The sequence below is a fragment of the Saccharothrix stipae genome, from assembly GCF_054781895.1.
This window is the reverse complement of sequence record NZ_BAAGTN010000025.1, coordinates 112214-216115: the sequence shown is the minus strand read 5'-3', so window position 1 is coordinate 216115 and position 103902 is coordinate 112214. Positions and strand designations below refer to the sequence as shown.

General features: G+C 71.0%; 101 protein-coding genes, 3 tRNA genes and 1 other RNA gene (1 of these 105 running past the window's edge). 53 read left to right on the top strand and 52 right to left on the bottom strand.

All coding sequences use genetic code 11. From position 1 onward, the window contains the following. The first annotated feature begins 80 nt into the window (after positions 1-80). Positions 81-944: a GNAT family N-acetyltransferase gene (locus ACYVLT_RS37455; protein WP_461124891.1), complete on the top strand. Its 864-nt coding sequence runs from the start codon at positions 81-83 to the stop codon at positions 942-944. Here the strand turns inward: ACYVLT_RS37455 and ACYVLT_RS37450 are convergent. The 4 genes from ACYVLT_RS37450 to ACYVLT_RS37435 are packed head-to-tail and all read right to left on the bottom strand — an operon-like array spanning position 925 to position 2821. Continuing rightward, positions 925-1131 (bottom strand): helix-turn-helix domain-containing protein, encoded by a 207-nt coding sequence (locus tag ACYVLT_RS37450; protein ID WP_360461611.1) that lies wholly within the window; start codon positions 1129-1131, stop codon positions 925-927. The genes ACYVLT_RS37455 and ACYVLT_RS37450 overlap by 20 nt on opposite strands. Then, positions 1128-1727, bottom strand: coding sequence for a hypothetical protein (locus ACYVLT_RS37445; protein ID WP_461124890.1), 600 nt, complete (start codon positions 1725-1727; stop codon positions 1128-1130). Before ACYVLT_RS37445 ends, ACYVLT_RS37450 begins: the two co-directional genes overlap by 4 nt. Then, positions 1724-2326, bottom strand: coding sequence for a hypothetical protein (locus ACYVLT_RS37440; RefSeq protein ID WP_461124889.1), 603 nt, complete (start codon positions 2324-2326; stop codon positions 1724-1726). The genes ACYVLT_RS37445 and ACYVLT_RS37440 overlap by 4 nt, the downstream gene beginning before the upstream one ends. A gap of 30 nt (positions 2327-2356) precedes the next feature. After that, a complete protein-coding gene (locus tag ACYVLT_RS37435) occupies positions 2357-2821 on the bottom strand; it encodes an Lrp/AsnC family transcriptional regulator (protein WP_461124888.1) in 465 nt (154 codons plus the stop codon). 79 nt (positions 2822-2900) lie between these two features. Here ACYVLT_RS37435 and ACYVLT_RS37430 point away from each other — a divergent pair, with 79 nt between their 5' ends. The 6 genes from ACYVLT_RS37430 (at position 2901) to ACYVLT_RS37405 (ending at position 9459) form a co-directional block, all read left to right on the top strand. Further along, positions 2901-3356 carry a rhodanese-like domain-containing protein gene (locus tag ACYVLT_RS37430; RefSeq protein WP_461124887.1) on the top strand — a complete coding sequence of 152 codons (456 nt, stop codon included), beginning with the start codon at positions 2901-2903 and terminating at the stop codon, positions 3354-3356. A 78-nt stretch (positions 3357-3434) separates the two neighbouring features. Further along, positions 3435-4097 carry a type 1 glutamine amidotransferase gene (locus ACYVLT_RS37425; protein WP_461124902.1) on the top strand — a complete coding sequence of 221 codons (663 nt, stop codon included), beginning with the start codon at positions 3435-3437 and terminating at the stop codon, positions 4095-4097. An 83-nt stretch (positions 4098-4180) separates the two neighbouring features. Beyond that, a complete protein-coding gene (locus tag ACYVLT_RS37420) occupies positions 4181-5314 on the top strand; it encodes an inorganic phosphate transporter (protein WP_461124886.1) in 1134 nt (377 codons plus the stop codon). Continuing rightward, positions 5311-5535 (top strand): hypothetical protein, encoded by a 225-nt coding sequence (locus ACYVLT_RS37415; RefSeq protein ID WP_461124885.1) that lies wholly within the window; start codon positions 5311-5313, stop codon positions 5533-5535. Before ACYVLT_RS37420 ends, ACYVLT_RS37415 begins: the two co-directional genes overlap by 4 nt. Positions 5536-5574: 39 nt before the next feature. Beyond that, entirely contained in the window at positions 5575-8517 is a 2943-nt protein-coding gene (locus ACYVLT_RS37410) for a bifunctional [glutamine synthetase] adenylyltransferase/[glutamine synthetase]-adenylyl-L-tyrosine phosphorylase (RefSeq protein ID WP_461124884.1), read from the top strand. Positions 8518-8529: 12 nt separating this feature from the next. Further along, positions 8530-9459 carry an NADP-dependent oxidoreductase gene (locus ACYVLT_RS37405; RefSeq protein WP_461124883.1) on the top strand — a complete coding sequence of 310 codons (930 nt, stop codon included), beginning with the start codon at positions 8530-8532 and terminating at the stop codon, positions 9457-9459. A 66-nt stretch (positions 9460-9525) separates the two neighbouring features. Here the strand turns inward: ACYVLT_RS37405 and ACYVLT_RS37400 are convergent, their stop codons facing one another. Continuing rightward, positions 9526-9741 (bottom strand): hypothetical protein, encoded by a 216-nt coding sequence (locus ACYVLT_RS37400; RefSeq protein WP_053717413.1) that lies wholly within the window; start codon positions 9739-9741, stop codon positions 9526-9528. Between the two features lie 192 nt (positions 9742-9933). Between ACYVLT_RS37400 and ACYVLT_RS37395 the strand changes: the two genes are divergently transcribed. The 3 genes from ACYVLT_RS37395 (at position 9934) to ACYVLT_RS37385 (ending at position 12087) form a co-directional block, all read left to right on the top strand. Then, positions 9934-10590, top strand: a complete 657-nt coding sequence (locus ACYVLT_RS37395; RefSeq protein WP_461124882.1) for a hypothetical protein — start codon at positions 9934-9936, stop codon at positions 10588-10590. Beyond that, positions 10591-11001, top strand: coding sequence for a YkvA family protein (locus tag ACYVLT_RS37390; protein WP_461124881.1), 411 nt, complete (start codon positions 10591-10593; stop codon positions 10999-11001). A 348-nt stretch (positions 11002-11349) separates the two neighbouring features. Next, positions 11350-12087: a DUF6338 family protein gene (locus ACYVLT_RS37385; RefSeq protein WP_461124880.1), complete on the top strand. Its 738-nt coding sequence runs from the start codon at positions 11350-11352 to the stop codon at positions 12085-12087. Positions 12088-12210: 123 nt separating this feature from the next. Here ACYVLT_RS37385 and glnA read toward each other — a convergent pair whose 3' ends face one another. Next, entirely contained in the window at positions 12211-13635 is a 1425-nt protein-coding gene (gene glnA, locus ACYVLT_RS37380; protein ID WP_461124879.1) for a type I glutamate--ammonia ligase, read from the bottom strand. Between the two features lie 194 nt (positions 13636-13829). Between glnA and ACYVLT_RS37375 the strand changes: the two genes are divergently transcribed. Continuing rightward, a complete protein-coding gene (locus tag ACYVLT_RS37375) occupies positions 13830-14303 on the top strand; it encodes an RDD family protein (RefSeq protein WP_461124878.1) in 474 nt (157 codons plus the stop codon). Positions 14304-14426: 123 nt separating this feature from the next. Here the strand turns inward: ACYVLT_RS37375 and ACYVLT_RS37370 are convergent, their stop codons facing one another. Then, on the bottom strand, positions 14427-15167 hold the full coding sequence (locus ACYVLT_RS37370) for a DUF4191 domain-containing protein (RefSeq protein WP_461124877.1): 741 nt from the start codon (positions 15165-15167) through the stop codon (positions 14427-14429). A gap of 63 nt (positions 15168-15230) precedes the next feature. On the opposite strand from ACYVLT_RS37370, the gene ACYVLT_RS37365 reads away from it, so the two are divergent. From ACYVLT_RS37365 to ACYVLT_RS37345, 5 genes are all read left to right on the top strand, one after another. Continuing rightward, the gene (locus ACYVLT_RS37365; protein ID WP_461124876.1) at positions 15231-17297 is read left to right on the top strand and encodes an ATP-dependent DNA helicase UvrD2; all 2067 of its coding nucleotides are present in this window, start codon (positions 15231-15233) and stop codon (positions 17295-17297) included. Between the two features lie 267 nt (positions 17298-17564). Beyond that, a complete protein-coding gene (locus ACYVLT_RS37360) occupies positions 17565-17786 on the top strand; it encodes a hypothetical protein (RefSeq protein ID WP_461124875.1) in 222 nt (73 codons plus the stop codon). Positions 17787-17946: 160 nt separating this feature from the next. After that, positions 17947-18345 carry a WhiB family transcriptional regulator gene (locus ACYVLT_RS37355; RefSeq protein WP_360461659.1) on the top strand — a complete coding sequence of 133 codons (399 nt, stop codon included), beginning with the start codon at positions 17947-17949 and terminating at the stop codon, positions 18343-18345. Then, the gene (locus ACYVLT_RS37350) at positions 18342-18566 is read left to right on the top strand and encodes a hypothetical protein (RefSeq protein WP_360461662.1); all 225 of its coding nucleotides are present in this window, start codon (positions 18342-18344) and stop codon (positions 18564-18566) included. Before ACYVLT_RS37355 ends, ACYVLT_RS37350 begins: the two co-directional genes overlap by 4 nt. A 196-nt stretch (positions 18567-18762) precedes the next feature. Beyond that, positions 18763-19674 (top strand): class I SAM-dependent methyltransferase, encoded by a 912-nt coding sequence (locus tag ACYVLT_RS37345; protein ID WP_461124874.1) that lies wholly within the window; start codon positions 18763-18765, stop codon positions 19672-19674. 663 nt (positions 19675-20337) lie between these two features. Here the strand turns inward: ACYVLT_RS37345 and ACYVLT_RS37340 are convergent. The 4 genes from ACYVLT_RS37340 to ACYVLT_RS37325 form a co-directional block, all read right to left on the bottom strand. Further along, positions 20338-20892 (bottom strand): hypothetical protein, encoded by a 555-nt coding sequence (locus ACYVLT_RS37340; RefSeq protein WP_461124873.1) that lies wholly within the window; start codon positions 20890-20892, stop codon positions 20338-20340. Between the two features lie 81 nt (positions 20893-20973). Then, positions 20974-22284 carry an ABC1 kinase family protein gene (locus ACYVLT_RS37335; RefSeq protein WP_461124872.1) on the bottom strand — a complete coding sequence of 437 codons (1311 nt, stop codon included), beginning with the start codon at positions 22282-22284 and terminating at the stop codon, positions 20974-20976. 96 nt (positions 22285-22380) lie between these two features. Beyond that, a complete protein-coding gene (locus tag ACYVLT_RS37330) occupies positions 22381-23391 on the bottom strand; it encodes a thiamine biosynthesis protein ThiF (protein ID WP_461124871.1) in 1011 nt (336 codons plus the stop codon). A 129-nt stretch (positions 23392-23520) separates the two neighbouring features. Next, positions 23521-23676 carry a DUF5679 domain-containing protein gene (locus ACYVLT_RS37325; protein WP_015098458.1) on the bottom strand — a complete coding sequence of 52 codons (156 nt, stop codon included), beginning with the start codon at positions 23674-23676 and terminating at the stop codon, positions 23521-23523. Between the two features lie 203 nt (positions 23677-23879). On the opposite strand from ACYVLT_RS37325, the gene ACYVLT_RS37320 reads away from it, so the two are divergent. Continuing rightward, positions 23880-24407 carry a M48 metallopeptidase family protein gene (locus ACYVLT_RS37320; protein ID WP_461124870.1) on the top strand — a complete coding sequence of 176 codons (528 nt, stop codon included), beginning with the start codon at positions 23880-23882 and terminating at the stop codon, positions 24405-24407. Positions 24408-24424: 17 nt separating this feature from the next. On the opposite strand, the gene ACYVLT_RS37315 is transcribed toward ACYVLT_RS37320, so the two are convergent. Continuing rightward, positions 24425-25768: a zinc-dependent metalloprotease gene (locus ACYVLT_RS37315; protein ID WP_461124869.1), complete on the bottom strand. Its 1344-nt coding sequence runs from the start codon at positions 25766-25768 to the stop codon at positions 24425-24427. Between the two features lie 81 nt (positions 25769-25849). On the opposite strand from ACYVLT_RS37315, the gene ACYVLT_RS37310 reads away from it, so the two are divergent. Further along, positions 25850-26935 carry a YlbL family protein gene (locus ACYVLT_RS37310; protein ID WP_461124868.1) on the top strand — a complete coding sequence of 362 codons (1086 nt, stop codon included), beginning with the start codon at positions 25850-25852 and terminating at the stop codon, positions 26933-26935. 135 nt (positions 26936-27070) lie between these two features. Here the strand turns inward: ACYVLT_RS37310 and ACYVLT_RS37305 are convergent, their stop codons facing one another. After that, positions 27071-27613 carry a PPA1309 family protein gene (locus ACYVLT_RS37305; protein ID WP_360461693.1) on the bottom strand — a complete coding sequence of 181 codons (543 nt, stop codon included), beginning with the start codon at positions 27611-27613 and terminating at the stop codon, positions 27071-27073. A 129-nt stretch (positions 27614-27742) separates the two neighbouring features. On the opposite strand from ACYVLT_RS37305, the gene ACYVLT_RS37300 reads away from it, so the two are divergent. The 3 genes from ACYVLT_RS37300 (at position 27743) to ACYVLT_RS37290 (ending at position 31193) form a co-directional block, all read left to right on the top strand. Further along, the gene (locus ACYVLT_RS37300) at positions 27743-30721 is read left to right on the top strand and encodes a UPF0182 family protein (RefSeq protein WP_461124867.1); all 2979 of its coding nucleotides are present in this window, start codon (positions 27743-27745) and stop codon (positions 30719-30721) included. 94 nt (positions 30722-30815) lie between these two features. Then, positions 30816-30889, top strand: a tRNA-Met gene (locus tag ACYVLT_RS37295). Between the two features lie 227 nt (positions 30890-31116). Beyond that, positions 31117-31193, top strand: a tRNA-Met gene (locus tag ACYVLT_RS37290). A 54-nt stretch (positions 31194-31247) separates the two neighbouring features. On the opposite strand, the gene ACYVLT_RS37285 is transcribed toward ACYVLT_RS37290, so the two are convergent. Then, positions 31248-31445, bottom strand: a complete 198-nt coding sequence (locus ACYVLT_RS37285; protein WP_053717392.1) for a hypothetical protein — start codon at positions 31443-31445, stop codon at positions 31248-31250. A gap of 420 nt (positions 31446-31865) precedes the next feature. Here ACYVLT_RS37285 and ACYVLT_RS37280 point away from each other — a divergent pair, with 420 nt between their 5' ends. The 6 genes from ACYVLT_RS37280 (at position 31866) to ACYVLT_RS37255 (ending at position 36621) form a co-directional block, all read left to right on the top strand. Further along, a complete protein-coding gene (locus ACYVLT_RS37280; RefSeq protein WP_360461699.1) occupies positions 31866-32366 on the top strand; it encodes a PadR family transcriptional regulator in 501 nt (166 codons plus the stop codon). A 51-nt stretch (positions 32367-32417) separates the two neighbouring features. Then, positions 32418-33518, top strand: a complete 1101-nt coding sequence (gene prfB / locus ACYVLT_RS37275; protein WP_360461702.1) for a peptide chain release factor 2 — start codon at positions 32418-32420, stop codon at positions 33516-33518. 78 nt (positions 33519-33596) lie between these two features. Then, on the top strand, positions 33597-34286 hold the full coding sequence (ftsE, locus tag ACYVLT_RS37270) for a cell division ATP-binding protein FtsE (RefSeq protein WP_230572826.1): 690 nt from the start codon (positions 33597-33599) through the stop codon (positions 34284-34286). 53 nt (positions 34287-34339) lie between these two features. After that, on the top strand, positions 34340-35242 hold the full coding sequence (gene ftsX, locus ACYVLT_RS37265) for a permease-like cell division protein FtsX (RefSeq protein ID WP_360461705.1): 903 nt from the start codon (positions 34340-34342) through the stop codon (positions 35240-35242). A 48-nt stretch (positions 35243-35290) separates the two neighbouring features. After that, complete coding sequence (gene smpB, locus ACYVLT_RS37260; protein ID WP_360461708.1) at positions 35291-35767, top strand: SsrA-binding protein SmpB; 477 nt, start codon at positions 35291-35293, stop codon at positions 35765-35767. A gap of 17 nt (positions 35768-35784) precedes the next feature. Beyond that, positions 35785-36621: an amidohydrolase family protein gene (locus ACYVLT_RS37255; protein WP_461124901.1), complete on the top strand. Its 837-nt coding sequence runs from the start codon at positions 35785-35787 to the stop codon at positions 36619-36621. Here ACYVLT_RS37255 and ACYVLT_RS37250 read toward each other — a convergent pair. After that, positions 36608-37252, bottom strand: a complete 645-nt coding sequence (locus tag ACYVLT_RS37250; protein WP_360461711.1) for a response regulator transcription factor — start codon at positions 37250-37252, stop codon at positions 36608-36610. The two genes, ACYVLT_RS37255 and ACYVLT_RS37250, sit on opposite strands and share 14 nt — an antisense overlap. Beyond that, positions 37240-38487, bottom strand: coding sequence for a sensor histidine kinase (locus ACYVLT_RS37245; protein ID WP_461124866.1), 1248 nt, complete (start codon positions 38485-38487; stop codon positions 37240-37242). Before ACYVLT_RS37245 ends, ACYVLT_RS37250 begins: the two co-directional genes overlap by 13 nt. 172 nt (positions 38488-38659) lie before the next feature. On the opposite strand from ACYVLT_RS37245, the gene ssrA reads away from it, so the two are divergent. Further along, positions 38660-39032: a transfer-messenger RNA gene (ssrA, locus tag ACYVLT_RS37240) on the top strand. Between the two features lie 42 nt (positions 39033-39074). Here ssrA and ACYVLT_RS37235 read toward each other — a convergent pair. The 3 genes from ACYVLT_RS37235 to hrpB form a co-directional block, all read right to left on the bottom strand. Next, the gene (locus tag ACYVLT_RS37235) at positions 39075-39794 is read right to left on the bottom strand and encodes a class I SAM-dependent methyltransferase (RefSeq protein WP_461124865.1); all 720 of its coding nucleotides are present in this window, start codon (positions 39792-39794) and stop codon (positions 39075-39077) included. A 30-nt stretch (positions 39795-39824) separates the two neighbouring features. Beyond that, positions 39825-40076, bottom strand: coding sequence for a cupin domain-containing protein (locus ACYVLT_RS37230; protein WP_461124864.1), 252 nt, complete (start codon positions 40074-40076; stop codon positions 39825-39827). A gap of 155 nt (positions 40077-40231) precedes the next feature. Continuing rightward, positions 40232-42589, bottom strand: a complete 2358-nt coding sequence (gene hrpB / locus ACYVLT_RS37225) for an ATP-dependent helicase HrpB (protein ID WP_461124863.1) — start codon at positions 42587-42589, stop codon at positions 40232-40234. On the opposite strand from hrpB, the gene ACYVLT_RS37220 reads away from it, so the two are divergent. The 5 genes from ACYVLT_RS37220 (at position 42588) to ACYVLT_RS37200 (ending at position 46923) form a co-directional block, all read left to right on the top strand. Then, positions 42588-43688 carry a glycosyltransferase gene (locus ACYVLT_RS37220; RefSeq protein WP_461124862.1) on the top strand — a complete coding sequence of 367 codons (1101 nt, stop codon included), beginning with the start codon at positions 42588-42590 and terminating at the stop codon, positions 43686-43688. The genes hrpB and ACYVLT_RS37220 overlap by 2 nt on opposite strands. A 4-nt stretch (positions 43689-43692) precedes the next feature. Then, entirely contained in the window at positions 43693-44520 is an 828-nt protein-coding gene (locus ACYVLT_RS37215; RefSeq protein WP_461124861.1) for a GNAT family N-acetyltransferase, read from the top strand. Between the two features lie 61 nt (positions 44521-44581). Beyond that, positions 44582-45895, top strand: a complete 1314-nt coding sequence (locus ACYVLT_RS37210; RefSeq protein WP_461124860.1) for an MFS transporter — start codon at positions 44582-44584, stop codon at positions 45893-45895. A gap of 66 nt (positions 45896-45961) precedes the next feature. Beyond that, a complete protein-coding gene (locus ACYVLT_RS37205) occupies positions 45962-46720 on the top strand; it encodes a DsbA family protein (protein WP_461124859.1) in 759 nt (252 codons plus the stop codon). A 130-nt stretch (positions 46721-46850) separates the two neighbouring features. Continuing rightward, positions 46851-46923, top strand: a tRNA-Ala gene (locus tag ACYVLT_RS37200). 295 nt (positions 46924-47218) lie between these two features. On the opposite strand, the gene ACYVLT_RS37195 is transcribed toward ACYVLT_RS37200, so the two are convergent. The 5 genes from ACYVLT_RS37195 to ACYVLT_RS37175 form a co-directional block, all read right to left on the bottom strand. Continuing rightward, on the bottom strand, positions 47219-48211 hold the full coding sequence (locus ACYVLT_RS37195; RefSeq protein ID WP_461124858.1) for an IS481 family transposase: 993 nt from the start codon (positions 48209-48211) through the stop codon (positions 47219-47221). A 611-nt stretch (positions 48212-48822) separates the two neighbouring features. Next, complete coding sequence (locus ACYVLT_RS37190; RefSeq protein WP_461124900.1) at positions 48823-50895, bottom strand: AAA family ATPase; 2073 nt, start codon at positions 50893-50895, stop codon at positions 48823-48825. 931 nt (positions 50896-51826) lie between these two features. Further along, positions 51827-53107: a tyrosine-type recombinase/integrase gene (locus ACYVLT_RS37185; RefSeq protein ID WP_461124857.1), complete on the bottom strand. Its 1281-nt coding sequence runs from the start codon at positions 53105-53107 to the stop codon at positions 51827-51829. Positions 53108-53116: 9 nt separating this feature from the next. Further along, entirely contained in the window at positions 53117-53359 is a 243-nt protein-coding gene (locus ACYVLT_RS37180) for a helix-turn-helix domain-containing protein (RefSeq protein WP_461124856.1), read from the bottom strand. A gap of 687 nt (positions 53360-54046) precedes the next feature. Further along, positions 54047-55213: a DUF262 domain-containing protein gene (locus tag ACYVLT_RS37175; protein WP_461124855.1), complete on the bottom strand. Its 1167-nt coding sequence runs from the start codon at positions 55211-55213 to the stop codon at positions 54047-54049. A 233-nt stretch (positions 55214-55446) separates the two neighbouring features. Between ACYVLT_RS37175 and ACYVLT_RS37170 the strand changes: the two genes are divergently transcribed. Both ACYVLT_RS37170 and ACYVLT_RS37165 read left to right on the top strand, forming a co-directional pair. Continuing rightward, positions 55447-56505, top strand: coding sequence for an EcsC family protein (locus tag ACYVLT_RS37170; RefSeq protein ID WP_461124854.1), 1059 nt, complete (start codon positions 55447-55449; stop codon positions 56503-56505). A 284-nt stretch (positions 56506-56789) separates the two neighbouring features. Next, positions 56790-57494, top strand: coding sequence for a hypothetical protein (locus ACYVLT_RS37165; protein ID WP_461124853.1), 705 nt, complete (start codon positions 56790-56792; stop codon positions 57492-57494). A gap of 500 nt (positions 57495-57994) precedes the next feature. On the opposite strand, the gene ACYVLT_RS37160 is transcribed toward ACYVLT_RS37165, so the two are convergent. Beyond that, entirely contained in the window at positions 57995-58450 is a 456-nt protein-coding gene (locus tag ACYVLT_RS37160; RefSeq protein WP_461124852.1) for an ATP-binding protein, read from the bottom strand. Positions 58451-58697: 247 nt separating this feature from the next. Here ACYVLT_RS37160 and ACYVLT_RS37155 point away from each other — a divergent pair, with 247 nt between their 5' ends. Continuing rightward, positions 58698-59240: a hypothetical protein gene (locus ACYVLT_RS37155; protein WP_461124851.1), complete on the top strand. Its 543-nt coding sequence runs from the start codon at positions 58698-58700 to the stop codon at positions 59238-59240. On the opposite strand, the gene ACYVLT_RS37150 is transcribed toward ACYVLT_RS37155, so the two are convergent. The 4 genes from ACYVLT_RS37150 to ACYVLT_RS37135 form a co-directional block, all read right to left on the bottom strand. Beyond that, the gene (locus tag ACYVLT_RS37150; protein WP_461124850.1) at positions 59230-60081 is read right to left on the bottom strand and encodes a hypothetical protein; all 852 of its coding nucleotides are present in this window, start codon (positions 60079-60081) and stop codon (positions 59230-59232) included. The two genes, ACYVLT_RS37155 and ACYVLT_RS37150, sit on opposite strands and share 11 nt — an antisense overlap. Positions 60082-60090: 9 nt before the next feature. Next, complete coding sequence (locus ACYVLT_RS37145) at positions 60091-60654, bottom strand: papain-like cysteine protease family protein (protein WP_461124849.1); 564 nt, start codon at positions 60652-60654, stop codon at positions 60091-60093. 307 nt (positions 60655-60961) lie between these two features. Next, positions 60962-61624, bottom strand: a complete 663-nt coding sequence (locus tag ACYVLT_RS37140) for a response regulator (protein WP_461124848.1) — start codon at positions 61622-61624, stop codon at positions 60962-60964. Next, positions 61621-62976 carry a sensor histidine kinase gene (locus ACYVLT_RS37135; RefSeq protein ID WP_461124847.1) on the bottom strand — a complete coding sequence of 452 codons (1356 nt, stop codon included), beginning with the start codon at positions 62974-62976 and terminating at the stop codon, positions 61621-61623. Before ACYVLT_RS37135 ends, ACYVLT_RS37140 begins: the two co-directional genes overlap by 4 nt. A gap of 63 nt (positions 62977-63039) precedes the next feature. On the opposite strand from ACYVLT_RS37135, the gene ACYVLT_RS37130 reads away from it, so the two are divergent. Then, positions 63040-64182 carry a pectin acetylesterase-family hydrolase gene (locus tag ACYVLT_RS37130; protein WP_461124846.1) on the top strand — a complete coding sequence of 381 codons (1143 nt, stop codon included), beginning with the start codon at positions 63040-63042 and terminating at the stop codon, positions 64180-64182. Between the two features lie 3 nt (positions 64183-64185). Here ACYVLT_RS37130 and ACYVLT_RS37125 read toward each other — a convergent pair whose 3' ends face one another. Then, positions 64186-65904 carry an AfsR/SARP family transcriptional regulator gene (locus tag ACYVLT_RS37125; protein ID WP_461124845.1) on the bottom strand — a complete coding sequence of 573 codons (1719 nt, stop codon included), beginning with the start codon at positions 65902-65904 and terminating at the stop codon, positions 64186-64188. 257 nt (positions 65905-66161) lie between these two features. On the opposite strand from ACYVLT_RS37125, the gene ACYVLT_RS37120 reads away from it, so the two are divergent. Continuing rightward, on the top strand, positions 66162-66512 hold the full coding sequence (locus ACYVLT_RS37120; protein ID WP_461124844.1) for a hypothetical protein: 351 nt from the start codon (positions 66162-66164) through the stop codon (positions 66510-66512). Between the two features lie 90 nt (positions 66513-66602). Here the strand turns inward: ACYVLT_RS37120 and ACYVLT_RS37115 are convergent, their stop codons facing one another. After that, entirely contained in the window at positions 66603-67076 is a 474-nt protein-coding gene (locus ACYVLT_RS37115) for a hypothetical protein (protein WP_461124843.1), read from the bottom strand. 218 nt (positions 67077-67294) lie between these two features. Then, complete coding sequence (locus ACYVLT_RS37110) at positions 67295-68023, bottom strand: hypothetical protein (RefSeq protein WP_461124842.1); 729 nt, start codon at positions 68021-68023, stop codon at positions 67295-67297. A 115-nt stretch (positions 68024-68138) separates the two neighbouring features. Here ACYVLT_RS37110 and ACYVLT_RS37105 point away from each other — a divergent pair, with 115 nt between their 5' ends. Beyond that, on the top strand, positions 68139-68765 hold the full coding sequence (locus ACYVLT_RS37105) for a glyoxalase (protein ID WP_461124841.1): 627 nt from the start codon (positions 68139-68141) through the stop codon (positions 68763-68765). 53 nt (positions 68766-68818) lie between these two features. After that, positions 68819-69274: a pyridoxamine 5'-phosphate oxidase family protein gene (locus ACYVLT_RS37100; protein WP_461124840.1), complete on the top strand. Its 456-nt coding sequence runs from the start codon at positions 68819-68821 to the stop codon at positions 69272-69274. Between the two features lie 57 nt (positions 69275-69331). On the opposite strand, the gene ACYVLT_RS37095 is transcribed toward ACYVLT_RS37100, so the two are convergent. The 3 genes from ACYVLT_RS37095 to ACYVLT_RS37085 form a co-directional block, all read right to left on the bottom strand. Beyond that, entirely contained in the window at positions 69332-70021 is a 690-nt protein-coding gene (locus tag ACYVLT_RS37095; RefSeq protein ID WP_461124839.1) for a dihydrofolate reductase family protein, read from the bottom strand. 69 nt (positions 70022-70090) lie between these two features. Beyond that, positions 70091-71347, bottom strand: a complete 1257-nt coding sequence (locus tag ACYVLT_RS37090; protein ID WP_461124838.1) for an RNA polymerase sigma factor — start codon at positions 71345-71347, stop codon at positions 70091-70093. Next, positions 71344-71715 carry a YciI family protein gene (locus ACYVLT_RS37085; RefSeq protein ID WP_461124837.1) on the bottom strand — a complete coding sequence of 124 codons (372 nt, stop codon included), beginning with the start codon at positions 71713-71715 and terminating at the stop codon, positions 71344-71346. Before ACYVLT_RS37085 ends, ACYVLT_RS37090 begins: the two co-directional genes overlap by 4 nt. Positions 71716-71924: 209 nt before the next feature. Here ACYVLT_RS37085 and ACYVLT_RS37080 point away from each other — a divergent pair, with 209 nt between their 5' ends. After that, positions 71925-72845: a substrate-binding domain-containing protein gene (locus tag ACYVLT_RS37080; RefSeq protein WP_461124836.1), complete on the top strand. Its 921-nt coding sequence runs from the start codon at positions 71925-71927 to the stop codon at positions 72843-72845. Positions 72846-72857: 12 nt separating this feature from the next. Here the strand turns inward: ACYVLT_RS37080 and ACYVLT_RS37075 are convergent, their stop codons facing one another. The 3 genes from ACYVLT_RS37075 to ACYVLT_RS37065 form a co-directional block, all read right to left on the bottom strand. Beyond that, a complete protein-coding gene (locus ACYVLT_RS37075) occupies positions 72858-74006 on the bottom strand; it encodes a DUF1700 domain-containing protein (protein WP_461124835.1) in 1149 nt (382 codons plus the stop codon). Continuing rightward, positions 74003-74326 (bottom strand): PadR family transcriptional regulator, encoded by a 324-nt coding sequence (locus ACYVLT_RS37070; RefSeq protein WP_360458664.1) that lies wholly within the window; start codon positions 74324-74326, stop codon positions 74003-74005. Before ACYVLT_RS37070 ends, ACYVLT_RS37075 begins: the two co-directional genes overlap by 4 nt. Positions 74327-74451: 125 nt before the next feature. Beyond that, entirely contained in the window at positions 74452-76494 is a 2043-nt protein-coding gene (locus ACYVLT_RS37065) for a beta-galactosidase (protein ID WP_461124834.1), read from the bottom strand. Between the two features lie 169 nt (positions 76495-76663). On the opposite strand from ACYVLT_RS37065, the gene ACYVLT_RS37060 reads away from it, so the two are divergent. The 4 genes from ACYVLT_RS37060 to ACYVLT_RS37045 are packed head-to-tail and all read left to right on the top strand — an operon-like array spanning position 76664 to position 80741. Continuing rightward, complete coding sequence (locus ACYVLT_RS37060) at positions 76664-77947, top strand: ABC transporter substrate-binding protein (RefSeq protein ID WP_461124833.1); 1284 nt, start codon at positions 76664-76666, stop codon at positions 77945-77947. 4 nt (positions 77948-77951) lie between these two features. After that, the gene (locus ACYVLT_RS37055) at positions 77952-78881 is read left to right on the top strand and encodes a carbohydrate ABC transporter permease (protein WP_461124832.1); all 930 of its coding nucleotides are present in this window, start codon (positions 77952-77954) and stop codon (positions 78879-78881) included. After that, the gene (locus ACYVLT_RS37050; protein WP_461124831.1) at positions 78878-79711 is read left to right on the top strand and encodes a carbohydrate ABC transporter permease; all 834 of its coding nucleotides are present in this window, start codon (positions 78878-78880) and stop codon (positions 79709-79711) included. Before ACYVLT_RS37055 ends, ACYVLT_RS37050 begins: the two co-directional genes overlap by 4 nt. A 7-nt stretch (positions 79712-79718) precedes the next feature. Further along, positions 79719-80741, top strand: coding sequence for a LacI family DNA-binding transcriptional regulator (locus tag ACYVLT_RS37045; protein WP_461124830.1), 1023 nt, complete (start codon positions 79719-79721; stop codon positions 80739-80741). 17 nt (positions 80742-80758) lie between these two features. Here the strand turns inward: ACYVLT_RS37045 and ACYVLT_RS37040 are convergent, their stop codons facing one another. The 9 genes from ACYVLT_RS37040 to ribA all read right to left on the bottom strand — a co-directional run bounded on the left by ACYVLT_RS37040 (position 80759) and on the right by ribA (position 91423). After that, positions 80759-81994: a hypothetical protein gene (locus ACYVLT_RS37040; RefSeq protein ID WP_461124829.1), complete on the bottom strand. Its 1236-nt coding sequence runs from the start codon at positions 81992-81994 to the stop codon at positions 80759-80761. A gap of 355 nt (positions 81995-82349) precedes the next feature. After that, on the bottom strand, positions 82350-82994 hold the full coding sequence (locus tag ACYVLT_RS37035) for a response regulator (RefSeq protein ID WP_461124828.1): 645 nt from the start codon (positions 82992-82994) through the stop codon (positions 82350-82352). Continuing rightward, on the bottom strand, positions 82982-84217 hold the full coding sequence (locus ACYVLT_RS37030) for a sensor histidine kinase (protein WP_461124827.1): 1236 nt from the start codon (positions 84215-84217) through the stop codon (positions 82982-82984). Before ACYVLT_RS37030 ends, ACYVLT_RS37035 begins: the two co-directional genes overlap by 13 nt. 4 nt (positions 84218-84221) lie before the next feature. Next, positions 84222-86708 carry an ABC transporter permease gene (locus ACYVLT_RS37025; protein WP_461124826.1) on the bottom strand — a complete coding sequence of 829 codons (2487 nt, stop codon included), beginning with the start codon at positions 86706-86708 and terminating at the stop codon, positions 84222-84224. Beyond that, positions 86705-87451 carry an ABC transporter ATP-binding protein gene (locus ACYVLT_RS37020; RefSeq protein ID WP_461124825.1) on the bottom strand — a complete coding sequence of 249 codons (747 nt, stop codon included), beginning with the start codon at positions 87449-87451 and terminating at the stop codon, positions 86705-86707. Before ACYVLT_RS37020 ends, ACYVLT_RS37025 begins: the two co-directional genes overlap by 4 nt. Before the next feature lie 109 nt (positions 87452-87560). Further along, on the bottom strand, positions 87561-88205 hold the full coding sequence (locus tag ACYVLT_RS37015) for a response regulator (RefSeq protein ID WP_461124824.1): 645 nt from the start codon (positions 88203-88205) through the stop codon (positions 87561-87563). After that, the gene (locus tag ACYVLT_RS37010; protein ID WP_461124823.1) at positions 88206-89288 is read right to left on the bottom strand and encodes a sensor histidine kinase; all 1083 of its coding nucleotides are present in this window, start codon (positions 89286-89288) and stop codon (positions 88206-88208) included. Positions 89289-89300: 12 nt separating this feature from the next. After that, a complete protein-coding gene (locus ACYVLT_RS37005) occupies positions 89301-90719 on the bottom strand; it encodes an alpha/beta hydrolase (RefSeq protein WP_461124822.1) in 1419 nt (472 codons plus the stop codon). Between the two features lie 74 nt (positions 90720-90793). Further along, positions 90794-91423 carry a GTP cyclohydrolase II gene (ribA, locus tag ACYVLT_RS37000; protein WP_461124821.1) on the bottom strand — a complete coding sequence of 210 codons (630 nt, stop codon included), beginning with the start codon at positions 91421-91423 and terminating at the stop codon, positions 90794-90796. Between the two features lie 90 nt (positions 91424-91513). Here ribA and ACYVLT_RS36995 point away from each other — a divergent pair, with 90 nt between their 5' ends. Genes ACYVLT_RS36995 through ACYVLT_RS36980 form a run of 4 tightly spaced genes read left to right on the top strand, consistent with a single transcriptional unit; the run spans position 91514 to position 94636 of the window. Continuing rightward, entirely contained in the window at positions 91514-91912 is a 399-nt protein-coding gene (locus tag ACYVLT_RS36995; RefSeq protein ID WP_461124899.1) for a 6-pyruvoyl trahydropterin synthase family protein, read from the top strand. After that, the gene (locus tag ACYVLT_RS36990) at positions 91909-92928 is read left to right on the top strand and encodes a glycosyltransferase family 4 protein (protein WP_461124820.1); all 1020 of its coding nucleotides are present in this window, start codon (positions 91909-91911) and stop codon (positions 92926-92928) included. Before ACYVLT_RS36995 ends, ACYVLT_RS36990 begins: the two co-directional genes overlap by 4 nt. Then, positions 92925-93701, top strand: a complete 777-nt coding sequence (locus ACYVLT_RS36985; RefSeq protein WP_461124819.1) for a class I SAM-dependent methyltransferase — start codon at positions 92925-92927, stop codon at positions 93699-93701. Before ACYVLT_RS36990 ends, ACYVLT_RS36985 begins: the two co-directional genes overlap by 4 nt. Next, positions 93701-94636 carry a lysylphosphatidylglycerol synthase domain-containing protein gene (locus tag ACYVLT_RS36980; protein ID WP_461124818.1) on the top strand — a complete coding sequence of 312 codons (936 nt, stop codon included), beginning with the start codon at positions 93701-93703 and terminating at the stop codon, positions 94634-94636. The genes ACYVLT_RS36985 and ACYVLT_RS36980 overlap by 1 nt, the downstream gene beginning before the upstream one ends. On the opposite strand, the gene ACYVLT_RS36975 is transcribed toward ACYVLT_RS36980, so the two are convergent. Beyond that, complete coding sequence (locus ACYVLT_RS36975) at positions 94565-95248, bottom strand: creatininase family protein (RefSeq protein ID WP_461124817.1); 684 nt, start codon at positions 95246-95248, stop codon at positions 94565-94567. The two genes, ACYVLT_RS36980 and ACYVLT_RS36975, sit on opposite strands and share 72 nt — an antisense overlap. Beyond that, entirely contained in the window at positions 95235-96212 is a 978-nt protein-coding gene (locus ACYVLT_RS36970) for a zinc-dependent alcohol dehydrogenase (RefSeq protein WP_461124816.1), read from the bottom strand. Before ACYVLT_RS36970 ends, ACYVLT_RS36975 begins: the two co-directional genes overlap by 14 nt. A 33-nt stretch (positions 96213-96245) precedes the next feature. On the opposite strand from ACYVLT_RS36970, the gene ACYVLT_RS36965 reads away from it, so the two are divergent. Further along, positions 96246-96965 carry a CDP-alcohol phosphatidyltransferase family protein gene (locus ACYVLT_RS36965; RefSeq protein ID WP_461124815.1) on the top strand — a complete coding sequence of 240 codons (720 nt, stop codon included), beginning with the start codon at positions 96246-96248 and terminating at the stop codon, positions 96963-96965. Further along, positions 96958-97359 carry a DoxX family protein gene (locus tag ACYVLT_RS36960; RefSeq protein WP_461124814.1) on the top strand — a complete coding sequence of 134 codons (402 nt, stop codon included), beginning with the start codon at positions 96958-96960 and terminating at the stop codon, positions 97357-97359. Before ACYVLT_RS36965 ends, ACYVLT_RS36960 begins: the two co-directional genes overlap by 8 nt. Here the strand turns inward: ACYVLT_RS36960 and ACYVLT_RS36955 are convergent. Further along, the gene (locus tag ACYVLT_RS36955; protein WP_461124813.1) at positions 97341-98012 is read right to left on the bottom strand and encodes a RibD family protein; all 672 of its coding nucleotides are present in this window, start codon (positions 98010-98012) and stop codon (positions 97341-97343) included. The two genes, ACYVLT_RS36960 and ACYVLT_RS36955, sit on opposite strands and share 19 nt — an antisense overlap. A 78-nt stretch (positions 98013-98090) precedes the next feature. Here ACYVLT_RS36955 and ACYVLT_RS36950 point away from each other — a divergent pair, with 78 nt between their 5' ends. Together ACYVLT_RS36950 and ACYVLT_RS36945 are read left to right on the top strand one after the other, a co-directional pair. Continuing rightward, positions 98091-99722 (top strand): sulfatase-like hydrolase/transferase, encoded by a 1632-nt coding sequence (locus ACYVLT_RS36950; protein WP_461124812.1) that lies wholly within the window; start codon positions 98091-98093, stop codon positions 99720-99722. Between the two features lie 98 nt (positions 99723-99820). Next, positions 99821-101272, top strand: coding sequence for a serine hydrolase (locus ACYVLT_RS36945; protein ID WP_461124811.1), 1452 nt, complete (start codon positions 99821-99823; stop codon positions 101270-101272). A gap of 67 nt (positions 101273-101339) precedes the next feature. Here the strand turns inward: ACYVLT_RS36945 and ACYVLT_RS36940 are convergent, their stop codons facing one another. Together ACYVLT_RS36940 and glgB are read right to left on the bottom strand one after the other, a co-directional pair. Next, positions 101340-101888, bottom strand: a complete 549-nt coding sequence (locus ACYVLT_RS36940; protein WP_461124810.1) for a nuclear transport factor 2 family protein — start codon at positions 101886-101888, stop codon at positions 101340-101342. A gap of 103 nt (positions 101889-101991) precedes the next feature. Next, a protein-coding gene (gene glgB, locus ACYVLT_RS36935; protein ID WP_461124809.1) for a 1,4-alpha-glucan branching protein GlgB crosses the window boundary here: on the bottom strand, positions 101992-103902 show its 3' portion. 255 nt of this gene lie beyond the right edge of the window; 1911 of the gene's 2166 nt are visible here — the last part of the coding sequence; its start codon lies off the right edge, out of view; it ends in the stop codon at positions 101992-101994.

The window sequence follows — 103902 nt, the reverse complement described above, 5'->3', positions numbered from 1 at the left end:
CCGCCGAACAATTTTTCAGCCTTCAGGGGCACTCGACTGGTTCGAGTGCCCCTGAAGGCTTTTTGCGTTACGGTCGTTTCGTGGCCGAGGTGACGAGACATGACGACTTAGCCGAGTTCTGGGCGTTGACGGGCGACTTCTACAACGCCGACCCCGTGTTCCACACCATCCCGATCGCGGCGGTCAACCGTTGGCTGAACCACCCCGACCCGGACGACGAGCCGCCGTTGCTGGTCACCGTTTTCGAGGACGGCGTCCTGGTCGCCGCGGCCCTGCGCACCCCGCCGTGGCCGTTGACGCTCAGCGGTGTCGGACCGCGGTGGGTGGAGGCCGTCGCGGACGCGCTGGCGGGTGACGTGGAACTCCCCGGCGTCAACGGTCCTCGGGAGTCGGTGGAGCCGTTCGTCGTCGCGTGGGCCGCCCGCACGGGGTGCAACGCCCGAGAGCACATGGCGCTGCGCCTGTACCAGCTCGGTGACCTGGTCCCGCCCGACGTCCCCGGCGCCGCGCGACTGGCGACGGAGGACGACGTACCCCTGCTGAGCCGCTGGCGCTCGGACTTCAGCGTCGAGGCGACCACGCAGGTCCACGACGAGGGCAGCGCCGAACGCGCGGAGCGGCTGACGCGCGTCAGCCTGGCCGCCGGGAACGGCCACCTCATCTGGCACCACGGTGACACGCCGGTGGCGTGGGCGGCGGCGAACGCCCCGGCGTCCGGCATGTCGCGCATCGGCCCGGTCTACACCCCGCCGGAGCACCGCAGGCACGGTTACGGCGCGGCGGTCACCGCGGCGTGCGCCTCGTGGGCGCAGCAGAACGGCGCCGAGCACGTCGTGCTCTACACCGACCTCGCCAACCCCACGTCGAACTCGATCTACCAGCGGATCGGGTTCCGGCCGGTGGTCGACTCGGCGGAGTTCGTGTTCACCCCGGCCGGTGGCTGAGCAGGTCACCCGGCTGGCAGTCCAGCGCGTCGCACAGCGCGGTGAGCGTGCTGAACCGGATCGCCCTGGCCCGCCCGTTCTTGAGCACCGACAGGTTGACCACGGTCACGCCCACGCGGTCCGCCAGCTCGGTCAACGTCATCCCGCGCTCGGCCAGCAGCCGATCGAGGTGCACCTGGATGGTCACACGGTTCCTTCGAGGTCCTCACGCATCGCCGCACTGGTCCGCATGATCTTCGCAAGGGACAGCATGCCCAGCCCGGTGGCCACCGCCCACCACGGGATGTCCCACTCGCCCGTCAGCAACGGGAGGTCGGCGTCCGGCAGGACTTGCGACAGCAGCCGGACCTGGGCGGCGGCTTCGCCGAGGGTCGCGACCGGCACGGCGACGAGCGCGAACCACCCGAGGCGGCGCAACCGGTCCGCGGTGACGACCGTGTGGACGCCCTCGACGGCGCCGCGTTCGAGCAGGCGCATGAGCAGGAAGAGCAGGAGGGCGTAGCTCACCATCGGCAGCACCAGGTCGGCCAGGCCGAGCACCCGGTCCCAGCCGTCGGGCCGGCTGACGCAGATCCGCAACGACTCCGCGCTGACGTGGGCGACGTCGCCGCGCACCTTCGTGCCCATCAGCTCCGTGCCCAGCTCCGAGGTGAAGCACACGGACGTGCCGTAGGAGGCGAACGCGACCAGCAGCACCGCGACCGCCGACAGGACGGTGGTCACCGACCACATGAGTCGGATGAACCCGGTGAAGGGCTGCAACGGGTTGCGCGGCGCGCTCACACGGTTCCTTCGAGGTCCGCGCGCATCTCCGCGCTCGTCCACATGATCTTCGCCAACGACAGCAGCCCGAGACCGGTGATGACCGCCCACCAGGGTGCTTCCCAGTCACCGAAGAAGGACAGGAAACCCGCGTCGAAGGTGACGGCGGCGTGCACGAGCGTGGTCCGCGCGACCGACTCGACCATCGCGGCGGCGGGCAGCACCCACAGCAGGTAGTGCCCGAGCCGGTGCACGCCGGCCGCCGTGCCCACCGTGTGGATGCCGTGGCGCGCGGCGTCCCGCAGCAGCTTCACCAGCAGCAGCAACGCCGCGAGCTGGGCGAGCGATGTGGTGCCGTCGGTCAGGAAGCCCAGCACGTGCTGCCACGGTGCCGGGGCGTCGACGCACAACGTGACCCGGTCGACGTCGTCCACCCGCACGCCGGCGGCCAGGCCGACGCCCGCGGTGTCGTGCGGCCAGTACTTCGCGGTGAAGCAGACCGGGTCGAACAGCCCGATGGTCAACCGCACCGCCGTGGCGAGCCCGAACGCGCCCAAGCCCACCGCCAACGCCGCGCCCACCACGCCGGTCAACGGCTCCAACGGGTTACCCCTCGACATGACATGCCCCCCGCATATCGTTTATCGATGTTATCGAGAAACGATACCGCCGAGGACTTCCCGTGTCACGGGCCGGTTGCGCGCGTGGGAGGAGAACACCAGCGAGGTGGTGGTGTCGCCGTACCGCTGGGCCTGCTCCACGAACTCCTCCAGCTCGACCATCGACCGGCACACCACGCGCAGCAGCCAGCAGTCGTCACCGGTCACGTGGTCGGCGTCGCGCACCTGCGCCGTGGTCACCACCCGTTCCCGGAACCGGGGCGTGTCCAGGCTGCGCACCCGCACCCGGACGATCGCCTCGATCGGCAACCCGAGCCGCTGCGGGTCGACCACCGCGACGTACCCGGTGACGATCCCGGCCTGCTCCAGCCGTCGCACGCGCTCGGTGGTCGCGGGCGCGGACAGGGAGACGCGCTTGGCCAGCTCGGTGAACGTCATCCGACCGTCGCACTGGAGCAGCTCCAACAACTTCCAATCCAGATCGTCCAGTTCCACCGTGGAATCGTAAGCCGAACCCGAGCCACACCTGGAGTTCTCCATGGGGAAGAACACGCTGGTCAGCGACGATTTACCCATGACCAACACGCTCCGCTTCCCCGCTGCCGACCCCGCTGCCGCCGCCGCGTTCTTCGCCGCCGAGCTGGCCTTCGAGGCCGACCCGGACGACGTGGTCCGCGACCTGGGGGCAGGCACGACCGAGGGCTTCCGGCTGGTCGAGACGCGCAGTCCCGAGGCGTTCGCCCGCCTGCGCATCCCCGGCGCGGTCAACCTCCCGCACTGGGACGTGGACGAGACGACGACCGCCGACTGGGACCGCGACCTCGTCTACGTCTGCTACTGCGAAAGCTTCGAGTGCAACGCCGCTACCAAGGGCGCGCTCAAGCTGTCACGGCTCGGGTTCAAGGTGAAGCGGCTCGCCGGCGGCATCACGACCTGGCACGCGTCGGGCTACCCGGTGGAAGGCGATGCAGTGGAGGGCGATGCAGTGGAGGGTGGCGCGAGCCTGCACCGCATCTCGTGTGACTGCTGAACTACCCTCGGCCGGGTGACGCGCATTCTCGTGCTGCAACCCGGACACGACGACCCGCCCGGCCCCCTCGGCGACTGGATGACCGCCGTCGGGGCGGTGCTGGACGTGGTGAAGCCCTACGAGCAGCCGGTGCCGGACTCGCTCGACGGCTACCAGGGCGTGGTGTGCCTGGGCGGCGCGATGGGTCCGCTGGACGACGCGGAGCACCCGTGGCTGGCCGACGTGCGCAAGCTGCTGTCGCACGCGGTGGCCAAGAGGGTGCCGCTGCTGGCGATCTGCCTCGGTGCCCAGCTGCTGGCCGCGGCGACCGGCGGGCAGGTGCGGCGCAACCCGAAGGGGCCCGAGATCGGGATGGGCCTGGTGGCCAAGCGGGACGCGGCGAGCGGTGACCCGCTGTTCGGCGAGCTGCCGTGGACGCCGGACGTGCTCCAGTTCCACTACGACGAGGTGGCGCTGCTGCCGCCGACCGCGTTGCTGCTCGCGTCCTCCCCGAAGTGCGCCAACCAGGCGTTCCGGGTCGGTGATCGCGCCTACGGCGTGCAGTTCCACATCGAGACCACCCCGGAGGTGGTTCTCCAGTGGGCCGCCGGCAACCCCGACGGCGTGGCGGGTGCGCTCGACCCGGACCGGCTCGCCCAGGGGCACGAGGACATCCGTGAGGTGTGGCAGCCGTTCGCCGAACGATTCGTGCGCCTCGCGGCGGGTGAGCTGACGATCCACCGGAGCCTGCCGTTGGTGTGATGAACCTCCGCTGATGCGAGTGTTCATTGGCTGGACAGGTAGCGTTCACCTTCGACTGTGTCGTTCCAGCCGGAGGAATCAGCGTGGATGCCTCGCTCCTCGTCATCATCGTGGTCGTCACGGCGTTGGTCTTCGACTTCACCAACGGCTTCCACGACACCGCGAACTCGATGGCGACCTCCATCGCCACCGGCGCGCTGCGGCCGCGCACGGCCGTGGCGTTCTCCGCGGTGTTGAACCTCGTGGGCGCGTTGCTGTCGGTCGAGGTCGCCAAGACCATCTCCGGCGGCATCGTGGACGACGCCCGGATCACGCCCGCGATCGTGTTCGGCGGGTTGATCGGCGCGATCATGTGGAACCTCGTGACCTGGTACGTCGGCCTGCCGTCGAGCTCGTCGCACGCCCTGTTCGGCGGTCTCATCGGCGCGACCTGGATCGCGGCGGGCGCGGACGCGGTGCACTTCGCGAAGGTCGTGGACAAGGTCGTGGCGCCCGCGATCGCCGCGCCGCTGGTGGCGGGCGTCGTGGCGATGCTGGCCACCTACCTGACCTACCGGCTGACGAAACGCGCGCGCAAGTCCGTGACGGACCGGGGTTTCAAGACGGGCCAGATCGCGTCGGCCGCGCTGATGTCGTTGGCGCACGGCACGAACGACGCGCAGAAGACGATGGGCATCATCACCCTCACGTTGATCACCGCCGGGACGCTCGCGCCGGGCGCGGAACCACCGCTCTGGGTGATCCTGAGCGCGGCGGTCGCCATCGCGTTGGGCACCTACCTGGGCGGTTGGCGGATCACGAAGACCCTCGGCTCGGGCCTGACCACGATCGAGGCGCCGCAGGGCTTCGCCGCGCAGACCAGTGCGGCGACCGTGATCATGGCGTCGTCGCACCTGGGGTTCGCGCTGTCCACGACGCACGTCGCGTCCGGCGGCATCATGGGCTCGGGCCTGGGGCGCCGGCTGGACGGCGTGCGGTGGGGCGTGGCGGGCCGGATGGCGGCGGCGTGGGGGTTGACGCTGCCGGCGGCGGGTCTGGTCGGCGCCCTCGCGGGCAAGGTCGCGTCGCTGGGCACGGCCGGCGTGGTGGCCGTGGCGGTGGTCGGCCTCGGGGTGTCGCTGGTGATCTGGCTGCTGTCGCGCCGTGAGCCGGTGCGGCCCGAGCACGTGGTGGACGAGATCGCGGCGCAGGCCGAGACGCACAAGGTGGTGCTGTGAAGATCGACTGGGCGGCGTTGGGCGCCGTGTTCGGGGTGAGCCTCGCGGTGGTCCTGGGGCTGGTGCTGCTGTTCTCCGGCGGGCTGCGCGCGTGGTCGGCACGCGAGGGGGCACGGGAGCGGCAGGCGTCGACGGCGTTGCCGACGGTCGCGGCGGTGGCCTGCCTGCTGGCGTGCGTGACCGTAGTGTTGTTCGGCATCTACTTGATCGTGGCGGGCTGAACCCCGCTCCGGCTCCCGGGCGGACTACGGTGTTCGTCGATGACCGATCCAGCTCGCCAGCCCACGTCCCCCGCGCGGTTCGGCCTCACCGAGGCGCGCAGCGGCGAGCACCTGCGTGCCGCCGGCTGGTGGGAGGGGCGTCGGCCCAGCGAGGGCAACGAGCCGGTGCTGGTGGCGTTGTCCCGCAGCCCGGACCCGGACCTGGCGTTGCGCGGGATCGACCGGCTGCGCGTCGCGCTCGGCGACCGGTGGCCCGAGCTGGACCAGGCGTTGCGGGACGGCGAGGCGTTGCGCGGGCGGCTGCTGGCGGTGCTCGGCTCGTCCACCGCGCTGTCGGACTTCCTGGTCGCCAACCCGGACCGCTGGCACGGCCTGGTCGACGCCGAGCCGGTGGACGCCGAGTCGTTCGCGCCGGCGCTGGTCGGCGCGGTCGACGGGCTGACCGGCCCGGACGCGGTGCGGGCGTTGCGCCTGGAGTACCGGGCGCTGCTGTGCCGGATCGCCGCCGAGGACCTGGCGCACGTGGTCGAGCCCGAGCAGCGGTACGTGAACTACGACGACGTGGCCAGCCTGCTGTCGGACCTGGCGGTGGCCGCGTTGCGGGCCGCGCTGGACGTCGCCGCGCGGCAGGTGCCGCGGTCGGACGAGTGCCGGCTCGCGGTGATCGCGATGGGCAAGTGCGGCGCGCGGGAGCTCAACTACGTCAGCGACGTGGACGTGGTGTTCGTCGGCGAGGGCGACCTGGCGGTGGCGACCCGGCTGGCGGGCGCGGTGATGCAGGTCGCGGGCCAGGCGTGCTTCGAGGTGGACGCGGCGCTGCGGCCGGAGGGCAAGGCGGGCGCGCTGGTGCGCACCCTGGACGGCCACGCCACCTACTACCAGCGGTGGGCGCGGACGTGGGAGTTCCAGGCGCTGCTCAAGGCCCGGCCGGTCGCCGGTGACGAGGAGCTGGGGCAGCGGTACATGGACGTGGTGCGCCCCCTGGTGTGGACGGCCGCGGAACGGGAGAACTTCGTGCCCGACGTGCAGGCCATGCGCCGCCGCGTCGAGGACCACGTGCCCGTGGGGCTGACCGACCGGGAGCTCAAGCTGGGTCGGGGCGGGCTGCGGGACGTCGAGTTCGCCGTGCAGCTGCTGCAACTCGTGCACGGGCGCGGTGACGAGGAGTTGCGGATCTCCACGACGACCCAGGCGTTGGCCGCGTTGGGGCGCGGCGGGTACGTGGGCCGCACGGACGCCGCCGACTTCGGGCGTGCCTACCGGTTCCTGCGCACGTTGGAGCACCGGTTGCAGTTGCAGCGGATGCTGCGCACCCACCTGTTCCCGGCCGACGACGACGTGGCGTCGCTGCGGTGGCTGGCGCGCGCGTCGGGGTTGCCGGGCGAGGGCGGGCTGTCGGAGAGCCAGGTGCTGCTCGCCGAGTTCCGCAAGCGCGCGAACCAGGTGCGCCGGCTGCACGAGAAGCTGTTCTACCGGCCGCTGCTCCAGGCCGTCGCGAACGTGCCCACCGAGGCGCTGCGGTTGACCACCTCGCAGGCGGCGGCGCGGCTGGCCGCGTTGGGGTACGCCGCACCGGACGGCGCGTTGAAGCACATCGAGGCGCTGACCAAGGGGGTGTCGCGGCGGGCCCGGATACAGACCGCGTTGCTGCCGGTGCTGCTGGACCTGTTCGCCACCACACCGGACCCGGATCGTGGGCTCCTGGCGTACCGGAAGGTGTCCGAGGCGTTGGCCGAGACGCCCTGGTACCTGCGGCTGCTGCGGGACGAGGGCACGGTGGTCGACCGGCTGGCCGCGTTGCTGGGCACGTCGAAGCTCGTGCCCGACCTGCTGGTGCGCGCGCCGGAGGTGCTGCCGCTGCTGGCCGACACGGACGCGTTGGTCGGTCGCGACCCGATGGCCATCGGCAACCCGCTGCGCAGCGCCGTGTCCCGGTACAGCGACCTGGACCGCGCGGTCACCGCCGCCCGGTCGCTGCGCCGCCAGGAGCTGCTGCGGGTGGCGTCGGCGGACCTGCTCGGGCTGGTGCCGCTGCGCACGGTGTGCGTGTCGCTGTCCGAGGTGTGGGTGGCGGTGTTGCAGGCGGCGTTGGACGCGGTGGTGCGGTCGGCCGGTGAGCGGGCGGCGTCGATCGCGGTCATCGGCATGGGTCGGCTCGGTGGGCGTGAGCTGGGGTACGGCTCGGACGCCGACGTGATGTTCGTGTGCGAGCCCGCGCCGGGCGTGAGCGACCCGGACGCCGCCCGGTACGCCTCATCGGTGGTCGAGCAGGTGCGGCGGCTGCTCAGCGCGCCCAGCCAGGACCCGCCGTTGCAGGTGGACACCGACCTGCGGCCGGAGGGCAGGCAGGGGCCGCTGGTGCGCACGCTCGACTCGTACCGGGCGTACTACGCGCAGTGGGCCGAGCTGTGGGAGGCACAGGCGTTGCTGCGGGCCCGGGTCATCGCGGGTGACGCGGAGCTGGGCAGGCGGTTCATCGAGATGACCGACCCGGTCCGGTACCCGGCGCGCGGGTTGGACGCCGGCGCGGTGCGGGAGATCCGGCGCATCAAGGCCCGCGTCGAGGCCGAACGGCTGCCGCGCGGCGCCGACCCGTCCACCCACACCAAGCTCGGTCGCGGTGGGCTCGCCGACGTGGAGTGGACCGTGCAGCTGCTGCAGTTGCAGCACGCGTTCGAGGTGCCGGGCCTGCGCACGCCCTCGACCGTGCGCGGGCTGCGTGCCGCCACGGAGGCCGGGCTGATGTCGTCGGACGACTCGTCGGCGCTGATGGACGCGTGGGTGATGGCGACCGAGGCGCGCAACGCCGTCGTGCTGGTGAAGGGCAAGGCCGGTGACCAGCTGCCCACGGCCGGGCGCGACCTGGCCGCGGTGGCCTCGGCGATGGGGCACGCGGGCGACCCCGGCGGGTTCCTGGACTCCTACCGGCGCACGACGCGTCGCGCGCGGGCCGTGATCGAGCGCATCTTCTACGGTTCCTGAACACTGGGGTTCGTGAAAGCGATCGCGCAGAACGAATTCGGAGATGCCGAAGTCCTCGTGGTGCGGGAGCTGCCGGACCCGCCGATCGCCCTGGACCAGGTGCTGGTCGAGGTGCGTGCCGCCGGGGTGAACCCGGTCGACCGGCTGGTGCGCATGGGGTACGTGGCGGGGTCGACGCCGCACCACTTCCCGCTGATCCCCGGCTGGGACGTGGCCGGGGTGGTGCGTGCCGTGGGTGCCGCGGTGGACGGGTTCGCCGTCGGCGACGAGGTGTTCGGCTACCAGCGCAAGGACCACGTGCAGCACGGGACGTACGCGGAGCTGGTCGCGGCCACCGAGCGCGGGTTGGCGCACAAACCCGCGTCGTTGTCGTTCGAGGAGGCGGGCGGGCTCGCGTTGACCGGGCTGACGGCGTTGCAGGCGTTGCGCAAGGTCGAGGTGTCCGAGGGCGACACGGTGCTCGTGCACGCCGCCGCCGGCGGTGTCGGGCACCTCGCCGTCCAGGTGGCGCGGATCCTCGGCGCGGCACGGGTCATCGGCACGGCGTCGCCGCGCAACCACGACTTCCTGCGGTCCCTCGGCGTGGAGCCGGTGGGCTACGGCGACGCGCTGGTGGACAACGTGGCCGAGCTGGTCGGCGGCGACGGGCTGGTCGACGTGGCGTTCGACTGCGTCGGCGGCGCGGCGCTCAACGACTCGCCCGCGCTGGTGCGCGACCCGGCCCGGATCGTGTCCATTGTGGATACCAACGTGCTGGAGCTCGGCGGGCGGTACGCCTACGCCAAGCCCGTGCAGGCCGACCTGGAGTGGTTGGCCCGGCACGCGGGCGCCGGTGAGCTGAAGGTCGAGGTGCAGCAGACGTTCCCGCTGGCGCAGGCCGCCGATGCGCACCGGCTGCTGGAGGGCAAGCACGTGCGGGGCAAGGTCGTGCTGACGGTGTGACCTGCGTTACCCGGTGGTGGGAGGGCCCTCGCCCTTGTTCCTCGCGGGCGAGGGCCCTCCGCTGCCTCACTCCTCGTCGACGGTCGGCACCGTGGTGAGCAGTTCGACGATCCACTCCTCCACGAGCGTGTCGTCGGACTCCTCGTCCTGCACGAGGCGGTTCGAGACCCGGACACCGAGGCCGAGCACGTCGGCGGCGCCGATCGCCTCGATCGCCTCGGCGGCGGAGTCGAAGATGTTGGTGGACAGCACCTGGGCGGGGGTTGCGACGTCATCAGACACGGCGTGACCCTAACCGTCCTCCCCGATAGGGGGACGGGCAGCCCTACCGGTATCGACAGCGTGGTGATCGGGGACTACGCACCGTCGAACTGGGGGCCGTGCGCATTGACTATTGGTGTTCCTTATGTCGAGACTATCCGCACTCCTGGGGGAGATTCACGTTCGCACGCGTGCGCCCGGACGAAGGACGTCATGGACGACGAGACCCACCGCAAGAAGAGCAGCGCGGCTCTGAAGATCAGCTTGGTCGTGCTCGGAGTGCTGGTGCTGCTCGGGGTGATCCAGGCGGTCACCGCCGGCACGGTCGGCGTCGGCGCCTTGAGCGTCACCCTGCGCGAAACCTCTTCGACGGTACCGACCTCGCAGACGACGACGTCGGACGACACCATCGGCCTGGACGGCGCGGTGGGCACGGAGCCCTCCCCGGGGTCGTCGGCGTCGTCCTCGGAGTCCGCCGAGATCCCGCCCGGTACCGACGCCAAGGTCCTGACCGGGTCGTGGAAGCAGGCGCGCGGGCTGCTCACGGTGGAGGTCACCAAGGTGGAGAACCTGGGTGGCCGCCTCAAGGTGTTCGTCACCGCCATAAACGCCAGCACCGCGAAGATGGACCTGCCGGTGGCGTCCGTCTCGGCGGTGGACGACGTGAAGCGCGACTACGGCGCGTCGGTGTCGACCAGCAGGTGGCCGGTGTCGATCGCGAAGAACTCCAGCATCAACGGGTTCCTGGAGTTCGACCGGCGGGTCGGTGCCGACAGCGGCACGTTCTCGCTGACGTTCGCCGGGATCATCGGCCAGCTCGCGCCGACCGGCGGTGCGGTCACCGTGACCGGTGTCCCGATCCCCAAGTAGGTGGACGTCCTCCCGGGTGTGGTGCTGGGGTTGCTCGGTCTGCTCGGCCTGTGGCTCCTGCTGATCCTCGGTCTGCTCGTGATCCGGCCGCGGGGCGCCGCCCTGTCACAGGCCGTGCGCCTGCTGCCGGACGTGCTGCGCCTGGTCGCCCGCCTCGCCCGCGACGACCGCGTGCCCCGTTCGGCGCGGGTGCGGTTGTGGCTGCTGCTCGCGTACTTGGCCCTGCCGTTCGACCTGGTGCCCGACTTCATCCCGGTGCTGGGATATGCCGACGACGCGATCGTGGTCGGCTGGGTGCTGCGTTCGGTGATCCGCGCCTCGGGGCCCGAGGTGGTGGCCGAGCTCTGGCCGGGGACACCGGAGGGCTTGGCCGTGCTGCGCAGGCTGACGGGCTTCGGTCGCGGTACCTGATCAGGAGGCCGTGAACGGTGATGGACTTGTTGCCGCCTTCGCGGAATCCCTTCAAGCCCGACTCGGTTGCTTCCTCTAGCGTGCAGTAACAGCGCGGCTCCGTTGCGCGACATCGGAGGCAGGGGAGGGCATCGCCATGGGAGACGACGTGCCGCCGGGCACACCGTTGGATCACTTGCTGTCGACCGGTGATTCGGAGGACGAACCGCTCGACGAACAGGACTACGACCTGGGGCCGCCGCCCTCCACCGGGTCGCAAGCAGGCGATCGGGTGTCCGTGACGGGGCCGTTCACCTACCTTGACTCGGAACCCGGTGAACCGCCGCCGGTGCGCGGTGACACCCGCTGATGGTGCCGCAGACGCTGGGCGCGGTGGCGTCGTTCCTCGCGCTGGTCGCACCCGGCATCGTGTTCGAGCTGCTGCGGGAACGCAGGCGTGCCGGCTTCAAGGAGTCGGCGTTCCGCGAAGCGTCCAGGGTCGCGCTCGGCAGCCTGGTGTTCACGTTGTCCGCCTGCGCACTGCTCGTCGCATCGGGCGCTTCGGTGCGCGCGCTGTTCGGCGTCGACGTCGTCGTGGGGTTGGACCGCCTGGTCGGCGGTGGCGCGGCGTACGTGCGGTCCCACCTGATGCTCGTGATCACGTCCGTGGTGGCCGAACTCGTGCTCGCTTGCGCCGCGGCCGCGGCGGCGGACCTGCTGCTGGCCCGCCGCCGGAGCGAGATCACGTCGGTGCAGCAGCAGACCGCGTGGCACCAGGTCTTCCGCCGCGACCGCCCGCCGGGCAGCGTGCCGTGGGTGCACGTGCACCTCGTGGACGGCACGTCGTTCTTCGGCTTCCTCCGCTCCCACACCGCGTCGGGCGTGCCGGAGGAGCGGGAGATAGTCCTGGAAGGCGTCTCGATGACCTACCTCGGCAAGCCGTTGGACGGCGACGAGGCCCACGTCGAGGACGTCATCGGTGAACGCTGGGCCCGAGTCGTGATCCCCGCGACCCAGATCAAGTACCTCCGCGTCCAGTACCGCGACCGCGAGTCCGGCGGGCTGGTCGACACCCGGCCTCGTGCACTCGCCCCGACGTCGACCTGACCGGCACCGCGTCGATCCCGACACCTGGCCGTGCGCCGGGAAAGGCCGAGGGCCGGGTGACTGGATCAGTCACCCGGCCCTCGGCCTGTGGAGGCTCAACAGGGCCTCACGGCCCCGCGTCGATCACACGTCGTAGTAGAGCGCGAACTCGTAGGGGTTCGGGCGCAGGCGCAGCGGGTCGATCTCCTGCTCCCGCTTGAACGAGATCCAGGTGTCGATGACGTCCGGCGTGAAGACGCCGCCCTCCAGCAGGAACTCGTGGTCCGCTTCGAGGTTGTCCAGCACCGCGTCCAGGGACGCCGGCACCTGCTTGACGTCGCGAGCCTCCTCGGGCGGCAGCTCGTAGAGGTCCTTGTCGATCGGGGCCGGCGGCTCGATCTTGTTCTTCACGCCGTCCAGGCCGGCCATCACCATGGCCGAGAACGCCAGGTACGGGTTGCCCGACGAGTCGGGGCAGCGGAACTCGATGCGCTTGGCCTTCGGGTTGTTGCCGGTGATCGGGATGCGCACGCACGCCGACCGGTTGCGCTGGGAGTAGACCAGCGACACCGGGGCCTCGTAGCCCGGCACCAGGCGGTGGTAGGAGTTCACCGTCGGGTTGGTGAACGCCAGCAGCGACGGCGCGTGGTGCAGGATGCCGCCGATGTAGTGGCGCGCCGTGTCCGACAGGCCCGCGTAGCCGGACTCGTCGTGGAACAGCGGCTGGCCGTCCTTCCACAGCGACTGGTGGGTGTGCATGCCCGAGCCGTTGTCGCCGAACAGCGGCTTCGGCATGAACGTCACGGTCTTGCCCGCCTGCCACGCGGTGTTCTTGATGATGTACTTGAACAGCATCAAGTCGTCCGCGGCGTGCAGCAGCGTGTTGAACTTGTAGTTGATCTCGGACTGCCCGGCGGTGCCGACCTCGTGGTGCGCGCGCTCCACGGAGAAGCCGTTGGCCTCCATGTTGAGCACCATCTTGTCGCGCAGGTCCGCGTAGTGGTCGGTGGGCGTGACCGGGAAGTAGCCGCCCTTGTACTTGACCTTGTAACCGCGGTTGCCGCCCTCTTCCTCACGGCCGGAGTTCCACCAGCCGGAGATCGAGTCGATCTCGTGGAAGGACGCGTTCGCGGTGGTGTCGAAGCGGATCGAGTCGAAGATGTAGAACTCCGCCTCGGCGCCGAAGTACGCGGTGTCCGCGATGCCCGACTCGGTGATGTACTGCTCGGCCTTGCGCGCGATGTTGCGCGGGTCGCGGCTGTAGGCCTCACGCGTGAACGGGTCGTGCACGAAGAAGTTGACGATCAGCGTCTTCTCGATCCGGAACGGGTCGAGGCGCGCGGTGTACAGGTCGGGCAGCAGCAGCATGTCCGACTCGTGGATCGACTGGAAGCCGCGGACCGACGAACCGTCGAACGCGAGGCCCTCGGCGATGGCGTCGGCGTCGAACGCGGCGGCGGGGAGCGTGAAGTGCTGCATCACGCCGGGCAGGTCGCTGAAGCGGACGTCGACGAACTTCACGCCCTCGTCCGAAATGAACTTCAGGACCTCGTCGGGATTCTTGAACACCCTCGTCGACTCCTCTGCTGCGGTGGGGGCGTGGTTGTACGCCGCTGCGTGGTGCGGCCTGCCATCGTGGCGAAACTAAGACCGTGGTGTTGCCCAGCCGTCACCCACGTGTTTCGCCAGTGTTAACGGGCGGCCCGGCTCGGGCAACCCGACCGCGCCTCCTCACCCGCTGAGCACGGCCTTACTCTGGTGGGGTGAGCAAGTGGACCGGTTCGTGGCTGTCAGGACCCCGCTCGGCGCTGGAACCCGGCGCCGACTCCGGTGACGGTACCGGGCAGCGGTGGCGTGGCGAACGACTCGGCCTGCCGCAGTCCGGCGTCGGCTCGGTCGCGTCGACCGGCCGCCGTGCGATCGCCATCCTGGTCGACTTCGCCCTCTCGGGTGGCGTGGCGGGGCTGTTCACCATGCCCGACCTGCCGCGGAACTGGAGCCTGCTGGCCTGGTTCGCCATCACCGTCATCGCGGTCGGCTTCTTCGGCTTCACCCCCGGTCACGCGCTGTTCGGGCTGCGGGTCGTGCGGATGGACGGCGCGCAGGCAGTCGGCCTGCCCCGGGCCGCGCTGCGGACGGTGCTGATCTTCCCCGTCATCCCCGCCCTGGTGTGGGACGCCGACGGCAGGGGCCTGCACGACAAGGCCGCGGGCACCATCGTCGTCAACGCCCGCTAGGTCACTACGCCCGAGGTCACAACGCCCGCCGGCTCCGGCCGGGCAACGCCGCAGGCCCGCTCCGAAGATCGTCGGAACGGGCCTGAGCTGCGGAAACGACCGTCAGCGGCGATGCGGCGACACTCAGCGGCGACGCATGGCGCGCTGCACGTTGCGCATCTTGGCGCCCTGGGGCATCGGGCCCTTCGGCAACGCCGCGCCACGGCTGGCCAGCGCGGCCAGTCGGTTGTCGATCGTGTCGACCTGCGCGGTCGAGATGTTGCGCGGCAGCTTCATCAGGTGGCTCTGGAGCCTGCGCAGCGGGACCTGGCCGTCCTCGGTGCCCACGACGACGTCGTAGATCGGCGTCTCGCCGATCACCCGCGCCACCCGCTTCTTCTCCTGCGCGAGCAGGTTCTTGACCCGGTGCGGCGCGCCCTCGGCGACGAGCACCACGCCCGGCCGGCCGAGCACCCGGTGCACCATGTCACCGCTGGTCGTCCCCGCGACGGCCTGGGTGACCCGCCACTTGCCGCGCAGGTTGTCCAGCGCCCACGCCGCGGCGCCCGGCTGGCCGTCGGCCTTCGCGTACACGGACTTCTGCACCCGGCGGCCGAACACGATGACCGCGAGCAGCGCGCCCACCGCGATGCCCATGGGCAGCAGCACCCACTGCATGTCCCAGATGAGGCCGATCAGGAACGCCGCGGCCGTCGCGCCGAGCACGCACGCCAGCATCAACGGCACGAGCGCCTTGTCCTCGCGGCGCTGCATCTTGAACGCCTCGAAGATCTGGCCGCGCTTCGCCTTCGATGCCGCGCGCCGGGCCTTCGCCGCTTCCTTGGAGACCGCCTTGGCGGCCGCCTTGTCCTGCTTACCAGCCATGCCCACCAGGATACGGCGCGCCGCGTCGCCCCATGACGGGAGTACTCGCTGCGCTCTGCGAGGATGCAGCGCATGGACCGGCTGCTGGAGGGACTGGACCCGGAACAGCGTGCCGCCGTGGACGCGCCTCGCGGTCCGGTCTGCGTGCTCGCGGGCGCGGGCACCGGCAAGACGCGCACCATCACCCACCGCATCGCCCACCTGGTCCAACGCGGGCACGTTTCCGCTGGTCAAGTCCTCGCCGTCACGTTCACCGCACGTGCCGCGGGCGAGATGCGGACCCGGTTGCGCGCGCTGGGCGTGCACGGGGCGCAGGCCCGCACGTTCCACGCCGCCGCGCTGCGGCAGCTGCGCTACTTCTGGCCGCGCGTGGTCGGCGGCGAGCAGTGGCAGCTGATCGACCGCAACAAGCTGCGGCTGGTCGCCCAGGCCGCCAACCGGGCGGGGCTGTCCACCGAGTCGGACTCGCTGCGGGACCTCGCAGGCGAGATCGAGTGGGCCAAGGCGTCGCTGGTCGCGCCGGACGACTACCCGGCCGCGGCGGGACGCACGAGCCGCGACACGCCCGCGCCCGCCGACCAGGTCGCGCAGGTCTACCGGACCTACGAGGAGCTGAAGAACCAGGCGCAACTGCTCGACTTCGACGACCTCCTGCTGCACACGGCGGCGGCGCTGGAGGAGCACGGCGAGGTCGCCGAGGAGTTCCGCGACCGGTACCGGTGCTTCGTGGTGGACGAGTACCAGGACGTCACGCCGCTCCAGCAGCGCGTGCTCGACGCGTGGCTGGGCGAGCGCGACGACCTGACCGTGGTCGGTGACGCGAACCAGACCATCTACTCGTTCGCGGGCGCCTCGCCGCGTCCGCTGCTGGACTTCCCGCGCCGGTTCCCCGAGGCCGTCGTGGTGCGGCTGGAACGCGACTACCGGTCGACGCCGCAGGTCGTGCACCTGGCCAACGAGGTGATCAAGTGGGCGCGCGGCCGGCCCGCGGGCTCACGGCTGCGGCTGATCGGGCAGCGCCCAGAGGGACCGGAGCCGACGTTCACCGAGTTCGACGACGAGACGCTGGAGGCCGCGGCCGTCGCGCGGCGGGTGAAGGCGCTGCTGGACGACGACGGCGTGCCGGCCAGCGAGATCGCGATCCTCTACCGGGTCAACGCCCAGTCGGAGGTCTTCGAGCAGGCGTTGGCCGAGGTGGGCGTGCCCTACCAGGTGCGCGGCGGCGAGCGGTTCTTCCACCGCGCCGAGGTGCGGCAGGCGATGGTGGCGCTGCGGTCGGCCGCGGCGCACCAGCCGACCGGCGAGCTGCCGAAGGTGGTGCGCGAGGTGCTGGCCGGCATCGGCCTCACCGACGAGCCGCCCGCCGGCGGGACGGCGCGGGAGAAGTGGGAGTCGCTGCTCGCGCTGGTCGAACTGGCCGAGGAGCTGGTCACCACCGTGGACGCGGCGGACCTGCCGAAGTTCGTCGCCGAACTGGAACTGCGGGCCGAGGCGCAGCACCCGCCGACGGTCGAGGGCGTCACGCTCGCGTCCCTGCACGCGGCCAAGGGCCTGGAGTGGGACGCGGTGTTCCTGGTCGGGCTGGTCGAGGGCACGTTGCCGATCCAGCACGCCGACGGCGACGACGCGGCGATCGAGGAAGAGCGCCGGCTGCTGTACGTGGGCGTGACGCGCGCCCGTGAACACCTGTGGATGTCGTGGGCGCTGGCGCGGGCCGCGGGCGGGCGTCGTTACCGGCGGCGCAGCCGGTTCCTCTACGGGCTCGTGCCGGACGACCACCCGGCGTCGCGCACGGCCAAGCGCGAGCCGCTGCAGAAGCGGCCCAAGCCGCAGTGCCGGGTGTGCGGGTCGGCGTTGGTCGACGCGCGGGCGATCAAGCTCAGCCGGTGCGCCTCGTGCCCGTCGGACCTGGACGAGGAGCTGCTGGCGAAGCTGCGGGCGTGGCGGGCGGACCGGGCGCGCGAGCTCAAGGTGCCCGCGTACGTGGTGTTCACCGACGCGACGCTGGTCGCGATCGCCGAGCAGCGGCCCGAGGACGTCGCCGGACTGGTGTCCATCTCGGGCATCGGCGCGGCAAAGCTCGACCGCTTCGGCGACGACGTGCTGGCCCTCGTGCGCGGCGGCCGTTGAACTTCCCTCCCGCCGGTGTTGATCTTGCGTTGACCCGCGGTGTCGACCCCGCGACCCGCCGGCGGGCGGTGTCGTCCGTCCGAGTGGTCGTGCCCTGGCGCTCTGTGCAGGGCAAACGCAGAATCTTCACTCAATCGACAGGTATTTGGAAAAACCGGTTGCACGTGTCGTGCGCGGAGTCATAACCTGCTGAGGCCGGGCGCGAAGCGCCCGCTGGGGATTCAAGAGCAAGCAGTCGAGTCGAGCCGCCCGAGGAGGTGACCGATCGTGAACACTCCCACGTGCTTCGAGACGCCCGGTTACCTGATGACCGGGGTGGTCTTGGCTGCGAGCGCTGCTCATGTCGCGGGGGAGAAGTCTGCCCGCGATCGCCGCACCCTCAAGTGGGGTGCCGAGCGAGTTCAGCTGATCCAGGTGCCGACGCCGCACGCGTCGACCGTTGTCCCGACTCAGAACGTTGCGCCGTCCGCGCACGAGCGAAGTACCTGACGCACTAGTCAGGCCACCCAGCTCACGAAGGCCGCGGACCCGTAACCGGATCCGCGGCCTTCGTGCTGTTCAAACCCGTTTTCGACCCGCACCACCGTTCCATCGGCACCACGTTTCGCACGACCAACCCCATGCAACACCCTTGACAGGAGTCCACCTGATGTTGACCGCGACCGTCCCCATAAACGGGACGTTGTCCACCGAGCCGGAGCTCTCCGGGGCGGGTGTCGCCACCTTGATCGACACCGCGCCCGACGCCGGCTTGGAACTTCCTTGCCGTACCAACAACCCCGACCTGTGGTTCGCCGACGCGCCGGCGGAGCTGGAGGAGGCGAAGAGGTTCTGCGCCACCTGCCCCGTCATCGCGGAGTGCTTGGCCGGTGCGCTTGCTCGCCACGAGCCCTGGGGGGTCTGGGGCGGCGAGATCTTCGAGCGCGGTGCCGTGATCGCGCGGAAGCGTCCCCGTGGACGTCCGCGCAAGGACGCAGCACCCGTTGTTCCCGCGGCGCCCGCCGCGACCGTTGTCCGGGGGGCTAACGACCAGGAGGCCGCCGCGTGACCACGTACCGATCCACCACAGACGAAGCGATGCTCATCGAAGTCAACCCCAAGGGGAACCCCATGCTGCTCGAAGAAAATCTTGCCCGATCACGAATGCATGACGCGGAGATATTCGCGCGACAGCATCGGCTGGCCCACCGGCTCGTCGTCGCCCGCAGGTGGCGTCGGCTGGCCGGTTGGGCCCAGCGCCGGGCGGTCCTGAAGGCCCGCGCGCTCTGATGCAGGCAACGGCCCGCCCTCCCCGTCCCGTGACGGGGAGGGCGGGCCGCGCCGTATCCGTCCCGGCGTGGTGCGCCCTCGCCGTATCCGTCCCCGGCGCAGCCCGCCTGCGCCGTCTCCCGCGTCGTCCCCCGCTGGGCGAGGTCGGGTGGTATTTCGATGGGAGGGTTCGGCGCGCCCTGGGTACCGTCGACGTGTGGCCGCTCACTCTCACAACCATGCCCATACCCATGACGGGATCGACTGGTCGTCCCGGCTGAACTTCCTGCGGCAGGCCGACGAGCTGGACGCGGAGTCGCGGCGGGTGGTCGCCCGCAGACTCGTCCGCGCGCTGCCCGATCAGCCGACCGTGCTCGACATCGGGTGCGGTGCGGGTGGGATGAGCGTGGCGCTGGTCGAGGCCCTGTCCGCGCGCGGTGGCGGCACCGTCGTGCTGGTCGACGCCGTGCCCGAGTTGCTGGACGCCGCCACGAACGCCGCCCGCTCGGCCGCCGCCTATGAGACGGACACGACCACGGCGACCGTGCGCGTCCGGCCGGTGCTCGCCGACCTCGCGACCGAACGGCCGGTGGAGATCGCCGGGCCCGCCCAGCTGGTGTGGGCGTCCAACGTCGTGCATCACCTCCCTGATCAGCGTGCGGCCGTGTTGCGGTTGATCGAGGCCGTCGCACCCGGCGGGTGGTTGGCGCTCGCCGAGGGCGGGTTGAGCGGCAAGTTCCTCCCGTACGACCTGGGCGTCGGCGAGCCAGGTTTGCAGGAACGGCTGTCCGCGGCGCGTGCCCAGTGGTTCGTGCGGATGCGCGAGAACACCACGGGCTCCGTTCGCATGCCCGGCGGGTGGAACCTCGTGCTCGCCGAGGGCGGTCTGGTGGACGTGACCGCGTTCAGCTACCTGATCGACCACCCGGCGCCGCCCAAGCAGGCGGTGCGCGACTGGGCCGTGGACCAGCTGAAGTGGTACGACGAGGTCGTCGGCGACCTGCTGCACCCGGCCGACCGCCGCACGGTCAGGCAGCTGCTGGACTCACAGGATCCCTCCTTCCTCGGGTTGCGCGACGACGTGTTCCTGCTGACCGCCAACACGGTGTACCTGGGCCACAAGCCGTGACCGACGCGTGTGCTCGCTGTGGACGGACACGATCGTCCGTCACCGACCCCGCCGAGCTCCTGGCTTGGGTGAGGGAGCGCGAACGTGGCGTCGACCAGTGGTTGTGCCACGTCTGCGCGCGGGCGCACGTCAGGGACATCGAGGGCAAACTGCCCTCTGATTACTGGTCCGGCTAAGCCCACACCGCCGCTGGATTCGTCGTGGGCCGGCCGCGAGCGGGCTGAGCGTGAGTGGGCTGAGCGTGAGTGGGATGAGATCGAGGCTGGCCTCCTGTCGTGCGGGCTCGTGGTGGTGAGGGCTAGTAGAGGTGGGCGGGGCCGGTCGGTGGAATTCGGTGGCGTCGGCCGCGACCGTCGGTGAGCGGCAGGTGAGTTACCGCTGGCAGCGATGAGTGAGTCGGCGGTGGGTGGGTGCGGTGAGTCGGCAATGCGTGCGGCCGTCGGTGGTGGGTGAGTCAGGAGTGCTGCGGCCCCTGGGCGGGTAGAGGTGGGTGCGGCCGTGGGTGAGTGGGCCGTGGGTGAGTCGGCGGTGCTGTGGCCCGTGGGTGGGCAGCGGTGGGTGAGGGCCGTGGGTGGTGGCCGGTGAGTTGGTGGTGGGTGAGTCAGTGGTGGTGGCCTGTGGGTGGGAGGTGGTGGCGGTGCGGGGCCTGAGTGGTGGGTCGGGTCAGTGGAGGAGGGCGGTGAGGAGTTTTAGGGCCGTTCGGGGGGTGGCGGTGCCGCGTTTGGCGCCCGCGTTCAGTTCCGCGGTGAGGCCGGCGAGCGTGCACAGGCCCGAGCGGACGGCTGTGGCCAGTAGGTGGTGTTGAAGCAGGGCGTCCGGCTCGTGGCGGGCGGCGTCGAGGGTGGCTCTGGTCGGTTCCGCCAGTGGTAGGCCGGCTTGCACCACGACGTCGGGTGGTCGCGTGGTGCGTTCCAGGAACACGTGGTCGACGCAGGAGCGGCGGGTGGTGGCTGGTTGTAGCAGGTGCACCCGACGTGGGGGTGGCAGGGCGGGGAGGCCGTGGGCGTGCAGGGCGTCGACGCCGGTGACGATCGCGCGCGGGCCCGCGTAGGCCAGGGCCGCCCGCAGGCGTTGGTCGCGGGTCGGCGGTCCGGGACTGAGCAGCAGCACGCCCGGCAGGATGCGCTGCCACGGCCCGCCGGGGCGGCACTTGAGGTCGATGACGTAGCCGGGGACGCCGGCCGCCCTCAGGTCCGCTGTCTTGATCACTTGGTCCATGGGGTCGATCTTCCGGGGGTTCCGGGGACCGGTCCACGGGATGTTCGTGATCTGTGGATAAGTGGACTGCCTGTGGACAACTCAGTCGTCGAAGCCTGGCTGCCACCGTGCCACGATGGCCCTGGCCTGCACGTTCGCATCCAGCTGGCAGAGGATGCCCGTCGCGCCGAGCGTCACCCTGTGGATAAGCAGGTACTGCGGCGGCAGGTTCAACGACCTTCCCGTTTGCGAATCAGGGCTGCGGAGGTCGCCCACGCGCTCCGCCTGCTGCTGCAACCACCGGCGGGTGAAGTGGAACGTCTCCGTCCGCAACGGCTCCACGAACGGTCCCAGGTAGTTCAGCACGTCCTCGGCGTGCAGCTCGGTCCCCGGCCGGATGAACCGCTCCGACCGCAGCAGCTCCACCAGGTCCGCCGACCGGCCGTCCAGCGCCAGCCTGGTCATCAGGCCGAGAGTCTTGGGCAACCCGTCGGGCAGCCGGGCGACCGCGCCGAAGTCCAGCACGCGCAACCGGCCGTCCGCGCCGAGCATGAAGTTGCCGGGGTGCGGGTCGGCGTGCAGCAACCCCGACCGGCTGGGCGCGGAGAAGTGGAACTCCGACAGCAGCTGCCCGGCCTGGTCGCGCTCGTCGCGCCCACCCTCCCGGATGATCTTCGACAGCGGCGTGCCGTCGGTCCACTCGGTGACCATCACCTTCGGCGCGCTGGCCACCACCCGCGGCACCAGCACCCGCTCGTCGCCGTCGAACGCCTTGGCGAAGACCCGCTGGTTGGCCGCCTCGGTCCGGTAGTCCAACTCCTCCAGGTACCGGTCCCGCAGCTCCTCCAGCAGCGGCTTGACCTCCGTGCCCGGCATGATCGCCTGCAACACGCGGCTGAACCGCAACAGCTGCCTCAGGTCGCTCTGCAACGCCTCGTCCGCGCCGGGGTACTGCACCTTCACCGCCACGTCGCGGCCGTCGTGCCACACCGCCCGGTGCACCTGCCCGATGCTCGCCGACGCGGCGGGTGAGTCGTCGAACGACGTGAACCGCTTCGCCCACCCCGCGCCGAGCTGCTCGGCCAGCACGCGGTGCACGGTGCGCGCGGGCATCGGCGGCGCGGCCGTCTGCAACTTGGTCAGGGCCTCGCGGTACGGCTCGGCCAGCTCGTCCGGCACCGCCGCCTCGAACACGCTCAGGGCCTGGCCGAACTTCATCGCGCCGCCCTTGAGCTGCCCGAGCACCGCGAACACCTGCTCCGCGGTCTTCGCCGACACCTCGGCGCTGACCTCCTCGGAGCTGCGGCCTGCCAAGCGCTTGCCCCAGCCGCCCACCACCCGGCCCGCCACCCCGAGCGGGAGGCTGGCCAGCTTGGCGGTGCGCTGCACGGCCTTGCGCGGGATCTCGCTCACCCGGTGATTCTCCTCCCGCCCGTCACGTGGTCGCAGTGGTCGCCGCCCCTGCCACCCCCCTCCCACAAAACCTACACAGCCCCACCTGAGGGTGGATCAGGTCGCGGTGCGGCACTCGCAACGCGGGTGCACCGGCGCGATCCGGTGCTCGACCAACCCGGCGAACGCGTCGACCTCCAGCGTCGCGTCCCAGGTAGGAGGCCTGGTACCGGTCGGCTCGGCGTGGTCGAGGGCCAGCAGCGCCTGCCCGACCGCCACGCCCGCCGTCGCCGTCACGGTCGCCAGGTCGGCGTGCTGGGCCCGGTCGACCAGCTGCGCGGCGATCATCGGCCACGCCGGGTCCGCGTCGGCCTCGTGCCGGTCGGCGCACCTCAGGCAACTGCTGCGACCGGGCACGACCAGCGGCCCCACCACGCCCAGACCCTCCCGGACCCGCACGGCCAGGTGCGGTGTGCCGTCGGAGACCAGCTGGTGCAGCAGTTCCGGCGCGGGCACCAGCACGTCGGCCAGCACCACGAGGTCGGCACCACGCCCCACCGGCCGCACGGTCCCGCACGCCCGCCGCACGGCGTCCTGCGCCGCCTCGGCGCGCGGCCGGCCGACGTCCGATTCGACGTACCCCGATCCGGTGTCCTCAGGCCCCACGCGTCCTCGTGCGACCACTCGAACGTGTGCCACGCCGGAGGCGGCCAGAAGCGCCGCGACGGTCACCGCGAGTCGCCCCTCACCGTGCACGACCACGGAACGCGCGGCACGGGCGGTGGGCAGTCGGACGGCGCAACGGCGGGTGCGCAACGCCCACCCGGTCACCTCCGCGGCCAACCGGGGGTGCGGCACGGGCACGGACTCCTCGACCAGCCCGGCGCTCGCCAGGCCGTGCAGGACGCCCGCGAACTCGGCCGCCTGCGGACCGTGACCGGAGAGCTGTTCGCGCAGTTCGGCGAGGGTGTCCCGGCCGTCGAGGCCGAGCAGGACGGACGCCATGGGCTCGGGCACGTCCTCGACCAGCATGGCGTGCCGCGGATCGGTGCCGATCTGCACCACGTCGTGACGACGGCGCAGCAGCGGCAGGCCGGGCAGGACCCTGGGGCGCTTGGGAAGATCCACACCGGCAGCCTGCCCGCACCGGGCGGGACGGCAAAATGCCTGTCCACAGGCCCGCCGGTTATCCACAGAGGCCACCGAGGGCCTTGACGGGAGGCCGGGCGCCACGAGGGCCCGGCCACCCGTCCGCGATCAGACCTTCGCCTTGCCGAGGATGCGGGTCACCGTGGTTCCGCAGACGGGGCACTTGCCCTTGGCCATCCTGCGGTTGTTGCTCTCGTGCACCTCGCCCGTGAAGTCGCGCTTCTCACGGCACTTGACGCAGTAGCCGTTGTAGGTCTCGGCCACGGCTTCCTCCTCGCTTCGAGAGTGCGGAGCGATCTGCGCCACACTCGGGGGTTGCGCTGAACGCTACCTCCGGGAACGCGCCTCCGCTGCACGCCGCGTCGATCGTGTCCAGCCGCCTTTCGGTGGAACCTGCTGGTCCGTCCCTCCACACACCGCCGCTTGGCGGCCGCGGATTGTCGGTCCCTGGCCTTACCGTGAACGCCATGCCCGAACCGCAGGTGGAGGTGCGGCGCAGCGCCCGGCGCCGTCGCATGGTGAGCGCGTACCGCGAGGGGGACACGGTCGTGGTCCTGCTGCCGGCTCGCATGAGCAAGAGCGAGGAGAAGCACTGGGTGGCGGAGATGCTGAGCCGCCTCCAGCGCAGCGAGACCCGGCGGCGCTCACCCACGCGCACATCCGACTCCGCGCTGCTGGCGCGGTGCGAGGAGCTGGCGGACCGGTACCTGGACGGCGTGCAGCCCAGCAGCGTGCGGTGGGTGCCGCCGATGCGCACGAGGTGGGCGTCGTGCACGCCGAGCGAGGGCACGATCCGGATCAGCGAACGGCTGCGCGACGTGCCCGCGTGGGTGCTCGACTACGTGCTGGTGCACGAGCTGGCGCACCTGGAGGTACCCGGGCACGGCAAGGACTTCTGGCTGCTCGTGCACAGGTACCCGAAGGCCGAGCGGGCCATCGGGTACCTGGAAGGCCTCTCGGCGGCCGCGGGTCTGGGCATCACCGAGGAGGACTGAGGGGGTCGCGCCAGGCGCTAGGAGTCGCCCTTGCCCGGGTCGTCGCTCTTGCCCGGGTCGCCGCCCTCGTCCTGCCCGTCCTCGTCGCGCAGGGTGCGCTCCAGCTCGGCCATCGGGTCTTCCAGCGCCTTGCGCGTCCGGCCGAACCGCTCGGCGAACTCCATCGGGTCGTCCAGGTCCTCCGCCGTGGGCACCAGGTCGGGGTGCTCCCAGACGCTGTCGCGCTGCTCGATGCCGTGCTGGTCGGTGAGCAGCTTCCACAGCGCCGCCGCCGAGCGGTGCCGCCGGGGCCGCAGCTCCAGGCCCACCAGCGTGGCGAACGTCTGCTCCGCCGGACCACCGGACGCGCGCCGCCTGCGCAAGGTCTCCCGCAACGCCTCGGCACCGGGCAACCGCTCGCCCACCGCCTCGTTCACCACCACGTCCACCCAGCCCTCGACCAGGGCCAGCAGCGTCTCCAGGCGGGTCAGCGCGGCCTTCTGCTCGGGCGTGGTCTGGGGTTCGAGCATCCCCGACTTCATCGCCTCTTCGATGCTCGCCGGGTTCGCCGGGTCGATCTGCCCGGCCAGCTGCTCCAACGCCGAGGTGTCCACGGTGATGCCGCGGGCGAACTCCTCCACCGTGTCCAGCAGCCGCTGCCGCAGCCACGGCACGTGGCTGAACAGCCGCTGGTGCGCCGCCTCACGGGCGGCCAGGAACACCAACACCTCGCTGGCGGGCCGCTCCAGGCCCTCGGTGAACTTCTCGATGTTCTCCGGCAGCAACGCGGCCGTGCCCTCCGGCCCCAGCGGCAGGCCGACGTCGGTCGACGTCAGCACCTCCGCGCCGAGCTGCGCCAACGCGCCACCGAGCTGCGAGCCGAACGCCATGCCGCCCATCTGCCCGAGCATCGACAGCAGCGGGCCGGCGGCCTCCTTGGCCTCGGCGGGCATCGCGTCGACCCACGCCCCGGACACGCGCTGCGCCACCGGGTCGCACAGCCGCTGCCACGTCGGCAACGTGCGCTCCACCCAGTCGCGCGCGGTCCAGCCCTGTGACGTGCGGGCGCCCGCGGGCAGCGCGGTCGCCGGGTCGAGCCACATCTCCGCCAAGTGCACGGCGTCGGCCACGGCGGTGTTCTGGTCCGGGCCGAACCCGGTGGTCGTGCCGCCCTTGCCGGTGAGCTGCTGGAGCGCGATCTGCTTCGCGAGGTCGTAGTTGACCGGCCCGGACGTCGTGCCCGCGTTGCTGAACATCGCACCGAGCTGGCTCAGCATCGCGCCGAGCTGGTTGAAGTCGAAGGGGTTGTCCCCTTGGTCTCCGGGTTTCCGGTTGCGGTCGTCGGGGTCCTGCGGGCCGAACCCGAAGGGCAGGTCACTCATGGGTCCACGGTACGCGGCACGCGAGCCCCTCGTGGGACCGGTTCGCCGGTAGCGTGACGCCGTGGTCGTACCCTGTCGGGCGTGACCGAAGGCACCGACACCGTCGTGGACCAGGCACCAACCCCACCGCACGCGCCGCGGCGCGGCCTGACCCGGCGGACGTGGACCCTCGTGGTCAGCCTCGTGGTCGTGCTGGCGCTGGGTCTGCTCGGCGGGTTCGCCCGCGTGCCCTACGTCGCCCTGGGTCCCGGGCCGACCTACGACACGCTCGGGCAGGTCAACGGGGGTGACGTGGTGTCGGTGGACGGGCAGGAGACGTTCCCGACCGGCGGCAAGCTCACCATGACCACCGTGTCGCTCACCGACGACGTGTCGCTGTTCGGCGCGCTCGGCCTGTGGATCAGCGGCCGGTACGCGCTCGCGCCCCGCGAGGAGTTCTTCCGGCCCGGCGAGTCCGAGCAGCAGGTCCGCGACCAGAACGTGAAGGCGTTCCAGGACTCGCAGTCCAGCGCCGAGGTCGCCGCGCTGCGCTACCTCGACTACCCGATGAAGGTCGTCGCCGCCGAGATCAACAAGGACACCGCGGCGGACACCGTGCTCCAGCCCAACGACCGGCTGCTGGAGGTCAACGGCAAGCAGATCGCCACCGCCGACGACGTGCGCTCGGCGTTGGAGAGCACGAAGCCGGACGACCGGATCACGCTGACCTTCCAGCGCGAGTCCGAGCGCAAGACCGCGACCGTCACCCTCGGCCGGACCGAGGGCCGCGAGACCGGCTTCCTCGGCGTGCTGCCGCTGGACCGCGCCGACGTGCCGTTCGACATCAAGATCAGCCTGACCGACGTCGGCGGCCCGTCCGCGGGCCTGCTGTTCGCGTTGTCGATCGTGGACAAGCTCACGCCCGGTGAGCTCAACGGCGGCCAGTCGGTCGCGGGCACCGGGGAGATCAACGACAAGGGCGAGGTCGGCCGCATCGGCGGCATCGGCTTCAAGATGGTCGCCGCCCGCGAGGGCGGCGCCGGCGTGTTCCTCGTGCCCGCGGGCAACTGCGAAGAGGCCAAGCAGCACGCCCCGGAGGGCCTGCGCCTGGTCAAGGTCGAGAAGCTGGACGACGCCGTCCAGTCCCTCGAATCGCTGAGCAAGGGCGGCGACGCGCCCACTTGCTAGCGTGTTGGATTGCCGCTGCTCCGCAGGCGGCGGGCTCGGTCGCCTGGAAGTCGGTCGTTCGCGCCTGATTTCCCGGCGATCGAAAAGCGTGATCGTCGGGAAATCAGGCGCGAACGATCGACGCGACCTCGCGGGTCAGGGCCGGAGGGTCTCCAGAAGTGCCCTGGTGAGGTTCGGGGCCAGTTCGGGGTGGGCCACGACCTCCTCGGGGACCTCGACGTTGCCCCGCAGGCGCAGCACGCACGCCGCCGAGCCGTCCCGCAGCACGGCCGCCACCAGCCTCGCCTCGCGGCGCTGCGGGTGTTCGGCGGCGAACCTGCGCGCCTGCTCGTCGTCCAGCTCCTGCTGCGTGAGCTCGGCCTCGGCGTCCGGCGGCAGCACCACGATCTCCTGCGCCAACGCGCACCCGTGCACGACGTCGGGCCAGACGATGCCGGCCAGCGCCCGGTCCAGCTCGTCGTCGGGCAGCGACTCCTGCGCGATCGGCGTCAACGGTGACGCCTCGGGGTCGAGCTGGCCCGCCAGCTCCGGCTGCTGCGCCAGCAGCTCGGCGGTCGGGACCAGCGCGAACAGCTGGGTCGGCTGGTTCCACCCGGCGGTGGACACGAACTCCTCGACCTCGCGTGCGACGGCGGGCAGCACCACGGGTGGCGTTTCACTGGCTGACACGTGCGCCATGGTCGCATCTGCCCCCGCGGAGCGGGCAATCAGATACAGAAGGCAAGACCGAACGGGGAACCCTCGGCGGCCTCCGTAGAGTTGGACAGAACGTACGAACGCCACTACCGCGATCCAGGAGCGTGCCCCGTGGCCACACGGCCCCCGGTCGGACTGCCCAGGCTGTCCCGTCGCAGCCGGATTCTGCTCATCGTCGGTGCGGTGGTCCTGGTCGGTCTGATCACCGGCTCAAGGCTGCTCGGCACCTACGTCAACTGGCTCTGGTTCGGTGAGGTCGGCTTCCGCAGCGTCTACGGCACGGTGCTCACGACCCGGTTCGGGTTGTTCTTCGCCGTGGGTCTGCTGGTGGGCGGTCTCGTCGCGATCAACCTGATCCTCGCCTACCGCTCCCGGCCGGTCTTCGTGCCGGTGTCCGGGCCGGACGACCCGGTCGCGCGCTACCGGGCCGTCGTCAGCAGGCGGCTGAAGCTGTTCGCCATCGGCCTGCCGGTGCTCGTCGGGGTCATCGCGGGCACCTCGGCCCAGGGCGACTGGGAGATCGTCCAGCTGTTCTTCAACGCGACCTCGTTCGGCGTGACCGACCCCGAGTTCGGCCACGACATCGGCTTCTACGCCTTCGAGCTGCCGTTCTACACCTGGGTCCTGTCGTGGCTGTTCATCGGCACGGCGGTCGCGTTCGTCGCCGCGGTCGTGGCGCACTACCTGTACGGCGGCATCCGGCTCGCGGGTCGCGGCGGTCAGCTCTCCGGGCCCGCGCGCACCCACCTGGCGATCGTCGCGGGCGTGTTCATCCTGCTCAAGGCGGTCGCGTACTTCTTCGACCGGTACATGCTGCTGTTCTCCGACCACACCAAGTTCGACGGCGCCAGCTACACCGACCTCAACGCGGTGCTGCCCGCCAAGCTGATCCTGCTGTTCATCGCGGTCTTCTGCGCGATCGCGTTCTTCGCGGGCGCGGTGTTGCGCAACCTCCAGCTGCCGGCGATCGCGACCGTGCTGCTGGTGCTGTCCTCCATCCTGGTCGGCGCCGCCTGGCCCGCCGTGCTGGAGCAGTTCTCGGTGCGCCCGAACGCCATCGAGAAGGAAGCCGAACCCATCGGCCGCAACATCACCGCCACCCGGCAGGCCTACGGGTTGACCGACGACAAGGTGGAGAGCAAGCCGTACGCGGGCAAGCAGAACGTCTCGCTCGACGAGCTGAAGAACGACCAGGCCACGGTGGGCAACGTCCGGCTGCTCGACCCGGCCGTCATCTCCAAGACGTTCACCCAGTTCCAGCAGCTCCGGCCGTTCTACGCGTTCCCGGAGAAGCTCGACGTCGACCGGTACAAAAAGGACCAGGAACTCCAGGACTACATCGTCGCGGTCCGCGAGCTGAACACCGCGGGCATCCCGCAGGGCCAGCGCGACTGGATCAACCAGCACCTCATCTACACCCACGGCAACGGCATGGTGTTCGCCGAGGCCAGCAAGGTGAACTCGCCCGCGGACGAGGGCGGCAACGGCGGCTACCCGGTGTTCGAGGTGGCGCAGGTCGGCCAGGACGGCAAGGTCCAGCCCGGGCCGTTCGGGGTGGAGCAGCCGCGCACCTACTTCGGTGAGCTGGGCCTCCCGGGCGACTACGCCATCGTCGGCGGCCGGGGCGAGGGCGCGCCCGGCGAGTACGACACCGACGGCTCGTCCTACACCTACAGCGGCAAGGGCGGCGTCCGCATCGGCGGCCTGTTCAACAAGGTGGTCTTCGCCGCCGCCTACGGCGAGCGGAACATCCTGTTCAACTCGGCCATCGGCGACGACTCCCGGATCATCTTCAACCGCCACCCGCGCGAGCGCGTCGAGGCCGTGGCACCGTGGCTGACCGTCGACGGCGACCCGTACCCCGCCGTGGTGGACGGCCGCATCACGTGGATCGTGGACGGCTACACCACGCTCGAGGACTACCCGTACGCACGGCGGACGCCCCTGGGCGACGCCACCAACGACTCGCTGCCGGGTGTCGCGCAGCAGCCGAACCGGGAGATCAGCTACATCCGCAACTCCGTCAAGGCCACTGTGGACGCCTACGACGGCTCGGTGACGCTGTACGAGATGGACACGAAGGACCCGGTCCTGAAGGCGTGGATGGGTGTCTTCCCGGGCACGGTGAAGGCCAACAGCGAGATGTCGCAGTCGCTGAAGGAGCACCTGCGCTACCCCGAGGACCTGTTCAAGGTGCAGCGGGAGATGCTGTCGGAGTACCACGTGGACAACCCGCGTGACTTCTACTCCGGCGTCTCGTTCTGGGACGTGCCGTCCGACCCGACCATCGACAACGCCACCACCGTCGAGGCCCAGCAGCAGGGCGTGCAGCAGCAGCGCGACCGGCAGCCGCCGTTCTACGTGCTGGCCGGTGACCCGACCGGTGACTCCAGCAAGGTCAGCTTCCAGCTGACGAGCGCGCTGGTGCGGCTCAACCGGGAGTTCATGGCGTCGTACGTGACCGTGCGGTCCGACCCGGACAACTACGGCAAGATCAGCGTGCTGACCTTGGACAACGAGGCCAAGGGTCCGCAGCAGATCCAGACCACGTTCCTCACCAACGGCGAGGTCAGCGGTGAGCTGAACCTGCTCACGCAGCGGCAGACGAAGGTCGTCTACGGCAACCTGCTCACCCTTCCGGTGGGTGGCGGCCTGCTCTACGTGGAGCCCATCTACATCGAACGGGCCAGCCAGAACACCCAGTTCCCGCAGCTGTTCAAGGTGCTGGTGAGCTTCGGCGACAAGGTGGGCTACGCGCCGACCTTGAGCGAGGCGATGGAGAAGGTGCTGTCCGGCTCCTCCGCCCAGGTGCCGACGGACAACAACGGCCAGCCGTCCACCTCCACACCGTCCACGACGCCCACGACACCGGGCAACGGGCAGCAGGGCGGCACGGAGCTGCAGCAGGCCGTGCGGGACATCCAGTCGGCGCTGTCCCGCATCCGGTCGGCCCAGTCCAGCGGTGACTTCGCCGAGCTCGGCAACGCCTACAAGGCGCTGGACGAGGCGACGAAGAGGTTCGACACGGCCAGCGCCGCGTCGACGCAGTCGCCGTCGTCGGTCCAGCCGTCGCCGACACCGACGAGCTGACCTGCACTGATCGGTGAATCGGGTGGCCTGGGACACGTTCCGGGCCACCCGATTTGCGTTCTCGTTAACCCCAGGCGTACAGTTCTAAATGCAGCGCGGGGTGGAGCAGCTCGGTAGCTCGCTGGGCTCATAACCCAGAGGTCGCAGGTTCAAATCCTGTCCCCGCTACAAAGTGGGAAAGCCCTGTTCGCGGAAATCGCGAACAGGGCTTTTTCGCATTTACATCGGGGGTCCGACCCCCGAACCCCGGGCAGGAGGGCTTCGCCCCCTGCACCCCCGACCGGGGGCGTTGCCCCTGGACCCCGTACTGGTTGCGCAGGCGTGGACCTGGGAAAATGTGGTTAGGGGACCCCGGTGAAAAGTGGTTCCCGGAGCGTGTATAGTTGTCCTTACAGCGCGGGGTGGAGCAGCTCGGTAGCTCGCTGGGCTCATAACCCAGAGGTCGCAGGTTCAAATCCTGTCCCCGCTACCACGTGAAAGGCCCCCGGAGTTCCGACTCCGGGGGCCTTTCGCCTTCCCGCGGCACTCAGGTCATGTTCTCGGCCCAGTACTGGGCGCAGGTGAGCGAGCAGACCCGGCCTTCGCCGCTGACCGTGCGGTGCCTGCGGATCTGCTTGCCGCACACCATGCACTCGTCCTTGCCCGCCTGCTCCGGGATCGTGCCGGACGCCCAGGCGCGGGCGTTGCGGACTACCTTCGTCCCCGTCGTCCATTTGATGCCCACAGTTGACCTCCCAGTCGAGCGAACACAGTCGAGCGAACACAGTCGAACGAGCACATTCGAACGAACACCCGCCGTAATGGTCCCACCACCCGACGTATTTGCCACGTCGAGAGCCGGACATCACCGGGTTGTGCTATCCGCCGGGAGGCCCCCGGGGGGCGGGTGGCAGCGGCGCGTGACCCGGCGCTGCCGTTCGAGTGACGCAGAAGTGCGGTTTCCCTTGCGCCTCAATGGATTTCCACTCCGCGTGGACAGGCGCGGTCAAGCGGCCGAACGCGTGGCGTTGATCAGCGGGCGGTTACGCAGAGGTGCTTTGCGTTGCTCCGCTTGGCCCAACTCCACTAGCCCGTGATCAGCCACAGTGGACAGAACGGCTGACCATTGTGGACAGCGGCCGGTGAGCGTGGCACCGTTGGTGGGGTGTCGGACCTGAATGCTACGGCGGCAGCCCTGCTCGGGCTGCTGCACGACGGACCCAAGACCGGTGGCCAGCTCGTGGCTGAGGCCGGAGAGCGCTTCGGTGCGTTCTTCAGCGTCACCCGCAGCCAGGTCTACCGCGAGCTGCCCGCGTTGGCGGACGCAGGCCTGCTGCGCCTCGGCAAGCAGGGCCCGCGCTCCAGTCAGCAGTACGTGCTGACCGCCGCGGGCAAGAAGGCGTTCAAGAACTGGCTGCTCTCCGAGCCGGGACCGGACCACCTCCGCAGCCCGCTCATCCTGCGGCTGGTGCACGCGGGCTCGCTGACCGCCAAGCAGCGGCAGGGGCTCGTGGACGCCGCTCGCGCCAGCTACGGCGCCGAGCAGGAGGCCGCCAAGACGGCGGTCAAGACCGCCGAGGACGCCTACGCCAAGGCGGTCGCCGAGTTCGGCCTGGCCCACGCCAAGGCCGTGCTCAAGCTGCTCGACGCCATCCCCACGGCCTGAGGCGCGCCCACCGGTCGCACTCGGCGGCCGGTGCCGGCGTAATCTTGGGACGTGAATCCCGACGTCGAAGCAGACATCAAGGACCTCTCCGCCACGCTTTCGAGCATCGAGGCGGTGATGGACCTCGATGCGCTGCGCGCCCAGGTCGACGAGCTGGAGCAGGCGGCGGCCCGGCCGGACCTCTGGGACGACCAGGAGCAGGCGCAGAAGGTCACCAGCCAGCTGTCCCACAAGCAGGGTGAGCTGCGGCGCATCACGAACCTGCGCGACCGCCTGGACGACCTGTCGATCATGTACGAGCTGGCCGAGGACGAGGGCGACGCGGGCAGCCTGGCCGAGGCCGACACCGAGCGCGCGAAGCTGCGCGAGGAGATCTCCTCCCTGGAGGTCCGCACGCTGCTGTCCGGCGAGTACGACGGGCGCAACGCGCTGGTCACCATCCGCGCCGAGGCGGGCGGCATCGACGCGGCCGACTTCGCCGAGATGCTGCTGCGGATGTACTCGCGCTGGGCCGAGCGGCACGGCTACGGCGTCGACGTGTTCGACACCTCCTACGCCGAGGAGGCGGGCATCAAGTCCGCCACGTTCCGCGTCACGGCCCCGTACGCCTACGGCACGCTCAGCGTCGAGCAGGGCACGCACCGCCTCGTGCGCATCTCGCCGTTCGACAACCAGGGCCGCCGGCAGACGTCGTTCGCGGGCGTCGAGGTGGTGCCCGTGGTCGAGCAGACCGACCACGTCGACATCGACGAGAAGGACCTGCGGGTCGACGTCTACCGCTCGTCCGGCCCCGGTGGCCAGGGCGTCAACACGACCGACTCGGCGGTGCGCCTCACGCACATCCCGACCGGCATCGTCGTCTCCTGCCAGAACGAGCGCTCGCAGCTGCAGAACAAGGCCACCGCGATGGCCGTGATGCAGGCGAAGCTGCTGGAGCGGCAGCGGCAGGAGGACCAGGCGAAGATGGACGCCCTCAAGGACACCGGCTCCAGCTGGGGCAACCAGATGCGCTCCTACGTGCTGCACCCCTACCAGATGGTCAAGGACCTGCGCACGGAGCACGAGGTCGGCAACCCGTCCGCGGTGCTCGACGGCGAGATCGACGACTTCCTGGAGGCGGGCATCCGCTGGCGCAAGCAGCACCAGTCCTGATCGGTCAAGTGGCCGACTGGCTGGGAGGAGCCGGGTGAGACGGAGGCTTTACCCAGGCCACGAGTACACTCGCGCCTCGTGATTCGCCTCGAACACGTGTCCAAGGTCTACAAGAGCTCCGCCCGTCCCGCTCTCGACAACGTTTCGGTCGAGATGGACAAGGGCGAGTTCGTGTTCCTCATCGGGCCTTCCGGTTCCGGGAAGTCCACGTTCCTGCGGCTCCTGCTGCGGGAGGAAGTGCCCAGCAAGGGCCGCGTGTACGTGTCGAACTTCGACGTGGCCAAGATGTCCCGGCGCAGGGTCCCCCGCCTGCGCCAGTCCATCGGCTGCGTGTTCCAGGACTTCCGCCTGCTGACCAACAAGACCGTGGCGGAGAACGTCGCGTTCGCGTTGGAGGTCATCGGCAAGCCGCGCAACACCATCGTCAAGGTGGTGCCCGAGGTGTTGCAGCTGGTCGGCCTCGACGGCAAGGCGGACCGGATGCCGCACGAGCTCTCCGGTGGTGAGCAGCAGCGGGTGGCGATCGCCCGCGCGTTCGTCAACCGGCCGCTGGTGCTGCTGGCCGACGAGCCGACCGGGAACCTGGACCCGGACACGAGCCAGGACATCATGTTGCTGCTGGAGCGGATCAACCGCACCGGCACGACGGTGCTGATGGCCACCCACGACCACTCCATCGTCGACTCCATGCGCCGTCGCGTGGTCGAGCTGGACAACGGCCGGATCATCCGCGACGACGCCCGGGGTGTTTACGGCGTGGGCCGCTGAGCCCGAAGCCGCCGGACCCCCTCATCCCCCGACCCTGAGGAACGTTCCCCCCGATGCGTACCAGCTTCGTGTTCAGCGAGGTCGTCACCGGCCTGCGCCGGAACGTCACGATGACCATCGCGATGATCCTCACGACCGCGATCTCGCTCTTCCTGCTCGGCCTCGGCCTGCTCGTCGTCCGCATGGTCGACAAGATGCAGGACAACTACCAGGGCAAACTGGAAGTCGCGGTCCTGCTGACCAACGACGTCAGCGCCAACGACAAGGACTGCGCGCAGCAGCCGTGCGCCGGCCTGCGCAGCCAGCTGGAGACCACGTCCGGGGTCAAGACGGTCGTCTACGAGAACCGCGAGAAGGGCTTCGAGCGGTTCAAGCGGATCTTCGAGTCGCAGCCGGAGCTGGTGAAGCTGGCCCGCCCGGAGGCGATCCCGGCCACGTTCCGGGTGAGCCTGGAGGATCCCGAACGCGCCGACGTGATCGTGCAGGCGTTCACCGGCAAGGCGGGCGTGAAGGCGGTGAACGACCAGGGCGAGTTCCTGGCCAGGTTGTTCGACGTCCTCAACGGCGCCAGGGACGGCGCGCTCGGCCTGGCGGCGTTCCAGGCGCTGGCGGCGTTGCTGCTGATCTCGAACACCATCCAGGTCTCCGCGTTCACCAGACGCACGGAGGTCGGCATCATGCGACTGGTGGGTGCGACCCGCTGGTACACCCAGTTGCCGTTCCTCATCGAGGCGGTGGTGGCGGGCATCATCGGCGCCATCGCGGGTGTGCTGTGCCTGGTCGCGTTCAAGGCCGTCGCGCTGGACCGGGTGTTCGGCGACCTGTTCAGCTCGGGCATCCTGCCGCAGGTCGGCATGCTGGACATCCTGGTCATCTCGCCGATCCTGCTGGGCGTGGCGATCGTGATCTCGGCGTTGACCGGCTACGTCACGCTGCGCCTCTACGTCCGCCTGTAGCGTTCCGGCCGCCCATAACCGCTGGCGCGCTCACGTAAGGTTTCGGTCATGGTCAAGGAACGCGGTCAGAAGGTGATCGCGTCGAACCGCAAGGCTCGGCACGACTACACCATCCTCGACACCTACGAAGCGGGTGTCGTGCTCGTCGGCACCGAGGTGAAGAGCCTGCGCATGGGCCGGGCGTCCCTTGTGGACGCCTTCGGCCAGGTGGACGACGGCGAGATCTGGCTGCACGCCCTGCACATCCCCGAGTACGTGGCGGGCACCTGGACCAACCACGAGGTGCGGCGCAAGCGCAAGCTGCTGCTGCACAAGAGCGAGATCGAGCGGCTGATCGGCAAGACCAAGGAGAGCGGTCTGTCGCTGATCCCGCTGTCGATGTACTTCAAGGACGGGTACGTCAAGATCGAGCTCGCCCTGGCGCGCGGCAAGAAGTCCTACGACAAGCGGCAGGACCTGGCCAAGCGGGACGCGCAGCGGGAGATCCAGAAGGCGCACGGCCGCGCGTTGAAGGGGCGGTACTGACCCTGTCGGTCCCCGGTCTGGTCGACGTGCACGTGCACTTCATGCCGCAGCGCGTGCTGGACAAGGTGTGGGCGTTCTTCGACGAGGCGTCCCGGCACTACGGCGTCGACTGGTCGATCCGGTACCGGCTGCCCGAGGCCGAGCGGCTGGCCGCGCTGCGGTCGTTCGGGGTGGTCGCGTTCGCGCCCCTGGTGTACCCGCACAAGCCGGGCATGGGCGAGTGGCTGACCGACTGGGCGCTGGACTTCGGCTCGCGGGTGGACGGCGCCGTGCCGACCGCGACGCTGTACCCGGAGCCGGGCGTCGAGGTGTACGTGTCGCGGGCGTTGGCGGCGGGCGCGCGGTGCTTCAAGGCGCACGTGCAGGTCGGCGGCTACGACCCGCGTGCGCTGGACGGCGCGTGGGGCCTGTTGGCCGAGGCACGGGTGCCCGTGGTCGTGCACTGCGGGCACGGGCCGGTGCCGGGCGCGCACACGGGGCTGGACGTGTTCGAGGACGTGCTGCGCGGGCACCCGTCGCTGGTGGCGGTGCTGGCGCACGCCGGGATGCCGGACTACCTCGGCGCGCTGGACCTGGTCGACCGGTACGCCGGGGTGCACCTGGACACCACGATGGTGGGCGTGCCATTCACCGAGGCGCGGGCGGCGCTGCCACGGGACTGGGCGGCCCGGCTGGTCGACGTGTCCGATCGGGTGGTGCTCGGCTCGGACTTCCCCAACATCCCGTACGACTACTCCGTGCAGCTGGACGCGATCGAGAGCTGGGCGGCGGCCGACGACCGCCTCGGCGAGCCGTTCCTGCGGGCCGTGCTGCACGACAACGGCGCCAGGCTGCTCGGCATCAGCCCAGGTTGAGGTAGGCGAGCACGGCGCGGACGCGGCGGTGCTCGTTGGTGCTCGGCTCCAGGCCGAGCTTGGCGAAGATGTTGCCGACGTGCTTCTCCACCGCGCCGTCGGACACGACCAGCGAGGCCGCGATGGCGGCGTTCGACAGGCCCTCCGCCATCAGGCCGAGCACCTCCCGTTCCCGCTGGGTGAGCGAGTCGACCGGGTTGCGCTTGGACCGGACCATCAGCTGCGTGATGACCTCGTGGTCGATGCTCGTGCCGCCGTCGGCGACCCGGCGCACCGCGGCCACGAACTCCGACACGTCGGCCACCCGCTCCTTGAGCAGGTAGCCGACGCCGTTCGCGCCACCCGCGAGCAGCTCCACCGCGTACCGCTCCTCCACGTACTGCGAGAGCACCAGCACCGGCAGGTTCGGGATGCGCTTGCGCGCCTCGATCGCGGCCCGCAGGCCCTCGTCGGTGAACGTCGGCGGCATCCGCACGTCCACCAGGGCCAGGTCGGGGCGGTGTTCCTCGATCGCGGCGAGCAGGGCGTCCCCGTCCTCCACCGCCGCGACCGTCTCGATGCCCTCGTCGGCCAACAGGCGTTCGACACCCACTCGCAGGAGGACCGAGTCCTCCGCGATCACCACGCGCACGGCAGCTCCGTCCGGATCACGGTCGGCCCGCCGATCGGGCTCACCACGACGATCACGCCGTCAATCGTCGCAGCCCGGTCCGCGAGGCCCGCGAGGCCACCACCCGGGCGCACCTCCGCGCCGCCGCGGCCGTCGTCGGTGACCTCCACGACCACCGAGTTCTCGGTGCGGGACACCCGCACGTGCGCCCGGGTCGCGCCGGAGTGCTTGGCGACGTTCGTCAGGGTCTCGGCGACGGTGAAGTACGCGGTGCTCTCCACCGCCGTCGGCGGGCGCGGCTCGACGTCCACCTCCACCTCGACCGGGATGGGGGAACGCGCGGCCAGCGAGGACAGGGCCGCGTCCAGGCCGCGGTCGCCCAGCACCGACGGGTAGATGCCGCGGGCCAGGTCGCGCAGTTCGGAGATGGCGAGCTTGGCGTCGGCGTGCGCCTCGGCGATGAGCTCGCGGGCGCCGTCCGGGTCGGTCTCCATCTTGCTGCGCGCCCGGCCCAGGCCCATGGCCACCGCCACCAGCCGCTGCTGCGCGCCGTCGTGCAGGTCGCGTTCGATGCGCCTGCGCTCCGCCTCGGCCGCCTCCACGCCGCGGGCCCGGCTGGCGGACAGCTGCTCCGCCTTGGCGGACAGCACGCCGTAGCGCGACGGGCCGAGCATGGCCCGGGCGAGCACCACGTGGGCCTGGCCGAGGGCCTTGAGCAGCCGGTACGCGAGGACGCCGAGCAGCAGGCCCAGCACGCTCACCGGCAGCGCCTTGACGAACGAGTCGATCAGCCACACGTTGCCCTCGCTGAACGTGACCTCCCAGGTCATCGGGAGCCAGTGCAGGTAGAGCGGCAGGAACACGGTGCCCGCGACGGCCGACCACAGCGCCACGGTCAGCGAGAACTCGACCGCGCCCAGCGGCAGCATGACCAGCCAGTAGGAGACGTCGCGCCACGTCGCCGGGTCCTTCGCGATGGTCTTCGCGCGGGCGGTGGCGCCCTCGGGCAGCGGTCGGTACGGGCGGGGGATGTCGACACCCAGGGCCACCCGCAGCCACGCCCGTTCGGCGGTCGCCGCGCCGCGGGCCAGGACGAGGGTGAGCACGCCCAGCGGCACGCCCACCCAGACCACGGCGGTGCCGATGCTCACCGCGCCCAGGGTCACGAGCAGGACGAACCAGAAGAGCCCGGTGACCAGGTTCAGCAGGAAGTACCCGCTGATCCGGCCGATGCCCGGGTTGACGCGCGTCACCATGTTCCCCACCTTCACGCCCGATGTACCCGACCAGCATCGCCCGATCGTGTGGCCTGGACCATCAGGTACGCCGGTCGGCGAGGGGTGGGGACAGCCCTACCAACCTAACGGGAATGACCACGGGTGCGCGGGGCGTTATGCTGTGCGGGTTGGCTCGAAAGACCCACGACACGGGGGTGAACGGTTTCGACTTTGTGCGTTGATTCAAGGGAAGCGTGCCGGTGCAGGCGAGAGACCACCGCAAGCGTCATCGCAAACCAATAAGCGCCGAGTCTAACGACCAGCGCGCGTTCGCCCTCGCCGCCTGAGGCTAGGAGCGACGCTGTCGGCCCGGGGGCGCCTCCGCTCCGGTCGCCGGCATCAGCTAGGAGGCTCACCTCCGTTCCCGGCCACGGGGAACGGTGGGGACACCCACAGTGGCTGGGCTCATCACGGTGACTTGTCCGCGTGATCATCGGGGCCGAGTAGAGATTTAGCGGACTGCGCACGGAGAAGCCTTGATGAAGCGGCAGAGGACCCGGGTTCGATTCCCGGCACCTCCACCACCACGACGGCCCCTTCCCCCGGGAAGGGGCCGTTTCGCGTCGTCAGCGGATGGCGGTGGCGATGAGGGAGCCGCCCAGGCCGGGGAACGCCCGGGCCAGGGTCCGTGACGACAGCGTGCGGCGGGCGGTGCGCCAGAGGACGTGGTTGGAGGCGAGTCCAACCACGGTGAAGCCCTCCTTGCGCAGTGCGCCCACCAGCGCGCCGCGGGTGAACGGGCGGATGTGCAGGCGCAGGTACTCGTGGTAGGTGTCGACCTGGCGCGGTGAGCGGCCTGACAGGAAGCGCAGCCGGTCCTGGGCGGTGGCCAGGTTCGGTGTCGTGACGACGAGGACGCCACCGGGGCGCAGGACCCGGTGGCACTCCCGCAGCAGGGCCTGTGGCTCGAAGAGGTGCTCGACCAGTTCGCCGAGCAGCACGCCGTCCACCGAGCCCGAGCGCAGCGGCAGGTCGGCGGTGGCGTCGAGCCGCACGGCGTGGACCGACTCGGGTGACGCCACCAGCGCGTCGTGGTCGAAGTCGGCGGCGACGGCCGTGCAGCCCCGGGCGTCCAGGGCCGCGCAAGCCTCGCCGCTGCCCGCGCCGATGTCGACCACCACGGGACGCCTGGCCGCGTCACCCCCGGCCAGTCGCCCGGCCAGCGCCTCGACCGCGAGCGCCGACCTGACCCGGTGGTAGGGCGTGCCGAGGTAGGAGGACACGACGTGCCCGCCGCCGTAGCGGTTCAGGTTCTGCGCTCGCGCGATGTCGGCCGCGTCGCCCATCCCAGCCTCCTCACCGGGTCCCGTCGACCCTCAGCCCAGCACTTCCTCGTCGGTGAAGTCGAACGACGGCGAGCAGATGATGAGGATCCTGGCCTTGTCACCCACCAACCGGTGCGGCTCGCCGGGGCGCACCAGCACGGCTCCCCCGTCGGCCACGGTCCGCGTCTGCCCGGAGACGGTGAACTCCACCGAGCCGCGCTCGACGTAGTAGACCTTCGTGGAGCGGCGGTTCACCCGCAGCGAGTGCGGTCCGTCGAGTTCCGCGGCCACCAGGTCGACCACGCCTTCCTGTAGTTCCGTTCATCGGTCAACAGCGGCCAGCCGGTCGAGCAGGGCCTCCAGCTCGGCGATCTCGGGCCACGAGCCGCACGTCGGGTCGTGGCGGAACTGGCCGAGAGATCGCATAGGTGAAACGGCCCGTGCCTTATACCCGGCGGTTAGCGGCGGGCCGGGTGCGCGGTCATCGGGTCCTCCGGCCAGCGGTGCTTGGGGTAGCGGCCCCGCAGTTCCGACCTGACCCGCGGGTACCCCGTCCGCCAGAACGACGCCAGGTCGCCGGTCACCGCGGTCGGCCGACCCGCGGGGGAGAGCAGGTGCAGGACGATCGGCACGCGTCCGTCGGCCAGCCGGGGCGTCCCGGTCCAGCCGAACACCTCCTGCACCTTCACCGGCAGCACCGGGTCGTGCCCCGAGTAGTCGACCCGGATGCGTGAACCCGAAGGCACCTCCAGCCGGTCCGGGGCGAGGTCGTCGAACCGCGCGGCCGCGGGCCAGGGCAGGAGTCGGCGCACGACCTGCTCGCCGCTGATGCGGGCCAGGTCCGCCTTGCGCCGCGCGTCGCCCACGTCCACCACTTCGAGCAGCGCCTCGTCGTCCACCGACGGCCACGGGTCGCCGATCACGCGGTGCAGGAACGCCATCCGCTCCCGCGTGCGCAACCCGTCGGCGTCCCACCGCAACAGCCCGAAGCCCTCCGTGCGCAGGCCTTCGAGCAGCGCGCTCCGGATCGCCTCGCGGTCGTGCAACGGCTTGCTGGACAACGTGATCGCGCCCAGCTTGCGCAGCCGGTTCGCCACCACGTCACCGTCCCACCGCACGTCGTCCTCCCACGACAGCAGGGACGACGCGGCCGTCACGGCGAGCTCTTCGTCGGCACGTGCGGCCAGCCGGATGCGACCGTGCGCGCGGCCCGCCTCGCGGTCGGCGATGGCCACGGCCAGCCACTCGGAGTCGGCCAACCCGCTGCCCGGCGGCAGCTCCACCGCCGTGCCGCCGGCCATCAGGTACACCGGCGAACCGGGGGAACGCCTGCGCGCCAACCGTTCCGGGTAGGCGAGGGCGACGACCAACGCCGAATCGCCCGAGCCCGTGCCTGTTCCCTCGACCATCGCGGCCAGTCGGCGGACCTCGCGCGGGTCCGCGTCACGGGTCGACAGCTCGACCCCGGAGTTCGCCCGGTCGTCGTCCAGCAACGCCACCACCTCGGCGGCCTTGCGCGCGCCCACGGCCGCCGCACCGTCCAACAACGCCCGCGCCGCCCGGGGGTGCAGGCCGAGGTCGGCCATCCGGCGGCCCCGGTCGGTGGCGCCGTTGGAGTCCAACGCGCCGAGCGCGCGCAGCACCGAACGACCGGCGTCCAGGGCGCCCTGCGGTGGCGCGTCCCACCAGCCGAGGCCCTCCCCGTCCGGCACGCCCCAGCAGGCCAGCTCCAACGCCAGCCGGGTCAGGTCGGCGGTGCGGATCTCCGGCTCCGGGTAGCGCGGCAACGTGCTGTGCTCGTGCGCGGGCCAGCAGCGGTAGACCCGGCCCGGCGCCTCACGCCCGGCGCGGCCCGCGCGCTGGTCGGCCACCGCCGCGCTGACCCGGACCGTGGCCAGGCCGGACAACCCCCGCCGGTGGTCGACCCGCGGCACCCGGGACAACCCGGAGTCCACCACCGCCCGCACGCCCGGCACGGTCAGGCTGGACTCGGCGATCGCGGTGGCCAGCACGACCCGTCGCCGGGCACCGGGGCGCAACGCGTCGTCCTGCGCGGTGGTGGCGAGGCGGCCGTGCAGCGGCAGCACGTCCACGTCGTCGCCGATCAGCGCCGCGCACCGGCGGATCTCCGCCACACCCGGCAGGAACGCCAGCACGTCGCCGTCCACCTCGGACAACGCCCGGCGGACGGCCCGGGCGACGGTGGCCTCGACCCGTTCGCCGCGCGCCGGCGGGGTGTGCGCGACGTCCAGCGGGAACGTCCGGGCCTCCACCCGGATCACCGGCGCGTCACCCAGGAGCTGTGCCAACCGGTCGGCCGCCACGGTCGCGGACGTGGCCAGCAGCCGCAGGTCGGGCCGCAGCCCCGCGCGGGCGTCGAGCAGCAGCGCCAGCAGCAGGTCCGCGTCCAGATGCCGTTCGTGGCACTCGTCCAGCAGCACCGTGCCGACGCCCGCGAGCTCCGGGTCGTGCTGCAACCGCCGCACCAGCAGGCCCGAGGTGACCACCTCGATGCGGGTGTCGCGGGACGTCTTGCGGTCGCCGCGCACCGAGTAGCCCACGGTCTGGCCGACCGGTTCGCCGAGCAGGCTCGCCATCCGCGCGGCGGCGGCACGGGCGGCCAGGCGACGGGGTTCGGCCACGACCACGCGACCGTCCAACGCCAGCGGCACCAACGTCGTCTTGCCCGTGCCGGGCGGCGCGACCAGCACCGCCGAGCCGTGCGCGGTCAACGTGCCCGCGATCTCGCCGAGCAGCGGGCGGATCGGCAGGTTCGGCAACTCCACGGCCCCAGTGTTGTGCCACTGTGGACCCATGGGGAAATGGGGTGTCCTCGGCGCGGCGGTGACCGTGGCCCGCGCGGCCGTGGCGATCAAGGTCTGGCAAGAGGTCAAGCGACTGCCCGCGACGCAGGCCGACGCCGGTCCCGTCACCGTCGTCGTGCCCGCGCGCAACGAGGAGCGCGCCATCGACCGCTGTCTCACCGGCCTGCGCGGACAGGACTACGCGGACCTGCGGATCGTGGTGGTGGACGACGCGTCGACCGACCGCACCGCCGAGATCGTGCGGCGGCACGCCGCGCAGGACCCGCGGGTGCGGCTGGTGAGCAGCTCCGGGCCGCCGTCGGGGTGGGCGGGCAAGGTGCACGCGCTGCACGTGGGCACCGCCGACGCCGACACCGACTGGCTGCTGTTCGTGGACGCCGACACCGAGGCCGCGCCCGACCTGGTCGGCAGGCTGCTCGCGGGCGCGCGGCGCGACGACGTCGACCTGGTCTCCACCGCCGGGCGCGCCACCGGGCCGAGCGCCGGGTGGTGGCTGCTGCTGCCGCCGGTGAACCAGCTGCTGTTCGAGACGACCACGGTGGACGGGCGGCGCGGCATGGCGTTGGCCGTCGGGCACTGCATCCTGGTCCGCCGGTCGCGGTACGAGCAGGCGGGCGGTTGGGCCGCGATCGCCGGGTCGCGCGCGGACGACGTGGGCTTCGCCACCCTGGTCCGCGACTCCGGCGGCCGGACGCGGTACGTGGACGGGTCGGACTCGCTGACCACGTCCGGGCTGGACACGTTCGGCGACACGTGGGTCTCGATGCGCAAGAGCATGGTCGCCGGCACGTCCATGTACGCGAGGGGACCGGCCAGCGCGTTCCTGTCCCTCGGGTCGACCGGGCTCGCGCACATCGCGTACGGGGTCGTGCCGGTGGTGACGGCGTTGCGCGGGTCCAGGCCGGGGGTGCTGGCGTGGCTGGCGCAGTCCGCCGCCGAGTGGATCTACCTGAAGCGGACCGGGCAGCCGCGGGCCGCGGCCGTGCTCGCGCCGCTGGCCTACGTCACGTTCGGCGCGATGTCGCTGGAGGCGGCGTGGCGGGCGCTGCGCGGCACGACGAAGTGGAAGGACCGGGACGTGCAAGGCTGAGACCGTGGTTGACCCGCTGCGCGACCCCGACGACCCCGAGCTGCTCGACCCGTACCGGGCCCGCGAGCTGGCCGGGCTGGTGGAGGCCGTCCGGCTGGCCGCCGGCGCCGTCCGGTACGGCAAGGTCGGTCGCGTCGGCGTGGCCCAGGTCGTGGTGAACCGGGACAACCCGCTGCCCGGCGGCAACCACGCGTGCGCGGTGTACGGGTCGTCGGCCGAGGTCGCGGGCACGCTGATGCGGTTGGAGCAGACGTTCGCCGACGTGGGGCGGGCCGAGGCCGTGCTGTACGCGTCGCCGACCACGGTGGCCGAGATCGAGGGCATCGCCGACGACACCGGGTGGCACGCGGTGGAGGAGTCGTTGGCCGTCGTGCACCGGGGTGAGGCGCGGCGGTCGCCGCTCGTGCGGCCGGCGCGTGACACGGACCTCGAAGGCATCGCCGAACTCCTGGCCGACGACCTGGGCGTGGACGGGCCGCGGCTGCTGCGGCACCTCGGGCAGCGGCTGGACGACCCGCGGTGCGCGTTCGTGGTGGTGGACGACGGTGGCCCGGCGGGCGGTGACCGGATCGGCGGGTTCGCGTCCGGGTTCGGCGAGCGCCGGGTCGGGTTGGTCGAGCACGCGGTGGTGCGGCCGGCCCGTCGGCGGCGAGGGCTGGGCCGGGCGTTGGTCGAGGGCGTGGTCGCGGAGCTGCGGGAGGCGGGGGCGATGCTGGTGGCGTCGCACGTGGCCGAGGGCGGCGCGGGGGAGCGGTTCGTCGAGGCGTGCGGCTTCGACGTCTGCTACCCGGTGACCGCCTATGCGCGCAGGGTCGACGAGCTGCTCGATTGAGTAATTAGTTGCCGCACCGCATATCCTTAGCACAGCTAACGGAGGACGGAAGGGGCGCACAGTGCTGGGGACCGGGTCCGACGCGCAGGTCAAGCCCCGGCTACCCGGCGAGGTGTGGGTCCTCGTCGTGGCGAGCTTCATCATCGCCCTCGGGTTCGGCATCGTGGCACCCGTCCTGCCCGCCTACGCCAAGAGCTTCGACGTCGGCACGTTCGCCGTGTCCGCGGTGGTGAGCTCGTTCGCGCTGGTCAGACTCCTGTTCGCGCCCGTGAGCGGCCGACTGGTCAACCGGTTCGGCGAGACGTGGGTCTACATCGTCGGCATCCTGATCGTCGCGGTGGGCACCGGCGCGTGCGGCTTCGCCACCGCGTACTGGCAGCTCATCGTGTTCCGGTCGTTCGCGGGCATCGGCTCGACCATGTTCACCGTGGCCGCCGTCGGCCTGCTGATCCGCATCACGCCCGCCCCGATGCGCGGCCGGGCGTCCGGGCTGTGGGCGACCGGGTTCCTGCTCGGCAACATCGGCGGCCCGATCGTCGGCGCGGCGCTCGTGGAGATCTCCATCCAGGTGCCGTTCGTGACGTACGCGGGGGCGTTGGTGCTGGCCGCGCTCGTCGTGTGGTGGTACTTGCGCCGGTCCACGCTCGCCGCGTTGGACAACTCGACCGAGCAGGTGACGATGCCGGTGCGCGCGGCCGTGCGGCTGTCGGCGTACCGGGCGGCGCTGGCCTCCGGGTTCGCCAACGGCTGGGCGGTGTTCGGCGTGCGGATCTCGTTGGTGCCGCTGTTCGTGGTGGAGGCGCTGCACAGCACGCCCGCCATCGCGGGCATCTCGCTGTCGGTGTTCGCCGCGGGCAACGCCGCCGTGCTGATGATCTCCGGCAAGCTGTCCGACAGCATCGGCCGCAAGCCGGTGGCGATCGCGGGGCTCGCGGTGTCCGCGATCGGCACGGTGTGGCTCGGGTTCAGCGTCGGCGTGCCGATGTTCATGGTCGCGTCCCTGGTCGCGGGCATCGGCGCAGGCTTGCTCAACCCGCCGCAGAACGCCGTCGTGGCCGACGTGATCGGCACCAAGGCCAAGGGCGGGCCGGTGCTGGCCGCGTTCCAGATGGTCGCCGACTGCGGCGCCATCGTCGGACCGCTGCTCGCCGGCGTGCTGGTCGACCAGTTCTCGTACCAGGCGGCGTTCACCCTGACGGGTGCGATGGCCGCGGTGGCGCTGGTGTTCTGGCTCTTCGCACCCGAGACCCTGCCGCGGGAGGAGGAGACGCACGTCGCGTCCGAGGTGGCCGGTGAGTCCGGGTGCCTGGACGAGGGGCCCGAGGTGCCCGTCGGCGAGCGCGTGGCGGGCCGTCCGCGTCAACCGGACGCGTGAGCGCTCAGGTTCCACTCAGCATCCCTCGGTAGCCTGCGGGCGGGTTTCGACCGGGAGGGCAGTGCGGTGGGTGGCGCGGAGCGCAACGCTCGGAAGAAGAAGCAGCAGCAGCGGGCGACCAAGGCGGTGGTCTCGGCGCGTGGTGCGTCGAGCGACCGGACCAAGGTCATCATCGGCGTCGTGGTCGTCGCCGTGCTCGCGGTGGCCGTGATCGGCGGCGTCATCCTGAGCCGGTCGGGTGGTGACGACACGTCGTTGGCCGAACCGCCCGCCGTCACCGGCATCTCCGCGTCGATCGTCCGCGAGGGTGGCGCGGTCGTGGTCGGCAAGGACGACGCGAAGGTCACCATCGACCTGTACGAGGACTTCCTCTGCCCCGCGTGCGGCGCCTTCAAGAAGACCTACGGCGACCAGGTCAAGCAGGAGATCGAGGCCGGCAACCTCCGGGTGCGCTACCACACCCTGCCGTTCTTGATCAAGTACTCGTCGCCGGAGGGCTACTCCCGTGACTCGGCCAACGCGGCGCTGTGCGCGGCGGACGAGGGCAAGTTCTGGGAGTACCACGAGGCGTTGTTCGCCAGGCAGCCCGAGGAGGGTGGTCCGGGGCACACCAAGGAGGAGCTGGTGAAGCTCGGCACCGACCTCGGCATCACCGGTGAGGCGTTCAAGCAGTGCGTGGACAGCGGTGCGCACGAGAAGGACGCGCAGACCGGGTTGGACGCGGTGAAGGCGACCGGCAAGTTCAAAGGCACCCCCACCGTGATGAAGGACGGCCAGACCATCGACTGGGACGACCGGAACTGGTTGACCAACCTGCTCAAGTAGCCCGGCCGGACCCTCGTCGAGCAGCCCCGACGCGGTAGGGGGACCCCCGATTTCGTCCCCGAGGGGGCGGTGTTGTACGGTATTGCCACACGAGAACGGCGGCCCCAACCGCCGGGAAACGTGCAGGCACGGGGCTGTGGCGCAGCTGGTAGCGCATCACACTGGCAGTGTGAGGGTCAGGGGTTCGAGTCCCCTCAGCTCCACAATCGAATACAGCATACGAATCGCCCGCTGACCTGCGGTAATGCAGGTGGCGGGCGATCTTGTTTTTGCGTCCACTGTGGACTGTGGCTGCCGGTCTGGAGCAAATCTGGAGCAGGCGGTCGCTCCGCACGAAATGTTGTCAGCGTTGTGCTCCAGGTCTTGGTGACCCGACTGGGTGGATCCGCCAAGGAACTCGCGGGTCGCCGTAGCCGCCGTCAATGTCCGACACGACGCCCCATAGCTCCCAGGGCGTTTCGGTACGACCGTCAGCGGGCATGTAGGGCCGTCGCTGCCCTAGCTGTATCGCCCCGTGAGGCTGGGAACGCGGCTGACCGGTGGTTGGCCCTTGAGTGCGGTGTGGCCGCGGTGGTGATTGTAGGTGTGCTGCCACTGCGGCAGCGCCGTGCGACGCTCGGCCTCGGACTCGTAGGCCTGGGCGTAGGCCCATTCGTCGAGCAGGGTGCGGTTGAACCGTTCGACCTTGCCGTTGGTCTGGGGCCGGTAGGGGCGGGTGCGTTTGTGGGTGATCCCGGCGGTGGCCAGGGTGTCGCGCCACAGGTGTGAGCGGTAGCACGAGCCGTTGTCGGTCAACACCCGCTTGACGGTGATCCCGTGGGCGTGGAAGAAGGCCTGTGCCCTGGTCCAGAACGCGACCGCCGTCTGCTTGGTCTCGTCGGGCAGGATCTCGGTGTAGGCCAGGCGGGAGTGGTCGTCCACGGCGTTGTGCAGGAAGCCGTAGTCGATCAGCGGGTTGCCGTGGGCGTTGCGCCTGGCCGTGGGGGTGCGTTGGCTGTTGCGTCCGCCGACCTGCCGGCCGTGGACGCGGTGGCCGCCGCCATCGGGGATGTTGCCGAGCTTCTTGATGTCGACGTGGACCAGGTCGCCGGGCGCGTCGTGTTCGTAGCGGCGGATCACGCGGCCGGTGGCGCGGTCCAGGTGCGCGAAGCGGGCCAGACCGTAGCGGACCAGCACCCGGTGCACCGTCGAGGCCACCAGCCCCAACAGGTCCGCGATGCGGGCCGGTCCCCACCGGCGCAGCACCCGCACCTTCACGATCCTCCGCTCGGTGCGGGTCGGGGTGCGGCGTGGAATGGTGCGGGGCCGCGAGGACCGGTCGGTCATGCCGGCCTCGCCCCCGTCGCGGTAGCGGTCGGCCCACCGCTTGGCCGTGGACACCGAGACCTGGAACCGTTCTGCGGCCTGCCGCAATGGCCACCGGTCCTCCACGACACACCGGGCCAGGCGCAGCCTGCCGGTCTCGGACAACGGGGCGTTACGGTGGGACATGAGGGCCTCCGTGGCTGGGTGTAGACGTCGCAATCCACACCGAACCCGGCGGCCCTCCCTCATTCCAAGATCATCGGACTACATGTCCCCACGTTCGCAACCTCTCCAGGCAGTACACCTAGCAGGTGTCGATCTGCTACCAGTCGAAGCATGTGGGGCGTTGCCGATTCGCCTGAACTCGTGGAGGAGCTAGCGGAGTAGGTTCAACGGCAGGGCGGCTCACCTACGCTGCGTTGTTCTGCACTAACTGTTATCACCGACTTGGCTGCTGAGGTGGGTCGCCGGGTCGTACCTCCTCTGGAGGCACCTGCTCGTGCTGGTCGCGAGACGACAGTGGTCGCCACGTATGAGGTGACCGGGTCGGTGAGCGCGCCGTGACGCCGCGTTACCGTCGACGGCGGCACGCCCAACCAGCGCGCCACGTCCGTATTGGACACCTCCTCGTCACACGCCAGCATGATCCGCGTCCGAAACGCCAAAGTCTGCGCGGTCGACCGACGACGCGTCCACGCCTCCAACGTCAGACGCTCGCCTCGGACAACACCAACTCGGATAACGCAGGTCCACGACAAGTTATCATAAAACCTGCAACGAATTAACGACTCGGGACACTAGGTAGTAAACTTGACCATCCCACATCGACAGGAATAAAATTTTGATTGCAACTTATCGACGTAGTCACTGCAAGTCTTGCAGTATACGCAGTCCCAGAGTTCCAGGACGAGATCGCCAAACCTGTCGGCTTCTGTATCGGCTATAGAGTTAGCGATTTCATTGTAGTGGGCGCCAAGCTGATTTCGAAGTGAAACGATGTGGTTGATCTCGGCGAAGTGTTTGCTGAGTTCTGGGCTTTTTTTGACTTTGCTGCTGACGGAATCCCAGAGTGTGCCAAGTGTATAGAGATCACCGCGGGCTCTGGTGACCGTTGTGGGAAGCGTCCATGAAAGTCGGTCGCAGATAGTTTCCAGGAGTAGCCCTGCGGTGCCCGCAACTGCTCGTGGGGTAGCTTGTCGAATAAGCTGACGTAGGTCGACCGATGCGTCGGACTGGCTGGTTGTGACAACCGGACCGCCCTCGAAGTTCCAAGATCGAATAACAATTTCCCGGTGCTGGACGCCGCCCTTGTGGAGCGCTTCGCGGACATGGTCCCGCCACAGTCGATCATGGCAGGTAATAATGAGCTGCCAGCTCTTCAGATCGGTGACGATGTGATGGAGTAAACGTCGGCGAATGGTGGCATCAACACTCTGGATGACGTCATCGAGGACCAGTACCTTAGCTTGTCCGCGTGCAGCGGATGCCTTCGCGACTTCCAGAAAGAAAAGTATTGCGAGAAGATCCTGAACGCCTTCACTGAAGATCTGCTCCGGTGTTGCGTGCACACCGTTGCGCAGGTGGACTTCCATTTGAAGTGAAAGCGCTCCGGCTCCTCCTACTTTAACGTTAACGCTCTCGATGAATGAGTATCCGGTCACCATGACGAGCGCCTCCGTCAGCGATGCGCCTACATCACCAAGCAGTTCTCCGAGCCGCTTTACCTGTCGAACGTGGTCCTGAAGCTTGGCGGCGGGTAACTGCTTGGCCAAGGTTCTGGACTCCGAGACCTCGCGCTCGATTTCACGGTAACGGTTGCGCTCAGCGACGTACTCGGTCGGCAGGCGGTGATGGATCTCTTGCCACTGTTTCTCCGAGGAACCGTTCATGTGTATCGTCTGAAGCATCTTGACGACGTACTCTAAACCCACACGAGGTGGGTGGCCGGCACGCCCGGCGAGGTCTTGAACAAATTGCTGACGCGTAATTTTAGCTGTTTTCGCTCGCTCGAGGATGGTTCGCGAATAGCCGTCCATGCTTTCTGCGACGAAATGGCCGACGAACAGTTGTCCGCGTTGACTGCCTGGTGTGCTGAGGAATCGGACGAGGTCTGTCCGCTGCAACGTCAGCGGGGACAGGGAGAATTCGAACGGAGTTTGGCTGCCGGATGCCTGCCACTGCCCGTTTACCTTCTTGACAGTTCGCTCCAAGCGGGTGCCGTCCGTTAATGTTACCGCGACGGTCGCCCAATCTCGCGGCATTGACAGGTTGATTAGGGTTAGACCCGAATCGGCCGATGCGAGCGGGAGACGTCCTACAGTTCCTTGACATGCGAGTTCGATGGCGTTTACCAGGGTCGACTTCCCGACGCCGTTGTCGCCGAAGATGACGATCGAACTGGGCTTGTTGTTGATTGTGAAGTCGAGTCCAATTGAGCCTGGGGCCGCGCGAAACCCTTCGAGTTCGACGCGCGACACCTTGAGGTTCGACGAGACGCCAACCGGCAAAGTGGGCGCTTTGCTCGCTGTAAAGGATCTTTCCTCTGCTGGATCAACGAAATCCGGGTACCGTCGGATCTGGCGAATCTGTGCGAAATGACCAAGCGCTTCGTCCCTGGTCATGCCGAATGAACCGCGCCAGTCTGACGCCGCTCCTGAATGCCGAATCTTTATGTAAATGGCCACTAGCTGGGTAAGCCATTCAGGGCGGTTGGGGTGGCTGTGATCGGTGATACGCAGAGTAGCTTCGACCAGGGCCAGTCGCACCTCAGGGGTGATGATCCTCTGCATTTGGAATTTGTTGAGGGCAAGGGCGAGTGTTAGCTCTTTTTCGCGCGCTGTAACTTCGCTGCTACGCATGACGTCGTGCACGAGAGCCAAGCGCTGTCGGTAAGATAGCTGTCCTTTGCGAAGCGACGCCAATGCTTCTCCTGGCGGAGTTGGCTCCTTGCGTATCTTGGCCCGAAAACTGGAGACCAAGCCGTTGCTGAGCGCAACGAACGGATCGTTTGCCCGCTGGCGTGGGGGTATACTCGGCCTCGCGGCTGATGACCTGACTCTTCTGTGTGACCCTGACACCTTAGCCAGGGTAGCGCACTACCGGCTTGAACGACGGTGACCGCTCCTTCGGCGAGTTTCAAGCCTCCCACGGTGCAGATAACCCAGCCGCTTCGGCTTCTGCGACGGGATGACCACGGCGGCGTGGCGTGAGCGGGACGCGCGGCCGGAGTCGTCTCCGGTGCTATGGTAGTCGCAGCGGTACCTTCGGCACGGTAGTCCGCATATTTGCGGGAGATAGTCTGGTGTTATTGCGTCGAAAGTGTCCACTTGCCTGCACCTCAAGCCGCTGGCCAGCGAGTTCACGGTCGCAAGGATGGTAACTGCGCACTTTCGTTTCAATAGTTCGCTGACGAAATCCGTACCATTCGGAGGTCGGTCTTCGGTAGTAAAGTGAATCGTGCTCGATGCGTGCAACCACTAAGGCAAGTTCGGCACTTATTACGTCAGGGTGCTCACTTCCAGCGCAGGTCCAGCACCTGGCTGAACTAATACTCCTGGGCACTACCGGCGCTGACAGCTCTGAGCTGGTCAGTGGCCTCCCGGGCGAGGTCTTCGGCTATCTTCAGTGCCGCCGTTAGGTGGTCGATATTTCCAGCGTCGTCTTGAATTGTGCGGCGACGTCCCCCAATCAGGCCACATACTCGGTCCTCCTGGACAGGGGCCTCATTCTGGCACCTGCTGGTACTTGAGCAGGATCGCTTGAAGGGCTGAGAATGGCGCTTGAGGGAAGATCGCGCACCGGCTACGCCATCCTGCGCCAGGTGCTGTCACCGACGCCGACGACGGCCTTGTCCCAGCGGTCTTGGAGGCACTGAAGCAGGCGGCTGGTGACTTCGGGGGCGACGTGGGAGTAGGTGCGTTGGACGGGGTCTTTGAAGATGTGGCCGAGTCGGAGTGATTGGGCGATTTCGGGGATGGTGTCGGCGATCATCCAGGTCTTGTGGCTGTGGCGCAGGCCGTGGAAGGTCAGGCCGGGCTTGACCGGCTGAAGGCGCAGGACGGCGCGGGGCTGGTTGAGGTTGCCGTCGGCGGCGGGGCGCATGGCGCGTTTGCTGAAGTTGCTGCGGCGCTGGAGTGCGCCTTCGGGGGTGGTGAAGACGTGCGGGTGGACGTGGTTGTCCAGGTGCGCCCGCAGGAGTCGGACGAGTGACGGGTTGAGGCTGATGGTGCGGGCGGAGGCGTCGGTCTTGGGCTGGCCGAGCCAGAGCTTGCCGCCGGCGGATTCGTGCAGGGCGCCGGTTTGGGGGTCGATGATGAGGAAGCCTGTGTCGTCGTCGAAGAGGTGGAGGTTGTGGCGTTGTAGGCCGGTCAGCTCGCCCCAGCGCGCGCCGGTCCAGCCCGCGGTGATGACGAGCACGGCTCCGACGGGTCCGTAGAAGGCGGCGACCTGGTCGGCGATGCGCAGCACCTCGGCGGGCTCGGCCCAGACCTTCTCGGGGATGCGGGCGGCGTGGTTGCGGCGGCCACGTCGTCGGGGCCGGATGGGGTTGGCGGTGATGAGCTTGTCCTCGGCGGCGTCGGTGAGGATCTGGGACAGCAGCTTGACGAACCCGGCGACGGTCACCGGTGACAGACGTCCGGCGCGCAGCTGCTTGGCCCATGCCTGAACCTTGAGGTTGGTGATGTCGGCCAGGGCGGTGTCGCCCCAATGGGGCGTGATGTGGTTGCGCACGATGCTGCGGTAGTTGTCTTCGGTGCGGGTATCGACGTCGAGGGCGTCCCACCAGTCGGTGAGCCACTCCTCCAGGGTCGTGCGACCGTCGGTGGGGTCGAGCCAGGTGCCGCGACGTTGGTCGGATTCGAGGTCGTTGGCGTGGTCCTGGGCGGCTTTCTCGCTCCTGAAACCGGGGATGGAGCCGATGGTGCCGTCGTCGCGGCGGAATCGGACGCGCCAGTGGTTGTTTCCCGACTGCTCCGCCCAGGCCATGTGTGCTGCTCCTTCGTTCGGCGGTGGTGTGGTGGTCACGGTGTGACAGGTGGATGAACGCTCCTGTGGCCGAGTAATGCAAGCGTTGTGGCACAAGAACTTTCGTCAGTTCCGAAAGGACTTGGTGCGCCTGGTCGGTGGTCGTGTGGAGCGTGCCGGGCGGGCACCCGCGTGGACGATCGAGGTCAGGTCGTCGGGGGAGAAGCGCAGGTGCTTGCCGAGGAAGGTGCACGGGATCTCCCGGCGTCCGGCTTTGCGGCGAAGCCACGACTCGCGGACGGCCAGCAGCGCCGCCGCTTCAGCGGGAGTGCGCAGCAAGCGGGAGGTGTCGGGATCTGGACGGGACACGAAGCCCTCCGGAGGCAGATGAGTGCGGTGGACACTCCAGAACTCCGAAATAAGGGCTGCCAGGGGACACGTGCCGACCGAATTTCTTGACGGCTTCCGCCGGACGGGTGACATGCTCACGCTGGGCGGACAGGTACCAATCTCTTACCCCAACCTGGTACCGCACCCTATAACCGCTGCTCAGCGCCTCAGTGAGGCAAGAGATGTCCGGTGACGTCGCCTCGCGCTGGCGCGGTCAGTTTCGATGTACAGGTCAGGCCGAGCCCCACCCGAGCCTCCGTCTACGCGTGTGTCGCCTGTCGCACGTCCGCCTGGCAGCGATACCCGCGACGGCCGGAACACGCCGCAGCGGCACCATCAGCGGCCAACATAACACCCGGTGGGACCAGTACACGAGCCATCGAGTCCTCCAGGGGCACATCGATGAGGCCCGCTGCACTTCCTCCGAACTCGAGATCAATTCCCACGGGACACGCATCCGCTGGCGTCCCGCGCCGCAGCCAGCCCCGATGTTGCTCATGTGCTTGCGGCCAAGCGAGTCTGGGATACCAGCGGAACCCCTTATAAGCCCCTTGACGTGCTCTTACCTTCGCCGCAGGGGGTGGCGTTCTAACAGGAACCCCAAGATGATCCCCAATGTGATCCCCCGTATGAACCCCCAACGGAAGTGACCGTACGGAGACCTGATCAAGGCTCGGAGGGTGGTGGGGTGTCCCAGATGTGGACTCTCGTGCCGGCCTTGAGCGGCTTGTCGGCCGGACCCTTGATATGGGCGGGCACGATCCGCTCCTCGTGCTCGCAGCCACCGTCGGCGTGGAGCCTGGAGTTGAGGCAGGTGTTGCGCCGGTAAGCGCGGACCGGCCACCGGCTACTCCACCGTGGCGCCTCGCGTTCGCCCGGAGCAGCGTTCCGGTGGCGGGCATGGACACGAACCAACCGGACAGTACCTGCATCCTCGACACCTGCGCGTTGATCCCGTTTGCGCCCGTGCCGGGAACGAGGAAGTTCCACAGAGAGGATGCCGTACTTGCCGGCCCACTGCGCCCGGCGGTCGGTCCAGTCCTGGCGGAGGTCGAAGTCGTCGGCCGCGAAGGTGGCGGTCAGCAACTCGAAGACGGTCAGGGTGACGCCGCCGGTGTTGACCTTCTCGAAGACCTGGCATACCGCCTGGCGAGGGGTGCTCTTGCCCAGTTCGATCACCGGCAGCTGGTACTGCTCGAACCGCTTGACCACGGCCTCGTGGAACTTGCTCCACAGGGCCAGGTTCTCGGACTGGTGCTCGGGCGAATGCTGGAAGAATCCCATCATCCACTGCATCGAGTTGAACACAGCGGTGCACGGGAACATGCGGTGCGTGAACTCCTGCTCCGGTGTGGACAGGTCCAACAGGGCCTGCCCACGGAAGTCCAGGCGGATCTTGGTCTCGGGGACGAAGACCACGGCCTCCTCGCGGTCACCGTCGCCGAGGAGAGCTTTCTCCATGTCGATGTAGAACCAGCCGCGAGTGCTGTTGCCGCGGACGTCGTGGGTCTCCACCGGGGCGTCGCGGAACAGGGATTGGTAGAGCGAGGTCAACCGCTGCTGCCCGTCCAGGATCAACCGGTCGGGCACGGCACTGGCGCGCGGCGCTCCCTCGACGGACCGGGTCTTGAAGCGGACGTCGCCACCCTGCTTCAACATCATCACGGTGCCCGCTGGGTAGCCCAGCGAGATGGAGGCGATCAAGCTCGCGATGTTGCGGTCGGGCCAGACCCAACCCCGCTGGAACTCTGGGAGCTGCGCCTCACCCTTGTCCACCTGGATGAGCAGGTCCTTCAGGAACTCCTTCTCGATACCGAAGGCCTCGACACCCATGTAGACCACTCCGTTCGCTGCGCTGTCGAGGGCTCTATCGCGCCATCGGGTTAAAAGGTTTCTTCAGACCTCGTACCATTTACATGAGGCTCAGTCATGTCTTTCGCGGTTGACGGACTACGCGAAGCAGCGCTACTGCTACGCCGGGACTATCGGTGATGGAACCGCTTACCATGCGCGGATGAGGGCGTCAGCGGCAGGCGGAGCGGTCTTCGCCGTCGAAGGGGGTGATCGTGGGTATCGAGCAGATGAGCCCGTATGAGCGTGCGGCTTGGGAGGACATCGAGCGCTGGCGTGACGAGCGGTTGGCAGCTGGCGAGCGTCACCTGTTGCCGCAGCGCGTTCGTGATCGCCTGGCCAAGGGGCGAAAGATCGCCAAGGGGCGGCTGGAGCAAGTGCCTGGCTCGGAGCAGATGGCCTCGATCGTCCACAACTCGGTCGACGGGTTGCTGAACTTGGTGAACAAGGCCAGCGAAGCGACGCTGCGACGCAAGGCGGTCGTCGCGGCCTATGCCAAGCGCGGGCACCCAGTCGGCGAGCTGAGCGACATCCACGAACTCGACCTGAGCGACATCGACAAGGTTAAGCCTCGTCTGGCTCTGGGCTACACGACCTTCAGCACGATCGAGGGCGCGGGTGCTGGCCTGGCGGTCTCCGGTGGTGAGTTGCTCGCGACAGCCGGCGGCATTCTCGGCGCGGGCGCCGGTGCAGCACCCGGTGCGGGCACGGTCGCCGCGGCGATGGCGGCCGACGCCGTGCTCGTGCTGGGTGCGATGACGAGGGCGATCGCCCACACCGCCGCGTACTACGGCTACGACACCGAGTTACCGCAGGAGAGGGTCTTCGCGCTCGGCGTCCTCAACTTCGGGATGGCCCAGCAGGCCGGTAAGAGCATCGCCTACGTCCAGTTGAACAAGATCGTGAACGACCTCGCCCGCAGAGCGACGTGGGCGCAGCTGAACAAGAACGGCGTCGCGAGGATCGTCAAAGCGTTCTACGAGCGATTCGCACTGCGGTTGACTAAGCAGAAGCTCGGACAGGCAGTGCCGGTCGTCGGCATCGCGATCGGCGCCGGGCTCAACGCCCGGCTGCTATCCAACCTGACCAGCGACGCCGAGCATCTTTACCGCGAGCGGTTCCTGCGCGAGAAGCACAACCTGAACACGGTCGATGTCACCGTGACCACGAAGGACGTCGACCTCGACCCGGTCGACGGCACCCTCCACATCACGGAGATCCTCGAGGAGGAGACCTCCGACAAGCGGCACACCCGACAGGACGACGACGGCTGACCCGGATTGGACGCAGAGCACTGCACGTCAGCACAGACCCACTCACCGGTCGCTTCACGTCGAAAGGGACATCGTCGTAGCGATCGAGATGGTTGACGGCGACGGTGCCACTCGACTCGCCCGGTAACAAGCGGAAGCGATCCTGGACCAGGTCTGGTAACAGACGCAGCAGCCGTGAGACCGCAACGACCACGATCCACCACTCGCCGTGTCGGACCCCGTCGCTACCCTAAGTGCGTAATCGGTCACCGGGCCGATCAGTTGAATGCATCCAGGGGTGGACCATGCCGGACTTCTTCACCGACGGCCAAGGCCGCGTCAGACCGATCACGAAGAAGAAGGGCGGTATCGGGGTGGTGGTTGCCGGCGTGACTGCGGTGGCGGCGTTCGCCGGCGGCGGGGGAGCTGCCGGTCTCGGCGGTGTCGGGGCGGCGGCGCCAGCGGCGGCCGAGGTCGGGGCCGGGTCGGTGCGGCTGGGAGGTTCGTCGGGGCAGTTGCGGGCCCGCAAGAGTGAGGGGCAGAAGGCTGCCCGACGCGAAGGGCCTGAGGGCGCGTGGCAGCGGATGGGACTGCGGCAGGTCAAACGCACCGCCAAGCAGCAAGCCGAGTGCGTCGCGGTCTCGTTCGGACAAGTGCAGCAGTTCTTCACCACCCACCGCTGCACCCACCTGGAGCGGGTGCTGTTCGCGGTTCAGGACGAGGCGGGCAACACCGCAGTGGTGTCGGTAGCCTGGGTCGGCCTGACGAACGCCCGCGAGGCCCGCGAGTTCGACAGCCTCATGGAGATCCACGGCAACGGCGACATCACCCCGCTCGCCAGCGCGTTGTTGGAGTTGGGGCACATCGAGTTCACCGGGCTGCGCTATGGCAGCGACCGCGACGGCGCGGCGGTCACTGTCGCCGAGGCTGAAAATGCAGCTGGCGGGCAGTTCGACCACGACACCCTCGATGCCATCGCCGAGGTCGCCGCCTACCTGCCACGCCTGTGACCGCGTGCGATTTCGTGTAGCTCGCTCTCCACTGACCCGCCGGTGGTACGTGAGGGCGGCGATCCGGGCTCGGTGCATTGCTCGGCTGAGCGGATAGCGGACGATTTCGGCGTCGTGCTAGGGGGGCGGGCGGTTGGCTGCTGCGCCGAGGGTGCGGGCTGAGTCTCATGCCGGATGCGGAGAACGCGTGTTCGACGGTTGAGTTCAGCTCCTGCCGTTATTCATGCTGCTGCGTGTGGAGCAGATCTGGAGCAGAAGGTGGAGTTGAACGACGTGCTACGGCTTCGAACTGCGGTGAACGACATCGGCTGACGTGCGGGTTCTCTGTTTGCGCTGGTCAGGGAAACGGCTGGACCATGCTGGCCGTGTGAGGGTCAGGGGTTCGAGTCCCCTCAGCTCCACAAGTTGTAGAACCCGTCTGGTCTAGCGATTACCGCTGATCAGGCGGGTTTATTCGTGTTGGGGTCGGACTTGGTGTGAGCGGTATCCGGTGCGATTTATCAGCCGTTTGACCAGGCCCTGTTCGGGTGTTGGGTTTGGCGGGACAGGACGGCCCAGACGGTTTTGCCCACGGCGTGGCGCACGGCGCCCCATTGGCGGGCCAGGTTGGTGACGAGGAGCATGCCGCGGCCGCGCGTCAGGCGGACCGAGGAGCGGCCCACGGTCGGTACCCGGGGGGACAGGTCGGTTACTTCGATGCGGATCAGGTCGCCGCTGCGGTGCAGTCGCAGGTGCAGGGGGTGTTGGCCGTGCTCGTAGGCGTTGGTCACCAGTTCGGAGACGACCAGTTTCGCGTCGGCGATCTCGTCCTCGGTGAGGTCGGCGAGGACCTCGCCGGTCCACCGCCGCGCCTCGACCAGGTTGGGCGCGTCACCCACCAGTTCGAGCACCGGGGCGTCGGACGGCTCGGCGTGATGGGGTCCGGGTGGGTTCACGGCGTCCTCACCGACGGTCATGGTGTCCTCCCTGCTGGGACGTGGAGCGTGGTGACTTAATACCCACGTGGTTGATCGACAACACCGCCTGATGATCACCTGATGTGGTCCACCGGTCGATCGCGACCGTGCGGGATGGGTTCTTCGGGTTCGGTGAGGCCTCCGGGATCGGGGAGGAGTAACACGGACTCGGCGGAGGCGATACGAATGTACCGACGCATATCGGTCCGCATTAATGCGGAAACTGTGTGACCGAAGGGGATTCGTCATGTCGCGTATCGCCAACACGCTCGTCGCGATTGTGATCACCGCCGCATCCATGACGGTCGTGGTGCCCGGCAATGCCGGAGCAGACGGGCTCGATCTCACCTGCACGCCACCGAGCAGCGCGGGCCTGCGGTTCGACCCGCCGGCGACGAACACCCCGCAGACCGAGACGCTCACGTCGTCCAGGCGGTACGGACCGTGTGTTTCCCCGACCCACCCGGACATCACCTCCGGCGTGTCCAACGCCACCGGCACGTTCCCGGGCGCCACCTGCTTCAGCGTGTTCGGCGCGAACTCGATCACCATCCAGATCACCTGGAACAACGGGCAGGCGTCGACCCTGTCCGGCAACAACGTCTCCAGCCTGGCCGGTGCCACGCTGACGGTCGTCACGACCGGCACGGTCACCGCGGGTGTGTTCGCCGGTGGGACGTTCGTCCACACCGTCGTCTACCCCAGCCCGGACATCCTGCTGTGCAACCTCGGCCTGGGCACGTTGTCCAGCCTCTACGGCCAGATCGTCCTGGAGATCTTCACCCCGTGATTCCGGCTCGGGTGTCGCGCCGGCGACGGTGGAGGAGCAAGGCGCCGCCCGCGAGCACGAGCGCCGCGCACGACCCGCCGACGACCAGTGGAACGGAGGACGACGCCTCCTCGCCCGCGGTGTCGTAGCCGCTGGAGAAGCCCTTGGTGTCGTACTCCGATCCGGCCTGCTTGTCGGCGTACCGGGCCTTGACCAGCTTCTGGTAGTCGCTCAACGACACCGACGACTGGCCGTTCAGCCCTTGCCGCGCCTGGTCGTTGAGCGGCGTGACGGTGAGGAGCCTCAGCTGGTACCAGCCGCGCAGCTGCGGTTCGGCGAACACCAGGCTCCCCAGGTCAGCCTTGCCGGCGTAGGTGGCGTCGCTGTCGCCCTCGCGCACCGCGGCCAAGTGCCAGCCGCCGCCCAAGGTGGGGGCGAGCATGACGGTGGCCTGGCGGCCGTTGACGGTGATGCTCAACGACGACACCAGGTGGCTCAGCTTGACCGCCTCGGTGGCGATGGGCTGGGACGTGCCCGCGACGAAGCCCGGCGTGATCTCGTTGACGGCCAACGGATCCTTGACCGTGAAGGCCGGCATGCCCTCGCACGGGTTGTCTTTCTCGGGGATCGTCTGCGGTGTCTCGGACCCGCCCATGGGCACCGGCACCCTCAGGAACCGGCACACGGCGTTGATCACGGCGGTCGACTTCACCGCGGCGAGGGCGGCCTGGTAGTCGGGGATGTCCACCGGACGCGGGTCCGCGTGGGCGGGACCGCTGAAGCACAGGAGCGCGGATGCGCTCAGTGCCAGCACGGTGGCCACGCGGGAGAGGCGCGAGCCGGACATCGGTGTTGCGCGCATGTCGCCTCCTTAACGGGAGATGCCGATCCGGGAGTGGGTCCACTTGAACGAGCTGTTGCTCACGTAGTCGTTGTAGTTCCACCACGTGTAGGTGGTGGTGTCCGGCCAGGGGTCGGCCACGGCGATGGTGCTGTTGGAGGTGTCGAAGCCGTAGACGACGTTCATGTGGCCGCCGCCGGAGGTCCACCCGATGCGCGCGCCGAGGGGCCTGGCCGCCTTGACGTCGGTGTAGACCTGGTTGAACGTCGCCGCGCTGCTCAGGCCGGAGCCGGTGTGCGCCATGCCGAGGCTGCCCCAGCCCTTGGCCATGTCGTCGAGCGTGGCGGGTTGGTTGTTGCAGCCGTAGTAGGGCTGGGCCCGGGTGCAGAAGTCCGTCTGCGTGCTGCCCAGGCCGTGGTACTTGGCGATCGTGAGGCCGGAGGCGACCCAGCACCACTGGGTCTTCTCCTGCTTGGCCATGGCGATGTTGTCGTACGCCGCTTCCGCCTGGGCCGTGCCGCCGGCGGCCACGAGCATCCCGCAGGCCGTCAGCGCGATGGCCGACGCCGCGGTCGCGAACTTGAACCTGCCCATCTTCCTGCCTTTCCCCTGTGCACGACGAGTGCCGGGCGATCCGTATGGACATGACAGCGCGAAATGTCGTCGCCATACAGGGTTGACGCAGGAATACGCCCGTAAGTGTGAGACCTCGTATTCGGTGCGGAATCGGGTACCCGGGGTGGTGTCGGCGGTAATTGAATATCAACAAGTTGTGTGCGGGCCCCGTGATTTTATTCGAACGCACTCCAGCGGATGGTTGCAATGTCGCACTCTTCACGGTTCTGTTCCCAGTGGAAAGGTGACTGTCCGTGTCGCGGTCGCGGATCGGCGCGGTCGCCCGTCACGCGCCCGCGCGGACCAGGCCGCACTCGTAGGCGAAGACCACGGCCTGCACCCGGTCCCGCAGGCCGAGCTTCGTCAGGACGCGGCTGACGTGGCCCTTCACGGTTCCCTCGGTGAGGAAGAGACGGCCGGCGATCTCGGCGTTGGACAGGCCCCGGGCGATCAGCTGGAGCACCTCGCGTTCCCGCTCGGTGAGGACGCGGAGCTCGGCCTCGGTGCGGGGCAGCGGGTCGTCGGACGTGCCGATGTGGCGTTCGATCAGCCGCCGGGTGATCGACGGCGCGACGATGGCGTCACCTCCGGCGACCACGCGGATCGCGGACAGGAGGTCGGCGGCGAGGGTGTCCTTGAGCAGGAACCCGCCGGCACCGGCCCGCAGTGCGAGGTACACGTACTCGTCGAGGTCGAAGGTGGTGAGGATCAGGATCCGCGGCCCGTCGGGCAGCGACGCGCGGATGCGGCGGGTTGCCTCCAGCCCGTCGACCCCGGGCATCCGGATGTCCATCAGGACGATGTCGGGCTTCGTCTCGATCGCCAGGGCGGTGGCCGCGGCGCCGTCGTCGGCCTCACCGACGACGGCCATGCCCTCGGCGTTCTCGACGATCATCCGCAGGCCGGCGCGGAGCAGGGCCTGGTCGTCGACCAGCAGCACCCGGATCACGCGGTTCCTCCCGGATCGAGGGGGATGCGGGCGCGCACGACGTAGCCGCCGTCGGGCCCCAGACCCGCGGTCAGGTCGCCGCCGAGCAGCTCCGCGCGTTCCCGCATGCCCCTCAGCCCGTTGCCGGGTCCGGCGGAGGACGCCTCGCCGGTGCCGATGTCGGTGTCGCCGCCGGTGTCGCTGACGTCGAGCACGAGTTCGTCGTTGCCGTAGGACACCACCACCGCGGCGCCGGCTCCCGGGCCGGCGTGCTTCACGGTATTGGTCAACGCCTCCTGGACGATCCGGTAGGACGAGACGTCCACGGCGGTGGGCAGCGGTCGCGGCGATCCCTCGATGCGCAGCCGGACCGGGGTGCCCGCCTGCCGCACCCGGTCGACGAGGTGGGGCAGCCGTGCCACCCCCGGCACCGGACGCACCGGGTCGTCGGTCCGCGCGGACGTGGACAGCACGTGGCGCAGGTCGGCGAGCGAGGTGCGGCCGGTCGCCACGATGGCGTCCAGCGCGGCGAGGGTGTCGGCGGGCCGGTTGGCGAACGCCGCGGCGCCGCCCTGCGCCTGCATCACGATGACGGCCAGGCCGTGCGCCACCACGTCGTGCAGCTCGCGGGTGATCCTGGCCCGCTCGGCGGCCACGGCCAGCTCGGCCCGCTGGTCGCGCACGCGTTCCAGGTCCCGTGCCCTCGCCACGAGTTCGCCCAGGTAGGCGCGGCGGCTCCGCACACCCCACCCGATCGCCCAGGCGACGACCAGCAGGGAGCCGAGGACGGGGAGCCCGCCCCAGTGCGTCGGTCCCAGGACCGTGGGGTCCTCGCCGCCCGGTAGCGGTACCTCGGGCGTCGCCCGCGGCGGCGGAACGGGAGCCTCCGGCGCGCGTTGCTGTCCGCCGACGCTGTAGGGCCCGTCGTAGAGCCGACCGTCGGCCTTGCCGTCGAGGGTCACGTGCACCGACCACGCCGTCGCCACGGCCAGGGCGGCCCCGAGCAGCGCGAGCGACACCTTGGGCCGCCGTCCGACGGCGATCGTGCAGAGGATGATCGGAACGGCCAGGTCGACGGGCTCCGGCCCGGCCGCCAGCGCCATCCGCACCAGGGTGGCGAGCGCCGCCGCGGCGAGCGCCGGGATCGGCCACCTGCGGCGCACCGCCACCGCACCGGCGCAGACCCCGATCAGCACCCACCGGGCCGACGGCTCCTGCGACCAGGCCACCTCGGCGAACGGCCCGCTGATCACCGGGGTCGCCGCGGCACCGCTGCCCGCCCACGTGCCGGCCAGCAGCAGGGCGGCGAGGCCGGCGTCCTGGAGGCTCGATCTGCGCAAGGCGCCTCGAAGGGCCGCCACGTGAATCTTCATGCCAGGCAGCACCCTAGCCCCGGCGCCACCACCTGACACCTGTCGGAAGTCATGGTCCGGAACATGACCGCGGGCAGGTGCGCGGTCGACCCGGCACCGCGCAACCTGTGGCGCATGACGACCACCTCCCGCGGCGCCGATGGCCGTCCTCGCCACGCCCGCGCACTGCTCCTGCTGGCCGCGCTGACCCTCGTGCTGTCCGGTTGCGGCGCCTTCAGGGACAACGGCCTGGAGTGGGCACGGGTCGTGCCGGCCGGTGATTGCCACTGCGCCGACGGCAGCGGGTTCGCCTTCTGGGAGCGGCGGGCCGATCCGACCAAGGTCGTGCTCTTCCTGAACGGCGGTGGCGTCTGCTGGGACGCGGAGAGCTGTGCCTTCACCGGCGACCGCGGCGAGAGCGACTACTACGACTGGAACATCCAGGGCACCGAACCGGAGAACCGGAGCGGGATGTTCGACGTCACCCGGGCCGACAACCCGTTCGCCGACCACTCGTTCATCTACGTGAGTTCCTGCACCGGTGACGCGCACCTGGGCAACGTCTCCCGGCAGTACTCGCCGGGGTCGACCGTCGAGCACCGCGGCTACGTCAACGGCACGGCGGCGCTCGGCCACCTCGCCGAGCACTACCCCGACGCCACCCGGGTCGTCGTCATCGGCAAGACCGCGGGGTCGGTCGCCGCGCCCCTCTACGGCGGCCTCGTCGCCGACCTGCTCCCCGACGCCGAGGTCACCGTGCTCGGCGCCCAGTCCGGCGCGTGGCCGGACGACCCCGACTTCAACGCCGAAGTCCTCGACGCGCGGTGGGGCGCCTACGACGCCGTGCCGGACTGGGCAGTCGCCGGGCTCGCCGCCCGCGACTGGGGTGTCCCGCGGTTCTGGACCCAGGCCGCTCGGCACCGACCCGACCTCGTGCTGGCCCGCTTCGACTTCGCCTTCGACCCGCACGCGGCGGCGGAGGTGACCAGGTGGGTGGACGGGGACCCGCCGGACCTCCTCGCCGTGATCGACGGCAACGAGGCGGCGATCGAGGCCGCCGGCGTGCGCCTGCACAGCTACACCGCACCCGGCGCCGACCACCAGGTCTTCGAGCCCGACAAGTTCTACGAGATCGAGGTGGACGACGTGCGGCTGGTCGACTGGCTCGACGCGCTGATCAACGACGAACCGCCCGCCGACGTCCGCTGCGACCAGTGCGACCGGTGACGGTCACGTCGACGTGCGGGCGAGTTCGGCGGCCAAGGCGTTCAGCGCGGCCGTGAGCCGAGCGGTGTCGCCGACGGCCGGCTCGTGCTCGCCGCAGTGGCCGTGCGCGATGCCGAGCACGCGCACCAGGTCGTGGCGGCCGTACCGCCGGAAGACCTTGGCCACGGCGTGGTCGAGCCGTTGGCAGGACCCGGAGAACACGGCGCGGACGCTGGTGCGCGGGTCGTCGTCGGTGATCAGCGGGTCCAGCGCGTCCGGCCGGTCGGCGAGCTCGGCCGCCGGCTCGCCGAGGGCACGCCCCGGCCGTGATCGGACGACCTCGGCCGCGACCCGCAACGCCAGCGGCAACCCCGCGCAGCGCTCGACCAGCGCGGCGACGGCCTCCGGTTCGACGTCGGCGCGCGTGCCGAGCAGTCCGCGCAGCAGGTCTACCGCGTCGGCCGAGGACAGCCGCTCCAGGCAGACCCGGTGCGCGCCGTAGCGCGCGACCAAGCCCGCCAACGGGTCACGGCTGGTGACCAGGGTGAAGCAGGACGAGCCGGCCGGCAGCAGCGGGCGCACCCGCTCGACGGTGCGGGCGTTGTCCAGCAGGATCAGCACCCTGCGCTGGTCGAGGAGGGTGCGGAAGCGGGCGGCGCGCTCGTCGAGGTCGTCCGGGATCGCGGCGCCGTCCAGGCCGAGCGACCGCAGGAACCCGGCCAGCACGTCGGCGGCCGAGGTTGGCTCATCGGGGCCGTACCCGCGCAGGTCCGCGTAGAGCTGCCCGTCCGGGAACCGGTCGCGCACCCGGTGCGCCCAGCGGATGGCGAGTGCCGTCTTGCCCACCCCGGCGGCGCCGGACACCGTCGAGATCGTCACCGGCGCCTCGGCGGACAGCAGCCCGTCCAGCTCCGCGAGTTCGGCCTCCCGGCCGGCGAACCCCCGCACGTCCACCGGGAGTTGGGCGGGCACGTCACGGCGGGCGGGCCGGACCTCGGGCGTCGGCGTCTGCGTCGGGAGGTCGTCGGCGAGGACGCGGCGGTGCAGCTCGCGCAGCCGCGGCCCCGGCTCCAGGCCGAGTTCGGACACCAGCGCGTGCCGGGCCCGGCGGTAGACCTCCAGCGCCTCCGACCGGCGTCCGGCCCGGTGCAGCGTGGTCATCAGCAACTCGTGCAACCGCTCCCGCCACGGGTGTTCCCGCACCAGGTCGCTGAGCTCGCCGATGACCGCCTCGTGCAGACCGCAGGCGAGCTCGGCCTGGTACAGCGATTCGACGGCGGCGAGGCGGCGTTCGGCGAGGCGGCGTGCCCAGTCGGTGAGCGCCGGTACCTCCAGGTCCGCGAACGGCGTGCCGCGGCACAACGTCAGCGCGGCGCGCAGTGATTCGATCGCGCGTTGCGGCTCCCGCCCGGAGGTCGCCACCCCTGCCTTGACCAGCGCTTCGAACCGTTCCGCGTCGACCTCCTCCGGCCGCGTCCGCAGTCGGTAGCCGTTCGGGCAGAACGTCAGCCGGTCCGGCGCGTCCAGCACACCGCGCAGCCGGTGCACGTGCAGCTGGAGCCTCCGCGCCGTTCGCGGATCGGGCCGATCACCCCACAGCGCGTCGGTCAGCACGTCCACCGGCACCGGCTGGTTGGCCCGCTCCAGCAGCACGCCGAGCAGGGTCCGCTGCAACCGACCGGACAACACCTCCACCCGCTCGCCGTGCCGTACCTCCACCGGTCCCAACACCCGAATCTCCATGAGCCCCCCTCGGCCCAGGCATCGTGACATCGCGGTCGGGTCGGGTTTGTCAGGTGTTCACCGGACAAATCGGTGGAGGTTGCGCACACTCGCGAATCTTTCGATAGCACCGTAGAATGCGCGAAGTGGCCTTCCGCGACAGATCCGGGCCGGCAGCCGGCTCATCCCGGCGTTCACCATGAATCACCGAGGTTGACATGACTGACGGAGCAGCGATCTTTCGCGGTATCGCCGAGATTCTCGGGCGTCGACACCGGATGTCCGATCCGGATCCCGCGTCCGGCACGTTCGAACTGCACGACGAGGGTCGAGCGGTTCGTGTCGCGCTGGCGCCGGACCTCCTCGCGGAGTACTTCGACCAGCTGGACGAACACGACATCCCCGGCCTTTCCCGCTCACCGCAGGACGAGCAGGACGAGGTTCGGGTGAGGCGCATCGCCCTGTGGGTCGAGGAGATGTTCGAAGCGGACATCCGCCTGTCTCTTGTCGAGATCCGACTCGGCCGGTCGGCTGGTGGTCGGATCTCCCTCGTCGATCGACGAGGTCCGGTGCGCAGGTCGATCCCGACGGGGAGCGGCCACTGGTCGCCGGACCGACCTGGCGCCTGACACCACGCACCGGAACACCGCCGCGTTCGGTGGATGGCGGCCGTCCTGCCTCCGGCTGACCAGCTCAGCCGTCGTCGAAGCCGGAGCGGGTTACCGCTTGCAGATCGAGCTGCTGGGGTAGGTGGTGATGACGCGGCCATCCGTGGCGTTGTAGATCAACTTGAAGCGCTGCTGCCAAATCTCACGACCATTGCTGTCGTGCAGGTACAGCAATCGGTCCCGGCAGCCATCGGTCCCGTTGACGATCACGTGGTCGGGGTCCGTGTTGTTGTAGTGGATGGCCCAGTGCACCAGATCGCTCCAGTTCAGCCCGCCCGCCCTGGCCAAGCCCTGGAACTCCTCGTAATGCCCGTCCTTGATGTGGCGGTAGCCCCAGCTGGCGTTGCCGCACCTGAGTTCGAAGGTGTTGAACTGGTAGACCACCTTCTGGTCGCTGGTCGAAATGCCGCACGCACCCCAGTTGGGCCTGGTGCCCAGCTTGACCGCGTGCGCGGGTGCCGCCACCGCCAGGCCGAAGCCGAGGAAGAGGAGGAAGACGAGCAACGCACTGCGCAATTTCTTCATTTCGACATCCTTTACGGCGTCACGTGAGTCGGATCCCGGACGGGGCAGGAGGCGGGGTGTGCGGGAGTGCCCTCCTGCCCCTCGGCGACCAGAGTCCGGCTCGCGCTTTCAGGACGCTTTCACCGCCGTGCAAGCAGGTGTCGAACCGGGGGCGACCAACTCCGGCGCTCCGCGGGCCGACCGCCTCCGGCGATCACGCGTGCGCTCTGGTGTCGGGCTTATCCCTCGGCACGCTTGCGGGCGGCGGCGTCCAGGATGGCGCCGACCGTGCGGCGGGGCGGCACGGTGGTGATCGGCGCGGTCTTGGTTCGGGATCGGGGCCGTGGCCGGCTTTCCTCGGCCGCGACCGCGAGCAGCACGTCGTCCAGGCGAAGGAAGTCGGCGAGGACGCGTTGCGGTGTGGTGAGCGTGCCCAGGCCAGGCGGCACGGGCGGCTCGACCTCGTCGTCCGCTTCACGGTCGAACGCGTCCTCGTCGCGTTCCCAGGTGCCGTACGCCGCCAACCACGCCAGGTACAACGCGCGGTGGTCGCCGGTGGCGAGTTCGGTCCGGACGCCGACGATCTCGGCCAACAAGCCCTCCGGGTCGTCGTCCCAGTCGCCGGGCTCGTCCTCGTTCGCCAGGTCGAGGACGAGGTGCTCGTCCGTGGTCCAGGCCACGACCAGGTCGTCGACGAGGAAGGGCTCGGCCGCGTCCAGGTCGAGCGCGGTGCGCGGTACCCGGAGCATGACCCGCCGGTACCCCCAGTCGGCCAGGTAGAGGTGCGCGTCGTAGTGGCGTTCGACCAGCTCGCTCGGGTCGCCGCGGAAATCGCCCCACTGGTACTCGTTGACGAAGCTGTCGGCGGTGATCTCCGCTCGGGTCGACAGCGCCCGCACCTCGGCCTGCGCCACCGCGTCGAGCGGCCGGTCCACCGCGAGGAACTCGTAGTACTGGTACTCGCCCAACGCCCGTCCCCACGTCCGGTCGGAGCCTGCTCGATCGGGTTCCGAGGCGGCAGGCTACTGGACCGGTCAGGAATCGAGAAGCGTCGGGTGGTTGGGCGCGCATAGCGTCTTGGCCATGGCATTCATCGAAAACGTCACCCTCGAAGTGGCCGACATCGCGGCCGCGCAACGGTTCTACTCCGCCGCCTTCGGGCTGGACACCCAGGTTCGGTTCCGGGTGTCGGAGGTGCCCACGGCCGGGTTCCGGGGGTTCACGATGGCGCTCACGGTTTCCCAGCCGAGCACCGTCGACAGCCTCATCGGCACGGCCCTCGCCGCCGGTGCCACGACGCTCAAGCCGGCCACGAAGTCGCTCTGGGGGTACGGCGGCGTCGTGCAGGCCCCGGACGGGACGATCTGGAAGGTCGCGACCTCGGCCAAGAAGGACACCGGCCCGGCCACTCGGCGCATCGACGAGATCGTGCTGCTGCTGGGGGTCGCGGACGTGGCCGCGGGCAAGCGGTTCTACGTCGAGCAGGGGCTGGTCGTCGGTAAGAGCTTCGGACGCGTGTACGTCGAGTTCGCCGCCGGGTCGAGCCCCGTCAAGTTGGCGCTGTACCGGCGTCGCGCGCTGGCCAAGGACGTCGGTGTCGCGCCCGACGGCACCGGGTCGCACCGGCTCGTGATCGGTGGCGGCGCCGGGGCCTTCACCGACCCGGACGGGTTCGAGTGGGAGGCCGCGGCGGCGGTTACCGCGCCCTGATGTGCCGCTTCTCCGCCTGCCTGACGGCTCTGCACCGAGTTCCCGGAGGGACCATGACGCTCGCGCCACCGCGTCCGCTCGACGAGAGGTTGCGGGACACCCGCGCCAAGCTGGAGACCGAGGTCGACCTCTGGGTCGCGACGTCGGGCTCCCCGGGCGGCGCCCACCTGGTCCCGCTCTCGTTCCTCTGGGACGGCGCAGCCCTGCTGATCTCCACGCCGCGCGCCTCGATCACCGGCCGCAACCTGCTGGCGGACGGCCGGGTGCGGCTCAGCCTCGGGTCCACCCGGGACGTCGTCGTCATCGAGGGCGTCGCCGAGCCGGTGGACACCGCCGAGCTCGCCACCGGGACGGGTGACGCGTTCGCGACCAGGACGGGGTTCGACCCGCGCGAGCTCGTCCAGCGCTACCAGTACTTCCTCATCCGGCCGCGGCGCGTCCAGGCCTGGCGCGAGGTGAACGAGCTGCGCGATCGCGACCTCATGCGGGACGGCCGCTGGCTCGGTTGACCGGCGCCGAGCCGTCGTCCGGCACCGGCGGGCGCACGCCGGTGCCGGGGTCGGAGGTCACTGCGCGGTGCCGCGACCGCGGTCGTCGAGGAGCAGCGGGGCGCGACCCTCGACGGTGTAGCGGACGTGGGTCACGTCCGGCGCGTGCAGGACCCTGGTCGGGATCAGCTCGATGCCCTCCTTGTGGCCGAGGCCGAGGTCGGCGTCCAGCAGTCGCAGGCCGGTGCCCAGCACGACCGGCGCGACGTGCAGCTCCAGCTCGTCCAGCAGACCCGCCGCGATGACCTGACGCACCAGGCTGCCACCGCCCGCGACCGCGACGTCCTTGCCGCCCGCCGCGGCCTTCGCCTGCTCGACGGCGCTCGCCAGGCCGTCGGTGACGTAGGTGAAGCTGGTGCCGCCCTTGCGTTCCAGGGTCTGGCGCGGGCGGTGGGTGACGACGAAGACAGGGGCGCGGAACGGCGGCTCCTCGCCCCACGGCACCTCGCCGCCGTCGGCCATGCGCCTGCCCATGACGTAGGCGCCGGCGGCCTCGAACGACTCGCGGATCACGTCGGAGTTCACGTCCTGCTCGCCGCCCGCGAAACCCTGGCGCTCCCGCCACGCCATCGCGTTGGTCGCCCAGCGGGTGATGCGGAAGAACGCCGCGCACTCCGCCGACTCCATCCAGTCGCCGTCGCCCTCGTGGCGCGGTCCGGCGTAGAAACCGTCGAGGGACACCGACATCTGCGCGGTCACCTTGGTCATCGTGTTCCTTCCTCCCGGCGATGCCCGACGGGCTCGCTCGGGAGGGGATCGGAGCCGACGACGCGGTTTCTACGTCGAGTCCGGAAGAACTTCCGCGGGTCGGTCGGCGGCACCGCAGCGCGCCGACCGCAGCATCAGGAACCGCTGCTCGGGCACGTTGCCGGCCAGTCGCGCGGCCTCGCGGAACGTCGCGCTCGCGGCGTCCCGGTCACCCGCCCGTTCGAGCAGGTGGGCGCGCACGGCGAGCAGTCGGTGGTGGCCGGCGAGCGCTCCCCGCTCCAGTTCGGCGACGACGTCCAGGGCGGCACGGGGGCCGTGCACCTCGCCGAGGGCCACGGCCCGGTTCAGCGCGGTGACCGAGCTGGGCGCCAGCCGTTCCAGCACGTCGTACAGCGCCAGCACCTGCCGCCAGTCGGTGTCCTCCGGCGTGGCCGCCTCGCTGTGCACGGCCGCGATCGCCGCCTGCACCTGGTACGGGCCGGCGGGGTGGGTGGCCAGGCTGCGGGTCACCAGCTCGGTGCCCTCGGCGATCGCCGCCCGGTCCCACCGCGACCGGTCCTGCTCGGCCAGCGGGACCAGGACGCCGTCGGCGCCGGTGCGGGCCTCGCCGCGCGCCTCGGTGAGCAGCATCAACGCCAGCAGCCCGGCCGTCTCGCCGGAGTCGGGCAGCCGCCGGTGCAGCTGCCGGGTCAACCGCATCGCCTGCTCGGTGAGGTCCGGCCGGCGCAGCCTCGGTCCGGCGCTGGCGCTGTAGCCCTCGTTGAACAGCAGGTACAGCACGTGCAGCACGACCGCCAACGCCGGACCGCGGTCGGCCGGCAGCTCGAACCGGGCGCCCGCCTCCAGCAGCCGCTGCTTGGCCCGGGAGATCCGCTGGCCCATCGTCCTGTCCGGCACCAGGAAGGCCGCGGCGATCTCGGTGGTGGTCAGCCCGGCGACCGCCCGCAGCGTGAGCGCCATCTGGGACGGCGCGGTCAACGCGGGGTGGCAGCACAGGAACAGCAGCTCCAGCAGGTCGTCCCGGGCCGGCTCGGCGTCCGGCGGCGGCGCGAGCAGCTCGTCTCGCGGCACGGCGTCGAACGACGCCAGCTCCCGGCGTTCGCGTGCGGCGTCGGAGCGGACGAGGTCGACGTAACGGCGGGCGGCCACGGTGGTGAGCCACCCCAACGGGTGTTCCGGCACGCCGTTGCGCGACCACGCGGCCGCGGCGTCGATCAACGCCTCCTGCACGGCGTCCTCACAGCGCGCGAAGTCGCCGTGCCGGCGCACGAGGATGCCGAGCACCCGCGGCGTCAGCGTGCGCAGGACGTGGTCGACCGGGGTCAAAGGTCGTCGCCGCCCTGCTCCATCAGGGGCCACACCTCCAGGCCGCCGCCCAGGCCGCGGCTGTAGCGCAGGGCCGGGTACGACCGCGCGATCTCCAACGCCCGCTGCTCGCCGTCGACGTCGACCACGAAGTACGACCCGACGTACTCCTTTGCCTCCAGGTACGGGCCGTCGGTGACGACCGGCGCGTCCCCGACCACGCGCACCGACCGCGGGCGGGGCATCAGGCCCTGGGAGTCGACCAGCTCGCCGGACTCGCGCAGGGCCGCGTTGAACGCGTCCACCTCGCCGACCAGCTGGGCGAACCGCTCCGCGTCGACGCTGTTCCACACCTGCTCGTTGCCGTAGATCAGCATCAGGTACTTCACCGCGGGTCCTCCCGAGGGCTCGGTGTCCGGACGCCTGATTCTGCACGGGGGCCGGCCGCGATGTCGCGTCGGAGCCGGGTGCCGAAACATCTCCGAAAGTGGTGGCGTTCAGGCCGGGTATCGGATAGTCCGATGGCTCGGTGATGAGGTGAATCGTTGCAGTTCAGAGCGGTGATTGTGTTTCGCATGTTTCTCGATAGTGTCGGCGCGTGAGTCCGTTGAGGATGCGCACCTGCCACGTGAGCCGGGTGCGGACGCGCCGGTGGCGCGAGCGGGCGGCCGTGCAGCCGCGTCCCGCCGCACCGCTGGTGGAGCTGGTCTTCCCGGCCCTGAACAGCGCGTGGGCCATGGAGGTCATGCGCGGTGTGGTCGACTCCGGGTTGGACGTCGTGCTGTCCTCGGCGGTCGGTCGCGGCACGTCGTGGGCCGTCGACGTGGTCCGGGCGCGGCGTGCCGGCGTGCTGCTGGTGACGTGCTCGATCAGCGCGGGCGAGGCGCGGGCGTTCGCGCGGGCCGGGATGCCGTTGGTGCACATCGACCCGGTCGACGCGGCCGTGCCCGACCTGCCCGCGCCGGACCTGTTCAGCGTCGGCGCGACCAACCACGCGGGCGGCGTGGCGGCGGTGAGGCACCTGTCGGCGCTCGGCCACCGGCGCATCGGGGCGGTCGGCGGCCCGCGTGACGTGCTGTGCAGCCGTTCCCGCCTGGACGGCTACCGCGTCGCCCTGGAACGCGCCGGCATCGCGTTCGACCCCGCGCTGGTGCGCCACGCGGACTTCACCCGTGAGGGTGGTCGTCGCGAGGCCCACGAGCTGCTGCGCCTGCCCGACCGGCCCACGGCGGTGTTCGCGGCCAACGACGAGCAGGCGCTGGGTGTGGTGGAGGCGGCCCGGTCGGCCGGGCTGTCGGTGCCGGGCGACCTCAGCGTCGTCGGCTTCGACGACCTGCCCGCCGCCCGCCGGTCCGCGCCTGCCCTCACCACCGTCCGCCAGCCGCTCGCCGCCATGGGCAGGCGGGCGGGGTGGATGGTGGCCGACCTGATCGCCGGTCGCGCGCCCGCGACCGGCCGTGTCGAGCTGGCCACCGAACTGGTCGTCCGCTCCTCCACCGGCCGACCGTCCCGGGGGTGAGGGGCGGCCTGGTCAGCCGGTGGTGACCGTCGTGGGTGCCGCGGAAGCCGACGAGGACGGGGACGGGGTGGTGGTCGGCCCTGAAGTGGTCGGCCCTGAAGTCGTCGGCCCAGAAGTCGTCGGCACCGTGGTGGTGGGCATGGTGGGCATCACGATGGTGAAGGGGACACCCGGGACTTCGTGGCAGCCGTTCTCGTCGTGCACGACGCGGGGACGCGGGAAGCGGTTGTCGTGGCGGTCCTCGCCCTGGCAGCCGTACCACGGCGCGTTGAGCGGACGGCCGTTCTCGTCGTAGAGGTGCACGTCGGTCAGCGGCTTGCCGTCCTTGTCGAAGACGTAGATGTTGCCGCGGACCGCCGGCTGCTGGTTGTAGGTGACCGGCGCCGGGTTGCCGAAGGGGTAGCTGTCGAACCGCGACACCAGCGTGCCGAGGATGAACAGCAGCACGCCCACGGCGAAAGCGGTCGCGGGCAGGCTGATCCACAGCCACCGGCGGTCGGTCTTGGACTTGGGGCCGGCCGGCAGGGACAGCGCGGCGAGCGCCAGGGACAGCAGCAGGACCGGCGACCGGTGCAGCAGCGCGCCCGCCGCCGCGATGAGCAGCGCACGACCGATCCACCACACGGGCTGGAACACGCGCAGGGACACCAGCGCCCTGGTCAGCTCGGACCGGTCCGCGCGGTCCAGCGCGTCCTTGAGCGCGACGGTCTCCGGCAGCCTCGCGATCTCGGCCAGGAGGCCGCTCTGCCGGAACACGAGCAGGGCGCCCGCCGCCGCGCACAGGCCGACGATCACCGTCAGCTCGACGCCGTCGCCGCGGGTCAGCGCGAAGCTGAACGCCATGACCGTGCCCGCCACCAGGCTCCACAGCGCGAACCGGGCGAGCAGCGTCGACCGGACCTCGGGCCGCTCGGCGGCGGCCGGGGCGGGGGACGGGTAGCCGGCCGCGGCGCGCAGCTCGTCGGCGTACGCGCGCGGCGTGCCCAGCCGGTCGGTCAGGGCGGCCAGGGAGAACTCCTCGCCCATCTCGTCGGCGACCTCGGTGACGTGCGCGCTCGCGTCGTCCATGATCTCGGCGACCTCGGCGGCGGGCAGGTCGGCCAGCGCCGCGCGCATGCCGTCCAGGTAGTGCCGCACCTCGGTGCTCGTCTGCGTGTTCATGCACCCTCCCCCAACAGGTCGTCCAACGCCTGCGCGAACGACTTCCACGTCTTGCCCGAGTCGAGCAGCCGAGCACGGCCCGGCTCGTTGAGGCTGTAGTACTTGCGGTGCGGGCCCTCTTCGCTTGGCACGACGTACGACGTGAGCAACCCGGCGTTGTAGAGCCGGCGCAGGGTGCCGTAGACCGACGCGTCGCCGACGCCGTCCAGGCCCCCGGCCCGGAGTCTGCGCAACACGTCGTAGCCGTACCCGTCCTCCTTGCGCAGCACCGCAAGGACGGCGAGGTCCAGCACCCCCTTGAGCAGCTGACTGGTGTCCATGCGCCTCTCCCCGGTGGTGTGCGATGGATGCTACTACGGATTGCGCAGTACCGCGTACGAAGGGGTAGTGCGAGTCGGGCCGGGCACGCGGAGGCGCACCCGGCCCGGGAGGGGTCGTGGAGGGCTCAGGTCCTGAGCACGGCCGTGCCGCCCGCGGGCACGCGCAGCTCCGACTCGCACCGTCGCCCGGTGAGCAGCTCGGTGCCGGCCGCGGCCAGGCGCACCTCGGCGTCGGTGTGGTTGAGCACGAACAGGTAGTCGGCGTCGGCGCCCCGGCGGCGGACCACCTCCACGTCGCGCGGCAGGTCGTCGTCGACCGCCACGCCCGCGACCGGGTAGACCTCGCGCAGCACGCGGTCGAGCGCTACGCCGCGCAGCCGGGTCGACACGTACCAGGCGGTGCCCGCGCCGAGCCGGTGCCTGGTGACGGCCGGGCCGCCGGCCGCCGGGCCGTCCGCGTAGTCGTGCACGCTCCGCGCGCCCTCCAGGCGGATGTGCTCGGCCCACACGTCGCCGCGCAGCCCGTCGCCGAGCGACACCTCCTCGCCCTGGCGCAGGGGGAGGAACTCCTCGACCTCCAGGCCGAGCACGTCGCGCAGCGCGCCGGGGTGCCCGCCGGGGTGCACGGCGTCGTTGGCGTCCACGATGCCGGAGAAGTACGAGACGACGAGCGCGCCGCCACCGGCCACGTAGTCGTGCAGCACCTTCGCCGCCGCCGTCGACGTCAGGTACAGCGACGGCACCACGACGAGCCGGTAGCCGGTCAGGTCCGCGGCGGGCGCGACGAAGTCGACGGTCAGCCGCGCGTCCCACAGCTGCTCGTAGAACGCGCCGACGCGCTCGCGGTAGGACAGGTCGACCGACGGCCGCCAGTCCAGCTCCAGCGCCCACCACGACTCCCAGTCCCACAGGACCGCGACGTCGGCCCGCACCAGGCTGCCGCGCACCTCGTGCAGCGCGCCGAGGTCGCGGCCCAGCCGCACGACCTCCTGCCACAGCCTGCTGCTCGTGCCGGCGTGGGGCAGCATCGCGGAGTGGAACTTCTCCGCGCCGAAGCGGGAAGCACGCCACTGGAAGAACATCACCGCGTCGGCGCCGCGCGCCACGTGGGTCAGGCTGTTGCGGCGCATCTCGCCCGGCCGCTTGGCGATGTTGCGCGGCTGCCAGTTGACCGCGCCGGTGGAGTGCTCCATGAGCATCCACGGCCGGCCGCCCGCCACCGCGCGGGTCAGGTCCGCCGACATGGCCAGGTCGATGTGGTTGCGGTCCGCCTCGGCGGTCAGGTAGTGGTCGTTGGCCACCACGTCGACCTCGCGGCCCCAGCGCCAGTAGTCGATCGACTTGCAGTTGGTGGTCATGAAGTTGGTGGTGACCGGCACGGCCGAGTGCCGCCGCAGGATGTCGCGCTCGGCGGTGTAGCAGGCCAGCAGCTCGTCGGAGCAGAACCGGGCGAAGTCCAGCTCGTGCGCCGGGTTGCCGGTGGTGCCGGACGCGCGCGGCGGCTCGATCTCGGACCACTCGCCGTAGCGCTGGCCCCAGAAGGTGGTGCCCCAGGCCTGGTTGAGCGCGTCCAGGTCGCCGTGCCGGGCACGCAGCCAGCGCCGGAACGCGGCGCCCGACTCGGGGCAGTAGCACGCGCCGACCGGTGCGCCGTACTCGTTGTGCACGTGCCAGAGCGCCACGGCCGGGTGGTCGCCGTACCGGGCGCCGAGCCGCCGGGTGATGCCCGCGGCGGCCTGGCGGTAGGCGGGCGCGCTCGGGCAGAACGTCGCGCGCGACCCGCGTTCCAGCTCCGTGCCGTCACGGGTGACCGGGCGGATCTCCGGGTGCGAGCGGTAGAGCCAGGCCGGTGGCACGACGGTCGGCGTGGCCAGGTTGACCGCGATGCCCGCGCCGTGCAGCAGGTCCAGCAGCCGGTCCAGCCAGCCGAAGTCGAACTCCCCGGGACGCGGCTCCAGCAGCGCCCACGCGTGGATCGCGACGCTGACCAGGTTGACCCCGGCCTGCCGCATCAGCTCGACGTCCTCGACCCACACGTGCTCGGGCCACTGCTCGGGGTTGTAGTCCCCGCCGTAGACCAGGCCGTCCACGCCGACCGGCATCCGGGGCGCGAAGGGGTCGTCCCCCGGGGCCCGCTCGTCGGTCCGGCGAGGCACCACAAACGTCATGAACACTCCAGTGGCTGTGAACGTGCACGGATCTGCTCGCAGATTACGGTGCAGATAAGAGGGTGAGTCAAGTAGTTGACACGCGCGGCGTTGGTCCAACTACTGTGCACGTTCACAGCGCGGTTCTCGCTGGCAGCGGCGTCAGCGACGCGGAACCCCCGGAGACCTCATGCGACTCGACTTCGCGAAGAAGGCCGTGGCACTCGGGCTCGGCCTCGCCCTGCTCGCGGGCTGCGGCGGCACCGAGCAGGCGGCCGACGGCCCGGTCGAACTGTCCTTCTGGGCCTGGGCGCCCGACATCGACAAGGTGGTCGACAAGTGGAACGCCGACCACCCGGACGTCAAGGTCGTGGTGAGCAAGCAGGCCCAGGGCGACGACCTGGTGACCAAGCTCCTGACCAGCGCCAAGGGCGGCAACCCGCCGGACCTCGCGCAGGTGGAGTTCCAGGCGTTGCCGACCCTGGTCAGCAACGACGTGCTGGCCGACATCTCCGAGGGCGCCGGCGCGGTCGAGGACGAGTTCGCGCCGGGCATCTGGGACCAGGTGACGCTGGGCGGCAGCGGCGTCTACGCGGTGCCGCAGGACTCCGGCCCGATGATGTTCTACTACCGCGCCGACCTGTTCGAGCAGTACGGCCTGAAGGTGCCGACGACGTGGGACGAGTACGCGCAGACCGCCCGTGACCTGCGGGCCAGGGCGTCGGACAAGTTCCTCGGCACGTTCTCGTCCAACGACCCCGGCTGGTTCGCGGGCCTCGTGCAGCAGGCGGGCGGGTCGTGGTGGTCGGTCGAGGGTGACGCGTGGCGGGTCTCCGTGGACGACGCCGCCACCAGGAAGGTCGCGGCGTACTGGAGCGGCCTGGTCGCCGAGGGCGCGATCGACAAGTCCCCGATGTACACGCCGGAGTGGAACAAGGCGCTCAACGACGGCACGCAGATCGGCTGGCTGAGCGCGGTGTGGGCGCCGGGCGTGCTCAAGGGCAACGCGGAGAGCACGTTGGGCAAGTGGGCGATGGCCCCGATGCCGCAGTGGGACGCCTCCGCGCCGCGCACCGGCAACTGGGGCGGCTCGACCACGGCGGTGACCTCCGGTTCGAAGAAGCAGAAGGCGGCGACGGAGTTCGCGGTCTGGCTGAACACCGACCCGATCGCGGTCGAGGCGCTGGTGCGGGAGAGCGCCGTCTACCCGGCGGCCACGTCGGCGCAGGAGTCGCAGTCCCAGCCGCCCGCGTTCTTCCCGAACCAGCCGGACTTCTACCGCCAGGCCGCGCGGATCGCCGCCACGTCGTCCGGCTTCACGTGGGGGCCGAACGTCAACGTCACCTACACCGCGTACAAGAACGCGATGGGCGAGGCGATCAGCGGCGGCGCGGACCTGGTGCCCGCGTTGGCGAAGATGCAGGCCGCGACGGTGGACGACATGAAGGCCAACGGCTTCACGGTCGGCGGCTGAGCCGGTGACGTCGACCGGAGCGCCCGGGCGGGGTGGTGCGGCGCCGAAGGTGGCGCCGTACGCCTTCGTGGCCCCGGCGGTGGTGTTGTTCCTGCTGGTGTTCGCGCTGCCCATCGCCTACACCGTGTACCTGAGCCTGTTCCGCACCGAGGTCAAGGGGCTGGGGCTGGGCCGGGGCAGCCGGTCCGAGGTGTTCGTGGGCCCGGACAACTACGTGCGCGCGCTCACCGACTCGGAGCTGGGCGCCGGCGCGTTGCGGGTGCTCGGCTACGGCGCGATCCTGGTGCCGACGATGCTCGGGCTGGCGCTGGTGTTCGCGCTGCTGCTGGACGAGGACCGGGTGCGCGCCCGCGGGTTCGGCCGGATCGCGATCTTCCTGCCGTACGCGGTCCCGGGCGTCATCGCGTCGCTGCTGTGGGGGTTCCTGTACCTGCCGGGGACGAGCCCGCTCAACCGGCTGCTGCGCGAGCTGTCGGTGCCCGGGGTGGACCTGCTGTCGCCGACCGGGATCTACTTCGCGCTGGCCAACATCGCGGTGTGGGGCGGTGTCGGCTACAACATGGTCGTCCTCTACACCGCGTTGCGCTCGATCCCGCGCGACCTGTACGAGGCGGCGCGGATCGACGGCTGCACGCCGTGGCAGGTCGCGGTGCGGATCAAGGTGCCGATGCTGGCGCCCGCGCTGGTGCTGACGTCGTTGTTCTCGATCATCGCGACGCTGCAGGTGTTCGCCGAGCCGACCACGCTGGCGCCGTTGACCAACTCGCTCTCGCTCACCTGGACGCCGTTGATGAAGGTCTACCAGGACGCGTTCGGCCGCGGTGACATCCACTCCGCCGCCGCGACGTCGGTGCTGATCGCCCTGGTGATGTTCGCGATCTCGTTCGGGCTGCTGCGGGTGACGCGGTCGCGGGCGTTCGGGGGTGAGCGGTGAGGGCGCGCCTGGGCGGGTTCCCGACGTTCGTGCTGCTGCTGGGTGCGGCGTACTGCCTGTTCCCGGTGGCGTGGGTGCTGGTCGCGGCGACGAAGAGCACCGGCGAGCTGTTCTCCACCACGACGTTCTCGGTCGGGTCGTCGCTGGTGGCGAACCTCGGCGAGCTCCACGGCTACCGCGGCGGCGTGTTCTGGCGGTGGATGGCCAACTCCGCGCTGTACGCGGGGGTGGGCGCGCTGCTGTCGGCCGCGTTGTCCGGCGTGACCGGGTACGCGCTGGCGAAGTACGCGTTCAGGGGGCGTGCGCTGATCTTCAACGCGCTGATCGCGGGCGTGCTGGTGCCCGCCGTGGTGCTGGCCATCCCGCAGTACCTGCTGATGTCCGAGATCGGCCTCACCGACACCTACCTGTCGGTGCTGCTGCCGAGCGTGGTCAGCCCGTACGGCATCTACCTGGCCCGCGTCTACGCCGCCGCGGCCGTGCCCGAGGACGTGGTCGAGGCGGCCCGCACCGACGGCGCGAGCGAGGCGCGGATCCTGGGCTCGATCGCATTGCCGATGATGGTCCCGGGCCTGGTCACGGTGTTGCTGTTCCAGTTCGTGTCCATCTGGAACAACTTCATGCTGCCCTACATCATGCTCGGCGACGACGGGAAGTTCCCGGTCACGCTGGGGCTCTACACGATGCTCAAGCAGGGCAACACCACACCCGCGCTCTACACCCTCGTGGTCACCGGTTCGCTGGTGTCGGTGCTGCCCTTGATCGCGCTGTTCCTCACCTTGCAGCGATACTGGCGCATCGACTTGCTCTCCGGAGCGGTGAAAGCATGAGGGAGCCATGAGCGTCGAGCGCAGCAAGGCGGCGCGGAACCGGCCGACCATCCACGACGTGGCGGCCGCCGCGGGCGTGTCGCGGGGCACGGTCTCGCGGGCGCTGAACGGCGGCCGCAACGTGAGCCCCGCGTCGTTGGAGGCGGTGCTGAAGGCCGTGCGGACCACCGGGTACGTCGCGAACCCGGCCGCGCGCAGCCTCGTCACGCAGCGTGCGCACTCGGTGGCGTTCGTGCTGACCGAACCGCAGCAGCGGCTGTTCGAGGACCCGAACTTCAGCATCCTGTTGCAGGGCTGCACCCAGGAGCTGGCCGAGCTCGACGTGCCGGTGCTGCTGATGACCGCCAGCACGGAGGTGGAGCGCAAGCGGACCAGCCGGTTCATCGCGGCCGGTCACGTGGACGGCGTGCTGCTGGTGTCGTCGCACACCGGCAACCCGCTGCTGGAGGAGCTGCGCGACTCCGGCATCCCCGTCGTGGCCTGCGGCAAGCCGATCGGGCACGAGCGGCAGGTGGCCTACGCGGCGGCGGACGACCGTTCGGGCGCGCGGTTGATGGTGGAGCACCTGCGGTCACGCGGGCGGCGGCGGATCGCCACCATCACCGGTCCGCCGGACACGCCCGGCGGGGTCGAGCGGCTCGCCGGGTACCGGGACGTGCTGGGTGACTCCGCCGCACCGGAGCTGATCGCGCACGGCGACTACAGCCGTGCCGGCGGTGAGGCGGCGATGGCCTCGCTGCTGGCGCGTGCGCCGGACCTGGACGCGGTGTTCGTCGCGTCCGACCTGATGGCGGCGGGTGCGCTGAACGTGCTGCACGACTCGGGCCGGCGCGTGCCGCAGGACGTGGCGGTGGGTGGTTTCGACGACTCCAGCATCGCCACCTCCACCCGGCCCGCGCTCACCACGGTGCGGCAGCCGTTCCAGCGCATCACCCGCGAGATGGTGCGGCTGCTGCTGGAACAGATCCGGGGCGAGCCGCCGGCGGCGTCGATCCTGCCGACCGAGCTGGTCGTGCGCGCCTCGACGTGAGGCGTGGACCGCCCGGATCACCGAGTCGCGGCTCCGAGGCGTTCCAGCGCGCCGCGGCGGACCGTGACGTCGTCGGGGTCGTCGCCGTGGACCAGCAGTTGCAGGGTGCTGAGCATGACCGGGTTGTCGGTGCGGGTGGTGTCGTGGCCGGAGGTGATCAGCACGCCGCCCGCGTCCAGGGCCGGGCGGACGTGGGCGAGCAGGTCGGCCAGCGGTGCGGCGGCGGTCAGCTTCACCGACTCGGCGTAGCCGTCGAGCGCGTCGGGGCGGACCGACTGCAGCGCGAGCAGCGGGATCGAGCCGCTGGTGATGCGGAAGTTCAGGTCGAGCATGACCAGCTGCCCGTCGAGCGTCTCGGCGCAGTCCAGGCTGCACAGGCCGCGGTAGCCGACGTCGGCGGCGCGTTGGGTGATCGCCAGGCACTCCGCCAGCAGGTCCGCGGGCGGAGTGCTGACCAGGCCGAACCGGCCACCGACGTACACGCCGGTGTCGTCGACGCGCTGTTCGGTGACGGCGAGCAGGCGGGCGACGGCGTCCGGGCCGACGTAGAGCTGGACGCCCCAGTTGCGCGCCAGGTACAGGTACTCCTCGATCACGAACTCGCCGAGCAGGTCGGTGAACGCCGGGAACGCGACCGGTTCGCCCGCCTCGTGCAGGTAGACGTCGAGGCTGCCGCCGTGCGCGTCGTTCGTGGCGGCCTTGAGGACCCACGACTTCTCCGCCGGTGCGGCCTCGGCGAGGTCGGCGCGCGTGATGACGCTGCGGCGGGCGTGGAAGCGCGGGGCGACGAACGTGCTGATGGTGGCCTTGTTGTTCAGGTAGCCGACGAGGTGGGCGGTCTTGACCACGCGTTCGTCGGGGCACAGCACGGTCGGGTGGGGGTACTCCATCGAGATGAGCAGGCCGTCGGCCATCGCCTCGGTGACGCGGGCGGCGAACCCGGCCTCGTCGCGGAAGTCGCGCAGGTCGTCGCCGACCGGCAGGCCGCCGTCGCGCAGCTGCGCCAGCAGCGCCGGGTCCGTGCCGCCCGCGCTGCAGATCACCGGCGTGTCGCCGGCGACCGCGATCGGGCGGGCGGACAGCGCGTCGACGGTGTTGCGGTGCAGGCTGTCCCCGGCGGCCGGACGTGCGCAGACGGCGATGCCGGGCCCGTACACGTCGGTGAGCGCGCGAGGTGCGCCGACGGCGGGCGGCAGCGGAGTGGAGATGCTGATGACGTGCTCCCGTGGGGGTGAGTCGGGACGGCCACGCACGCCACACGGTGGTGTGGACGTCGATGCCGTAAGAACCCGCTTGGTGCGGGGGTGAGAGCGGTGAAGCGTGCCGTGCTCGAAGCGTCCACCGTTGGCCCGGTCGATGGCCGGGAGCCGGATGCGTGAACCGTGGCGACCAGCCCGGATGCGGGCTGTGTCCACTCAGAGTCTCACGCCGCCCCCACCTCACCCAAACGCACCCGCGAGAGTCCTACACCCACGCCGCGAGAGTCCTACGTTCAGAGCACCTGAATTCAACGCTCAGGCCAAGCGCCGTTCGTCGTGAGCGTTGAATTCGGGGTGCGTGAACGTAGGACTCTCGGGGCGTGAACGTTGGACTCTCGCGGTTTGAGGGTTAGTGGTTCAGGTAGGCCAGGACGGCTTGGACGCGGCGGTGGGTGTTGTCGGCCGGGGGGAGGTCGAGCTTGGTCAGGATGTTGCCGATGTGCTTCTCCACCGACGGCGGCGCGAGGGTCAGTTCAGCGCAGATGGCCGAGTTGGACAGGCCCTGCGCCACCAGGGCGAGGACCTCGCGCTCACGCGCGGTGAGGGTGGTGATCCGGTGGTCCCTGGTGTTGCGGGCGAACAGCTGGCGGACCACCTCCGGGTCCATCGCGGTGCCGCCGGCGGCCACGCGGTCCAGGGCGTCGAGGAACTCGTCCAACGCGGTCACGCGGTCCTTGAGCAGGTAGCCGATCGCGCCGTTGCCGTCGGCGAGCAGTTCCGTGGCGTAGGTCCGCTCCACGTACTGCGACAGGATCAGGATCGGCGCCTTCGGGTCCTTCGCGCGCACCGACAGCGCCGCGCGCAGCCCCTCGTCCCGGAAACCCGGCGGCAACCGGACGTCCACGATGGACAAATCGGGTCGGTGGTCGAGCACGGCCCGTTCCAGGTCCGGCGCGTTGTCCACGGCCGCCACCACGGTGTGCCCGGTGTCGGTCAGCATGCGCACCAGACCGTCGCGGAGCAGCAGCAGGTCTTCGGCGATCACGATGCGCATGGGAGCTCCGCGAGAACGGTGGTGGGCCCACCCGGTGGACTGGTGATCTCCATCGTGCCGTCCAATGCCTCGACCCGACGCCGCAACCCGTCCAAACCGGAGCCGGACGGGTCCGCGCCGCCCCGCCCGTCGTCCCGCACGGCCACCGCCAGCACACCGCCCGACCGCCGCAGCGAGATCGAGCACTCGTCCGCCGCCGCGTGCTTGACCGCGTTCGCCAACGCCTCCGCGACCACGAAGTACGCCGCCGACTCCACGGCGGGCGGCAGCTCGCCCAGCTCACCCGCCTCCACCACGACGCCGAGCGGCGCGTCGCCCGCCAACGCCGTCAACGCCGCCGCCAGGCCCCGGTCGGTGAGGATCGGCGGGTAGATGCCGCGCACCAGCCGCCGCAACTCGGCCAGCGCGTCGTCCAGCTGCCGCCGCGCGGTCAGCACGTCGGCCCGCGCCGGGTCCTCCGCCAGGCCGGCCGACCGCAGCTTGCGGTCGGCCAACGCCAGCGTCATGCCCGCCGCCACGATCCGGGCCTGCGCGCCGTCGTGCAGGTCCCGTTCGATCCGCTGGAGCTCGGCGGCCTGCGCGTCGACCACCCGCAGCCGGGTCTCGCGCAGCGTGCTGACCTGCCGGCGCAGCCGTGCCCGCGGCCCGGCCTCCAGCAGCCAAGCCCCGATCGACGCCTGCACCCGTGACACCGCGCCGACCAGCCACAGCACCGGCCAGAGCACCGCGAGCCCCGCGAACGAGAGGGTGAACCGGCCGCCGACGGTGTTGAACAGCCAGTCGGCCACCGGGTACAGCCGCGGGTTGGGCACGGACCACAGCCACAGCGGCGCGAGGACCACGCCCGCCTCGACCACCGCGGCGACCACGCCCACCACCCCGGTCGCCACGCAGACCGGGAACGACAGCAGCAGCCACGCCAGGTCGCGCCACGTCGCCGGCTCGCGCAGCACGACCCGGCCGCGCGTCCACGGGTTCGTCCCCGTCACCGGCTCGTACGGGTCGTCGACCACCCGGCCCAGCGCCCACCCGGCCCGCCACCGCTCCAGCCGCGCGATCCGCCTGCTCACCCACGTCACCGCCAGGAACACCGGCGGCCCGAGGAAGGTGAACGACAGCACGCCGGTGGCCAACGTGGTCAACACCGCCCACAGGAACGACGCGGGCCCGATCAGCAGACCTGCCAGCAGGTGGGCCAGCCCTCTGGCCGCGCGGGGAAACACCTGGTCAACCTAGCTGAGGCAACGAACGGAGCCGCACCACCACGCGTGCGGGCACGGCACCGGCCACCAGACCGAGCAGCCCGACGCCGGCCACCATCCCGAGGTACCGCAGCGGATCGGCGAACAGCCGCCACCGGCCGTCCTGGGCCACGCTGAACGCGCCGACCACGACACCGCTGATCGCGCAACCGAGCACCAGCGCGACCACCACGGTGATCAACGCCTCGCGGTCGAGCAGCCGGTGCAGCTGCCGCGACGTCGCACCGGCCAGCCGCAGCCCGGCGAACTCGCGCCGCCGCGCACCGGTGGCGATGGCGAACGTGTTGACCACCGCGATCGCGGTGAAGCCGAGCGACACGGCCACCATCAGCTCCCACGCCGCCTGCTGGTTGCGCACCTCGGCCGCGCCCGCCTCGGCCGGCGCCAGCGGGAACCCGGCCAGGTCCGGCGCACCGCGCAGGTGGATCGCGCCGACCAGCCCACGCGGGTCGTGCGCCGCCACCAGCCCCGCGTCCAGCACCAGGTCGCCGAAGCCGCGCCAGTGCGAGAACACCGCCACCACGGTCAACGTCACCCGCGTGCCGTCGGCCAGCCAGAACGTCGGCCGGTCGCCGACCTCCCAGCCCCGCTGCGCGGCCAGCGGACCGCTGACGGCGACCGAGTCGGCCGCCAACCGGGCCAGGTCGCCCGCCGTGACGCCGAGGTCCAGCGCGCGCTCGCCGGCCAGCCGCAGCCCTTGTGCCGGGTAGTCCTCCGGCTTGCCCTCCTGGTCGACCACGACCTTCGTGCCCACGGTGAGGGCCGACCCGGTCACCGCCGGCAGCGCGGCGACCCGCTCGGCGGTGGCGAGCGGCAGGCCGGGCGCGTTCGTCGCGGCCACCTGGACGGTGGCCGGCGCGGTGCGCGCGGCCTGCTGCTCGGCGGTCACCTCGGCGGTGATGTCGCCGTTGACCAGCATGGTCGCGTTGATCGCGAACATCAGCGTCAACGGGATCGCGACGCCGACGACGCGGCGGCTCTCGATCCGGGTCATCGCACCCGCGACCCGGCCCAGCACGCCGGTCAGCCCGACCAGCCGGGACACGACCGCCGTCACACCGCCGACCAGGACCGGGCCCAACGCGGCGGCCGCGCACAGCAGCAGCGCGCACGACACGAAACCCATCCCCATGCCGAGCGGCCCGCCCAACGGCACCAGGCCGAGCACCGCCACCGCGCCCGCGCCGAGCACGGCCGCGGCCACGACCCGCGGCACCCGACTGCCCCGCGCCGCGGTCACCGTCTCCCGCAACGCCTGCGTCGGCGAGATCCGCACCGCCCGCCGTGCCGCCACCGACGTGGCCGACCGCGTCACGAGCAGCCCGAGCACGGCCGCCGCGACCAGCACCACCGGGTCGACCGCCACCGCGAACTGCGCCGGCACCGCGCCCAGCTCGCGGAACCGACCGGCGACCACGTGCGCCACGACCACGCCGACGGGGAGGCCGGGCACCGTGGCCACGACCGTGACCAGCGCGATCTCCGTGCCCAACAGGCGGCGGAGCTGACGGGGCGTGGCGCCCGCCGTGCGCAGCAGGGCCAGTTCCCGCAGCCGTTGCCGGACCGCCAGCGACACCGTGCCGGTGAGCACGAACACCGCCGCGAAGCCGGTGATGCCCAGGACGAACCCGAAGATGGAGATGGCGCCGATGTAGTCCGGCACGGCGCCCGGCAGGTCGCCGCGCACCTTGTCCGCGCCGGTGTGCACCCGCGCGCCGAGACCGTCGAGCGCGGCGAGTCCTTCGAGCGCGGCGACGACCTGCCGGCGATCCGCGCCCGGCGCCAACCCGACCGCGACGGCGGTGGGGCCGGTCAGCCCGGAGAACTCGGCGACCTGCCGGTCGGCCGCGAACACCGCCGCCTGGCCCGGCACGCCACCGGTCACCACGCCCGCCACCCGGACCTCACGCGCACCGGTCTTGGTGGTCAGCCGCACGGCCTGCCCGACCGCCAGGCCGAGTTCCGCGCCCACCGCGACCTCACCCGCTGCGGGGGCGACCCCGTCACGCAGGACGTACGGGGTCAACGACGCCGAGGCCCAACCGTGCGCCACCACGGACGCGCGTTCCGGCGCCCGCACCGGCGTGCCGTCGAGGTCCAGCGCGACCGGGAACGCCACGTCCGCCACCGCCGTGCCGACCCCCGGTGTCGCCGCGACGGCCCCGACCAGCCCGGCGGGCAACGCGCCGGCGCCGGTCAGCCGCTCGGTCTTGGTCTTCACCTTGACCTCGTCGCCCTTGTCCCGCGTGGTGGTCAGCTCGACCGAGCGGTCCGCCGCGACCACGAGGTCGACCGCGGCGAACCGGTCACCACCGGGACCGGCGGTGAGCACGGAGTGCAGCAGCAGCCCGCTGCCCGAGATCAACGCGACGGCCAGGAACGCGGTCAGGAAGGTGCCCGCGAACGCGCCCGGGCGTCGCCGCACGCTCGCCACCGCCGGCTTGAGCATCATCGCGTCAGCTCCGTCATCCGGGCCGCGACCCGCTCGGCCGTCGGCGCGACCAGGTCACCGGCGAGCCTGCCGTCGGCCAGGAACACCACGCGGTCCGCCCACGCCGCCGCGGCGGGGTCGTGCGTCACCATCACCACGGTCGCGGCGGAGGTGTCCACGAACCCGCGCAGCAACGCCAGCACCTCGCGCCCGGTGGACAGGTCGAGCGCGCCGGTCGGCTCGTCACCGAAGATCACCTCGGGGCGACCGGCCAACGCCCGCGCCAACGCCACCCGCTGCTGCTGCCCGCCGGACAGCTCGCCGGGCCGCGACCGCTCCCGCCCGCCGAGCCCGACCCGCGCCAGCACCTCGCGCGCCCACGCCTCGTCCGGCCGGGTGCCCGCGAACCGCTGCGGCAGCAGCACGTTGTCCCACACCGACAGGGCGTCCACGAGGTTGAACGACTGGAACACGAACCCGACGTGCCGACGCCGCACGGCGGTCAGCCTCGGCTCGCGCAGCGCGCCGACGTCCTGCCCGGCCAGCACCACCCGCCCGCCGGTCGGCTGGTCCAACCCCGCCGCGCAGTGCAGCAGCGTCGACTTGCCCGACCCGGACGGGCCCATGACCGCCGTGAACGACCCGCGGGCGAACCCGACCGTCACGCCGTCCAGCGCCCGCACGCGCCCCGAGTACACCTTCGTCACGTCGGTCAACGAGACGACATCCGCCGCCGCGACCCGTGAACCCCGCACCAGAACCATGACCGGGACTCTTCCGCCCGGCCGCGCCCGAACCCACCGTGCGAGCTTTGATCTCCGGGGTATGGCTGTCCCTACCGCGCTGTCCTACCCAGCCCGAACCGCCCGCCCCCTAGCGCGCGAGGCCGTGCTCGTAGGCGTAGATCACCGCGTGCACGCGGGTGCGCAGGCCCAGCTTGGCGAGGATGCGGGCCACGTGCGTCTTCACCGTGCCCTCCTCGATGGTCAGGGCGGCGGCGATCTCGCCGTTGCTCAGGCCGCGCACGACGTGGGCCAGCACCTCCTGCTCACGCGGCGTGAGCCGGTCGAGCGGGCGGGGCGCGGGTCGGGGTGACAGCCGCGCGAAGCGGGCGATGAGCCGCCCGGTGACCTTCGGGTCGATCAGGCCCCGACCCTCGTGCAGGTCGCGCACCGCGTCCAGCAGCCGGGCCGGGTCGCTGTCCTTGAGCAGGAACCCGGCGGCGCCCGCGGCCAGCGCGCCGAACAGGTACTCGTCCAGGTCGAACGTGGTCAGCGCGAGGATCCTGGGCGCGGGCCCGGTCGCGGTGAGGCGGGTGATCGCGGCGATGCCGTCGCCGTGCGGCATCCGCAGGTCCATCACGGCGACGTCGGGCCGGCGGGCCAGTGCCAGGTGGACGGCGTCCGCGCCGTTGGCCGCCTCCGCGACCACCTCGATGTCCGGTTCGCCGTCGAGGACCATCCGCAGCGCTTCCCTCACCGGTTCCTGGTCGTCGGCGACGAGCACCCGAATCACCACTCACCCCGTCCTCTCGATCGGCAGTTCGGCCAGCACCCGCCACCCGTGCGGCTCGGTCGGCCCGACCGCGAGGGTGCCACCGACCAGGCGCACCCGTTCCCTCATACCGCGGATGCCCTGCCCCTCCAGGTGCGGCGGGGCCACGGCCCGCCCGTTGTCGACGACCGCGACGACCAGCCGGTCGCGCTCCCGGCGCAGCGCGACGTCCACCTCGGTGGCGGCCGAGTGCCGGGCGGCGTTGGTCAACGTCTCCTGCACCACCCGGTACGCGGTGTGGTCGACGGCGGGCGGCAGCGGTGCGGGCAGGCCGGACCGCCGCACCGTGATGCGGCGGTCCGGGCCGGAGAGCCGCCCGGCCAGGTGGTCGAGCTCCGCCAGCCCGACACCGGACGGGGCGTCCCGCAACGTGCCCAGCAGCTCGCGCACCTCGTCCAGCGCGGACGACGACAGCTCGGCGATCGTGCCCAACGCCCGGTCGGCGAGCGGTGGGGCACCGTCCAGCGCGCGCCGGGTGGCGGTGGCCTGCATCCGGATCGCGGTCAGGTGGTGGCCGACGCTGTCGTGCACGTCTCGGGCGAGCTGCGCCCGTTCCTCGGCCAGCACCCGGTCCGCGTCCGCGCGGTGCAGCCGCAGCGTCTGGGCCGCCCGTTCGCGGTGCAGCCGCAACGCGTAGCCGGTCGCCACCGGCGCGACGCCCATGACGACCAGGTCGGTGACCGTGAAGACCTGGACCGGGCTGCCCGCGATCGCGGCGCTGACCAGCACCCAGCCGCCGCACACCGCCAGCACCAGCCCCGGACCGCGGTCGCGGTGGTAGACGGCCGCGCAGAACGCGCCCATCGTCACCAGCATCCCCGGCCACGTGGGCAGGAAGCCCAGGCCACCGAGCCCCACCACCGCGGACAGCACCGCCGCCGTCAACGGCAGCACGCGCCGCAGCAGCAGCGGCAGGCTGACGGCCAGGCTGGTCGCGCACAGGACCGGCAGCGGTTGCGGCGGATGGCCCCGGCCCTCCCAGATCGAGAGGAGCACCAGCAGCGCCGTGACGCCCACCACGAGCAGGCCTTCCCGGGCGTATCGCATGGCCGCCATCGTCTACGCGGCGCCGCAGGCCGTGCCTTCGGGTGGCAGCGCGCCGGTGGTCAGGTAGCGGTGGACGTGCTCCCGGACGCACGGGTGGCCGCTGAGGTAGAGCGCGTGATCGCCCTTCACCGGCAGGTAGCGGGCGTGGCCGAGCTGTGCCGCCACGCGTCGCGCGTCCCGTGGTGGGGTGGTGCCGTCGTACTCGCCACTGGCCACCAGCACCGGCGGGAGGCCCCGGACGTGCAGCCGTTGCGGCGGGTACGTCCCGGTGCCGGGCAGCCCGGCGCAGTGGTAGGCCATCGGCCACGTCGCGACCCACCCGATGTGGGGCGTGATCGAGCGCAATTCGGCCTCCCACGACTTGAGCACCCGGTAGTCGGAGGGGTAGGGGAAGTCGGCGCAGAACATGATCCGGGACAGGTCGGGGTCGCGGCCGCCGACCGGCTGCTCGGCGAACCGGGTGGCGTCGCCCGCGTGCGCCTCGGCGACCGACCGGGCCAGACCCGGCCACTCCCGCTCGAACCCGGGATTCGTGCGCGACACGATCCGGGAGGCGTTGACGGTCGTGCCGGCGCCGGGCGCGGGTATCGGTTCGCGCGCGGCCCGGGCGAGCAGTTCGTCCCAGACGGCGAGCACGTCACGGCCGTGCAGCGCGCACGTCGGCTCGCCGGCGCACCACTCGGCGAACCGCACCATGTTGCGCTCCATGGTCCGCGCGCGAGGCATGAGCCAGTCGGTCCAGGAGCGGGTGGTGTGGTCCAGCACGCTGTCCAGGTACATCCGGCCGACCCGCTGCGGGAAGTGCCGCGCGTAGGCCTGGGCGAAGACCGTGCCGTAGGAGTTGCCGTAGTAGTCGAGCCTCGCCTGGCCCAGCGCCGCCCGGATCGCGTCCATGTCCCTGGCCACCTGCCCGGAGTCGAGGTGGCCCGCCAGCGGCCCGGCCGCGTGCCGGCCGCAGTCGACCCCGAACCGGTGGTTCGCCGCGCGGTACCGCTCGTAGGTGTCCTGGTCCGGTGAGGCCCACTCCAGGTTCTCCGGCAGCGGCGCCGGGTACGGGCACCGGATCCCCGTGCCGGCCTCGAAACCACGCGGGTCGGAGACCACGATGTCGAACCACTGCGTCAGGTCGGTGAACGCGCTCTTGGCGATGCGCAGCACCGAGATCTGCTGCGCCGGCCCGCCCAGGTTGACCAGCAGCACGCCCTTCTTCGCGGCCTGGTCGCGCGCGGGCAGCCGGGCCAGGCCGAGTTCGACGCGCGGACCGCCCGGGTCGCCCCAGTCCGCCGGCACGGTGATCGCACCGCAGTGCAACCCGTCGCCGCAGTCCACCCACGACAGCGCGCCACCGGTGGCCTGCGCGGCACCCGGCGCGACGGTGAGCGCGGCGAGCAGGGAGACCGCCCCCGCCACGCCGGTGATCGTTTTCCTCATCGGCCCAGCGTGCTCGCCCGGCGCACGGCCGCGCGTCCCTCTTCGGACAGATCTTCCGGCGAACGTCGTCGGGCCTACCGCGCCGTGGGGTACTCCGAGACCTGTGGCAGGTCGTGGCCCAGCCGGTCGCGCTTCGCGGTCAGGTAGCCGATGTTGTGCGGGTTGGGCCGGACCAGGTGCGGCACGCGGGCCGTCACCGCGATGCCGTTGTCCTCCAACGCCCGGATCTTGTCCGGGTTGTTGGACATCAACCGCACCGAGCCGACGCGCAGGTGCTTCAGGATCCGCGCGGCCGGGGTGTAGTCCCGGACGTCGACCGGGAGGCCCAGCGTGGTCGCGGAGTCGAGCGTGTCCATGCCCTGCTCGTCCTGGAGCACGTGCGTGCGCACCTTGGCCACCAGCCCGATGCCGCGCCCCTCGTGGCCGCGCAGGTAGACCAGCACGCCGCCGCCCTCGGCGACGATCCGGTCCAGGGCCGCCTCCAACTGGTCGCCGCACTCGCAGCGCATCGCGCCGAAGATGTCACCGGTCATGCACTCGGAGTGCACGCGCACGAGCACGTTGTCGCGCAACGCCGTCCGCCCGTAGACGAGCGCCATGTGCTCGTGCCCGTCGGCCCGGAACGCGACCGCGCGGAACGTGCCGCGGCGCGTGACCAGATCGGACTCCGCGACGTCCTGGTCGTTGAAGGCTTCGTGCTGCATCCGGCTCCCCTGTCGCCCCGACACCGGCCGAGCGCTTCACTACGCTCGACCGGACCTGCACCGTAACTCGCGCACTCGCCGGAGGTCACCCTGTTCAGCATCACCGTTCGCGACCACGTGATGGTCGCCCACAGCTTCCGCGGCGAGGTCTTCGGCCCGGCCCAACGCCTGCACGGGGCAACGTTCGTGGTGGACGCGAGGTTCAAACGGGACGATCTCGACGCCGACAACATCGTGGTCGACATCGGACTGGCGACCGAGCGGCTACGCGCCGTGCTCGGCGAGCTCAACTACCGCAACCTCGACGACGAGCCCGCGTTCGCCGGGACCAACACCTCGACCGAGTTCCTGGCCAAGCACGTCGCGGACCGGCTCGCGGCCGACGTGCACGCGGGCGAGCTCGGCGAAGGCGCCCGGGGCCTGGCCGCGATCGAGGTCACGTTGCACGAGTCGCACGTCGCCTGGGCGAGCTACGAACGCCCGCTGTGACCCTCCACTTCGTCCTGCCGGGCGGCGTGGACGACCCGACCTCGCCCAGCGGCGGCAACGTCTACGACCGCCGGGCGATCGAAGGCCTGCGCGCGCTGGGCGGGCGGGTGCGCGAGATCGCCGTGCCCGGCGCGTGGCCGCAACCGGAGGAGAGCGCCCGGCGGGAATTAGGGCGGGCGCTGGCCGGGATCGGCGACGGCGCGGTCGTGCTGCTCGACGGGCTGGTGGCGTGCGGTGTGCCGGAGGTCGTCGTGCCGCACGCCCGCCGGCTGCGCCTGGTTGTCCTGGTGCACCTGCCGCTGGCCGACGAGACGGGCCTGGCGCCCGCCGTGGCGGCCCGGCTGGACGCCGCCGAACGGGAGTGCCTGCGCGCCGCGAGCGCCGTCGTGGCCACCAGCCCGGCCGCGGCACGGCGGCTCGCCGGGCACCACGGGTTGACCGCGGTCCACGTGGTCACGCCCGGCACCGACCCCGCGCCGCTCGCCACCGGCACGGACGGCGCGTCCCGGCTGCTGTGCGTCGCCTCGGTGACCCCGCGCAAGGGCCACGACGTGCTGGTGGCGGCGCTGGCGGAGGTCGCGGACCTGCCGTGGACCTGCGCGTTCGTCGGGCCGGTGCGGTGGCCGGTCGGCGAGCTGGTCGACCGGCACGGGCTCGGCGCCCGGGTCGAGCTGACCGGTCCGCTCGGCGGCGAGGCGCTGGAGCGCGCGTACGCGACGGCCGACCTGTTCGTGCTGCCGTCGCGGGCCGAGACGTACGGCATGGTCGTGACCGAGGCGTTGGCCCGCGGTGTGCCGGTGCTGGCCAGTTCCGTGCCGGACGCCCTCGGCGCCGGCGGGCTGCACCTGCCCGCGGGTGACGTGCCGGCGTTGGCACGGGCCCTGCGGCGTTGGTTCACCGACGAGCGGTGGCGGCGTGAGCTGCGCGGCCGTGCGCTGGCACGCCGTCGTGAGTTGTCCACATGGGACGAAACGGCGGCCCGGTTGGCGGAGGTGCCGGCTAGTCTGCGGCCATGAGCACCTTCGCACCGGAATGGCTGTCACTGCGCGAGAGGGCCGACGCGGAGGCCCGCGCGCTCGACCTCGTCGACCGGCTCGGGAAGATCGATCTGAACCGGGCACCCCTCGTGGTGCGTGATCTCGGGTGTGGAACGGGATCGTTGGGACGATGGCTCTCCGGGCGGCTGGGCGGTCCGCAGCACTGGGTGCTGCACGACCGCGACCCCCGGTTGCTCAGCATCGCGGCGGCGACCATGAGCGGTGTGACGATCGAGACGCACGAGAGCGACGTCACCGCGCTCACCGCCGCCGACCTGGCCGGCACGTCGCTGGTCACCGCGTCGGCGCTGCTCGACCTGTTGACCCGGGACGAGCTGGACGGCGTGGCCGGGGCGTGCGTCGAGGCGGGCTGCCCGGTGCTGTTCACGCTGTCCGTGGCGGGTCGGGTGGAGTTCGACCCGGCCGAGCCGCTGGACGCCGGGTTCGAGGCCGCGTTCAACGCGCACCAGCGGCGGGTGGTCGGCGGACGTCGGCTGCTCGGCCCGGACGCCGTGGAGGTCGCGGTGGAGGTGTTCGCCCGGCGCGGCGCCGAGGTGACCACGAGCCCGAGCCCGTGGCGGCTGGGCCCGGACCAGGCCGCGCTGGCGGGGGAGTGGCTGCGCGGGTGGGTGGGCGCGGCGGTGGAGCAGGAACCCCGCCTGGCCGCCGACGCACCCGGTTACCTGCGGCGCAAGCTCGACCACGGGCCGCGGGTCGTGGTGCACCACACCGACCTGCTGGCGGTGCCGTGATGCGGCGGCTCTGGCCCTGGTTGAGGCTGGTCGGCGCGGTCGCGGTGCTGGGCGCGCTGGGGTGGCGGTTGGGCGCCGACGCGTTCGTGGCCGGGCTGCGGGCCGTCGACGGGTGGTCGGTCGCCGCCGCGGTCGGGATCGGGCTGCTGACCACGCTGGCCTGCGCCCGGCGGTGGTGCCTGATCGCGCGCCGCCTCGGCTTGCCGCTCACCCTGGGCGCGGCCGTGTCGACCTACTACCGCGCGCTGCTGCTCAACGCCGTGCTGCCCGCGGGCGTGCTCGGGGACGTGCACCGGGCGGTGAGCCACGGTCGGCAGGCCGGTGACGTCGGGCGCGGTGTGCGGGCGGTGGTGTTCGAGCGGGTCGCGGGGCAGGTGGTGCTGGTCGTGCTCGGTGCCGTGGTGCTACTGGCCGGCCCCTTGTCGGTCGAGGTCCCGGGCGTGCTCGGCGCGGCGCTGGTGGTGGTCGTGGTGGCGGTGGTCGCCGGCCGCTCGGCGAAGGTGCGCCGGGCGTTGCGCACGACGTGGGCGGACGCCCGCACGGGCCTGGTGAACCGCGAGGTCCTGCCGGAGGTCGTCCTGCTGTCGGCGGCCGCGTTGGCCGGGCACGTGGCGCTGTTCCTGGTCGCGGCCGAGGCAGCCGGCGTCGAGGCGCCGATCGGCAGGCTCGTCCCGCTGGTCGTGCTCGCGCTGCTGGTGATGGCCGTGCCGGTGAACGTCGGTGGTTTCGGGCCGCGCGAGGCGTTCCTGGCGGTGGCGTTCGGCGCGGCCGGCCTCGGTGCGGCCCAGGGGCTCACGACGGGGGTCGTCTACGGCGTGTTGGCGCTGATCGGCAGCCTGCCGGGGGTGCTCACCCTGTTCCGCTCAGAACACCGCCAGGTACGGCCCGAACGACTCGACCAGCGCGGCCAGCACGTCCCGGCCCTTGTCGGCTGACGCCAGCGACGGCCGGCCGACCACACCCGACGACGTGTACGGCGCGAGCCCGAGGGTGAGCATGTGCGGCCGGTCGTCGGCCAGGTGGTCGCTCGTCTCGTAACCGCGCTTCACCAGCTCCGGGTGGGCGTGCAGGAGGATCGACGTCTCCAGCTCGCCCGCGTGCATGTCGCGGCGGGACGAGGTCTCGACGCCGGCCGCGTCGCGTGCCGCGGCCCAGTCGCCGCCGCCGGGGAACAACGCCATCCCCTCGGCCTCCTGCACGACGTTGGCCAGCACGTAGTTGCCGCCGTGCCCGCTGACCAGCACCAGGTTCGGCACGCCCGACCGGCGCAACGAGTCCGCGACGTCCCGCACCACCGAGTACAGCGTGCGCGCCGAGATGCTCACCGTGCCCGGCCAGGCGGCGTGCTCCTGCGAGCACGAGATCGTGATCGGCGGCAGCAGCTGGACCGGGTGCGCGTCGGCGATCGCCCGCGCGATCGTGCAGGCCACGACCGTGTCCGTGGCCAGCGGCAGGTAGGGGCCGTGCTGCTCGTGGCTGCCGACGGGCAGCACCGCCACGGTCGCCGCGCGCGCCCGCACGTCCTCTGTGGTGTCAGGCAGGTACATGCCCGGCACCGTAGCCAACGCGGTGGCACAGGGCCGGTAGCGCGCCGCTCGCCAACGCCGGCAGCACGGACGGCAGGTCGTCGAACCGGCTCTCGCCCGTGATCAGCGCGTCGAACGCGGGGTCGGCGAGCAGGTCGAGCGCGAGGGCCATCCGCTCGGCGTAGGTGCGGTCGGGCCGGGCGACCACGCCGACCTGGCTGCCGATCAGCCGGAGCCTGCGGGAGTGGAAGAACTCGCCGAGCGGCAGCGCGACCCGGCGGTCGCCGTACCAGCTCAGCTCCACCACCCGCCCCTCCGCCGCGAGCAGCGCCAACGACCTGGTCAGCCCCGCCTCGGTCGCGCTCGCGTGCACGACCAGGTCGCGGTCGCCCGCCGCGTCCTCGGGTGAGGCGAAGTCCACGCCGAGGGCGGCGGCCACCGACGCGCGGCCCGGGTCGGCGTCGACCAGTTGCAGCCGCACCCCGGGGAACCGGGCCAGCACGGCGGCCACGGCGCACCCCACCATCCCGCCGCCGACGACCGCGATCCGGTCGCCGACCAACGGCTTGGCGTCCCACAGCGCGTTGACCGCCGTCTCCACCGTCCCGGCCAGCACGGCCCGCGCGGCGGGGACCCGGTCCGGCACGGGCGTCACCGCGTCGGCGGGCACCACGTAGTGCGTCTGGTGCGGGTAGAGGCAGAACACCGTGCGGCCGAGCAGCGGACCGCGCTCCACCACGCCGACGTTGAGGTAGCCGTACTTGACCGGCCACGGGAAGTCGCCCTCCTGGAACGGCGCGCGCATCACCTCGCGCTGGCTCTCCGGCACGCCACCGCGCAGCACCAGGCTCTCCGTGCCCCGGCTGATGCCCGAGTAGAGCGTGCGCACCAGCACGTCACCGGGCCCGGGCTCGGCCAGTTCGACCTCCCGGATCTCACTTTTTCCCGCCGAGGTGAACCAGAGGGCCCTCGCAAAGCGTGTCATGTGTACAACCTCCGAACCGGCACGAGGGGCAAGATGACCACACTCCAGCACAGCGCGACCGTCAACACAGAGCCTGCGGCGTGGGCGGGTGCGCAGGTGGTGCTGCTCAGCGTGCTGGAGGCCACGGTCGGGTTGGGTGCGCTCGGGTGGCTCGTGGGCATCGCCTACGCGGTGGTCACGCAGGCGTTGCTGAACGGTGCGGTGCAGCGGTCGGTGCGTGGCGTGCTCGGGCCGGCCGACCGGGTCACGTCGGCCAGGGGCCTGCTGGTCGGTGGCGTCACGGCGCTGGTGGCCGCCGGTGGCCGGGAGACGGCGCTGCTCGTCGCGCTCGCGGCGGTCGCGCTGGCGCTGGACTTCGTGGACGGGCAGGTGGCCCGTCGCACGGGGACCACGTCGGCGATGGGCGCGCGGTTCGACATGGAGGTCGACGCGTTCCTGATCCTGGTGCTGAGCGTGCACGTGGCGTTCGCGTTGGGACCGTGGGTGTTGGTCGTGGGCGCGCTGCGGTACGCGTTCGTCGCGGCCTCCTGGGGCCTGGCCTGGCTGAGGGGCGCGTTGCCGCCCAGCCAGGCCCGCAAGGTGGTGGCCGCCGTGCAGGGGATCGCGCTGGTCGTCGCCGCGTCCGGCCTGCTGCCGCACGACGGTGTCCTGGTAGGACTGGCGCTCGCCTCGCTCGGGTGGTCGTTCGGGCGTGACATCGCCTGGTTGTGGCGCAATGCTCCGGTATCGGTGGAAGGAATCAGCCATGTCTGACGCAGCTCGAACGGACGTCGTCCGCGGTGTCGGGAACATCGCCCTGTGGGTGGTGCAGGTGCTGCTGGCCGCGTACTTCGTCTACAGCGGGGTCTCGCTGCTCGGCGACGACTTCGTCGGCAAGTTCGACAAGATCGGCTCCGGGCAGTGGCTGCGGTACGTCACCGGTGTGCTGGAGATCGCGGGAGCGCTCGGCCTGCTCGTGCCGCGGCTGTGCGGGCTCGCCGCGTTGGGCCTGGTGGGCGTGATGGCCGGCGCGGTCGCCACGGAGCTGGTCATCCTGAACGACCCGGACGGCGCGGTGCTGCCCGCCGTGCTGCTCGCGCTGGCCGCCGTGGTGGCGTGGTTGCGGCGCGACACCATCCGCGCGCTGCTTCAGAGCTTCGGGAAGTAGCGCAGCACGGCCACGTCGCCGAGCTTGGTCACCTCCTCCAGGTGGAAGCGCCGGGCCGGCCCGCCGGGGAACTCGGCCGGGTTGACGAACCGCGGCGCGGCGGCCTGGCCGATCAGCATCGGCGCCACGGCCATCCGGATCTCGTCGGCCAGCCCGGCGGACAGGAACGCGGTGTGGATCGTGCCGCCGCCCTCCACCATGAGCCGGTCCACGCCGCGCGCGCCGAGGTCGTCCAGCAGCGCGCCGAAGTCGACGGCCGGACCGAGGGACACCACCTCGGCGAGGTGGCCGACGACCGGCTCGGCGCGCCACCGGCCGGAGTCCGTGGTGTAGACGAGCTTCTCGCCGCCGTGGTGCCAGAACGCCAGCGCCGGGTCGAGGTCGCCGCTGCCCGTCACGGCCACCTTCACCGGGTACTCGGAACGGCCTTCGGCGACGCGGGCGGCACGGCGGTCCGCGCGGTTCACCAGCAGGCGCGGGTTGTCGCGGCGGATCGTCGCCGCGCCGACCAGGATCGCGTCGGACTCCGCGCGCATCCGGTCGACGTGGTCGAAGTCCTCGGCGTTGGACAGCGGGAACCGTTGCGCGCCGCGGTCGTCGATGTAGCCGTCCACGCTGACGGCGACGCTGAGCAGGACGTACGGGCGAGTCACGAGCCCCACCGTACCGACGGCTGAACCGCGGGTGGGCGTGCGTGCGTTCTACCCGACAGGGCGATCGAGAGGGACCGCATGACCGAGGACGTCGTGGACCGTGGCGGCCGTCGGGGCCGTCGGGGCGGGGTCACCGCACTGGCCGCCCTGCTGGTGTTGTCGGCCTTGGCGATGCCCAGCGACTTCGACTCGCTGACGCCGGCCACGTTCCTGCGGCTGCCGGTGGAGGGGTTGCTCGGCGTGGTGCTGGTGCTCGTGCTGCCCGAACGCGCGGGGCGGGTGCTGGCGCCGGTCGGCGGCGCGGTGCTCGGTGTGCTGCTCGTGGTGAAGCTGCTGGACATCGGCTTCGACGCGGTGCTGTACCGGCCGTTCGACCTGGTGCTGGACTGGCCGTTGCTGGTGCCCGCGGTGGACTACGTGGACGTGACGGCGGGGCGGTTCGCGGCGGTGGCGGCCGTGGCGGTGGTCGTGCTGCTGGCCGGCGCGGTGGTGGTGCTGACGGCGCGGTCCGCGCTGCGGCTGAGCTCGGTCGTGGGTCGGCACCGGCAGTTCGTCACGCGCGCGGTGGCCGTCCTCGCGGTCGTGTGGATCACGTTGGCCGCGCCCGGTCTGCGGGTCGCGCCCAGCGGTCCGATCGCGTCGCACAGCACGGCGGAGTTCGTCTACGACCAGGCACGTCGGGTGCAGGCCGGGTTGCGCGACCGGGAGGACTTCCTGGCGGAGTCCGCCGTGGACGCGTTCGGCGGTGCGGCGGGCGAGCAGCTGCTGACCTCGTTGCGCGGCAAGGACGTGGTGGTGGCGTTCGTCGAGAGCTACGGGCGATCCGCGGTGGAGCACCCCGACCTGGCGCCGCACGTCGGCGCGGTGCTCGACGCGGGCACCCGGCGGCTGGCCGACGCCGGGTACGCCGCGCGCAGCGCGTTCCTGACCTCGCCGACCGCGGGCGGCGGGAGCTGGCTGGCCCAGGCCACCCTGCTGTCCGGGCTGTGGATCGACAACCAGCAGCGCTACCGCACGTTGCTGGGCAGCGACCGGCTGACCGTGGGCGGGGCGTTCCGGCGCGCGGGCTGGCGCTCGGTCGGCGTCATGCCGGGCGTCACCCAGGCCTGGCCGGAGGGCGGGTTCTTCGGCTACGACCGGGTCTACTCGTTCGACGACCTCGGCTACCGGGGGCCGCGCTTCGGCTACGCGACCACACCCGACGAGTTCACCATGTCGAGGTTCCAGCAGTTCGAGCGCGACGCGGCGCACCCGCCCGTGATGGCGGTGATCCCGCTGCTGTCCAGCCACGCGCCGTGGTCGCCCGCGCCGACGACCGTCGGCTGGGACCGCCTCGGCGACGGCTCGGTGTTCGGGTCGATGGCCTCGGGCGAGGCGCCCGCGGAGGACATGTTCGGCCGCGACCCGGCGCTGGTGCGCGGCGACTACGCGCGGACCCTTGAGTACTCGCTGAACACCCTCGTGTCCTACGTGGAGACCTACGGCGACGACGACCTGGTGCTCGTGTTCCTCGGCGACCACCAGCCCGCGCCGTTCGTCACCGGGCCCGACGCGGGCCGGGACGTGCCGATCACCGTCGTGACCCGCGACCCGGCCGTGCTGGACCGGACCGCGGGCTGGGGCTGGACCGACGGGCTCAAGCCCGGACCGCGGGCGCCGGTGCGGCCCATGGACACCTTCCGCGACCAGTTTCTCACCACGTTCAGGTGACCGTCGGTCGTCCGGACCGGTCATCGGGGCCGATCACGCGAATGCGACGAATGCTCTACGGTCGGTGGCGCAGACGGATCACCTCATGGGGGAGTGCAATGAGATCCTTCCGACGCAGGCTGCTCACCGCCACCGCGTTGACGGCGGCGACGACGCTGGTCGGTGCCGTGACCACGGTGTCGGCCGCGGGGGCCCAGATCGACGTGAGCGCTCGGTTGGCCGAATCGCTGCGGCAGGCCGTGGTGGCGCAGGACTTCAAGGACGTGCTCGACCTGACGCCGCCGGAACTGGTCGCGGCGTCGAAGGCGGGCGCGCCGGAGAAGTACGACCCGTTGGCGCCCGAGGAGGCAGCCGCCGCCGGGGTGAACGCCGCCGCGGCCCGGCCGCTGCACCAGATGCCGAACATGGACCTCGCGGTGATCGAGCTCGACCGCTTCGGCCGGCCGATCGCGATGGCCGACGTGCTGCTCAGCCCGCAGTACCCGAACGGGGTCGTGGTGCCGCTGGACAAGCGGGAGCTGTCCACCGACCAGGTGCGCTACCGCTGGTGGGACGACACCGAGTGGGACGTCAACGGCGGTCGCGGCACGCGTGACGTGCTCGCCGGCCGGGAGAACGCGCCGATCGACTTCTCCTCGCCGTACCCGGCGTCGGTGCTCAAGCTGATGGTGGGCTTCGGCGTGCTGCGGCTGGCCGACCAGGGCCGGGTGAACCTCGACGCGGTCTACGACTACCGGCCGGTGACCCCGCACCCGGTGTGCGGCGCCGCGTCCAGCCGGGTGATCCGGCTGCACTTCGACGACATGATCACCAAGTCGCAGAACGAGTCGACCTGCGCGTTGATCAAGCTGATCCACGACCTCGGCGCGTGGGACGAGGTCAACCGCACGTTCGTCGAGCTCGGCATGCCGACGCTGATGGTCACCGGCACCAACCCGGAGAACGGCGGCCGGTGGATCGGGTCGAACATGAGCAGCATCGACACCGCGAAGCTGCTCCTGCTGGTCAACGGCGGTTCCGGCACGCTGTGGACGACCGAGGCGGGCCGTGCGGTGACCCGCGACGTGCTCAGCCCGGCGGCCCGCCTCCAGTTCCTCAAGTCGCTGGGCGACCAGGGGCACAACGAGATGCTGTCCACCACGAACCACTGCGGGCGCGCGTACCCGGTGCAGGGCATCCCGCAGAGGACGCCGTCGCGGTGGATCAAGGCCGACGGCACGATGACGGTCGGCGCCGCCGTGTACGACAGCGACGTGCGGCCGTGCGACGCCGCCGCCGAGGTGGCGTTCGGCCACAAGACCGGCTGGGTGGACACGACCGGCAGCGACGCGGGCATCGTGAAGTCCCTGCCGGGCAAGGAGAGGCGCAACTACATCGTGGTCGCGTTCTGCAACCTGGGCACCGACTACGTCGACACCTACCGGCCCGCCAACCGCCCCGGCGTCTTCCCGGTGCTCTACACCGAGAAGTACGCCAAGCTCGGCGCGGCCGTGGACCGGATCATGACCGACCTGGCGCTGCTCCCGCACGTGACCGCGCGGCGGGGTTAGTCGCCTGGGCGGCCACTCCGCCACGCCGCGGAGTGGCCGCCCACCGACCGGGTCCGTGCGCGGCGGGTCAGCGCTTGGCCAACCGGTTCGGGATCGGGGCCAACGGGTAGGCCTGCCAGAAGAACCGGTCGGCCGCGTGCTGGTCGGCGGCGAAGTTGATCGCCTCCACGATCCGCCTGCCGCGGATCCGGAACGCCAGGGCCCAGGTGATGTCCAGGCCCGCTGGCTTGGTGCTCCAGCCGCGGTGCAGGTCGACGACCCAGTCGCCGTCCGCGGCCAGGAACATCGGCTCGGCGCGGAAACCCGCCTTGCCGAGTTCGGCGAAGAACGCCAGCACCTCCTCGACGCCGACCTTGGTGCCCGACAGCGGGTGGTGGCCGGGGATCGTCCAGCGGATGTCGTCGGCGAAGAACCGGCGCAGCTTGCCGAGGTCGCCCGACCCGTAGGCCGCGTAGTAGTCCTTGATCAGCTTGACGTTCGGGTGGTCCCGGTCGTCCGGGGCGGCGGTCGCGGTGCCGGCGCCGAGCAGCGAGCCCGCCGCCACTCCCACCGCGGTCATCCCGAAACCACGCAGCAGGTCGGCCCGGGACACGCCTACAGGGTCTTCCGTCGTCATGCTCACTCCTGGTTGAGGGGTCACGAACTCCGCCGGCGTACGGGAATTCGTCGCCCTTCGACCGTATGGTCGCCCAGCGTGACAGGTCCAATACCTGCCGCGATTACCGATCCGCATAGGTTTCGGGCATCAGCCACAAAACGCCCATCGGGGGCAGGGTGAGCACCGCCGACGCCGGTTGACCGTGGTAGGGCACGTCCTCCGCGAGCACCTCGCCGAGGTTGCCCACGCCGGAGCCCCCGTAGTCGGTGCCGTCGGTGTTGAGGATCTCGCGCCACCGGCCCGACCGCGGTAGTCCGATCCGGTACTCCGGCCGCGCGACGTCGGCGAAGTTCGCCACGCACGCCACCACGTCACCACCGGCATCGCCGTCGCCACCGTCAGTGCCGTCACCGTGCCGCAGGAACGCGAACACCAGGTCCGACAGGTGCACCCACGAGAACCCGCCCGGGTCGGTGTCCCGGCGGTGCAGGGCGGGCGTCGCCCGGTAGACCCGGTTCAGGTCCGCGACCAGCCGCCGCACGCCCGAGTGCACGGGCGAGTCCAGCAGGTGCCAGTCCAGCCCGAACTCCGACCACTCGTCCCGCTGCCCGAACTCGCCGCCCATGAACAGCAGCTGCTTGCCCGGGTGCGCCCACATGAAGGCGAACAGCGACCGCAGCCCCGCCGCCTTGGCCCGGTCGTCACCGGGCATCCGGCGCCACAGCGAACCCTTGCCGTGCACCACCTCGTCGTGCGACAGCGGCAGCACGAAGTTCTCACTCCACGCGTAGGAGAGCGAGAACGCGACCTCGTCCGACCGGCCATCGCGATCCGCCGGGTCCTGCCCGAAGAACCGCAGGTCGTCGTGCATCCAGCCCATGTTCCACTTGAAGCCGAACCCCAACCCGCCGTGGTCGGTCGGCCGGGTCACGCCGGGCCAGGTGGTGGACTCCTCGGCGATCATCACGACGCCCGGGTGGTGCTTGTAGACGGTCGCGTTCAGCTCCTGCAGGAACCGCACCGCCTCCAGGTTCTCCCGTCCACCGTGGACGTTGGGCTCCCACGTGCCCTCGGGCCGCGAGTAGTCCAGGTACAGCATGGACGCCACCGCGTCGACCCGCAGCCCGTCCACGTGGAACTCCTCCACCCAGAACAGGGCGTTGGCCACCAGGAAGTTGCGCACCTCGGGCCGGCCGAAGTCGAACACGTACGTGCCCCAGTCAGGGTGCTCCCCGCGTCGCGGGTCGGGGTGCTCGTACAGCGCGGTCCCGTCGAACCGCGCCAACGCCCACTCGTCACGCGGGAAGTGCGCGGGCACCCAGTCCACGATCACGCCGATGCCGCGCTGGTGGAGCACGTCCACGAAGTGCCGGAAGTCGTCGGGTGAGCCGAACCGCGAGGTCGGTGCGTAGTAGGAGGTCACCTGGTAGCCCCACGAGCCGCCGAACGGGTGCTCGGCCACCGGCATCAGCTCCACGTGCGTGAACCCCAGCCCGGTCACGTAGTCCGCCAGCTCCTCGGCCAGCTCCCGGTACCCCAGACCGGGCTTCCACGACCCCAGGTGCACCTCGTACACGGAGACCGGTGCCCGTGACCAGTCCGTCGCCTCCCGTGCGGCCAGCCACGAGCCGTCACCCCACTCGTGGGCGGACGCGTGCACCACCGACCCCGGCAGCCGGGCCGCGAACGCCATCGGGTCGGCCTTCTCCCGCCACACCCCGTCCGCGCCCAGCACCCGGAACCGGTACTCCGCACCCGCCGCGACACCCGGCACGAACAGCTCCCAGACGCCGGCGCCCAGCCGCCGCATCGGCAACCCGGACACCTGCACGCCGGCGGCGTTCGGCGCCCACACCGCGAAGGCGGTGCCGGACACGCCGCCCAACGAACGGGGGTGCGCGCCCAGCACCTCCCACAGCCGTTCGTGCCGACCCTCGGCGATCAGGTGGAGGTCCAGCTCGCCGACGGTGGGCAGCCACCGGTACGGGTCGTCCACCAGCTCGATCCGGTCGGCGGACACCACCTCGAACCG

Coding starts and splice junctions, on each gene's coding strand:
- ACYVLT_RS37315 (WP_461124869.1), bottom strand. CDS start 25,768: ATGAGTGACCTGCCCTTCGGGTTCGGCCCGCAGGACCCCGACGACCGC.
- ACYVLT_RS37120 (WP_461124844.1), top strand. CDS start 66,162: ATGTCCGATCCGGATCCCGCGTCCGGCACGTTCGAACTGCACGACGAG.
- ACYVLT_RS37235 (WP_461124865.1), bottom strand. CDS start 39,794: ATGGGCGACGCGGCCGACATCGCGCGAGCGCAGAACCTGAACCGCTAC.
- ACYVLT_RS37320 (WP_461124870.1), top strand. CDS start 23,880: ATGCCCGAACCGCAGGTGGAGGTGCGGCGCAGCGCCCGGCGCCGTCGC.
- ACYVLT_RS36960 (WP_461124814.1), top strand. CDS start 96,958: ATGTCTGACGCAGCTCGAACGGACGTCGTCCGCGGTGTCGGGAACATC.
- ACYVLT_RS37135 (WP_461124847.1), bottom strand. CDS start 62,976: ATGAAGATTCACGTGGCGGCCCTTCGAGGCGCCTTGCGCAGATCGAGC.
- ACYVLT_RS37385 (WP_461124880.1), top strand. CDS start 11,350: ATGGTGCCGCAGACGCTGGGCGCGGTGGCGTCGTTCCTCGCGCTGGTC.
- ACYVLT_RS36980 (WP_461124818.1), top strand. CDS start 93,701: ATGCGGCGGCTCTGGCCCTGGTTGAGGCTGGTCGGCGCGGTCGCGGTG.
- ACYVLT_RS37220 (WP_461124862.1), top strand. CDS start 42,588: ATGGGGAAATGGGGTGTCCTCGGCGCGGCGGTGACCGTGGCCCGCGCG.
- ACYVLT_RS36965 (WP_461124815.1), top strand. CDS start 96,246: ATGACCACACTCCAGCACAGCGCGACCGTCAACACAGAGCCTGCGGCG.
- ACYVLT_RS37160 (WP_461124852.1), bottom strand. CDS start 58,450: ATGACCGTCGGTGAGGACGCCGTGAACCCACCCGGACCCCATCACGCC.
- ACYVLT_RS36975 (WP_461124817.1), bottom strand. CDS start 95,248: ATGTACCTGCCTGACACCACAGAGGACGTGCGGGCGCGCGCGGCGACC.
- ACYVLT_RS36950 (WP_461124812.1), top strand. CDS start 98,091: ATGACCGAGGACGTCGTGGACCGTGGCGGCCGTCGGGGCCGTCGGGGC.
- ACYVLT_RS37065 (WP_461124834.1), bottom strand. CDS start 76,494: ATGACGTTTGTGGTGCCTCGCCGGACCGACGAGCGGGCCCCGGGGGAC.
- ACYVLT_RS37355 (WP_360461659.1), top strand. CDS start 17,947: ATGTTGACCGCGACCGTCCCCATAAACGGGACGTTGTCCACCGAGCCG.
- ACYVLT_RS37340 (WP_461124873.1), bottom strand. CDS start 20,892: ATGGACCAAGTGATCAAGACAGCGGACCTGAGGGCGGCCGGCGTCCCC.
- ACYVLT_RS37395 (WP_461124882.1), top strand. CDS start 9,934: ATGGACGACGAGACCCACCGCAAGAAGAGCAGCGCGGCTCTGAAGATC.
- ACYVLT_RS37070 (WP_360458664.1), bottom strand. CDS start 74,326: ATGGACACCAGTCAGCTGCTCAAGGGGGTGCTGGACCTCGCCGTCCTT.
- ACYVLT_RS37105 (WP_461124841.1), top strand. CDS start 68,139: ATGGCATTCATCGAAAACGTCACCCTCGAAGTGGCCGACATCGCGGCC.
- ACYVLT_RS37370 (WP_461124877.1), bottom strand. CDS start 15,167: ATGGCTGGTAAGCAGGACAAGGCGGCCGCCAAGGCGGTCTCCAAGGAA.
- ACYVLT_RS37075 (WP_461124835.1), bottom strand. CDS start 74,006: ATGAACACGCAGACGAGCACCGAGGTGCGGCACTACCTGGACGGCATG.
- ACYVLT_RS37165 (WP_461124853.1), top strand. CDS start 56,790: ATGCCGGACTTCTTCACCGACGGCCAAGGCCGCGTCAGACCGATCACG.
- ACYVLT_RS37145 (WP_461124849.1), bottom strand. CDS start 60,654: ATGGGCAGGTTCAAGTTCGCGACCGCGGCGTCGGCCATCGCGCTGACG.
- ACYVLT_RS36970 (WP_461124816.1), bottom strand. CDS start 96,212: ATGACACGCTTTGCGAGGGCCCTCTGGTTCACCTCGGCGGGAAAAAGT.
- ACYVLT_RS37245 (WP_461124866.1), bottom strand. CDS start 38,487: ATGGTGACGCGCGTCAACCCGGGCATCGGCCGGATCAGCGGGTACTTC.
- ACYVLT_RS37440 (WP_461124889.1), bottom strand. CDS start 2,326: ATGTCGAGGGGTAACCCGTTGGAGCCGTTGACCGGCGTGGTGGGCGCG.
- ACYVLT_RS37095 (WP_461124839.1), bottom strand. CDS start 70,021: ATGACCAAGGTGACCGCGCAGATGTCGGTGTCCCTCGACGGTTTCTAC.
- smpB (WP_360461708.1), top strand. CDS start 35,291: ATGGTCAAGGAACGCGGTCAGAAGGTGATCGCGTCGAACCGCAAGGCT.
- ACYVLT_RS37025 (WP_461124826.1), bottom strand. CDS start 86,708: ATGATGCTCAAGCCGGCGGTGGCGAGCGTGCGGCGACGCCCGGGCGCG.
- ACYVLT_RS36940 (WP_461124810.1), bottom strand. CDS start 101,888: ATGACGACGGAAGACCCTGTAGGCGTGTCCCGGGCCGACCTGCTGCGT.
- ACYVLT_RS36945 (WP_461124811.1), top strand. CDS start 99,821: ATGAGATCCTTCCGACGCAGGCTGCTCACCGCCACCGCGTTGACGGCG.
- ACYVLT_RS37305 (WP_360461693.1), bottom strand. CDS start 27,613: ATGGCGCACGTGTCAGCCAGTGAAACGCCACCCGTGGTGCTGCCCGCC.
- ACYVLT_RS36985 (WP_461124819.1), top strand. CDS start 92,925: ATGAGCACCTTCGCACCGGAATGGCTGTCACTGCGCGAGAGGGCCGAC.
- ftsX (WP_360461705.1), top strand. CDS start 34,340: ATGCGTACCAGCTTCGTGTTCAGCGAGGTCGTCACCGGCCTGCGCCGG.
- ACYVLT_RS37150 (WP_461124850.1), bottom strand. CDS start 60,081: ATGCGCGCAACACCGATGTCCGGCTCGCGCCTCTCCCGCGTGGCCACC.
- ACYVLT_RS37365 (WP_461124876.1), top strand. CDS start 15,231: ATGCAGCGCATGGACCGGCTGCTGGAGGGACTGGACCCGGAACAGCGT.
- ACYVLT_RS37155 (WP_461124851.1), top strand. CDS start 58,698: ATGTCGCGTATCGCCAACACGCTCGTCGCGATTGTGATCACCGCCGCA.
- ACYVLT_RS37410 (WP_461124884.1), top strand. CDS start 5,575: ATGACCGATCCAGCTCGCCAGCCCACGTCCCCCGCGCGGTTCGGCCTC.
- ACYVLT_RS37130 (WP_461124846.1), top strand. CDS start 63,040: ATGACCGCGGGCAGGTGCGCGGTCGACCCGGCACCGCGCAACCTGTGG.
- ACYVLT_RS37425 (WP_461124902.1), top strand. CDS start 3,435: ATGACCGCCGTCGGGGCGGTGCTGGACGTGGTGAAGCCCTACGAGCAG.
- ACYVLT_RS37020 (WP_461124825.1), bottom strand. CDS start 87,451: ATGGTTCTGGTGCGGGGTTCACGGGTCGCGGCGGCGGATGTCGTCTCG.
- ACYVLT_RS37125 (WP_461124845.1), bottom strand. CDS start 65,904: ATGGAGATTCGGGTGTTGGGACCGGTGGAGGTACGGCACGGCGAGCGG.
- ACYVLT_RS37430 (WP_461124887.1), top strand. CDS start 2,901: ATGACCAACACGCTCCGCTTCCCCGCTGCCGACCCCGCTGCCGCCGCC.
- ACYVLT_RS37175 (WP_461124855.1), bottom strand. CDS start 55,213: ATGGGTGTCGAGGCCTTCGGTATCGAGAAGGAGTTCCTGAAGGACCTG.
- ribA (WP_461124821.1), bottom strand. CDS start 91,423: ATGCAGCACGAAGCCTTCAACGACCAGGACGTCGCGGAGTCCGATCTG.
- hrpB (WP_461124863.1), bottom strand. CDS start 42,589: ATGGGTCCACAGTGGCACAACACTGGGGCCGTGGAGTTGCCGAACCTG.
- ACYVLT_RS37005 (WP_461124822.1), bottom strand. CDS start 90,719: ATGAGGAAAACGATCACCGGCGTGGCGGGGGCGGTCTCCCTGCTCGCC.
- ACYVLT_RS37045 (WP_461124830.1), top strand. CDS start 79,719: ATGAGCGTCGAGCGCAGCAAGGCGGCGCGGAACCGGCCGACCATCCAC.
- ACYVLT_RS37060 (WP_461124833.1), top strand. CDS start 76,664: ATGCGACTCGACTTCGCGAAGAAGGCCGTGGCACTCGGGCTCGGCCTC.
- ACYVLT_RS37115 (WP_461124843.1), bottom strand. CDS start 67,076: ATGAAGAAATTGCGCAGTGCGTTGCTCGTCTTCCTCCTCTTCCTCGGC.
- ACYVLT_RS37100 (WP_461124840.1), top strand. CDS start 68,819: ATGACGCTCGCGCCACCGCGTCCGCTCGACGAGAGGTTGCGGGACACC.
- ACYVLT_RS37035 (WP_461124828.1), bottom strand. CDS start 82,994: ATGCGCATCGTGATCGCCGAAGACCTGCTGCTGCTCCGCGACGGTCTG.
- ACYVLT_RS37195 (WP_461124858.1), bottom strand. CDS start 48,211: ATGTCCCACCGTAACGCCCCGTTGTCCGAGACCGGCAGGCTGCGCCTG.
- ACYVLT_RS37010 (WP_461124823.1), bottom strand. CDS start 89,288: ATGCGATACGCCCGGGAAGGCCTGCTCGTGGTGGGCGTCACGGCGCTG.